Annotated in this window: 102 protein-coding genes, 3 tRNA genes and 2 pseudogenes (2 of these 107 cut by a window edge); 57 read left to right on the forward strand and 50 right to left on the reverse strand. The window is 63.7% G+C overall.

Annotation, left to right across the window (positions count from 1 at the left end; all coding sequences use genetic code 11):
• Together IWY39_RS24280 and IWY39_RS02005 are read right to left on the reverse strand one after the other, a co-directional pair.
• A protein-coding gene (locus IWY39_RS24280) for a PepSY-associated TM helix domain-containing protein (RefSeq protein ID WP_107124022.1) crosses the window boundary here: on the reverse strand, positions 1-591 show its 5' portion. 249 nt of this gene lie to the left of the window's left edge; the window shows 591 of its 840 coding nt (coding positions 1-591); the start codon lies at positions 589-591; its stop codon lies beyond the left edge, outside the window.
• A complete protein-coding gene (locus IWY39_RS02005; protein WP_196871326.1) occupies positions 561-2,618 on the reverse strand; it encodes a TonB-dependent siderophore receptor in 2,058 nt (685 codons plus the stop codon). The genes IWY39_RS24280 and IWY39_RS02005 overlap by 31 nt, the downstream gene beginning before the upstream one ends.
• Before the next feature lie 266 nt (positions 2,619-2,884).
• Between IWY39_RS02005 and IWY39_RS02010 the strand changes: the two genes are divergently transcribed.
• The 4 genes and pseudogenes from IWY39_RS02010 (at position 2,885) to IWY39_RS23965 (ending at position 7,469) form a co-directional block, all read left to right on the forward strand.
• Positions 2,885-4,963 (forward strand): TonB-dependent siderophore receptor, encoded by a 2,079-nt coding sequence (locus IWY39_RS02010; RefSeq protein ID WP_181316644.1) that lies wholly within the window; start codon positions 2,885-2,887, stop codon positions 4,961-4,963.
• A 166-nt stretch (positions 4,964-5,129) separates the two neighbouring features.
• Positions 5,130-5,876: an SIMPL domain-containing protein gene (locus IWY39_RS02015; protein ID WP_181316642.1), complete on the forward strand. Its 747-nt coding sequence runs from the start codon at positions 5,130-5,132 to the stop codon at positions 5,874-5,876.
• 190 nt (positions 5,877-6,066) lie between these two features.
• Positions 6,067-7,071 (forward strand): annotated as a pseudogene (locus tag IWY39_RS02020) (transposase); the annotation flags it as partial.
• 77 nt (positions 7,072-7,148) lie between these two features.
• Positions 7,149-7,469 carry a transposase gene (locus IWY39_RS23965; RefSeq protein ID WP_229380589.1) on the forward strand — a complete coding sequence of 107 codons (321 nt, stop codon included), beginning with the start codon at positions 7,149-7,151 and terminating at the stop codon, positions 7,467-7,469.
• Positions 7,470-7,900: 431 nt separating this feature from the next.
• Here IWY39_RS23965 and IWY39_RS02025 read toward each other — a convergent pair whose 3' ends face one another.
• Complete coding sequence (locus tag IWY39_RS02025; protein WP_196871327.1) at positions 7,901-8,764, reverse strand: helix-turn-helix transcriptional regulator; 864 nt, start codon at positions 8,762-8,764, stop codon at positions 7,901-7,903.
• 126 nt (positions 8,765-8,890) lie between these two features.
• Here IWY39_RS02025 and IWY39_RS02030 point away from each other — a divergent pair, with 126 nt between their 5' ends.
• The gene (locus IWY39_RS02030) at positions 8,891-10,960 is read left to right on the forward strand and encodes a TonB-dependent receptor (RefSeq protein WP_196871328.1); all 2,070 of its coding nucleotides are present in this window, start codon (positions 8,891-8,893) and stop codon (positions 10,958-10,960) included.
• Positions 10,960-11,394, forward strand: coding sequence for a hypothetical protein (locus tag IWY39_RS02035; protein ID WP_107124017.1), 435 nt, complete (start codon positions 10,960-10,962; stop codon positions 11,392-11,394). The genes IWY39_RS02030 and IWY39_RS02035 overlap by 1 nt, the downstream gene beginning before the upstream one ends.
• A 186-nt stretch (positions 11,395-11,580) precedes the next feature.
• Here the strand turns inward: IWY39_RS02035 and IWY39_RS02040 are convergent, their stop codons facing one another.
• Both IWY39_RS02040 and IWY39_RS02045 read right to left on the reverse strand, forming a co-directional pair.
• Positions 11,581-12,120 (reverse strand): GNAT family N-acetyltransferase, encoded by a 540-nt coding sequence (locus IWY39_RS02040; protein ID WP_107124016.1) that lies wholly within the window; start codon positions 12,118-12,120, stop codon positions 11,581-11,583.
• A complete protein-coding gene (locus IWY39_RS02045) occupies positions 12,117-13,067 on the reverse strand; it encodes a bifunctional helix-turn-helix transcriptional regulator/GNAT family N-acetyltransferase (protein WP_107124015.1) in 951 nt (316 codons plus the stop codon). Before IWY39_RS02045 ends, IWY39_RS02040 begins: the two co-directional genes overlap by 4 nt.
• Here IWY39_RS02045 and IWY39_RS02050 point away from each other — a divergent pair.
• The 16 genes and pseudogenes from IWY39_RS02050 (at position 13,066) to IWY39_RS24425 (ending at position 26,951) form a co-directional block, all read left to right on the forward strand.
• Positions 13,066-13,248 carry a hypothetical protein gene (locus IWY39_RS02050; protein WP_107124014.1) on the forward strand — a complete coding sequence of 61 codons (183 nt, stop codon included), beginning with the start codon at positions 13,066-13,068 and terminating at the stop codon, positions 13,246-13,248. The genes IWY39_RS02045 and IWY39_RS02050 overlap by 2 nt on opposite strands.
• Before the next feature lie 119 nt (positions 13,249-13,367).
• Positions 13,368-15,413 carry a conjugal transfer protein TraG gene (locus tag IWY39_RS02055; protein ID WP_107124013.1) on the forward strand — a complete coding sequence of 682 codons (2,046 nt, stop codon included), beginning with the start codon at positions 13,368-13,370 and terminating at the stop codon, positions 15,411-15,413.
• A gap of 14 nt (positions 15,414-15,427) precedes the next feature.
• On the forward strand, positions 15,428-15,829 hold the full coding sequence (locus tag IWY39_RS02060) for a CopG family transcriptional regulator (RefSeq protein WP_107124012.1): 402 nt from the start codon (positions 15,428-15,430) through the stop codon (positions 15,827-15,829).
• Positions 15,826-16,800, forward strand: a complete 975-nt coding sequence (gene trbB / locus IWY39_RS02065; RefSeq protein WP_181316640.1) for a P-type conjugative transfer ATPase TrbB — start codon at positions 15,826-15,828, stop codon at positions 16,798-16,800. The genes IWY39_RS02060 and trbB overlap by 4 nt, the downstream gene beginning before the upstream one ends.
• Before the next feature lie 4 nt (positions 16,801-16,804).
• Entirely contained in the window at positions 16,805-17,137 is a 333-nt protein-coding gene (locus IWY39_RS02070; RefSeq protein WP_107124011.1) for a TrbC/VirB2 family protein, read from the forward strand.
• A complete protein-coding gene (locus IWY39_RS02075) occupies positions 17,137-17,424 on the forward strand; it encodes a VirB3 family type IV secretion system protein (RefSeq protein ID WP_107124010.1) in 288 nt (95 codons plus the stop codon). Before IWY39_RS02070 ends, IWY39_RS02075 begins: the two co-directional genes overlap by 1 nt.
• Positions 17,418-19,886 (forward strand): conjugal transfer protein TrbE, encoded by a 2,469-nt coding sequence (gene trbE, locus IWY39_RS02080; RefSeq protein ID WP_107124009.1) that lies wholly within the window; start codon positions 17,418-17,420, stop codon positions 19,884-19,886. Before IWY39_RS02075 ends, trbE begins: the two co-directional genes overlap by 7 nt.
• Positions 19,883-20,614, forward strand: a complete 732-nt coding sequence (gene trbJ, locus IWY39_RS02085) for a P-type conjugative transfer protein TrbJ (protein WP_107124008.1) — start codon at positions 19,883-19,885, stop codon at positions 20,612-20,614. The genes trbE and trbJ overlap by 4 nt, the downstream gene beginning before the upstream one ends.
• Positions 20,615-20,639: 25 nt before the next feature.
• Entirely contained in the window at positions 20,640-21,974 is a 1,335-nt protein-coding gene (trbL, locus tag IWY39_RS02090) for a P-type conjugative transfer protein TrbL (RefSeq protein WP_107124007.1), read from the forward strand.
• A 5-nt stretch (positions 21,975-21,979) separates the two neighbouring features.
• Entirely contained in the window at positions 21,980-22,780 is an 801-nt protein-coding gene (gene trbF, locus IWY39_RS02095; protein ID WP_107124006.1) for a conjugal transfer protein TrbF, read from the forward strand.
• A complete protein-coding gene (trbG, locus tag IWY39_RS02100) occupies positions 22,777-23,757 on the forward strand; it encodes a P-type conjugative transfer protein TrbG (RefSeq protein WP_107124005.1) in 981 nt (326 codons plus the stop codon). Before trbF ends, trbG begins: the two co-directional genes overlap by 4 nt.
• Positions 23,754-25,055: a TrbI/VirB10 family protein gene (locus IWY39_RS02105; protein ID WP_107124004.1), complete on the forward strand. Its 1,302-nt coding sequence runs from the start codon at positions 23,754-23,756 to the stop codon at positions 25,053-25,055. The genes trbG and IWY39_RS02105 overlap by 4 nt, the downstream gene beginning before the upstream one ends.
• 15 nt (positions 25,056-25,070) lie before the next feature.
• Positions 25,071-25,292, forward strand: coding sequence for a DUF2274 domain-containing protein (locus IWY39_RS02110; RefSeq protein WP_107124003.1), 222 nt, complete (start codon positions 25,071-25,073; stop codon positions 25,290-25,292).
• Positions 25,289-25,600 (forward strand): DUF736 domain-containing protein, encoded by a 312-nt coding sequence (locus tag IWY39_RS02115; protein WP_107124002.1) that lies wholly within the window; start codon positions 25,289-25,291, stop codon positions 25,598-25,600. The genes IWY39_RS02110 and IWY39_RS02115 overlap by 4 nt, the downstream gene beginning before the upstream one ends.
• Positions 25,601-25,602: 2 nt before the next feature.
• Positions 25,603-25,710 (forward strand): annotated as a pseudogene (locus tag IWY39_RS24525) (helix-turn-helix domain-containing protein); the annotation flags it as partial.
• A 17-nt stretch (positions 25,711-25,727) separates the two neighbouring features.
• Positions 25,728-26,951, forward strand: a complete 1,224-nt coding sequence (locus IWY39_RS24425; RefSeq protein ID WP_229380588.1) for a tyrosine-type recombinase/integrase — start codon at positions 25,728-25,730, stop codon at positions 26,949-26,951.
• Between the two features lie 17 nt (positions 26,952-26,968).
• Here IWY39_RS24425 and IWY39_RS02130 read toward each other — a convergent pair.
• From IWY39_RS02130 to IWY39_RS02155, 6 genes are all read right to left on the reverse strand, one after another.
• A tRNA-Lys gene (locus tag IWY39_RS02130) sits at positions 26,969-27,044 on the reverse strand.
• Between the two features lie 124 nt (positions 27,045-27,168).
• Positions 27,169-28,281 carry a rod shape-determining protein RodA gene (rodA, locus tag IWY39_RS02135; protein ID WP_017183091.1) on the reverse strand — a complete coding sequence of 371 codons (1,113 nt, stop codon included), beginning with the start codon at positions 28,279-28,281 and terminating at the stop codon, positions 27,169-27,171.
• The gene (gene mrdA, locus IWY39_RS02140) at positions 28,278-30,356 is read right to left on the reverse strand and encodes a penicillin-binding protein 2 (RefSeq protein ID WP_107124065.1); all 2,079 of its coding nucleotides are present in this window, start codon (positions 30,354-30,356) and stop codon (positions 28,278-28,280) included. Before mrdA ends, rodA begins: the two co-directional genes overlap by 4 nt.
• Positions 30,353-30,880, reverse strand: coding sequence for a rod shape-determining protein MreD (gene mreD / locus IWY39_RS02145; protein WP_017183093.1), 528 nt, complete (start codon positions 30,878-30,880; stop codon positions 30,353-30,355). The genes mrdA and mreD overlap by 4 nt, the downstream gene beginning before the upstream one ends.
• Complete coding sequence (gene mreC, locus IWY39_RS02150; RefSeq protein ID WP_017183094.1) at positions 30,877-31,791, reverse strand: rod shape-determining protein MreC; 915 nt, start codon at positions 31,789-31,791, stop codon at positions 30,877-30,879. The genes mreD and mreC overlap by 4 nt, the downstream gene beginning before the upstream one ends.
• 30 nt (positions 31,792-31,821) lie before the next feature.
• Positions 31,822-32,868 carry a rod shape-determining protein gene (locus IWY39_RS02155; protein ID WP_017183095.1) on the reverse strand — a complete coding sequence of 349 codons (1,047 nt, stop codon included), beginning with the start codon at positions 32,866-32,868 and terminating at the stop codon, positions 31,822-31,824.
• A gap of 173 nt (positions 32,869-33,041) precedes the next feature.
• Here IWY39_RS02155 and mutL point away from each other — a divergent pair, with 173 nt between their 5' ends.
• Entirely contained in the window at positions 33,042-34,826 is a 1,785-nt protein-coding gene (gene mutL, locus IWY39_RS02160; RefSeq protein WP_107123999.1) for a DNA mismatch repair endonuclease MutL, read from the forward strand.
• Between the two features lie 4 nt (positions 34,827-34,830).
• Positions 34,831-35,328 carry a hypothetical protein gene (locus IWY39_RS02165; protein ID WP_107123998.1) on the forward strand — a complete coding sequence of 166 codons (498 nt, stop codon included), beginning with the start codon at positions 34,831-34,833 and terminating at the stop codon, positions 35,326-35,328.
• Positions 35,329-35,380: 52 nt separating this feature from the next.
• Here the strand turns inward: IWY39_RS02165 and IWY39_RS02170 are convergent, their stop codons facing one another.
• From IWY39_RS02170 to IWY39_RS02210, 9 genes are all read right to left on the reverse strand, one after another.
• On the reverse strand, positions 35,381-35,848 hold the full coding sequence (locus IWY39_RS02170; protein ID WP_026149494.1) for a MaoC family dehydratase: 468 nt from the start codon (positions 35,846-35,848) through the stop codon (positions 35,381-35,383).
• A 50-nt stretch (positions 35,849-35,898) separates the two neighbouring features.
• Positions 35,899-37,449, reverse strand: a complete 1,551-nt coding sequence (locus IWY39_RS02175; protein ID WP_107123997.1) for an alkaline phosphatase D family protein — start codon at positions 37,447-37,449, stop codon at positions 35,899-35,901.
• An 86-nt stretch (positions 37,450-37,535) separates the two neighbouring features.
• Positions 37,536-38,030, reverse strand: coding sequence for a DNA-deoxyinosine glycosylase (locus tag IWY39_RS02180; protein ID WP_107123996.1), 495 nt, complete (start codon positions 38,028-38,030; stop codon positions 37,536-37,538).
• Between the two features lie 88 nt (positions 38,031-38,118).
• A complete protein-coding gene (ychF, locus tag IWY39_RS02185) occupies positions 38,119-39,219 on the reverse strand; it encodes a redox-regulated ATPase YchF (RefSeq protein WP_017183661.1) in 1,101 nt (366 codons plus the stop codon).
• Between the two features lie 95 nt (positions 39,220-39,314).
• Complete coding sequence (locus tag IWY39_RS02190; protein ID WP_107123995.1) at positions 39,315-40,943, reverse strand: alpha-D-glucose phosphate-specific phosphoglucomutase; 1,629 nt, start codon at positions 40,941-40,943, stop codon at positions 39,315-39,317.
• Between the two features lie 89 nt (positions 40,944-41,032).
• Complete coding sequence (gene pth, locus IWY39_RS02195; RefSeq protein ID WP_019052049.1) at positions 41,033-41,602, reverse strand: aminoacyl-tRNA hydrolase; 570 nt, start codon at positions 41,600-41,602, stop codon at positions 41,033-41,035.
• 113 nt (positions 41,603-41,715) lie between these two features.
• The gene (locus tag IWY39_RS02200; RefSeq protein ID WP_017183664.1) at positions 41,716-42,330 is read right to left on the reverse strand and encodes a 50S ribosomal protein L25/general stress protein Ctc; all 615 of its coding nucleotides are present in this window, start codon (positions 42,328-42,330) and stop codon (positions 41,716-41,718) included.
• Positions 42,331-42,519: 189 nt separating this feature from the next.
• Positions 42,520-43,416: a TraB/GumN family protein gene (locus tag IWY39_RS02205; RefSeq protein ID WP_107123994.1), complete on the reverse strand. Its 897-nt coding sequence runs from the start codon at positions 43,414-43,416 to the stop codon at positions 42,520-42,522.
• A 6-nt stretch (positions 43,417-43,422) separates the two neighbouring features.
• Positions 43,423-44,316 (reverse strand): TraB/GumN family protein, encoded by an 894-nt coding sequence (locus IWY39_RS02210; RefSeq protein WP_107123993.1) that lies wholly within the window; start codon positions 44,314-44,316, stop codon positions 43,423-43,425.
• A gap of 403 nt (positions 44,317-44,719) precedes the next feature.
• On the opposite strand from IWY39_RS02210, the gene IWY39_RS02215 reads away from it, so the two are divergent.
• The 3 genes from IWY39_RS02215 to ppdK all read left to right on the forward strand — a co-directional run bounded on the left by IWY39_RS02215 (position 44,720) and on the right by ppdK (position 51,044).
• Positions 44,720-45,592 (forward strand): glycine--tRNA ligase subunit alpha, encoded by an 873-nt coding sequence (locus IWY39_RS02215; RefSeq protein ID WP_107123992.1) that lies wholly within the window; start codon positions 44,720-44,722, stop codon positions 45,590-45,592.
• A 154-nt stretch (positions 45,593-45,746) separates the two neighbouring features.
• Positions 45,747-48,203 (forward strand): glycine--tRNA ligase subunit beta, encoded by a 2,457-nt coding sequence (gene glyS, locus IWY39_RS02220; RefSeq protein ID WP_107123991.1) that lies wholly within the window; start codon positions 45,747-45,749, stop codon positions 48,201-48,203.
• Positions 48,204-48,341: 138 nt separating this feature from the next.
• Complete coding sequence (gene ppdK / locus IWY39_RS02225) at positions 48,342-51,044, forward strand: pyruvate, phosphate dikinase (protein WP_107123990.1); 2,703 nt, start codon at positions 48,342-48,344, stop codon at positions 51,042-51,044.
• A 57-nt stretch (positions 51,045-51,101) separates the two neighbouring features.
• Here ppdK and IWY39_RS02230 read toward each other — a convergent pair whose 3' ends face one another.
• Positions 51,102-51,587, reverse strand: coding sequence for a hypothetical protein (locus IWY39_RS02230; RefSeq protein ID WP_107123989.1), 486 nt, complete (start codon positions 51,585-51,587; stop codon positions 51,102-51,104).
• Positions 51,588-51,729: 142 nt separating this feature from the next.
• Between IWY39_RS02230 and IWY39_RS02235 the strand changes: the two genes are divergently transcribed.
• Together IWY39_RS02235 and IWY39_RS02240 are read left to right on the forward strand one after the other, a co-directional pair.
• Positions 51,730-51,806, forward strand: a tRNA-Arg gene (locus IWY39_RS02235).
• A 56-nt stretch (positions 51,807-51,862) separates the two neighbouring features.
• Positions 51,863-51,939 (forward strand) — tRNA-Arg (locus tag IWY39_RS02240).
• Between the two features lie 8 nt (positions 51,940-51,947).
• On the opposite strand, the gene IWY39_RS02245 is transcribed toward IWY39_RS02240, so the two are convergent.
• From IWY39_RS02245 to IWY39_RS02290, 10 genes are all read right to left on the reverse strand, one after another.
• The gene (locus IWY39_RS02245; protein WP_107123988.1) at positions 51,948-53,399 is read right to left on the reverse strand and encodes a cobyric acid synthase; all 1,452 of its coding nucleotides are present in this window, start codon (positions 53,397-53,399) and stop codon (positions 51,948-51,950) included.
• Positions 53,400-53,438: 39 nt separating this feature from the next.
• Complete coding sequence (locus IWY39_RS02250) at positions 53,439-55,055, reverse strand: pilus assembly protein TadG-related protein (RefSeq protein ID WP_107123987.1); 1,617 nt, start codon at positions 55,053-55,055, stop codon at positions 53,439-53,441.
• A complete protein-coding gene (locus IWY39_RS02255; RefSeq protein WP_107123986.1) occupies positions 55,052-55,489 on the reverse strand; it encodes a TadE/TadG family type IV pilus assembly protein in 438 nt (145 codons plus the stop codon). Before IWY39_RS02255 ends, IWY39_RS02250 begins: the two co-directional genes overlap by 4 nt.
• 167 nt (positions 55,490-55,656) lie before the next feature.
• On the reverse strand, positions 55,657-56,556 hold the full coding sequence (locus tag IWY39_RS02260; protein WP_017182913.1) for a PAS domain-containing protein: 900 nt from the start codon (positions 56,554-56,556) through the stop codon (positions 55,657-55,659).
• A 96-nt stretch (positions 56,557-56,652) separates the two neighbouring features.
• Positions 56,653-56,874 carry a hypothetical protein gene (locus IWY39_RS02265; RefSeq protein ID WP_017182912.1) on the reverse strand — a complete coding sequence of 74 codons (222 nt, stop codon included), beginning with the start codon at positions 56,872-56,874 and terminating at the stop codon, positions 56,653-56,655.
• 30 nt (positions 56,875-56,904) lie between these two features.
• Positions 56,905-58,164 carry an N-succinylarginine dihydrolase gene (locus IWY39_RS02270; protein ID WP_107123985.1) on the reverse strand — a complete coding sequence of 420 codons (1,260 nt, stop codon included), beginning with the start codon at positions 58,162-58,164 and terminating at the stop codon, positions 56,905-56,907.
• Positions 58,161-59,180 carry an arginine N-succinyltransferase gene (locus tag IWY39_RS02275; protein ID WP_181316638.1) on the reverse strand — a complete coding sequence of 340 codons (1,020 nt, stop codon included), beginning with the start codon at positions 59,178-59,180 and terminating at the stop codon, positions 58,161-58,163. Before IWY39_RS02275 ends, IWY39_RS02270 begins: the two co-directional genes overlap by 4 nt.
• Positions 59,177-60,403, reverse strand: coding sequence for a hydrolase (locus tag IWY39_RS02280; RefSeq protein WP_107123984.1), 1,227 nt, complete (start codon positions 60,401-60,403; stop codon positions 59,177-59,179). The genes IWY39_RS02275 and IWY39_RS02280 overlap by 4 nt, the downstream gene beginning before the upstream one ends.
• A gap of 97 nt (positions 60,404-60,500) precedes the next feature.
• Positions 60,501-61,400, reverse strand: a complete 900-nt coding sequence (locus IWY39_RS02285; protein WP_107123983.1) for a DUF481 domain-containing protein — start codon at positions 61,398-61,400, stop codon at positions 60,501-60,503.
• 54 nt (positions 61,401-61,454) lie between these two features.
• A complete protein-coding gene (locus IWY39_RS02290) occupies positions 61,455-61,940 on the reverse strand; it encodes an RNA pyrophosphohydrolase (protein WP_107123982.1) in 486 nt (161 codons plus the stop codon).
• Positions 61,941-62,156: 216 nt separating this feature from the next.
• Between IWY39_RS02290 and IWY39_RS02295 the strand changes: the two genes are divergently transcribed.
• Positions 62,157-63,533 (forward strand): cryptochrome/photolyase family protein, encoded by a 1,377-nt coding sequence (locus IWY39_RS02295; RefSeq protein WP_181316655.1) that lies wholly within the window; start codon positions 62,157-62,159, stop codon positions 63,531-63,533.
• Positions 63,534-63,569: 36 nt separating this feature from the next.
• Positions 63,570-64,835: an SAM-dependent methyltransferase gene (locus IWY39_RS02300; RefSeq protein WP_107123980.1), complete on the forward strand. Its 1,266-nt coding sequence runs from the start codon at positions 63,570-63,572 to the stop codon at positions 64,833-64,835.
• A gap of 4 nt (positions 64,836-64,839) precedes the next feature.
• Here IWY39_RS02300 and IWY39_RS02305 read toward each other — a convergent pair whose 3' ends face one another.
• A complete protein-coding gene (locus IWY39_RS02305) occupies positions 64,840-65,553 on the reverse strand; it encodes an SDR family NAD(P)-dependent oxidoreductase (RefSeq protein WP_107123979.1) in 714 nt (237 codons plus the stop codon).
• A 76-nt stretch (positions 65,554-65,629) separates the two neighbouring features.
• Positions 65,630-67,108 carry an amidophosphoribosyltransferase gene (gene purF, locus IWY39_RS02310; protein ID WP_019052066.1) on the reverse strand — a complete coding sequence of 493 codons (1,479 nt, stop codon included), beginning with the start codon at positions 67,106-67,108 and terminating at the stop codon, positions 65,630-65,632.
• Between the two features lie 184 nt (positions 67,109-67,292).
• Between purF and ccmC the strand changes: the two genes are divergently transcribed.
• From ccmC to IWY39_RS02345, 8 genes are all read left to right on the forward strand, one after another.
• Positions 67,293-68,021, forward strand: coding sequence for a heme ABC transporter permease CcmC (gene ccmC, locus IWY39_RS02315; protein WP_107123978.1), 729 nt, complete (start codon positions 67,293-67,295; stop codon positions 68,019-68,021).
• Between the two features lie 4 nt (positions 68,022-68,025).
• The gene (locus IWY39_RS24285) at positions 68,026-68,157 is read left to right on the forward strand and encodes a hypothetical protein (RefSeq protein WP_261375996.1); all 132 of its coding nucleotides are present in this window, start codon (positions 68,026-68,028) and stop codon (positions 68,155-68,157) included.
• On the forward strand, positions 68,154-68,600 hold the full coding sequence (gene ccmE / locus IWY39_RS02320) for a cytochrome c maturation protein CcmE (RefSeq protein WP_107123977.1): 447 nt from the start codon (positions 68,154-68,156) through the stop codon (positions 68,598-68,600). The genes IWY39_RS24285 and ccmE overlap by 4 nt, the downstream gene beginning before the upstream one ends.
• A gap of 55 nt (positions 68,601-68,655) precedes the next feature.
• Positions 68,656-70,581 carry a heme lyase CcmF/NrfE family subunit gene (locus tag IWY39_RS02325; RefSeq protein WP_107123976.1) on the forward strand — a complete coding sequence of 642 codons (1,926 nt, stop codon included), beginning with the start codon at positions 68,656-68,658 and terminating at the stop codon, positions 70,579-70,581.
• Positions 70,578-71,105 (forward strand): redoxin family protein, encoded by a 528-nt coding sequence (locus IWY39_RS02330; RefSeq protein ID WP_107124063.1) that lies wholly within the window; start codon positions 70,578-70,580, stop codon positions 71,103-71,105. Before IWY39_RS02325 ends, IWY39_RS02330 begins: the two co-directional genes overlap by 4 nt.
• Positions 71,102-71,509: a cytochrome c-type biogenesis protein gene (locus tag IWY39_RS02335; protein WP_107123975.1), complete on the forward strand. Its 408-nt coding sequence runs from the start codon at positions 71,102-71,104 to the stop codon at positions 71,507-71,509. Before IWY39_RS02330 ends, IWY39_RS02335 begins: the two co-directional genes overlap by 4 nt.
• A complete protein-coding gene (locus IWY39_RS02340; protein WP_107123974.1) occupies positions 71,506-72,147 on the forward strand; it encodes a tetratricopeptide repeat protein in 642 nt (213 codons plus the stop codon). Before IWY39_RS02335 ends, IWY39_RS02340 begins: the two co-directional genes overlap by 4 nt.
• Positions 72,148-72,276: 129 nt before the next feature.
• Positions 72,277-74,208 (forward strand): potassium transporter Kup, encoded by a 1,932-nt coding sequence (locus IWY39_RS02345; RefSeq protein WP_017184477.1) that lies wholly within the window; start codon positions 72,277-72,279, stop codon positions 74,206-74,208.
• Between the two features lie 41 nt (positions 74,209-74,249).
• Here IWY39_RS02345 and IWY39_RS02350 read toward each other — a convergent pair whose 3' ends face one another.
• Positions 74,250-74,723: an Hsp20 family protein gene (locus IWY39_RS02350; protein ID WP_019052074.1), complete on the reverse strand. Its 474-nt coding sequence runs from the start codon at positions 74,721-74,723 to the stop codon at positions 74,250-74,252.
• A 522-nt stretch (positions 74,724-75,245) separates the two neighbouring features.
• On the opposite strand from IWY39_RS02350, the gene IWY39_RS02355 reads away from it, so the two are divergent.
• From IWY39_RS02355 to dnaE, 3 genes are all read left to right on the forward strand, one after another.
• Positions 75,246-76,496 (forward strand): lipoprotein-releasing ABC transporter permease subunit, encoded by a 1,251-nt coding sequence (locus tag IWY39_RS02355; RefSeq protein WP_017184475.1) that lies wholly within the window; start codon positions 75,246-75,248, stop codon positions 76,494-76,496.
• A complete protein-coding gene (locus IWY39_RS02360) occupies positions 76,489-77,160 on the forward strand; it encodes an ABC transporter ATP-binding protein (RefSeq protein WP_017184474.1) in 672 nt (223 codons plus the stop codon). Before IWY39_RS02355 ends, IWY39_RS02360 begins: the two co-directional genes overlap by 8 nt.
• A gap of 75 nt (positions 77,161-77,235) precedes the next feature.
• Positions 77,236-80,769 (forward strand): DNA polymerase III subunit alpha, encoded by a 3,534-nt coding sequence (gene dnaE / locus IWY39_RS02365; protein ID WP_107123972.1) that lies wholly within the window; start codon positions 77,236-77,238, stop codon positions 80,767-80,769.
• Positions 80,770-80,772: 3 nt separating this feature from the next.
• On the opposite strand, the gene IWY39_RS02370 is transcribed toward dnaE, so the two are convergent.
• The 4 genes from IWY39_RS02370 to IWY39_RS02385 form a co-directional block, all read right to left on the reverse strand.
• Positions 80,773-81,834 carry a PA0069 family radical SAM protein gene (locus IWY39_RS02370; protein WP_107123971.1) on the reverse strand — a complete coding sequence of 354 codons (1,062 nt, stop codon included), beginning with the start codon at positions 81,832-81,834 and terminating at the stop codon, positions 80,773-80,775.
• A gap of 87 nt (positions 81,835-81,921) precedes the next feature.
• Positions 81,922-82,449 (reverse strand): molybdenum cofactor biosynthesis protein B, encoded by a 528-nt coding sequence (moaB, locus tag IWY39_RS02375; protein WP_107123970.1) that lies wholly within the window; start codon positions 82,447-82,449, stop codon positions 81,922-81,924.
• Positions 82,449-84,242 (reverse strand): lytic transglycosylase domain-containing protein, encoded by a 1,794-nt coding sequence (locus IWY39_RS02380; protein ID WP_107123969.1) that lies wholly within the window; start codon positions 84,240-84,242, stop codon positions 82,449-82,451. Before IWY39_RS02380 ends, moaB begins: the two co-directional genes overlap by 1 nt.
• Positions 84,239-84,964: a uracil-DNA glycosylase family protein gene (locus IWY39_RS02385; protein ID WP_409994367.1), complete on the reverse strand. Its 726-nt coding sequence runs from the start codon at positions 84,962-84,964 to the stop codon at positions 84,239-84,241. The genes IWY39_RS02380 and IWY39_RS02385 overlap by 4 nt, the downstream gene beginning before the upstream one ends.
• A gap of 129 nt (positions 84,965-85,093) precedes the next feature.
• Between IWY39_RS02385 and IWY39_RS02390 the strand changes: the two genes are divergently transcribed.
• From IWY39_RS02390 to IWY39_RS02420, 7 genes are read left to right on the forward strand one after another with little or no spacing between them, the layout of a single operon-like run.
• Positions 85,094-86,746 (forward strand): electron transfer flavoprotein-ubiquinone oxidoreductase, encoded by a 1,653-nt coding sequence (locus IWY39_RS02390; RefSeq protein ID WP_107123967.1) that lies wholly within the window; start codon positions 85,094-85,096, stop codon positions 86,744-86,746.
• Between the two features lie 19 nt (positions 86,747-86,765).
• A complete protein-coding gene (locus IWY39_RS02395) occupies positions 86,766-88,385 on the forward strand; it encodes a tetratricopeptide repeat protein (RefSeq protein WP_107123966.1) in 1,620 nt (539 codons plus the stop codon).
• Entirely contained in the window at positions 88,372-89,247 is an 876-nt protein-coding gene (locus IWY39_RS02400) for a 4-(cytidine 5'-diphospho)-2-C-methyl-D-erythritol kinase (RefSeq protein ID WP_107123965.1), read from the forward strand. Before IWY39_RS02395 ends, IWY39_RS02400 begins: the two co-directional genes overlap by 14 nt.
• Positions 89,244-89,960, forward strand: a complete 717-nt coding sequence (locus IWY39_RS02405) for an N-formylglutamate amidohydrolase (RefSeq protein ID WP_107123964.1) — start codon at positions 89,244-89,246, stop codon at positions 89,958-89,960. The genes IWY39_RS02400 and IWY39_RS02405 overlap by 4 nt, the downstream gene beginning before the upstream one ends.
• Entirely contained in the window at positions 89,957-90,328 is a 372-nt protein-coding gene (locus IWY39_RS02410; RefSeq protein WP_107123963.1) for a hypothetical protein, read from the forward strand. The genes IWY39_RS02405 and IWY39_RS02410 overlap by 4 nt, the downstream gene beginning before the upstream one ends.
• Entirely contained in the window at positions 90,325-91,710 is a 1,386-nt protein-coding gene (locus IWY39_RS02415; RefSeq protein WP_107123962.1) for an NAD(P)H-hydrate dehydratase, read from the forward strand. The genes IWY39_RS02410 and IWY39_RS02415 overlap by 4 nt, the downstream gene beginning before the upstream one ends.
• On the forward strand, positions 91,707-92,912 hold the full coding sequence (locus tag IWY39_RS02420) for a class I SAM-dependent RNA methyltransferase (RefSeq protein WP_107123961.1): 1,206 nt from the start codon (positions 91,707-91,709) through the stop codon (positions 92,910-92,912). Before IWY39_RS02415 ends, IWY39_RS02420 begins: the two co-directional genes overlap by 4 nt.
• Positions 92,913-92,980: 68 nt before the next feature.
• Here the strand turns inward: IWY39_RS02420 and IWY39_RS02425 are convergent, their stop codons facing one another.
• The 3 genes from IWY39_RS02425 to IWY39_RS02435 all read right to left on the reverse strand — a co-directional run bounded on the left by IWY39_RS02425 (position 92,981) and on the right by IWY39_RS02435 (position 96,798).
• Entirely contained in the window at positions 92,981-94,171 is a 1,191-nt protein-coding gene (locus IWY39_RS02425; RefSeq protein ID WP_107123960.1) for a type III PLP-dependent enzyme, read from the reverse strand.
• Between the two features lie 150 nt (positions 94,172-94,321).
• On the reverse strand, positions 94,322-95,494 hold the full coding sequence (locus IWY39_RS02430; RefSeq protein ID WP_107123959.1) for a carboxynorspermidine decarboxylase: 1,173 nt from the start codon (positions 95,492-95,494) through the stop codon (positions 94,322-94,324).
• Between the two features lie 98 nt (positions 95,495-95,592).
• A complete protein-coding gene (locus IWY39_RS02435) occupies positions 95,593-96,798 on the reverse strand; it encodes a saccharopine dehydrogenase family protein (RefSeq protein ID WP_019052087.1) in 1,206 nt (401 codons plus the stop codon).
• A gap of 202 nt (positions 96,799-97,000) precedes the next feature.
• Between IWY39_RS02435 and IWY39_RS02440 the strand changes: the two genes are divergently transcribed.
• Entirely contained in the window at positions 97,001-97,564 is a 564-nt protein-coding gene (locus IWY39_RS02440) for a fasciclin domain-containing protein (protein WP_026002637.1), read from the forward strand.
• Between the two features lie 74 nt (positions 97,565-97,638).
• Here the strand turns inward: IWY39_RS02440 and IWY39_RS02445 are convergent, their stop codons facing one another.
• Entirely contained in the window at positions 97,639-99,234 is a 1,596-nt protein-coding gene (locus IWY39_RS02445; RefSeq protein WP_107123958.1) for a cisplatin damage response ATP-dependent DNA ligase, read from the reverse strand.
• Positions 99,235-99,361: 127 nt separating this feature from the next.
• Positions 99,362-100,357, reverse strand: a complete 996-nt coding sequence (locus tag IWY39_RS02450) for a ligase-associated DNA damage response exonuclease (RefSeq protein WP_107123957.1) — start codon at positions 100,355-100,357, stop codon at positions 99,362-99,364.
• A 134-nt stretch (positions 100,358-100,491) separates the two neighbouring features.
• On the opposite strand from IWY39_RS02450, the gene IWY39_RS02455 reads away from it, so the two are divergent.
• Positions 100,492-101,721 (forward strand): DUF3419 family protein, encoded by a 1,230-nt coding sequence (locus IWY39_RS02455; protein ID WP_107124062.1) that lies wholly within the window; start codon positions 100,492-100,494, stop codon positions 101,719-101,721.
• The gene (locus IWY39_RS02460) at positions 101,721-102,365 is read left to right on the forward strand and encodes a class I SAM-dependent methyltransferase (RefSeq protein WP_107123956.1); all 645 of its coding nucleotides are present in this window, start codon (positions 101,721-101,723) and stop codon (positions 102,363-102,365) included. The genes IWY39_RS02455 and IWY39_RS02460 overlap by 1 nt, the downstream gene beginning before the upstream one ends.
• A 31-nt stretch (positions 102,366-102,396) precedes the next feature.
• Here the strand turns inward: IWY39_RS02460 and hemA are convergent, their stop codons facing one another.
• The 3 genes from hemA to IWY39_RS02475 all read right to left on the reverse strand — a co-directional run bounded on the left by hemA (position 102,397) and on the right by IWY39_RS02475 (position 105,071).
• A complete protein-coding gene (hemA, locus tag IWY39_RS02465; protein WP_107123955.1) occupies positions 102,397-103,623 on the reverse strand; it encodes a 5-aminolevulinate synthase in 1,227 nt (408 codons plus the stop codon).
• A 143-nt stretch (positions 103,624-103,766) separates the two neighbouring features.
• Positions 103,767-104,570, reverse strand: coding sequence for a glutamate racemase (gene murI / locus IWY39_RS02470; RefSeq protein ID WP_107123954.1), 804 nt, complete (start codon positions 104,568-104,570; stop codon positions 103,767-103,769).
• A 51-nt stretch (positions 104,571-104,621) separates the two neighbouring features.
• Positions 104,622-105,071 carry a hypothetical protein gene (locus IWY39_RS02475; RefSeq protein ID WP_107123953.1) on the reverse strand — a complete coding sequence of 150 codons (450 nt, stop codon included), beginning with the start codon at positions 105,069-105,071 and terminating at the stop codon, positions 104,622-104,624.
• Between the two features lie 154 nt (positions 105,072-105,225).
• Here IWY39_RS02475 and plsY point away from each other — a divergent pair, with 154 nt between their 5' ends.
• From plsY to topA, 3 genes are all read left to right on the forward strand, one after another.
• The gene (plsY, locus tag IWY39_RS02480; protein WP_107124061.1) at positions 105,226-105,825 is read left to right on the forward strand and encodes a glycerol-3-phosphate 1-O-acyltransferase PlsY; all 600 of its coding nucleotides are present in this window, start codon (positions 105,226-105,228) and stop codon (positions 105,823-105,825) included.
• Entirely contained in the window at positions 105,822-106,904 is a 1,083-nt protein-coding gene (gene dprA, locus IWY39_RS02485; protein WP_107123952.1) for a DNA-processing protein DprA, read from the forward strand. Before plsY ends, dprA begins: the two co-directional genes overlap by 4 nt.
• 275 nt (positions 106,905-107,179) lie before the next feature.
• Positions 107,180-109,753: a type I DNA topoisomerase gene (gene topA, locus IWY39_RS02490; protein ID WP_107123951.1), complete on the forward strand. Its 2,574-nt coding sequence runs from the start codon at positions 107,180-107,182 to the stop codon at positions 109,751-109,753.
• A 3-nt stretch (positions 109,754-109,756) separates the two neighbouring features.
• Here topA and IWY39_RS02495 read toward each other — a convergent pair whose 3' ends face one another.
• The 4 genes from IWY39_RS02495 to lepB all read right to left on the reverse strand — a co-directional run bounded on the left by IWY39_RS02495 (position 109,757) and on the right by lepB (position 113,100).
• Positions 109,757-110,488, reverse strand: coding sequence for a GGDEF domain-containing protein (locus tag IWY39_RS02495; RefSeq protein WP_229380587.1), 732 nt, complete (start codon positions 110,486-110,488; stop codon positions 109,757-109,759).
• A 52-nt stretch (positions 110,489-110,540) separates the two neighbouring features.
• Positions 110,541-111,455 carry a GTPase Era gene (era, locus tag IWY39_RS02500; RefSeq protein WP_181316636.1) on the reverse strand — a complete coding sequence of 305 codons (915 nt, stop codon included), beginning with the start codon at positions 111,453-111,455 and terminating at the stop codon, positions 110,541-110,543.
• Positions 111,456-111,580: 125 nt separating this feature from the next.
• Positions 111,581-112,264, reverse strand: a complete 684-nt coding sequence (rnc, locus tag IWY39_RS02505) for a ribonuclease III (protein ID WP_107123949.1) — start codon at positions 112,262-112,264, stop codon at positions 111,581-111,583.
• Positions 112,261-113,100, reverse strand: a complete 840-nt coding sequence (gene lepB, locus IWY39_RS02510) for a signal peptidase I (protein ID WP_107123948.1) — start codon at positions 113,098-113,100, stop codon at positions 112,261-112,263. The genes rnc and lepB overlap by 4 nt, the downstream gene beginning before the upstream one ends.
• A 178-nt stretch (positions 113,101-113,278) precedes the next feature.
• Here lepB and pgi point away from each other — a divergent pair, with 178 nt between their 5' ends.
• Together pgi and gor are read left to right on the forward strand one after the other, a co-directional pair.
• The gene (gene pgi / locus IWY39_RS02515) at positions 113,279-114,784 is read left to right on the forward strand and encodes a glucose-6-phosphate isomerase (RefSeq protein ID WP_107124059.1); all 1,506 of its coding nucleotides are present in this window, start codon (positions 113,279-113,281) and stop codon (positions 114,782-114,784) included.
• A gap of 170 nt (positions 114,785-114,954) precedes the next feature.
• Positions 114,955-115,343, forward strand: the start of a protein-coding gene (gene gor / locus IWY39_RS02520; RefSeq protein WP_107123947.1) for a glutathione-disulfide reductase. The gene runs 958 nt beyond the window's last position; only the first 389 of its 1,347 coding nucleotides appear in the window; it begins with the start codon at positions 114,955-114,957; its stop codon lies beyond the right edge, outside the window.

Raw genomic sequence — 115,343 nt, forward strand, 5'->3', positions numbered from 1 at the left:
CGGCAGCGTCAGATAAAAACCCACGAAACAATCAAGGGTCCAGATCATTGCGGCGATGCCGAGCGTCAGACGACCCCAGTCATCCATCGTCAAAGAATCATGCAGATGGTGAACGAAGGGCAGCAGATTGATCGCGCCCTGTCCGATATCACCCCAACGCCGCCGCCCAGTCACCGCACCATCATACGGATTGACGAAAATTTCGTCCCAGCTTTCGGCATAAGGGACGGTCATACCGGTTTGTGACTCCAGACGCTGTATGTTGAAGCGCAGGCTGCGATCAGGATCGGCCCGCAGCGGCATCTGGGTGATTAGCCCATCGGGATAGCGGGCCAGCACCCGGTCGCGCAAATCAAAGGGGTCTAGCGGAACCGCGCCCGGCACCGGCGGCGCGGCCCGAAAGACCTGCGGCAGAAGCAACGGCTCAAGCTCGTCTGTGAACGCGAGCATCGCGCCGGTCAGGCCTGAGATCGCCAGAAATACGGCAATCGTCAGCCCGGCCCAGCGATGTACCAAGACCCAGAGCTGACGCGACAGTCGCACGCTATCGTCCCCGAATCCTAGAAGCGTGACCGGACGAACATCCGCCATACCCTTGGTGCGCCGGGCCACACCTCGAACTCGCTATAGGCATAGTCATAGAAGCGTTCATTGGTCAGATTATCGATATTGCCGCCAATTTCGATATGCGGCGTTAGCGCATAGCTGATCGTTGCGTCGGCACGCCAATAGCTCGGCAACGTAAAGAGATTTTCCAGCGTGCCTGCGCGCTTGCCTGTGTACGTCGCCGATCCACTGAGCGAGAGACCGGCGAGCGGGCCGTCTTTCCAGGCATAGGCGCTGCGCAATACCAGCGAATGTTTGGGGACGTTGCGGATGCGCTTGCCCTCCAGTGTGTCATCAGTGTCACGTGTCGTCTTAGCGTCGGTATAGGCATAGCCCGCATAGAGTTGCAGTCCGTCGATCGGTCGCAACTCCGCCGTCAGTTCGACACCCTTTGCGACCTGCTCGCCGATCGAGAGTTCGAAACCAGGATTGTCGCGGTCGGCGACGATGACATTGCCGCGCTTGAGATGGAACACCGACGCGCCGATCGATGCACGGTCGCCCGCCAGTTGCGCCTTTACCCCCGCCTCATATTGCGTGCCTTCTTCCGGCGGCAATGCTGTCCCATCCGCCCGAATACCATAGGTGGGGAGGAAGGACGTCGTGCGGCTGACGAACAGCGAGACCTGATCGACGGGCGTATAGAGCAGCCCAAGCTGGCTCGTCCAGGCCGAGTCCTTCTGGCGACTTTCCACGAACGCACCACTGGCGCGCGTGGTGCGGGACGTCTGCTTGAAGTCGGACCAGCGCGCGCCGCCAATCGCCTTGATCTGATCCGTCAGCGTGATGCGGTCCTGGATGAACAGGCCAAGGGCGCTGCTGCGGTCGCGCACCGATTGCGCCAAGCTCGCCACTTCGCTCATCGGCGGCGGCGCGTCGGTTGAATAGACCGGATCAAACAGGTCCAGGCTGGGCAGAAAAAATACGCGCCGGGGTGTCGTGCGCCGCAGCGTTATGTAGTCGCCGCCTAAGACAAGAGCGTGCCCGATCGTACCAGTTGAAAAATCAGCGGCGATATCATGGTGGACGGTCCAGTTATTGCCTTTGCCCCCACCGTCGAGAAGGAGGCGGGAGAGCGACTGGTTCTCGACATCCCAGCCAAAGATGCCAAGCACATTGCTTTCGTCGCGACGCTCATGCGTCCAGTCAACAGCCGCACGCCAACGCAGGCTGTCCGAGAAGTTATGCTCCATGCGCAGTTGGACGTTGCCGTTTTCGCGGATGGACGGATCAAGGGTCGGGTCCGTCAGGCTAACGGATCGCCGCAACCGGCCATTGGGATTGGGCAGCACCGTTCCAGCCGCCGGCACGCCGTTGAAAAAGCCGTCAAGGCGGTTCCGCGTGTAAAACCCCTCAGCCGTGATGGTGGTCTTTTCGCCGATGTCGAAGGCCATCACTGGCGCGATATAGATATGCTTGCGGCGCCAATAATCGACAAAGGAGTCGGAATCGTCATAGGCTGCGGTCAGACGGAAGCGAACATCGCCGCCCTCCGTGATCGGGCCGGTCAGGTCCAGCGTGGCGCGCAGTTCGTCGAAGCGGCCATAGCTCAGGCCTGCCGATCCGGCGAAGTCGCGCTGCGGCTGCTTGGTCACGACATTCACGACCGCGCCTGGCTGTAACTGGCCGTACAACACGGACGCAGGCCCCTTCAGCACTTCGACCCGCTCTATGCCAATAGTGTCGCGCGGCTGCTGAATGCTGTTGGCGTATAGGCCGTTCAGCGTCTGGTTGGCTTGAAATCCACGGATCAGGAACGTGTCGCCGAACGCGTCGAGTGGCGAGCCGTCGCGCTGCGAACCGGGCACGAACCGCAGCGTGTCGCCGACGGTCTTGCTCGCCGTCTGTTCGATAAGGTCTTTGTCCAGAATGGACACGCTCTGTGGGATTGTTAGAGTCGTGTCAGTCCGCGACCGTCCATAAACCAGAATATCGGCATCCGCTTGTTCGGTCCCGGCATCCGGCGATGGCGCAACGCCTGTCTGCTGCGCCATCGAAGGGGTGATCGGCATGGCCCAAGAAGCCAGCATTGCGCTAAATAGATGGATTCGATAGCGCTTCATTTCGTTCCCCATTCTGACACGAAGTCTCGCGCCTTCTGCCGATATCAATCAACAGAACGAGCGGCCACTATCGATTTTGCGAACCACTTGCAATCGCGCCCTGGCCTTGAATCTGGATCATATTGATAATTATCCGCATTAGTCCTAGTGACGCATCTGCAGCAGCGGGGGTGAGCATGTCGATTGGGCGCACGTTTTCGATATCGATTGGTGGGATGATATCAGGCATCGCGACAGTAGCCTGCGCACAGGGCGTTCCGCCTTCGAATAAGACCGGCGATATCATCGTCACTGCCACCCGCGCGACGACCGCGACCAAGACAGACACGTCAATCATCGACACCCCGCAGTCCATCGGCGTCGTCACCGCCGCACAAATCGAAGCGCGGGGCGCGATCGGCCTTCAGGAGGCCCTGCGCTATTCGGCAGGCATCCGCACGGAGCCCAACGGGTCCGATTTTCGCTTCGATTATGTGACCGCCCGCGGCGGCTTCAACGCGGCGCGCTATGTCGACGGCATGCGCACGCCGGACTCCTCGTTCACGCCACGGACCGAAATTTATAATCTCGAGCGTATCGAGGTGCTGCGTGGCCCTTCCTCGGTGCTCTATGGCCAGGGCGCGGCGGGCGGGATCGTCAACAGCATTACCAAGCGCCCCGATTTCAATCGGCATGGTGAAATCAGCGTTGAATATGGCAGTTTCGACCGCAAGCATGTTCAAGGCGACATCACAGGCGCACTGAACGCGGAAGGCACGATCGCCGCGCGGCTGGTCGCTGTGTATCGCGACGCGAACAATCAGGTCGATTTCGGCAAGGATGACCGGATCATGGTTGCGCCTTCGCTACGCTTCCGACCGGACGATCGCACCGACATTGTGGTCGAAGGGCTTTATCAGCGTGATCGCGCCGCTTCCATCGCGTCGTTCCTGCCACTTGCCGCCACGTTGCAGGCAGAGCCTGGACGCGAACTGCGTTGGGGTGCGTATCTCGGCGAGCCGAGCCATGATTTTTACAATAGCGAGCAGGCAAGCGGCACGTTGCTCGTTACGCATCGCTTCTCGGACACGATCACCTATACAGGCGCGGTCCGCTATAGCCATTCGACCGCGCACAACGGCGACGTCGAGCCGTCTGTCTGGGATGGCTTTATCAATCCGTTTCTGGACGCGGACAATCGCCTGATTGGCCGTTATCGCTACGACTCCCGCGGTACGACGGATATGGTGACGACCGACAATAATCTGCGTTTCGACTTCGAGATCGGGCCGTTCCGTCACAAACTTCTGCTCGGTGTCGATTATCTGCGCTCCCGCATCGACAGTGCGACAATCTATACCGACGCCACTCCGATCGACATCTATGCGCCAGCCTATAGCCCGGCCGACGTCCCCGCGGCCAATTTCGAAGACGATCCCCGGGCCATCGATACCCAGTTGGGCTTCTACGTTCAGGACCAGATCGACTATCGCGATCTGGCGACGGTTGTGCTGGGGGTCCGTCGGGACCGCGCGGTCAATGATGTCGCCGGCAACGACCGGCAGGTCGACAAGGCGACAAGCTTTCGGGCGGGACTGGTGCTGCATCCCATTAAGGGGCTGTCCCCCTACTTCAGCTATTCGGAATCTTTCCTTCCAACCATAGGGCGCGATTTCTACGACAAGCCGTTCGTACCCCAGCGCGGGACGCAATATGAAATCGGTATCAAGTGGCAGCCAGACAGCGCCACGTTGCTGGCGGTGGCGGCTTATTCGATCAAAGGCACTAACCTGCTCCAGACCGACCCGCTGAATGGCAACAACCAGATCCAGCTCGGCACGGTCAAATCGCGCGGGATCGAGGTCGAGGCTTCGCGAACCATAGCGCGCAATTTCACTGTTAGCGCATCCTACACCTACACCCATGCGCGAACAGGGCGCAGCATTAATTCGCTTGATCAGGAATTACCGATCTCCGGCGTACCGGCCCACCAGGCCTCGATCTTCGGCGAAAAGAGCTTTGCTCTGCATGCGGAGACATGGCTGCGGGTCGGCGCAGGTGTCCGATATATCGGTCCGTCGACCGAAGCAGCGATATTCTATGACATCGTAGCGGATGGTGCGGTTGAACGCCTGACCACGCCGGGCTTCACGCTCGCTGATGCGCTGGTCTCGGTCGAACATGGCAGATGGGCGCTATCAGTCAACGCGACCAATCTGTTCGACAAGCATTATTATGCAACTTGTTCAGTACGTTCGGCTTGTGGCGTCGGCTTTGGCCGCAACGTGATCGGCACGTTGGGCTACCGCTTCTGATCAGATGGTGTCAGCAATATGTTTGCATATGATGACGGCGACAGGACAAACGCATTTTTGCAGACACACGACAATCAGGCCATTTCGACAGCTCGCAGCAGTCCTGCCATGGTGTGTTCCAGGGGTGCTGGCCGCTACACGTACTGCTTTGTTATCGGAGATATCCATGCGTCGCTTCACAGCCCTTCTTCCGATCCTCCTATCATCCGCCGCAATCGCGCAATCTGACGACGGGGCGCATCCCAGGATCGTTGTCACCAGTGCTGCAACGATCCCGAGTCCGCCTGACCGTGCTGTCGTTAACTTTTCCGTCCACGGCGAGGGTGCAACCAGCGACGAGGCCGTGCGCGCCATGGTTGCCAAACGCGAAGCGATCGAGAAGGGGCTGGCGGGCGTTGCCGCCCAGCCCGATCTACGCTCCGCGCAGGTCATTATCACCGAGGTGCGCGGGCCTGACTGCAATCGTAACAGCTATGGCAATCCGCGCCTGTCGACTGGCGAATGCGCGATCATTGGCTACACCGCCGATCTTCAGGTGGAAGTCCGCACCGCGGCGGTGAACGAGGCTGGTACAATGGTGTCGCTTGCCGGGCGGCTTGGCGCGACTAACCCCCGCATCGACCGCTTCTTCCTTGCCGAAGACAAGGAGATAAGGCGGCGTGGCATCGCTGAGGCGCTGGCGGAAGCCAAACTACAGGCGGAAGCCATTGCGCGCGCCTCCGGGGTGAAGCTAGGCAGCGTCCTCAGCATTTCAAATCTAAGCTTCAACGGCCCAGGGCCATATGACGACGTCGTGGTAACGGTGCAGAGGGTCAGCGCGCCACCCCCGACGCCGCCGGTGGCTATCGGACTGAAGCCCCGAGCGATCGAAACGCAGGTGCGCGTGCAGGTAGTCTACGCGATTCAACCTTGACCGTCGCGCGTCGCTGTCGCGATCAACAGTACCCATAAGCGACCTACCAGCTTGTCGAGGGATGACTGACCGCTTCATCGATCACGATAAACAGGTTAGACCGTCCGAAACCTCCGTAACGGATTCCCGTGTGGTAGCTGGTCCGATATGATGTGGGATGGGCTATATCGAAGGACATTCGCGCGATCAGATGCTGCTGCTTCCGGCGTCGGTCGATGACTATGTTGCGTCCGACAATCCGGTCAGGTTCATCGCGGCTTTCGTGGATGATTTGAACCTTGACGAGTTGGACTTCGGTCGTGCGCGACCAAAAGCGACAGGGCGGCCCGGCTACGATCCCGCCGATCTGCTGAAGCTGTATCTCTACGGTTATCTCAATCGGGTGCGATCGAGCCGTTGCCTGGCGGCAGAGACGGGGCGCAACCTTGAGGTGATCTGGCTGCTGGGCGGCCTGCGTCCTGATTTCCGCACGATCGCTGATTTTCGCCGGGCGAACCGCGAAGCATTCAAACCGCTGTTCCGATCCTTCGTGCTGTTATGCCGTCGCCTTGATCTGTTCGGGCGGGAACTGGTGGCGGTGGACGGCACGCGGCTCAAGGCAGTGAACAGCCGCAAGCGCAACTTCACGCGCCAGAAGCTGGCCGGGTGGATCAAACTCGCGGACGAACGGATCGATGAGTATCTGTCACGCCTCGACCGTGCCGATCGCGCCGAAGCCGAGGCCGATGGAGCGGCCCGTCGCGCGGCGGTGCTGATGGCGAAGGTCGCGCGGATGCGGGAGCGGCGCGAATTGCATAGCGCGATGCTGGCCGATCTGGTTGCGCGCGGCGAAAGCCAGTTGTCGCTCACCGATCCCGATGCGCGCGGGATGGCGACCCAGCCCAAGGTCGGCGTGGGCTACAATGCACAGGTCGCGGTCGATGCCCGGCACAAGCTGATCGTCGAGCAATATGTGACCAACTCGGGCAGCGACCTGGGCTTTCTGGCGCAAACGGCCAGCGCCGCACGAGAACTGCTGGGTATCGAGCAGATTGAAGCCGTGGCAGACAAGGGCTATTACAAGGGCGAGGACATTGCTGCCTGCGAGGCCGTTGGCGTCGTACCATATGTCGCTCGCCCGCAGCGCGGCCCTGCCATTACCGAGGGCTATTTCGCCCAGGACGAGTTCCGATATGATGCCCACCACGATTGCTACACATGCCCCGGCAGCCAGCGTCTCGAGCCTTATAGCCGCTCGCAGAAGAATGGGCATTCACCATCCGCTATGCCAATATGCGGGCCTGCCGGGCCTGTGCCCTCAAGCCCCAATGCGCGTCCGGCACAAAGCGGACTATCGATCGGTGGGAGGGCGAAGCCGTGCTCGAACGCATGGCCGAAAGGCTCGCCGCTCGACCCGACATACTCGACCAGCGGCGTGAAACGGTCGAGCATCCCTTCGGCACGATCAAGCAGTGGATGAACCAGGGCGCGTTTCTGATGCAGGGACTTGCCAACGTCAACGCCGAGTTCAGCCTTACCGCGCTCGCCTACAATCTGAGGCGGGCCATCAACATCCTGGGCATCCCGGCTCTGCTACGGGCCGTGCATGCCTGAAAAGGGTACGCTTTTACGTAGGACAATCCGATATTCCGCCCATCAGCGGCCCCTATGTCCATCTTGGGCCATCTCTCCACAACTTCCCATACAACCACCGAAAACCGGCCTTCCTCACCATCGGCCTCCCGACAAGCCTATCTGTCATTCCGTTTTCGGACGGACTGAGGTGTTTTTCAGAGGCCTCCGCTACCGGGATTTTGTCGACAGCGCGGCAGCCGCAATGATTATCACGGCGCCGCTGGCCATCCGGCTTGGCAACCGGCAGGTTTATCCGAAACCCGACACTCCCGTCGTGTGCAGGAACGGCGGTTTTGTCCCAAGGGCGGTCGATCACTATGCCGTGATAGCCAGATGAACAAAGGACAAGTTTTACGGAGCCCTTTCGAACGGTCGAGTATCGGCTTTGTTGGCGATCACGGCTTCAAATATTATGAGTTCCGTCTCTGAGATGGCAGGTGCCCGCGGACGCGCCGGAACGCATCGGCAAACTTACTGGGATTGGAATAGCCGACCGCCAATGCGGCGTGCGTGACCGAAGTTCCCTGAGACAGGAGCGCTGCTGCATGGTCCATACGCCGGGCTGTCAGGAACTGATAGGGTGCCAGGCCGCTGGCATCCCGGAATGCGCGGCTGAAACCAGCGACATCACGTCCCACCAGTGCGGCCATATCGGCGACCGTCAGATCATCGGCCAGCTTGAGCTGAATGAAGGCTTCTATGTCCCGCATCTGTCTGTCGGAAAGCGGTCTCTCACGGCGGCGAGGCGGGGCCTCGGCGCTCAGCTCGCCGAGCCGCGCGAACAGCAATTCGACGCTGTGATCGATAAAGGCATTGCTCATTCCGTGCGTTTCGCCTTCGTGCCAGATTGCCCGCATGACCGAAGTCAGCAGCGGATCGCGGTGCAATCTGCACGCCGCCCCGACCAGTCGCGCGGCGTCGAACTCCTTGCCCAGACGCGCCCCGAAAGCGTTGTGATCGATTCCCAGTGCCAGCATCCCGCAAGCGCCCCAGCGGACATCGGCGCCGTCGTCAGGCAGATTTAGGAGCACAGTCCCCGGTCTGACCACACCTTCAAGCGATCCGTGGCGGGATCGCCGCATCATCGGGGCCGTACGCGCGCTCACCATGTTGATGCTGATATAACCTGCCGCAGCCTGCTCACCGGCGAACGGCGCATATTCCATCGACGCCATGCGCAGCGCCGCGTCGTTCGACAGGCAGATATGGCGAGGCACTACGCCGAGCATGCCCGCACGCTCGCGTAAAGCCTCCAGTTCCAGATCTGCATCCAACTGCCGCTGCCCCCGATTCTGTCACGAATGGAGCATTCCACCCAAGAGCGGAGTAGCACCCCGCGCCGGTCAGACTATACGAACCTAATATTGCAAATCAATCGCAACAATAGGGCCGACAGGGGAATGATCGTGAACCGTCTCGTATTGCTGAGTGCTGGCGTTTCGGCGCTGGCGCTGTCCATCGCCGCGCCCGCATCGGCGCAAGACGTGGAGGAGCGGGGCGAGATCATCGTCACCGCAGAGCTGATCCAGCGCCCGCTTCGGCTCACCGGCAACAGCGTGGCCGTGCTGACGGGCGAGGACATCCAGCGCACGCCCGGGCTCGACACTGTCAGAGACATTCTGGAGATAGTGCCCAACGTCACGCTGGTGACAGGCACGGGCAAAGCGCCGACAGTGCGGGGCATCGATGGCACGGGACCGGCGGAAAACGCCAATGCCTTTTTCGCGGGTAGCCGCGCGCGGTTAAGCTGGCGGATCGACGGTCGTCCCGCCAGCTATAATGAAATCGTGTTTGGCGATATCGGCCTGTGGGACATCGATCGTGTCGAGGTTCTGCGTGGTCCACAAAGCACGCTGGTCGGCCGCAACTCCATTGCCGGAACGATCGCCATCGAGACACGCGATCCTGCGTTCAAATCAGAAGGCGCAGCGCAGATCGCCATGGGCAATTACGATCAGCGCCGCCTGTCTGGCATGATCAATGTGCCGATCACACAGGACAGCATCGCCCTGCGCCTGTCTGCCGACTGGTATGGCCGCGAGTCTGCCACGGATTATCAGTCGTATCCGGGGGTGGATGATCCTGGAACAGTTCGTGCGCTGTCATTGCGCGGCAAGTTACTTCTTGTTTCGCCATCCGATTCAGGCCTGCGATTGCTGCTCACCGCTGCCCATACGGATTATCGGGGGCCGAATGGCGAGATCATCGTGCGCCCCTTCGAGAATCGCGTTTCCAACTATCCCCAACAGCCGGTCCACGAGCCGCGCACGACGAGCATCAGCGCGCAGGCAAGCGTGCCTTTGGGAGAGCGCTTGTCGTTGGAAGGCTTCGCATCCTTCACGGATTTCCGCTTTCTGCGACACGTAGTGCCCAACAGCTCGAACGCGCGGATCGACACGAAGGAATACATTGTCGAGCCACGCCTTCGTTACAGGGGCGATAACGGACTCTCCGCGGTTGCGGAGCTCTACGTCTACCGGGCGCGGCAGGATGAGTTCATCGAATTCATCGTCGCCCAGAACTTCCGGGACGAGAGCGACACTTTCGCTGCCTATGCCGAGGGTGTGATTCCGCTGGGAGCGCAGCTCTCATTGTCGCTCGGAGCGCGTTATGAGCGTGAGAAGCGACGCCGGTCTGGCGGTGATGCGACCGGAGCGATTGCGGCCATTTCGGCTGACGCAATCTATGACGCCTTTCTGCCGAAGCTTGGTCTGACATGGTCGCCCGATGACAGCAGCAGCTGGGGCATCCAGATTTCCCGAGGCTACAACGCAGGCGGCGGCGGTATCGCCTCCAGCATCCCCATCGTGAACTATGAATATGGCGCGGAATATGTCTGGACCGGAGAGATCTTCGGCCGGCAGGAATGGGCGGGAGGACGCATTCGCACGACCCAGAACATCTTCTATTCGCGCTATCGCGACATGCAGTTGCCCTTCGACCTCACCCCCAATGACACACGCGATGAAGCCTTCGTCGTTCGCAATGCCGATAAGGTGGAAACCTGGGGCGCCGAACTGGGCATCGCCGCGGACCTTGCCGCAGGGCTGACGGCGCGGGCTGATCTCGGTTTGCTGGGAACCCGGATCGCGGACTATCCCGGATCCGGCGTTGAGGGCAATGATCTGCTGACGGCCCCCTCCTTCACCGCCAGCGGCGGGCTGAACTGGACATCCGGAGCCTTCTCGCTTGCCGGCGCGCTCAGCTATACTGGCGCCTACTTCACCGATGTGAACAATCGTCCGCTTGGGCGAACGGACCGGCGGCTGATCGCGGACATGCAGGCCGCTGTCGATTTGGGCGCCATTCGGTTCACGGGTTCGTTCAAGAATCTGTTCGATAGCCGCAAGGCCCTCGCCAGATATCCGGGCCACGCACCCGTGGGTGGAACGGGGCTGGACCGTGACTATGATAATGCCGTTCTGGTCCAGCCCCGGACATTCCTGATCGGCGCGCAGGTGCGCTTCTGATGGGCTTGATTGAAACGCGGCTGGATGCATGGCCGCTGGTGATCTCCGTCGCCAGCGGTCTGTCTTCCCTCGATCAGCACGTTGCCTATCTGGAGGAGTGGCGGAACTGGTTTTTGCGAGACGAGCGTTTCGCGGTTTTGCGCATTTTCGAGGATGAGGAAGCGCTCGTCCACCCTGATGGTTCCGCTCAGGCGACCAAAGCCTGGCTGCGAAGCGGCATTGCCGATGCCATCAGGCAGCGCGTCACAGCGATGGTCAATGTTGTGCCCCCGGTCGCTTATCCGCGGTTTGCGCCAATGAGCATCGAGCGGACCTTCGGTGTCCCTGGACTTATAACGGCAGACCGGAATGAAGCGTGCCAATGGTTGGCGCACAATGACACGCTTGGTGTTGAATGGTCGAAAGTCGAGAAAATCTGCGACGCGTGGCACTGAGCAGCCAAGGGCTCCGTGCCACCTTCCATAAGTCGGACTTGCTGGCCCCGGCAGATATTCGCCACGGCGCGATATGTGCGAGGTTCCCACGCAAACGCCGTGGATAGCTGTATGGGTGACATGCGTGGATAGGTGCTAAAGATTGGAGCAGGATGCAGACTGCCGGATAGCGCGCATCCTCGCGTGCTATTCGCTCAAATGTTTGCCCATGCGAATAAGCGGCACCGACACCCCGTCCACGTCCACTGCGGCGGGTTCGATCACGCGGTATCCGCATGCCACATAGAGCGGCTGTCCGCTCAGCGTCGCCATCAGTTCCACCCGGCCGAAGCGTTCGGCGGCGGCCGCCTTTTCGCACAGGTCAAGGATGCGCCTTCCTACGCCGCGCCGGACGAAATTCGGATGGGTGTACATCGCCCGGACTCGCGCTGCATCCCGAAGCGGATCAAGCAAAGCTGCATCACGCGACGCGCTGTGGTCACCGCCATAAAGCGTCGCACGTCGGCTCCACCCGCCGCAGCCGGCAAGTATGCCGTCCTCCTCCACCAGGAAATAGGTTTGGTCGTGAATAAGCTGGGTATCGAGCCCCATGATCGCTCGGCTCGCCAACACCTGTTCGTGCGAGAGGAAGGCGGTCTGAAGTCGATCAATCGCCAATGTCATGAGATCATTGAGCGCGACGAGGTCTGCCGGTGTGGCGAGCCTGTTGGTGACGTTGCCGATCATATTGTCAGGCCCTCTTGCGCAGTCTCGCGCTCCGACGGTGTCGCGAGGCGAAGCTGCCACCGTTCCCCGGTGACCGGTTCGCCGAAATCGTGATGGACCGTGCTTTCGATCCGCTCGAACCCGTGCCGAGTATAAAGTCGGCGCGCGGTCTCCAGCACAGCCTGCGTCCAGAGTGTCAGCGTGGCATAGCCCTTGTCCCGCGCGAAGCCGATGCAGGTCGTGACCAGCGCGTCGCCGATGCGTCGTCCGCGCGCGAACGGCTCGACATAGAGAAGGCGCAGCCGTGCGATACCGCCACCTTCGTCGGTCAGGAAGATTGATCCGGCCATTACGCCGTCAACTTCCGCCACCCAGCATTGCTCGCGCCCTGGCTTGAAATCACGCAGGAACGTGGTCGTGACCTCGCCTTCCACCACCTCCAGGCCGCGTCCCCAGGCATGGCTGTCGGCGTAGAGAATGGACTGCCGAGCGGCGATCCGGCCCATGTCGCCGGTCCGAAACGGGCGGATGGTGAAGCCCGATGTGGTCGTGGGGTCGAGCAGGAGGCGGGCTCTGGCCAGCGCCTCGACCAAGTCGGCCTGTGCGACGGGATCGAGCCGCGCGATCATGCCCGCCACGGCATCGCGCTGGCGTGCATCAAGCAGCGCGAATGCTTCTCGACCCGCCTCGGTCAGCCGGATCGGACGAGTCCGGGCGTCGGTGCCGCGATCCCGGATGATCCAGCCACGCTTCTCGAAACGCGTGAGGATGCGACTGACATAGCCTGCATCCATACCCAGGCTCGCCTGCAGCGCGTTGGCGGTTCCCGGTTCATTGACAGCAATCTCGAACAGCAGCCGCGCCTCGGGAAGTGTCGCCTCGCTGCCCAGGAAGCGCGCATCGAGCGCCCCGGCCAGTTGCGTGTAGAAGCGGTTGAAACTGCGAATGGGGGCAATGGCGTCGTTCATGGCCACCAATTTCGCCAGAATACTTGACGATGTCAACCATATGGATGAAGTGCTTGGCCAGAAGGTGAATTTGACGTTGCCCGGGCAGAACGCTGAAACGTCGGCTGGTGAGAATGAGCTTGATAGCTGCAGCGCTAACTCTGTCGGCAAAGTGACCTGTTGCGCGTACATCCCCCGATGATGCTGGGAAGGGGAGGGACCATCGAGGATGGTTGCGGGCATCACGCTGATCCCCTGACCTGATCCAGCTTCGGCTTCGTTCGCGCCGCCTGTTGCGGCCCGTGAGTCGGAGCCTCGATCATGACCCCCACCAAGCTGCTTGTCGGCCAGATTTTCGTCGTTTTTGCCATCGTCATTCTGGGCGTCTGGGCCGCGACCCAATGGGCCGCCGCCCTGCTCGGCTATCAGGCTCAGCTTGGCGAACCGTGGGCGATGGCGTTCGGGTATCCGGTCTATCGGCCGTGGCAGCTCTTTGCATGGTGGTATCACTACGAAGCCTATGCGCCGGAGGTCTTCGACAAAGCCGGCATGCTGGCCGGGGTCAGCGGCTTCCTCGGTTGCGCTTCGGCGATAGCCGGTTCGCTCTGGCGGGCGCGGCAGAACCGGCATGTCACCACCTATGGTTCTTCGCGCTGGGCATCGCGTGGTGAGATCGGCAAGGCTGGGTTGTTCCACGATGCAGGCGTGTTTCTTGGTCGCTACCGAGGCGATTATTTGCGCCATGATGGGCCCGAACATGTCATGGCCTTCGCACCGACCCGGTCAGGCAAGGGCGTTGGACTGGTGGTGCCATCGCTGCTGTCATGGACCGGCAGCACTGTAGTTCACGACATCAAGGGTGAGAACTGGCAGCTAACTGCCGGATGGCGCTCGCGCTTTTCGCATTGCCTGCTGTTCAATCCGACCGATCTGCGCTCGGCGCGCTACAATCCGCTGCTCGAGGTCCGTAAAGGCCCGGACGAAGTGCGCGATGTCCAGAACATCGCCGATATTCTCGTCGATCCCGAAGGCGCGCTCGAACGCCGCTCGCATTGGGAAAAGACCTCGCATTCACTGCTCGTCGGCGCGATCCTCCATGTGCTCTATGCCGAGGAAGAAAAGACCCTTGCCCGGGTAGCGACCTTCCTGTCCGATCCCCAGCGTTCGTTCGCGCATACGCTGCGGCGGATGATGGCAACAAACCATCTGGGGACGAAGGAGCAGCCGCAGGTTCACCCGGTGGTCGCCAGCGCAGCGCGCGAAGTGCTGAACAAGTCGGAAAACGAACGCAGCGGCGTCCTTTCCACCGCCATGTCGTTCCTTGGTCTGTACCGGGATCCGATCGTGGCGCGCAACACGGCGGCCTGCGACTGGCGTATCAGCGATCTTGTCGATGCGGCCCATCCGGTCTCGCTCTATCTGGTCATTCCGCCGTCCGATATTTCGCGGACCAAGCCGCTGGTCCGTCTCGTCCTCAACCAGATCGGGCGCCGTCTGACCGAGCGCCTGGAGGGCGATCAGCACAAGAGCCGCAAGCATCAGCTTCTGATGATGCTGGATGAATTTCCAGCGCTCGGCCGGCTCGATTTCTTCGAGACCGCGCTCGCCTTCATGGCAGGCTATGGCATCCGCGCTTACCTGATCGCCCAGAGCCTCAATCAGATTTCGAAGGCCTATGGCGAGAACAACGCCATTCTCGACAATTGCCATGTCCGCATCGCCTTTTCCTCGAACGACGAGAGAACCGCGAAGCGGATCAGCGATGCACTGGGCACAGCGACCGAACTGCGTGCGCAGCGCAATTATGCCGGGCACCGGCTGGCACCCTGGCTCAGCCATGTCATGGTGTCGCGGCAAGAAACCGCCCGTCCGCTGCTGACGCCGGGTGAGGTGATGCAACTGCCGCCGGCAGATGAACTGGTGCTCGTCTCTGGCCTCGCGCCGATCCGCGCGAAGAAGCTTCGTTATTTTGAAGACGCCAATTTCACTGCCCGGGTCCTCCCGCCACCCAGCCTCGGTCCTGATGATGGCGTCTACGCCGATCGCCCCAGCCCGCGGCCCGATGATTGGGGCAGCGAAGTGCGCGGTCTTCATGAAGGGCTGGTGGCGACCGCTGATCAGGAAGGGGCGTCCTTTGATGAGGAAGCCGAAGGCGGCCTGCAGCAGCAGCGCCATCCCGGCCTTGCCGAAGAACGGCCCGAGCCGATCGCCGAAGCTGGCGCGGAGATGATCCCCGGCATCGAGGATGACAGCGATACGGCTGCGGACCGGCGGGCCATGGACCGCCTGCGGGGTCTCGGCGCTGTCCAGCGAGCCCATGCGATGAATGAAGCCGATCGTGGCGACGATCTGCTGCCGAGCTTCTAAGGGGAGGGCCGCCTGTGAAACCCCGCCATCACCTTTATCTCGACGATGAACTGACTGCTCAGCTGGAACGATTGGGTTCGAAGCCGGGCACATCCAAGTCGGCTATCGTTGCCGATGCGCTGCGCGACTATCTCAACCGGCGCGCCACGCGTCAGGTCGACGATCTTCTGAAGGTCCGGCTCGACCGGATGAGCACACAAATCGGACGGATCGAACGCGACAGCCTTGTGCTGCTCGAAACACTCTCGCTGTTCGTGCGCTACCAGCTGACCGTCACCGCGCCGCTTCCCGAGGGAGACAAGGCCGCACAGGCGATAGGGCGGGAGCGCTTTCGCCGGTTCGTCGATCAGGTCGGGCGGCAGCTGGCGACAGGCCGTTCCATTGGTGCCGCGGCTTCCGACGAGGCCGGACAATGAGCGGCGTCAACAGCCAGGCGGAGGGTCGCCGTCGCGCCATGCTGCGCACTGCCATGGGCCCGGCGATCGCGGCTGCACTTGGCGATCCGCGCGTCATTGAGATCATGGTCAACCCCGATGGGTCGCTCCGGCTTGACCTCCTGGGAGAAGGCCGCGTCAATACGGAATTGCGGGTGAAGCCGGCAGAAGCCGAGCGCATCATCCGCTTGGTCGCCAGCCATGTTCGTACGGAAGTCCATGCCGGCGCGCCTATCGTGAGCGCGGAACTGCCTGAAGGTGGTGAACGCTTCGAAGGTCTGCTGCCACCGGTTGCGAGTGCGCCGTGCTTTTCAATCCGCAAGCCGGCGGCCCGGATCCACCGGCTGATCGACTATGTCGCGGATGGCATCATGCGCGCCGAAGTCGCGCTGGCGCTCTCCATGGCGGTGGTCGAGCGCAAGAACATCCTCGTTGCCGGCGGCACCTCGTCGGGCAAGACGACGCTCGCCAACGCGCTGCTGAACGAGATGGCAACGCTCGATGAGCGGGTCATTTTGATCGAGGATACGCGCGAGCTGCAATGCGCTGCGGCCGATACCGTAGCGCTGCGGACCAGGCCGGGCGTCGTCACCATGGCCGATCTGGTCCGTTCGACCCTGCGCCTGCGCCCCGATCGCATCATCGTCGGCGAAGTCCGGGGCGGTGAAGCGCTCGACATGCTCAAGGCGTGGAACACCGGGCATCCGGGCGGGATCGCCACGGTCCACGCCAATTCCGCGCGTTCCGCGCTCTATCGCATCGAGCAGCTCGTCGCCGAATGCGTGGTCACCGTTCCGCGCCGCCTGATCGCGGAAGCGATCGACATTGTCGTGTTCATTTCCGGCCGGGGCACCGGCCGCAGGATCGAGACCGTGGCCGAGGTCAGCGGGCTCGATGCCGACGGTGATTTCGCCGTCACCGACCTCGCCATTCCCCACAGCACAGGAGATTGAAATCATGCACGCCCACTATCGAACCGCCATACGCCAGTTGCCGAACCGGCTGCTCATCGCGGCGGCAGTTCTCGGCTTCCCCGCTGTCGCCATGGCCTCAGGTTCCGGCATGCCGTGGGAAGAACCGCTCCAGCAGATCCTTGAATCCGTTCAGGGTCCTGTCGCCAAAATCGTCGCTGTCATCATCATCATCACGACCGGGCTGGCGCTGGCTTTTGGCGAGACATCGGGCGGCTTTCGCAAGCTGATCCAGATCGTCTTCGGCCTCTCGATCGCCTTTGCCGCCAGTTCCTTTTTCCTGTCCTTCTTCAGCTTCGGCGGCGGAGCGCTGGTCTGATGGTCGGCGCCGGCTCCATCGCGGCGGGAGGGCATGTCGAGGGCTTCGAGGTCCCGCTGCACCGCGCGCTTACCGAACCGATCCTCTTGGGCGGAGCGCCGCGCGGCATCGCGATCCTCAACGGTACGCTCGCCGCCGCGATGGGGCTGGGACTTCAGCAGTGGATCGCGGGGCTTCTGCTCTGGCTCGCCGGGCACAGCCTCGCGGTGTTCGCGGCCAAACGCGATCCCGATTTCGCCACCGTCCTCGCTCGCCACCTCCGGCAGAAGGCCTATCTTACATGCTGAACCTGAAGGAATATCGCGGGACCGCCGACCGGCTTGCCGATCACCTGCCCTGGGCCACACTGGTCGCGCCGGGCGTGGTGCTCAACAAGGATGGCAGTTTTCAGCGGACCCTGCGCTTTCGCGGCCCCGATCTCGAAAGCGCGACCGAAGCCGAACTCGTTTCGGTCTGCGCGCGAGCCAATAACGCGCTGCGGCGTCTGGGTTCGGGCTGGGCGCTGTTCTTCGATGCCGAGCGCCTGCAAGCGCTGGGCTATCCAGTAAGCGACTTTCCCGATGCAGCATCATGGCTGGTCGATGAGGAACGAAGAGCTCATTTCGATGGACGGCGCGCCGAGCATTTCGAGAGCCGCTATCACTTGACCCTCTGTTATCTGCCGCCTGCCGATCAGGTGAGCCGGGCCGAACGTGCGCTCCTCGAGCACGATGTTCCGCAGCAAGGACGAGACTGGCGGCAGGAACTACGGGCATTCGTCGCCGAGACCGACCGTGTGCTCGATCTGCTGTCCGGCTTCATGGCGGAAGTCAGGGCACTCGACGATGCCGAGACGCTGACATTTCTCCACGGCAGCATCTCGACGAAGCGGCATGCCGTCGCGGTCCCGGAAACGCCGATCTATCTCGACGGGCTGCTGGTCGATACACCGCTTTCGGGCGGGATCGAGCCCATGCTGGGGGACCAGCATCTGCGGACCGTCACGGTCATGGGTTTCCCGAACGCCACGCGGCCAGGCATTCTCGATGCGCTCAACCATCAGGGCTTCGCCTATCGCTGGGTCACCCGCTTCATCGCACTGGACAAGACCGCCGCGAACAAGGCGCTGACCCGCATCCGTCGGCAATGGTTCAACAAGCGCAAGTCGATCGCGCAGCTCATGCGCGAGGTGATGATGAACGAGCCGGTGCCGCTCACGGACAGCGACGCCGACAACAAGGTCGCTGACGCCGATCTCGCGCTGCAGGCGCTGGGCGGCGATCATGTGGCGTTCGGATATTACACCGCGACCATCACCGTGTCCGATACGGATCGCGCGGTGGCGGACGAGAAAGTCCGCATTGTCGAGCGCATAGTCAATGGCCTCGGCTTCACCTGCATTCGCGAGAGCGTGAACGCGGTGGAAGCCTGGCTGGGGTCGCTGCCCGGCCATGTCTATGCCAATGTCCGGCAGCCGCTGGTCCATACGCTGAACCTCGCCCATCTGATGCCCTTGTCGAGCGTCTGGGCAGGGCCGGCACGCAACGATCATCTCGCAGGCCAGCCGCTGCTTTATGCAGAAACCAGCGGATCGACACCGTTTCGCCTTTCGCCCCATGTCGGCGACGTCGGGCATATGCTGATCGTCGGACCGACCGGTGCCGGCAAATCGGTACTGCTGGCGCTGCTAGCACTGCAGTTCCGCCGCTACCCCGGATCACAGGTCTATATATTCGACAAAGGACTGTCGGCCCGCGCCGCTGTGCTGGCCTGCGGCGGCGAGCATCATGCGCTGGGGGAGGGCGATGGTCTCGCCTTCCAGCCCCTGAAGGCTATCGACGATGAGAGCGAGCGGGCCTGGGCGGCCGAGTGGATTGCTTCGCTGCTGGTCCACGAGAAGGTCGAGGTAACAGCCGAGGTGAAGGAAGCGCTTTGGTCGGCGCTGACCAGCCTTGCGAGCGCGCCCGCCGAAGAGCGCACGCTCACCGGTCTTTCGGTCCTGCTCCAATCCAACGCGCTCAAGGCCGCGCTCATGCCCTATACGCTGGAAGGGCCGTTCGGGCGGCTCCTCGATGCCGCCGAAAACAGCCTTGCGCTCGGGGCCATGCAGTGCTTCGAAACCGAAACGCTCATGCACTCGGCAGGCGTGGTGCTGCCCGTTCTCACCTACCTGTTCCACCGGCTCGAAGAGCGGTTTGATGGCAGGCCGACGCTGCTGGTGCTCGATGAGGCCTGGGTCTTTCTCGACAATCCGGTCTTCGCCCAGCGCATCCGCGAATGGCTCAAGGTCCTGCGCAAGAAGAATGTCAGCGTGGTGTTCGCCACGCAGAGCCTTGCCGATATCGCGGACAGCAGCATTGCCCCGGCAATCATCGAGAGCTGTCCGCAGCGCATCTTCCTCGCCAACGACCGCGCGATCGAACCGCAAGGACGCGCCGCATATGAACGCTTCGGGCTCAATGACCGGCAGATCGAACTGATCGCCCGCGCGACACCCAAGCGGCATTATTATCTGCAATCCCGGCGGGGCAATCGCCTGTTCGAGCTCGCGCTCGGGCCTGTCGCGCTCAGCCTGTGCGGGGCTTCCGATCCGGAAACACAGCAGCTGATCGACCGGCTGCTTGCCGAACATGGGCAGGCCGCGTTCCCCGCCGCCTTTCTTGAAGCGCGCGGCCTCGTCTGGGCCGCAGAGCTTCTCCGAGACTTCCCCGGCGCGAACAGCGCCGGGGGAGACCCCGTCCATTCCCAGCAGAAGGAGCTCTTCTCATGAAATCGCCTATTCTCGCGTCCGTCCTTGCAGGCATCGCCTGCACTGGCGCAGTCATCATTCCGCTCGCGCCGGCACATGCCCAGTTCGGCGGCGTCGTGTTCGACCCCAGCAATTATGCGCAGAATGTGCTGACAGCTGCGCGCACGCTGCAGCAGATAAACAATCAGATCCAGGCGCTGCAAAATCAGGCGTCGATGCTGACCAATATGGCAAAGCATCTCCAGCGCCTCGATTTCTCGTCGCTGACGCAGATCACCCGGTCGATGCAGAAGATCGGTACGCTGATGGATCAGGCCGATGGTATCGCCTTCGACCTTGCCTCCACCGACGAGGCGCTGCGCCGGCAATTTCCCGCTGCCTTCGACACGGCGCTGTCGACCAGCGAGATCGTCGCGCAGGCCCGGACCCGCTTTGCGGCATCGATGCAGGGGTATCGCCAGACCATGCGGGTCCAGGCGCAGGTGGTCGAGAATATCGACGAGGACGCCGACCTCCTCGCGCAACTGGTATCCCAAAGCCAGTCCGCGACTGGCAGTTTGCAGGCGGCTCAGGCGACCAACCAGCTCATCGCGCTGTCGGCGAAGCAACAGCTTCAGATCCAGCAGATGATGGCGGCACAATATCGCGCCGATGCGCTTGAGCGTGCGCGCCAGCAGCAGGCCATGGAAGCCGCCCGCGAGCAGACGCGGCGCTTCATCGGTTCGGCCCACATCTACACGCGCGACTGACGGCATCAGGAAGGCGGCCTGGCCCATGGACCCTGACTTGAACATCATCGACGGCTTTCTTGAAGCCTTCATCAGCTACATCGACAGCGGCTTCGGGCTTCTCTCGGGCGATGTCGCGTTTCTCACCAGCGTGCTGATCGGCATCGACGTGACGCTGGCGGCGCTCTGGTGGGCGATGGACAATGACCAGGATGTGCTGGGCAAGCTCATCAAGAAGGTCCTCTACGTCGGGGCCTTCGCCTTCATCATCGGCCAGTTCAGCACGCTTGCCGAAATCATTTTCAGGAGCTTTTCCGGACTCGGGATCACCGCGGGCGGGGGAGGCCTCTCTGCCGACGATCTGATGCATCCCGGCGCGATTGCCGGGACTGGCTTCGAGGCGGCGCATCCGCTGCTCGATCAGGTCTCCGAGCTGTCGGGGTTCCCCGAATTCTTCGGCAATTTCCTGTCGATCGCGGTGCTGCTCATCTGCTGGCTCCTGGTGGTGCTGGCCTTCTTCATCCTCGCGATCCAGCTGTTCATCACCATCCTTGAGTTCAAGCTGACGGCATTGGCAGGCTTCGTCCTTGTGCCTTTCGCCTTGTGGAACAAGACCAGCTTCCTGGCTGAACGTGTGCTCGGCAATGTCGTTTCGGCGGGCATCAAGGTCATGGTGCTCGCAGTCATCGTCGGGATCGGCACCAACCTCTTCGACGAACTGACCGCCCTCGTCGGTAGCGAGCCGGACATTGCCGAGGCTTTGAGCCTGCTCATGGGCGCGCTGACCCTGTTCGGCCTTGGCATCTTCGGTCCCGGCATTGCAGCGGGCCTTGTTTCCGGTGCCCCGCAGCTTGGTGCGGGTGCCGCTGTCGGCACGGTGGCGGGCGCTGCGATCATGTCCGGCGGGGCTGCGATGCTCGGTGCGCGCGGCGCCATGATGGCGGGACATGGCGGCATGGGCGCGATCCGGGCAGGCACCGCGATGGGATCGGCTGCATCGAGCGCCTACCGGCTTGGTCAGGAAACCGCCGGAAGGACAAGCGTCGGTGCCGGCCTTGGCGGTTTGGCCACCGCTGCCGGAGGTGCTGCATCGCAAGGCGCGAGAGCGGCCGCTTCGCGCATCGCAACGCCGCTTCGGTCCAGTGTGGAGAAGGGCCGGCAGGCCGCCTGGAACGCCGGGCAAACCTCATCGACATCACCTGCGTCCGACACAGGGCCGGCGGCCGGGGCGGGTACATCGCCTGCCGGCATGCCTGCCTGGGCGCAGAGCCTGCGCTCCGAGCAAACCGCCCGTCATCGCCGACACATGGCGATGCAGGCGCTGCGCGACGGAGACCGGCCCGGCAGCGGCGCAAATCCCAACCTCAGCGAGAAGGAGTAAACCCCATGATCTTCAAGCGATCGATCCAGCGCTATGGGGTGACGCCCCAGCCCGAGACACCCTATCAGCGTGCTGGTCAGCTCTGGGATGAGCGTATCGGCTCGGCCCGTGTCCAGGCCCGGAACTGGCGGCTTGTCGCCTTTTCCTGCCTTGGCCTTACCGGCATCCTGATCGGTGCGAATGTCTGGCAGTCGATGCAGAGCCGCGTCGCGCCCTATGTGGTGGAAGTGGATCGTCTCGGCGAAGCGCGCAGCGTCGCCCCTGCAATCCAGAACTACCAGCCCACGGACGGGCAGGTCGCCTGGCATCTGGGGCGCTTCATATCGAATGTCCGCTCGGTCTCGACCGATCCGGTGCTGGTGAAGCGCAACTGGCTCGATGCCTATGACTTCGCCACCGACCGGGCGGCGATCTTCCTCAACGAATATGCAAGGGCCAACGATCCTTTCGCCGGGATCGGCCAGCGCAGCGTTTCGGTCCAGGTGACGAGCGTGGTGCGCGCTTCGGACAGCAGCTTTCAGGTCAAATGGACCGAGAGCATTTATGAGCGCGGCAGCCTCGCCAAGACCGAGCGCTGGACGGCCATGCTCACTGTGACGATGCAGCCGCCCAAAACGGCCGATGCCCTGCGCAAGAACCCGCTCGGCCTGTTCGTCAATGCGATCGACTGGGCCCGTGAACTCGATGGCCAGCCATCCCCGTCTCCACGGCGTCAGGGGCAAGCAGCTGACCTTGCTGCGCCCGCAGTCCCTGCCGCCGTGCCCCCGATGGCCGCCGACCCAGAACAGAAAGGAGTCCGTCCATGATTGCCCGTCTTTCCCTGTCTCTTCCCGTAGTGGCGCTGCTGTCTGCCTGTGCCGGGAAGACGCCGCCGCCTGCGATCGCGCTCGACAGCGCGCAGTTTCGGCCTGCCGTGCTTGAGGCTGAACCAGCCAAGCCTGTCGAGATCGTCGAAACACCCGTGCCGCTACCCTTGCCAGGCCAGCTTCTCCCGCCGCCGTCGGTCAGGGTTGATGCCGGATCTCCCACGGCGCGGGTCGAAGCGGCAAACCGTGCGGCGACGCGCGAACCGTCGAGTGCAGGCTATATCAATGCCGTGCAGGTCTACCCCTGGACCGACGGCGCGCTCTACCGCCTCTATGCGGCCCCGGAGCAGGTGAGCGACATCGCGCTCCAGCCCGGCGAGAAGCTCGTGGCGGTTTCGGCAGGAGATACCGTGCGCTGGGTCATCGGTGACACCTCAAGCGGGGCCGGCGAGACCGCGCGGGCGCATATATTGGTCAAGCCCTTTGCGCCGGGCCTCAAAACCAACATGGTCATCACCACCGACCGGCGCGCCTATCATCTCGCGCTGGAAAGCACCGACAAGACCGCCATGGCGGCGATCAGCTGGACTTACCCCCAGGATCGCCTGCTGGCCTTGCAGAGGCAGAACGAACGTGCCGAGGAAGCACGGCCGGTAGCGGACAATATCGCGCTCACCAATTTGCGCTTCCGCTATGCCATTACCGGCGACAATCCGCCCTGGCGCCCCGTTCGGGCATGGGATGATGGCAACAAGGTCTATATCGAGTTTCCGGCCCGGCTTGACCAAGGGGAGGCACCGCCCCTGTTCGTGGTCGGGCCGCTCGGGCAGAGCCAGCTGGTCAATTATCGTGTCAGCGGCAATCACTATATCGTCGATCGCCTCTTCGGCGCGGCCGAACTGCGGCTTGGCGAGAACCCGCAGGCCGTCGTGCGCATTTCCCGCACCGATGCTGCGCAGGGGAGGGCACGCCCATGAGCGGTCCCGCCAAGGATGACGCTGGCCCGGAACCGCGTGCTCCCGGTGAATCCATAGCACCCCCGCCTGAGCCGGCCAAACTGAGTGCGGAAAAGCTTGTCCTGCGCGCCGCACCACGGCGTGTTGTCCGGTTCCGGCGCGGTGTGATCATCGGCGGAGCCGCTTGTGCCTCGTTCGCCATCGCCGGTGTCGCCTGGATGGCGCTGGGGCCGAAGACGTTGCAGGTGGTCGCCACCGGTGATGAGAAGGCTGTCGCGGATCGGCGCACGCCCGCCGATGCCGTCGCCAATCTGCCCGGAACCTATGGTGAGCTGCCATCGGGTGTTCCGGTGCTGGGCTACCCGCTGCCCGGCGATCTCGGGCGGCCGATCCTCGAGCACCAGCGCGGTCTCGGCATCGATCCGGCAACCGATCCGGGTGCCATACCGCCGTCCATGACCATGGAGGAGCAGGCCGCCGAGGCCGAGCGTCAACGGATCATTGCTCAGGCAGCGCAGGCCCGCGAGGCCGGCGTGATGGTCCAGTCGTCCAGGCGGGGTGCTGCGGCGCCGACTGCAGGCGCGGATAGCACGCCCACAGGCAGTGCCGCGCCAGGCCAGAGCGAGCAGACAGCGCGTCTCGCACTGGATCCAGAGCGGGATCAGAACAACCAGCAGCGCAAGCTCGACTTTGTCGGGAGCCAAGCGTCGGCCGGCATCACCAATGCCCACGCGCTCCAGACACCGGCATCGCCCTATCAGCTGATGGCAGGCAGTGTCATCGCCGCCAGCCTGATGACGGGGCTCAATTCCGATCTTCCGGGCATGGTGGTGGCGCAAGTGACCGAACCGGTCTTCGATACCGTCACGGGGCGTATCCTGCTCATCCCGCAAGGCTCGCGGCTGATCGGCAGCTATGACAGCGTCGTGGCTTTCGGCCAGCGGCGTGCCTTGCTGGTGTGGCAGCGGATCATCCTGCCCAATGGCAGTTCGGTTCAGATCGACAATCTGCCGGCCACCGACAGCGCCGGTTATGCGGGGCTGGCCGACAAGGTCGACTTCCATAGCTGGCAATTGCTCAAGGGCGTCGCGCTCTCGACGCTGCTCGGCGTCGGCACCGAACTCACGCTGGGCAGTGACGAGAGCGATCTTGTCCGCGCGATACGCCAATCGACCCAGCAATCCGCCAATCAGGCGGGTCAGCAGATCGTCTCGAAGAACCTCAATATCCAGCCCACCATCACCGTCCGTCCCGGATGGCCGCTGCGCGTGATCGTCCACAAGGACATCGTGCTGCGGCCCTGGGCGGGCGCTCGCTAGACAAGGAGAGCCGCGATGCTCAAGCTTGCAAAATTGCCGGACCGGACACCGGTCAAACTGGCCATCACCATCACGCCCGATCTCGCCCATGCGCTCGGCGACTATGCGACGATCTACAACCGGACCTATGGCGACAAGGCCGAAGTGGCGGAGCTTGTGCCCGCCATGCTCGACAGCTTCCTGGCCAGCGATCGCGTCTTTGCCAAGGCGCGCAAGGACATGGAGGCCGGGACATGACGCGCAAGCGGACGATCGGCCGCTTCCGGCGCTCGAAGCAGGGCGGATGGGAAGGGGAGATCAACACGCTCTCAATCCAGCGCGCGATCCGGCTTGTGCCCAATGACAACAGGGTCAGCGACAACGCCCCGGCATTCCGGGTCATGCTGGGCTGGCAGCATATCGGTGACGCCTGGGAGCGTCTGTCGCGCAGCGAGCCTGCCCGTGAATATTGGCGTGTACGGATCGACGATCCCTTCTGTCCGCTCAGCGCCATGCTGTTCCCCGACGCGGAAGGCATGACCGCGCAGCTGGTGCTGCAGGTCTGACCATGGGCGGGGGAGCCGAGCGCGTTCTGACCATCCGGGAAGCAGCGGCGCTGCTCAAGGTGCACCCCAATACCATCCGCAATCTGCTGGCCGAGGGGCGCATTCCGGCGGCCCGGGTCGGGCGTCAGTGGCGCTTTCTGGAAGGCGAACTTGTCGCCTGGATTCGCTCGGGCTATTCTGCGTCCGCACGAATGCAGTCGAGTGCCCCAACAAAGGAGGCATTATGGCACTCTGGAAACGTGCAGGAAAATATTACGTCAAGCTCACAGCACCTGACGGAACGCTCATTAGACGCTCTACTGGAACGACCGACAGGCTGAAGGCGCTCGAATTCCACGACAAGTTGAAGGCCGAGCTGTGGGACCTTGCCAGGCTGAAGCAGAAGCCGAAGCGGACCTGGGACGAGGCGGCTTTGCGGTGGCTGAAGGAGAAGGCACACAAGAAGTCCTACCGGGACGATGTGAGCCGGATCCGGTGGTTCACCAATCATCTGCGTGGCAAGACATTGGATCAGGTGAGCAGGGACATGATCGACCGGCTCATATCGCGCCATTTCGCCCGCAAGAGCGATCGCACCAAGGATCTCTATGTCGCGCTCATCCGCGCGATCTTCCGGAAGGCGATGCGGGAATGGGAATGGATCGCGCATGTGCCGGCGTTCAAGACCTATGCGCGCAGTGGCCGGGTCAGGGTGCGGTTTCTCACCCATGATCAGGCCGCCGAGCTCATGGGTCGGCTTCCTGAACACCAGCGCGAGGTGGTGCTGTTCGCTTTGTCGACCGGCCTGCGTCAGGGCAACATACTCCATCTGCGATGGGATCAGGTCGATATGACCCGGCGCATCGTCACGATCGGATATGGCGAGACCAAGAACGGGGAAGCGCTCGGCGTTCCCCTGAACGAGGCGGCCCTTGGCGTGTTACGGCGGCAGAAGGGCAAGCATCCGGTTCATGTGTTCACATTTCGGGGCAAGCGCCTTGCCAATGCGAATACGCGGACCTGGCGTGCGGCATTGAAGGCCTGCGGGATCGAGGATTTTCGCTGGCACGATCTGCGGCACACCTGGGCCACCTGGCTCCGGCAGAATGACGTGCCCACCTGGGTGCTTCAGGAGCTGGGGGGATGGAAATCGGAGTCGATGGTGCGGCGTTATGCACACATGTCGGTGAAGCATCTCCAGCCCTATGCCGACCAGCTGATTTTACCGGGCACAGACCCGCTGATTAGTCCGGTCACAGACACGAAAAAGTCTAACTGCCCGGAAAAGCTGGAAAGCCCAGGTCACAAAAATGGTCACAGCGAGAGCCGCCCGCGGCTTAAGCTTGTCGCTGGCCTCGACGTAAACTCTTGATTATAAAGGAAGGAAAATGGTGGACGCACTTGGGCTCGAACCAAGGACCCGCTGATTAAGAGTCAGCTGCTCTACCAACTGAGCTATGCGTCCACACCGGCAACCGGGCGGTCTGGATGACCAGTGCCCGTTGGCGTGGGCGGGCAATTAGCAGCGTCATCGGGATTCGCAAACCCTAAATTGCGTTGGGTTGCAGAAATATTGCGCGGGGGCGGCTTCAGCCCCAGTTTCGGGGGTTGTTCGCGCGGCTGTTGGAGCGGTCGATCGCCATGATGATGCCCACGCACAGCATGACGGTCAGCATCGACGATCCGCCATAGGACATGAAGGGCAGGGGGATGCCCACCACCGGGGCCAGGCCCATCACCATCATCAGGTTGATGGCGACATAGAAGAAGATCGTCGTGGTCAGCCCCGCCGCGACCAGCCGGGCGAAGCGGTCGTTCGTACGCATCGCCACGCGCAGGCCCCAGCGGAACAGCAGCATGAACGCGCCGATCAGCAACAGGCCACCGGCCATGCCCCATTCCTCCGCCATGGTGGCGAAGACGAAATCGGTATGGCCTTCGGGCAGATAGTCGAGATGGCTTTGTGATCCCTGCAGGAACCCCTTGCCCCAGATACCGCCCGAACCAATCGCGATCTTGGACTGGCTGATATGATAGCCCGCGCCCAGCGGATCGCTTTCCGGGTCCAGGAAGATGAGGACGCGCTTCTTCTGATAGTCGTGCAGGAAGCTGAAGGCGATCGGCACGATGGCAGCCACGGTCAGCCCCGATCCGATGAACAGCCGCAGCGGCAAGCCGGCCAGGAACATGACGGTCACGCCGCCAGCCAGGATCATCGTGGCGGTCCCCAGGTCCGGCTGGATCAACACCAGCGACCATGGCATGCCGATCAGCAGGAGAGCGGGCCAGATCGCGTTCCAGCTGCGGATTTCGCCCACCGGCAGGCGCGCATAGAATTGCGCGACGGCCAGCACGATGACCGGCTTCATGAATTCGGACGGCTGAAGCTGCATGAAGCCCAGATTGATCCAGCGCTGGCTTCCCCCCGCGACCCCGCCGATCAACTCGACCAGAAACAGCGCCACCAGAATGGCGCCATAGGCGGGAAAGGCGAAACGCGCGAAGATTTCCAGCGGGATGCGGCTAAGGACCAGCGCCATCGCGGAAAATATGCAGAAGCGCACCGCCTGGTTGGTCGCCCAGGGGAAGATGCTGCCCCCCGCTGCGCTGTACAGGACCAGCGTACCGAAAACCGCGATGGCCAGCAACAGCGCCATGACACGCCAGGGGAATTGGGTGATGGGCTGGGGAATGATGCTCATGGCGCATCCGCCGCATTGCTGCCGGGGGGAGGAGGGGCGTCGTCCGATTCGTCGGCTGGTGGCGCCGCTGGTGCCTGCGTGGCGCTGTTGCCCGCCGCTGCTGCGTTGCTGCCATTGTCGGCGGCAGGTGGCGGGACTTCACCCTTCTCGATCGCTCGTGCCAGGCGGAACGCGCCCATTTGCCGCGCCTGCCTTTCCGATGGGGTGCCGCCCCAGCCCTTTTCCAGCGTCTCCAGCTTCTCCATCGCCTTCTTGGGATCGAACAGATAGGACAGCGTATCGCTGGCGATCATCGGCGCGTCCTCGTTACGGATCAAATGCCCGCCATGTTCGATGATGCAGGCGACCGCATAGCGCGGATTGTCGAACGGCGCGAACCCCTGGAACAGGGCATGGTCGCGCAGCTTGAACGCCAGTGAGCTGTTGCCGCGTACCCCGCCCGCGCGCTCGGCCATGGTGATGCGCCGGACCTGCGCGGTGCCGGTCTTGCCCGCGATCAGCACGCCGGGGATCGACATGCGCGCGGCCCCGCCCGTGCCGCCGCCATTGACGACTGCGCTCATCGCATCGCGGATGACGACCAGATGCTCTTCGGATGCGCCGACCAACGCAGGCTCGGGACGCTTCGCGCCGTGCAGGAAATTGGGCATGAGTTGCTTGCCGGTCGCCAGCCGCGCGGCCATCACCGCCATTTGCAACGGGTTGATCAGCATATAGCCCTGACCGATGGTGGCGTTCACCGTGTCATACACCTGCCATTTCTGGTCATATTTCTTCAGCTTCCAGGCCGGGTCGGGCACCGTGCCGTAACTTTGGCTGGGGAAGGGCAGGTCGAAACGCTGGCCCATGCCGCACCGACGCGCCATCGCCGCGATCCGGTCCATGCCGATGCGCTGGGCCATCTGGTAGAAATATATGTCGCAGCTCTGGGCGATGGCGGTCCGCATGTTGACCGCGCCATGGCCGCGCCGCTTGTGGCAGTGGAACAGCGTATTGCCGACGCGCAGCGCCCCGGAGCAGCCGACCGTTTCCTGCGGCCCGACGCCCGCTTCCAGCAGCGCGAGCGCCACCATCGGCTTGACGGTCGATCCGGGGGGATAAAGCCCCTGCAACGTCTTGTTGCGCAACGGGACATGGTCATCCTGCGACAACATGGCCCATTCCATATGGCTGATGCCATCCGAAAAACTGTTCGGATCGAAACTGGGCATCGACGCCATCGCCAGCACATCGCCATTGGCGCAATCGATGACGACGACGGAACCGCTCTGCGTCGCCAGCCGTCGTCCGGCATATTCCTGCAATCCCGCGTCGATGGTCAGCTTGATCGAATGGCCGGGCGTATCGGGCCGGGTGGTCAGTTCCCGCACGATCTTGCCGCGCGCCGTCACCTCGACCCGCTTGGCCCCTGGCTTGCCGGTCAGATGTTCGTCAAAGGCGCGTTCCAGCCCGTCCTTGCCGACCTTGAAACCCGGCGTGATCAGCAGCGGATTCTTGCGTTCCTTATATTCCTCCGCCGTCGCCGCGCCGACATAGCCCAGCAAATGACCGACTGTGGACCCGCCAGGATAATGGCGCGAAAAGCCCTGACTGGGCGCGACGCCCGGCAGGTCGGGCAGGCGTACGCTGACGGCGGCATATTGGTCATAGGTCAGCTTGTCGGCGACCTGCACAGGCCGGAACCCGGCCGACTTGTCCAGTTCCTCGCGAATGCGATCGACCTCGTCCGGCTCCAGGCTCAGCAATTGCGCCAGATGCTTCACCGTCGCATCGGCGTCCACCACCCGCTGCGGGATCAGGTCGACGCGAAAATCGGTGCGGTTGTTGGCCAGCGGCCGACCATGGCGGTCGATGATCCAGCCCCGGCGGGGCGGAATGAGCGTCAGGTTGACGCGGTTGCTCTCCGACAGGAGCGAATATTTCTCATTCTCCGCCACGCTGATCCACGCCATTCGCGCGGCCAGCACGGCGCCGACCGTCCCCTGGAGCGCCCCCAGCACCATGGTGCGGCGGGTGAAGGTGAAGGACTGGGCGGCTTCGGTGATGATCTGGCGTTTGGAACCGGGAAATTTCATGCCATCACGCGCCAGCGGTCGATCCGCGCGCATTGCCGGACGACGAAGGGAAACAACAATATCGTCCAGAACATCTGTGGCGCGACCAACAGCAACCTCACATCGCCTCCGCCGGTGATGCGGGCAAAGAACAGCCCGCCGGCCATGCAGACTATAATGGCGAAACCGGCGATCAGCCAGTCCTGCCGGTAACTACGCCATATCATGCGATGCTCGACCGCGTCGACGCCTATCAGCATGATGGTCCACAGGAACATGGCGGAACCGATCGGCTGCCCGCTCATCATGTCGTCGAACAGGCCGAGCGGCAGGCCGATCCACGCCCGCCACAATTCGGGGCGCAACAATCGCCAGGATAGCAAAAACAGCAGGCCAAAGGGCGGCATGACCGGCGATTGCGCGATCACCGGCAGCGCCGTGACGGACGATCCCAGCATGACGGTGATGACCGGGATGCCCGCCAGCCGAAAGCGGGACGGGTTCCGCCCCAGGCGCGGCACATAGTGAAGGTGCCGGTCGATCATGGCGTCGCTACATTGCCCGGCTCTGCGCCCTCCGCCGCGGCGGGGGCGCCTGGGTCGGGGCGCGTCACGACCTGCTCGAACGCGCGCTCGACCACGACCGCATCAACGCGCGATGGATTGGCCAGCGGGAAGCCCCAGGCGATTTCGCCCTGCACCCGCACGACGACCGCGACGGGAATGTTGGGCTGATATATGCCGCCAATGCCCGATGTGACCAGCAGGTCGCCCGGCTTGAACGGATTGCGCCCGGCCGACAGCGACCGGATTTCCAGCGATCCGTCGCCGGCTCCGGTCGCGATGGCGGGCACATTGTCATTCGCCCGCCGCACCGGCACGATGCTGCCGCTATCGGTCAGTAACAGGACGTCGGACGTGTTGGGCGTGGTGCTATGCACCCGTCCGATCAGCCCTTCCGTCGCGCGCACCGGCATGCCCGGCTGCACGCCCTGCCACCGCCCCGCGTTAAGGCGAGCAAAGCGCCGCGCGCTGCTGGAGGAGGAACTGATCAGCCGCGCCGTCAGCAACTGGCTGGCATCCTCATCGACCAGTTTGAGCAGTTTTTTCAGCCGCGCATTTTCCTGCGCCACGGCCTTGGCTTCGATGATGCGATTGCGATCCGCCTCCACCTGGCGGCGCAGCGCGACATTCTGCGACCCCGCACGCCAATAGGCGGCCAGAACTTCATCGATGGAACTGACCCCGCTCACCATGTTTTTCAGGCCCACGGACACAGGGCGGGTCAATTCGGCGGTGACTGCGCGAATACCTGCAAAACCGGTGGGATCGAAGATCGCGACGACGATCAGCAACAGCCCGATCGCTGCGCCGGTGACCGCCACCACATAGCTGGCGAACAGGCTATATTGCGCCTTCCGGTTGTGTCCGGGGCGTCGGCTGGGTGGCCGCGCCATCTACGCGTCCCTTTCGCTCTGGCCTAACGATCAGGCGGTTTGCAATACACCCCGGAAGATCGGATCTTCCATCGCACGGCCGGTGCCGATCGCCACGCAGGTCAGCGGGTCTTCGGCGATGGTGACGGGCAGGCCGGTTTCGTCGCGCAATTCGTCGTCCAGACCATGCAGCAACGCACCGCCACCAGTCAGGACGATGCCCTGATCGACAATGTCGGCGGCCAGTTCGGGCGCGGTATTTTCCAGCGCGATCCGCACGCCTTCCACGATCGTGCTGATCGGTTCGGCCAGGGCATCGGCAATCTGGCCCTGATTGATGCTGATTTCCTTGGGCACGCCGTTCACCAGATCGCGGCCCTTGATATGGATCGTCTCACCCACGCCATCGGCGGGCGACTGGGCGATGCCATATTGCTTCTTGATCCGTTCCGCCGTGGCTTCGCCGATCAGCAGATTGTGATGACGACGCACGAAGGACACGATCGCTTCGTCCATCTTGTCGCCGCCCACGCGGACGCTGGTGGTATAGGCCAGGCCACGCAGCGACAGCACGGCGACTTCGGTGGTGCCGCCGCCAATGTCGACGACCATCGAACCGATCGGCTCGGTCACGGGCATGTCCGCGCCGATCGCGGCGGCCATCGGTTCCTCGATCAGGAACACCTGCCGCGCACCGGCATTGCTGGCGGCATCGCGAATGGCGCGACGCTCGACGCTGGTGGAGCCGGACGGCACGCAGATCACGATTTCAGGCGCGCGCCAGGGGCTGTGCTTGCCGCCATGCACCTTGGTGATGAAATGCTTGATCATCTGTTCGGCGACATCGATGTCGGCGATCACGCCGTCACGCAGCGGCCGGATGGCCTCGATCGAATCCGGGGTCTTGCCCATCATCAGCTTGGCGTCGACGCCGACCGCCTTCACCCGCTTCACGCCGTTCAGCGTTTCGACCGCCACCACCGACGGCTCGTTCAATACAATGCCGCGACCGCGCACATAGACCACCGTATTGGCGGTGCCCAGGTCGATGGCCATATCCTGCGAAGTGAATTTGAAGAGACGCGAGAAGATCGACATGCCTTATCCTGTATCGCCCGCCGTCCCCGCGACGCGACTGGGGGACCGGTCGGAAAGCTGTTCCGCTCATCACTGCGCTAAATGGCTTCTGCCCTGTTCAGTTGTCCTGTGCAGTGCAAAATATTTGGCGTCGCGGGTCGCGGAAAGCGACCGATTGGGCTAGTCCCTAATCAATGTCAATACGCCGCCTGCCCGAACATCTGGTCAATCGTATCGCTGCCGGTGAAGTGGTTGAAAGACCCGCCAGCGCGCTCAAGGAAATTGTTGAAAATGCGTTGGACGCTGGCGCGACTCGCATCGCCATCCGCCTGTCGAACGGCGGACTCGACCGGATCGAGGTGAGCGACGACGGTGTCGGCATGGATTCGGCCGACATGGCCCTGGCACTGGAACGGCACGCGACATCCAAGATGCCCGATGACGATGCCATTGAAAATGTGGCCACTCTGGGTTTCCGTGGCGAAGCGCTGCCGTCCATCGCCAGTGTCGCGCGCCTGTCGATCGACAGCCGTCGGCAGGGCGGGGAGGGCTGGAACCGCACGGTCGACAATGGGCAGTTGGTGGCGGAGGGGCCAGCTGCCTTGCCCCCCGGCACCCGCGTCACCATCGAGCAGCTTTTCGCCAAGGTTCCCGCCCGCCGCAAATTCCTGCGATCGGCCAAGGCGGAATATGCCGCCTGTCTCGACATCGTCCGCCGTCTCGCAATGGCACATCCCGCCGTTGCTTTTGCGCTGGAACATGACGGTCGCCGGACGCTGGGGGTGCAGGCGGGCGACGCGCGGGAGGAAAGGGTGGCCGCGCTGACGGACCGGGCGCTGGCGGACAATCATGTCATCATCAGCCTGGCGCGCGAAGGCGTGCGCCTGTCGGGCGTGGCCTCCATTCCTACCTACAACCGCGGCGTGGGCGATCATCAATATCTGTTCGTCAATGGCCGCCCCGTGCGCGACCGGCTGCTCATCGGCGCATTGCGCGGCGCCTATGCCGACATGCTGGCGCGCGATCGGCATCCGGTGGTGGCCCTGTTCCTCGACGTCCCGCCGCTCGACGTGGACGTCAATGTCCATCCCGCCAAGACGGAGGTGCGCTTCCGCGATCCCGCGATGATCCGGGGCATGATCATTTCGGGCCTGCGCCGCGCGCTCGACGAACAGGGCTTTCGCGCGGTCCAGAATGCTGATCCCGCCGCGCTGTCCGCCTGGCGCGCCGAACCCGTCTCGCCCACGCCGATCGGCGCGATGCCGATCTTTGACGCCGCGCCGGTCAGCTATAACCCGCTCGCCGCATCTTCCTTCGGCGATCGCCGTTCCAGCTTCATGACCCCGCCACCGCAGGCGCGCGCCGAACCTGCTATGGCCCCCGCCCCGGAAGGGCAGAGCTTCCCGCTGGGCGTCGCGCGCGGCCAGGTCGCGCGCACTTACATCGTCGCGGAAGCGGAGGACGGCCTCGTCATCGTCGATCAGCACGCAGCCCATGAGCGGCTGACGCTGGAACGGATGCGCCGGGCGATGGAAGGGCAGGGCGTCCAGTCGCAGGCGCTGCTGCTGCCCGAGGTCGTCGAACTGGAAGAACCGGCCTGTGACCGGCTGGAATCGCGCGCACCGGAATTGCACGACTTCGGCCTAGACCTCGAACGCTTCGGCCCGTCCGCCATGCTGGTCCGCGCCGTACCGGCCATGCTCGGCCAGTCGGATGTCCAGGGCCTTGTCAAGGATCTGGCCGACGATCTCGCCGCCTATGACAGCGCCCTGTCGCTGAAGGAACGGCTCGACCTCGTCGCCGCGACCATGGCCTGTCACGGATCGGTTCGCGCGGGCCGGGTGCTGAGCGTCGCGGAAATGAACGCCCTGCTTCGCGAAATGGAAGTCACGCCACGCTCTGGCCAGTGCAACCATGGCCGCCCGACCTGGGTGAAGCTGGGCCATGGCGACATAGAAAAATTGTTCGGAAGGAAGTGATCTGATGACGATCCTCGCTGCCTTATTGCTTGCCGCTGCCCCGGTTGCCGCCACGCAATGCACCGCACCCGCACCATTGGCCGAACCCTGGACCAGTTGGACCCAGAGCGGACGCGCAAAGGCGGGCGTTCAGGCGCATGGCGCACCCGCGATGATCCTGGGAAAGCCGGTCACCGCCACGCTGACGCCCGCCGCCCATGTCCAGTTCGCCGTGCCGCCGGGCAAAGGGGCGAACGATGGGCATGGCGGTCTCTTCACCCTGTCGCTCAAGCAGGCGGCACGGGTCGGGATCGCGCTTGATGGCCCGGCCTGGGTTGACGTCATCACCGGCACGCAAACGACCGCCTCGGTCGAACATGGTCATGGCCCGGACTGTTCGGGCATCCGCAAGATCGTCTGGTTCGACCTGCCCGCCGGTCGGCATCTGGTGCAGATTGCAGGGTCGAAAGCCGCCGATGTACGGGTGATGGCGGCCGACGCGCTGGCCAACCAGCGACAGTAACACGGACAGCGTGTTCCCGCGCAGGCGGGAACACGCCGCTACCGCATCAGACTCAAACCGGCCGCGTCCGCCACAATGCAATCGGGATCATGGTCAGCACCGCGTCGTCATCCTGATTGAGGATCGTCACCTTGCTGTGAACGATGCCCATTTCCGGGCGGCTTTGCGACGCCTTCTTGGCAATGACCTCGCTGGTGCCGCGCAGCGTGTCGCCGGGCCGCACCGGGCGCAGCCAGCGAAGCTCGTCGACGCCCATCGCGCCCAGACTCGCCGCCTGCCGCCCCGGATCGCGCTGCATCTCGGTCACAAACATCTTCATGAACAGGGCGGTGGTGTGCCATCCGCTGGCCGACAGCGTGCCGAAATGGGTGGCAGCGGCTGCCTCGTCGGACAGATGAAAGGGCTGGGCGTCAAACTCGGCGGCGAAGGCGATCGTCTCCTCCCGGCTCACCGTCAGAGGACCAAAGGCGATGCTATCGCCCACCGCAATATCCTCGAAATAGACTGTCGCGTCCGCCATGATATTTCCTTTCATGACGGACCTAATGCGAACTTACGTTTACGTCAATGTCAACTAATTTGGAGGGAAGGCTGGCCGCGCGGCACTGTCATGGTCGCGCGCGTGCTGATCGCGCCGCCCGGCGTGGATACCTGATCCACCACCCGCGCCTTCGTCGTCCAGGCATCGGGCGTCACTTCGCACACCAGATAGCCACGCTGGTCGTTGATGAATTTCAGCTCCGGATTGTTCTTCAGCATCATGTCGCTGCCGATCCTCAGATCGGACCCGTTGCCGCCCGACGAGATGGAGGTCGACACAAATTCCACCGCCACGGTCTTGTCGCCATTGTCGAGCAGCCCGGCGAAATTCTGGTGCTCGTCCCCGGTCAGCACGATCACATTGTCCAGCCCGCGCATCTTGGCCAGCAAGCGGTTGCGCGGCACGCTATAGCCGGCCCAACTGTCGATATTATAGATTTTCGCCTTCTCGTCGGCATAGCGGCGCCGGTCGAGCGACATCATCATCACCTGCTGCGCCAGGCAATTCCATTTGGTCCGCCCACGCTTCAGATTATCGACTAGCCAGCTTTCCTCCTGCGCCGAAATGACGGTCGCCTTGCTGTCGTCAATGCCGGGACAATAGGGTTTGAACCCGTCATTGCACGGCTGGTCGCTGCGGAAGGATCGGGTGTCCAGAAAGTCGATCGACAGCAGGTCGCCAAAGCGCGCCTCGCGATACATGTTGGTGATGATGCCGTCGCGGGGCAGCATCGCGGCGCGCACCGGCATATATTCATACCACACTTGCAACCCGGCCTGACGGCGCAGGCGGAAAATCTCCGGCGGCACATCCTTCCAGTCATGGTCGCCGACCCAGTTATTTTCGACCTCATGATCGTCGAAGGTCGAAAACCATGTGTGGTTCGCGCGCGCGGCCTGCAGGTCATAGTCGCTCAGATATTGCGCATAGCGCAGCCGGTAATCGGCCACGTCGAAACAATCCTGGCCGATATGATGGCGGACCTGATCCTCCGGCAACCCGTCCTTGTCATAATCGGGTCCGCGCTGCTTATATTCATAGATGAAATCGCCATAGTGAAAGACGAAATTCAGGTCATCCTCGCGCGCCAGATGGCGGAACGCAGTGAACAGCCCATCCTCATAATTCTGGCAGCCCGCGACCCCGAATTTCAGGCTCGCAGGGCTGGCCGACGCCAGCGGCAAAGTGCGCGCCCGCCCGCGCGACGACTGGTCGCTGCCCAGGGCAAAGCGATACCAATAGGGCCGGTCGGGTTGCAAACCCGTCACCTCGACATGGACGCTATGGCCCAGTTCCGGCCGCGCCGTCGCCTCGCCCGAAGCCACGATGGTCTTGAACCTGTCGTCGCTCGCCACTTCCCATTTCACCGGCAGCGGCACCATCGGCATGCCGCCATGCGGCTCGAACGGTTTGGGGGCCAGCTTGGTCCAGATGACGAAGCCGTCCGCCGCCGGATCGCCCGACGTGACGCCCAGGGCAAATGGGTAGCCCGCAAACCAGCTTTGCGCCTTCAACAATGCGGGCGCGCCGATCAGCGGCGCCGTAGTTGCAACGGTCAGTATCTGGCGACGGGAAAACATGGCGGCGACTTTCTGTATGGCTGTTTTACGACTGTGTCTTAGCCTGCTGCCCTAGCTTCGCAATATGACAGATCGACGCAAGCACGTCAGACGATCCAATCGCGCAAGACCCGCCACCGCTCCGCCTTCTGCGCGCGCGACAATGTGGCATGCGCGCCGCTGGAGGAGGGGAGGTCGATCAGCGTCAGGTCGTCCCGCCCCGCCAATTGCCGTCGTCCATGCACGGCTGCCGTCCTGCCGTTGAACGCGACCGCCTGCAACGCGGGCAGGGCCGCAACGAATTGGCCCAGATCGCGAAGCTGCGCATCGCTGATCGCGCTGTCCAGACTGCCTGGCCGGGTCGCGCTGGCGATCACGTCCCACAGCCCCACGCCCCGCGCCCGCAAACGCTCCAGCCGCAGCGCATAGGGCTGCCCGACCAATGCCTCGCCCAGCACATCGCCGATCAGCGCCCAGAAAGCATTGCCCCGATGCGCATAATATTCCTGCCGCGCGATCGACACATCGCCGGGCAGGCTGCCCAGGATCAGCAGCCGGGTGTCGGCATCAACGCTGGGCAGGAAGGCGAATTTGAGAGCCATAAAGCCAGCCTAAGAACGTGCTCCCGCGAAGGCGGGAGCCCAGTCCCACGCCTGAATCAGGCTCCCGCCTTCGCGGGAGCACGTTGCGTCAAACGTTAAACCGGAACAGCATGATGTCGCCGTCCTGCGTTACATAATCCTTGCCTTCGGACCGCCACTTGCCTGCTTCCTTGGCACCCGCCTCGCCATTGAACTGGACATAGTCGGCATAGGCCATGGTTTCCGCGCGGATGAAGCCCTTTTCGAAATCGGTATGGATCGCGCCAGCCGCCTGCGGGGCTTTCGACCCCTTGTGTACGGTCCAGGCGCGCGCTTCCTTCGGCCCAACGGTGAAGAAGGTGATGAGGCCCAGCAACTCATAGCCAGCCCGGATGATCCGCGCGAGGCCCGCTTCGGTCAGCCCCAGGGCTTCCAGATATTCGCCGCGCTCCTCGACTGGCATGGTGACCAGTTCGGCCTCGATCGCTGCCGATACGATGACCGCGCTGGCATTTTCCGCCGCCGCCTTTTCGAACACCCGTGCGGAATGGGCATTGCCCTGCGCCGCCGCGCCTTCCTCGACATTGCAGACATAGAGGACGGGCTTGGCCGTCAGCAGTTGCGCCTGCGCGAAGAGGCGTGCTTCCTCGTCATCGCGTGGCTGGGTCAGGCGCGCAGGCTTGCCATCGCGCAGCAATTCCAGCGTCTGCCCCAGCACGGAAGCGGCGGCCTTGGCCTCCTTGTCGCCCTGCGCGCCCTTCTTCAGCAGATTGGGCACGCGCTTTTCCAGGCTTTCCAGATCGGCCAGCATCAATTCGGTCTCGACCGTCTCGGCGTCGGCGATCGGGTCGACCTTGCCCTCGACATGGGTGATGTCATCATCCTCGAAACAGCGCAGCACATGGACGATGGCGTCGGTTTCGCGGATATTGGCCAGGAACTGGTTGCCCAGCCCTTCGCCCTTGGACGCGCCGCGGACCAGGCCGGCAATGTCGACAAACGCCAGCTGCGTCTCGATGATCTTCTGCGACCCGCCAATCTTCGCGATCGTCTCCAGCCGGGGGTCCGGCACAGCCACGCGCCCCTCGTTTGGCTCGATCGTGCAGAAGGGATAATTCGCCGCCTGCGCCGCCTGCGTTTCGGTCAGCGCATTGAACAGGGTGGACTTGCCCACATTGGGAAGCCCGACGATACCGCAACGAAAACCCATTTGACTGCCTTCACTTCAAATCCGATGGCGCGCCCGATAGCGGTTTCGCCGTGCATTGGCCAGCCTTTGCCCCATCGGCGACAATATCCGACCGATCAGGTGATGACGCTCGGCGCGTCCATGCCGGTATAGCCGCGAATGTCGGCCAGTTCCTGCGCGGCGGCGACGAGCGGAGCCAGCGCGTCCCCCGTCGCCAGATTGAGGTCGCCATCGGGCGCCATGTACCGCTCGATATAGACGCGCAGCGTCGCCCCTTGTGTGCCGGTGCCCGACAGGCGGAACACGACCCGCGATCCATCCTCGAACAATATACGCACGCCCTGATTGCGGCTGACCGATCCGTCGGTCGGGTCGGTATAGGCAAAATCATCCGCCGCGCTGATCGTCCCGCCGCTGTTGCCGGTTCCCGCCAGACTGTCGATCTTGCCGCGCAGCGCCGCCATCAGCGCATCGGCCCGGTCGGTGGCGATGGCCTCATAATCATGCCGGGCGTAATAGTTGCGGCCATAGGTCGCCCAATGATCGGCCATGATCGCCGCCACGCTCTGCCGGCGCGCCGCCACGATGTTCAGCCATAGCAGCACCGCCCAGATGCCGTCCTTTTCGCGCACATGGTCGGACCCGGTGCCCGCGCTTTCCTCGCCGCAGATGGTCGCCATGCCTGCGTCGAGCAGATTGCCGAAGAATTTCCAGCCGGTCGGCGTTTCGTAGAGCGGAACGCCCAGTTTCTCCGCCACCCGATCTGCCGCGCCGCTGGTCGGCATCGACCGCGCAATGCCCTTCAGCCCCGCCTTGTAACCGGGCGCGAGATGCGCGTTCGCGGCCAGCACCGCCAGCGAATCCGACGGCGTCACATAGCAATGCCGTCCGATGATCAGGTTGCGGTCACCATCGCCGTCCGACGCTGCGCCGAAATCGGGCGCGTCGACGGCCATCATCTTGTCGTAAAGCTCTTTGGCGTGGACCAGATTGGGGTCGGGATGGTGATGGCCGAAATCGGGCAGGGGGGTGCCGTTCATCACCGTGCCCGCCGGCGCGCCCAGCCGCCGCTCGAATATCTCGACCGCATAGGGGCCGGTTACCGCGCTCATGGAATCGAAGGCGAGGGTAAAGCCGCCCGCGATCATCGCCCGGATCGCGCCGAAATCGAACAATTGCTCCATCAGGTCGGCATAGCCCGTGACCGGATCGACCACCTCGACCAGCATGTCGCCCATCCGGCTCGTGCCGATATGGTCCAGATCGACGTCGTCGGCGTCCAATATGCGATACTGGTCGATCGTCAGCGTGCGCGCATGGATCGCATCGGTCACCTTCTCCGGCGCCGGGCCACCATTGCCGACATTATATTTGATCCCGAAATCCTCGTCCGGACCGCCCGGATTGTGGCTGGCCGACAGCACCAGCCCGCCAAAAGCGCCCGACGCGCGGATCAGGTGCGACGCGGCTGGCGTCGACAAAATGCCGCCCTGACCCACCAGCACTCGGCCAAATCCGTTGGCCGCCGCCATTTTCAGGACGATCTGGATGACCTCGCGATTGAGATAGCGCCCGTCGCCACCCACCACCAGCGTCTGCCCGGCAAAGCCTTCCAGACTGTCGAACACGGACTGGACGAAATTTTCGGCATAATGGGGCTGGGCAAAGACCTTCACCTTCTTGCGCAGGCCCGACGTTCCCGGCTTCTGATCGTTGAACGGCGTGGTCGAAACTGTCTGAATCACCCGGTAACCCCCTGCAAGACGCAATGTCCCTCGCCCTTATGGCCCGGCGTTGTGACAATTCGCAATGCAGTTATTGCCTGCCCGTCCGCTCAATCCGCCAGCCGCAGCGCGACTTCGTTCATGAACCGCGCATCGTCATTCTTCGCCAGCCATTCCGCTTCCGCGCCGATCGCGCCCAGCATGTCGGCCAGCGCGTCGCTCTCGCTCTTGTGATAATTGCCCAGCACATAGTCATGCACCCGGTCCTTGTGCCCCGGATGACCGATGCCGATCCGCACCCGGCGGAAATCCGCGCCGATATGCGCGTCGGTCGATCGCAGGCCGTTGTGCCCGGCATTGCCGCCGCCACGCTTCACCTTCACCTTCATCGGCGCCAGGTCCAGTTCGTCGTGAAAGACGGTCACGTCCTGCGGCGTCAGCTTGTAGAAGCGCATGGCCTCGCCAACGGCTCGCCCGCTTTCGTTCATGAATGTCGCGGGTTTCAGCAGCAGGATCTTCTCCGGCCCGATCCGCCCTTCCTGGGTCCAGCCCTGGAACTGCTTGCGGGGCGGGGAGAAGCGATACAGGTCCGCGATCAGGTCTGCGACCATGAAGCCGACATTATGCCGGTGCATCGCATATTGCGCGCCCGGATTGCCCAGGCCCACCCAGATTTGCATCGTCGCTTGCTCCTTCACGACAAAACCCCGTTCGCCCTGAGCCTGTCGAACCGCTAGGTCCGACAAGCCCAGCCCGAACGGGGTTGAGCTGAACCGTTATACGGTCGAAAGGCTTATTCGGCTTCCGCCTCGGCCTCGCCTTCACCTTCGGCGCTCTTGAGAGCCGACGGGGCGACGATGGTCGCGATCGTGAAGTCGCGATCCTCGATCGCGGGCTTCGCGCCCTTGGGCAGCGTCACCGCGCTGATGTGGATCGAATCGCCGACTTCGAAGCCGGTCAGGTCGACCACGACATCGTCGGGGATTTCGGAAGCATCGACGACCAGTTCGACATCATGACGAACGACGTTCAGCACGCCGCCCTTCTTGAGGCCGGGCGAGGCGGCTTCATTTTCGAAACGCACAGGGACCGCGACGGTCACGCTGGCATGTTCGGCAACGCGCAGGAAGTCGGCGTGCAGTGGACGGTCCGAAACTGGGTGGAAGGCCACATCCTTGGGCAGGGTGCGGACGGTCTTGCCGTTCACTTCGACCATGATGACCGAATTGAAGAAGTGGCCGGTGCCGAGCAGCTTGTTGAGGAGCTTTTCCTCGACATGGATCGACAGGGGTTCTTCGTTCATTCCATAGATGACGGCGGGTACGCGGCCCTCACGGCGGAGGGCGCGGGAGGCTCCCTTGCCTGCCCGATCGCGTGCCTCGGCCGACAGCGTAAGCTGCTCGCTCATTGCGTGTCTCCAAAAGCTGGTTTGAGTTACTTTTCCCGCCACGCCTCCAGGGATGACCATAGCGGGAGCGCGCCCTTTAGCAGAAAAGTCCCAGAAAGCAAGCGGGCCAACACGCGGTGCTCCCGCGAAGGCGGGAGCCCAGTTCATACGTCTCGACTGGACTCCCGCCTTCGCGGGAGCACAAAGCGCCTACTGCACCCGCGTCACTGCAAACCCGCGCGCCTTCAGCAGGTCGATCAGATTCTCCCGTCCCGTCAGATGCCCGGCGCCCACCGCGATGAACGGCGCGCCCTTCATCGGTTCGATGGCCTTCACCCAGTCGCGGTTGCGCGCCACCAGCACCGCTTCCTCGACCACCGGGTCGGGCTGCTCGCCAATCTGGTCCTCCCTGGCGATCGCTTCCATGTCGCCCGTGCTCCAGGCTTTGAGGATGCGGTCATACAGCCCCTTCATATCCTTGGCCTCATGCACGGTCTGCACCAGCAGGCGCGATTGCGCCGCTTGCGGCAGCGTGTCGAACGCGCTGAACTGCCGTTCGATCGTCTCCAGCCCGTCAATCGGCTTGCCTGCCTTCGTGAAGGCCGCGATCAGCACCGGCTCGACCCCGTCATCCTGACTGACGCCCAGCCCCTGCTGCGTCGCCGCCGACAACAGCATCGCCGCTGCCCAGCTTTCATAGCCGGACAATATTTGCGTGCTGGTCCCGCCATCGCTGATCGCCTTGTCGAGCGCAGCTTTCTCCTTGTCCGGCACGCGCGCTTCGAGCGGCGGCAGGCCCGGACTGCGCCCCATGGATTCGAACAGGGCGAGCGTTTTCTCCTCGTCCTGCAAATCCGCCGCCTCCAGCACCAGCCGGTCGGCCTTGGCCATCGCTGCGCGGATCGTCGGCGTCTCCCACGCTACCCCCTTGGGCAGCACATGGATGGTGCCGAACAGCCATCCCTTCATGTCGCCGCGCTGCACCTGCCACAGCGCCGGGCCTTCCTTTGCCGCGGGCGATGGGGCAGGGTCACCGCCACAGGCGGCAACCAGCGTCAGCGCACACAATGCCAGAAAATGCGCCAGAAATCGGGTGAACAGCCGCATCCCCGCTTACTCCTTCACGCGCCGGGTCTTGATGCCCAGCGCCTTCAACTGATCCTGCACGCTGCCCTTGCCCGCCAGATGCCCAGCGCCCACGGCCACGAACACGGTGCCGGGCCGGTCCATCCGCCCCTTTATCCACTGCGCCCAGTTCGCATTGCGTCCGATCAGCAATGTCTGCGCCAGCTGCGGCGTCGCTTCGAGCGATTCGTTCATCGACCTGGCCAGCCGATTGGGGTCGCCCGCCTGCCAATAGCGCAGTAGCTTGGCGAACTCGCCCTCCATCTCCGGCAATCCATCGACCGTCGCGTTCAGAAACTCGATCTGTTGCGCCATCGGCAGCGTGGCGAAGAAATCGATCTGCTGCTCGACCGTCTCCAGCGCCTCGACCTGCTTGCCCGCCTTCACCGCCGCCGCGCGCAAGACCTTCTCCGCGCCCAGATCGGCCCGGTAGCCCAGCTTCTGGAGCGGCGCGACCGACAGCGCCATGCCCGCCATCCACGGGGCAAAGCGTTCGAACGCCTGCCACGGCATCGCATTGGCCTCCATCGCCGCGCGATATTTCGCCCGCGCCGCGTCGTCCAGCCGGTCCGACAGCGCCACCCCGTCGCCCGCGACCGCCTTGCTCATCATGACAGCGCCCATGGCATTGGGATCGTCCGGCTCGATAATCTCCAGCACCAGCTCGTCCGCCCCGTCGAACGCAGCCTTCACATCGCCGCGAAACCAGTCGATCCCCGGCTTCATCACATGGACGGTGCCGAACAGGTAGATGGTGGTGTCCGCATCCTGCACCCGCCACAGGGCGGGGGTGGCAACGATATTGGCGGGCGTGGCTGGGCGCGCCTGCGCCACGCCACTCATCATCAACAGCGCAGCGGCGCATAAACGAAGCATCTTCATGCCGCACACATGCGGGCAGGGCGGCCCAAGGGCAAGCCGCTTAGGGTGCAGACCCATAAATTACGAGGTCGAGATGGAGACAAAAATGGCTGGTGGGAGGGAGAGCGCGCGGCGAGATAGCGGGACTATCTTGCAAGCGTTCGACCGCTCCACCGGCCATTTTCGTCCCACCCCTTCGGGGCAGGATTGTCCGGGCCCTGTGGTACGTCGAAGCCCTCGACCGGGCAATTTTGCCCGCTCTTCGCGCCTCTCCTCCCACAGAATCCCGGACAATCCTGTCTCGATCGTCGTAATTTATGGGTCTGCACCCTCACCCTGTTTTGCGCGCGTTTCCCTTGACCGTATCGGCCCCATACGCCAATGCGCGACGCCAAGATAAACCGTCATATCGCAAGGATCACCCGTGGCCGAAGGCAAAGCGCTTTCCTTCCAGGACCTCATCCTGACCCTCCATGCCTATTGGGGGAAACAGGGCTGCGTCATCCTCCAGCCCTATGACATGGAAGTGGGCGCAGGCACCTTTCACCCCGCGACCACCTTGCGCGCGCTGGGGCCAAAGCCGTGGAACGCCGCCTATGTCCAGCCCAGCCGCCGCCCGACCGACGGCCGCTATGGCGAAAATCCCAACCGGCTCCAGCATTATTACCAATATCAGGTGATCATGAAGCCGTCGCCCGCCAACCTTCAGGATCTCTATCTTGGGTCGCTGATGGAAATCGGCATCGACCCGCTGGTCCATGACATCCGCTTTGTCGAGGATGATTGGGAAAGCCCGACGCTGGGCGCCTGGGGGCTGGGCTGGGAAGTCTGGTGCGACGGTATGGAAGTCAGCCAGTTCACCTATTTTCAGCAGATGGGCGGCTATGACTGCAAGCCGGTCGCGGGTGAACTGACCTACGGGCTTGAACGGCTGGCCATGTATATTCAGGGCGTCGACAGCGTCTATGACCTGAAATTCAACGACGCGGGCGTCACCTATGGCGACGTGTTTCATGAAAATGAAAAACAGATGTCGAAATGGAATTTCGAGGTCGCCGACACCGAAAAACTGTTCCGCTGGTTCAAGGATTGCCAGGCCGAATGGCGCCAGTGCATCGACAATGGCGTCCCGCTCGCCGCGTTCGAGCAGGCGATCAAGGCATCGCACACCTTCAACCTGCTACAGGCCCGCGGCGTCATCTCCGTACAGGAACGCGCCAGCTACATGGGCCAGGTCCGCGACATGGCCAAGGGCAGCTGCGAAGCATGGATGGAATCCAACGGATGGACGGCGTGAATCCAGCACTTAACATCCTCCCCTTGCAGGGGAGGTGGCGCGCCGGAGGCGAGACGGAGGGGTGTTGCCCTGTCGATAAGGCGACACCCCTCCGTCTGGCTGCGCCAGACACCTCCCCTGCAAGGGGAGGATTTTCTACATGTGGGTATGACCAATGACTGACTTCCTCCTCGAACTGCGCTGCGAGGAAATTCCTGCGCGCATGCAATTGAAGGCCAGCGACGATCTCGCCCGCCTGTTTACCGAGGAACTGGCCAAGTCCGGCCTCACCCCCGGCGCGATCGACAGTTTCGTGACGCCGCGCCGCCTGGCGCTCATCGCCCGCGACCTGCCGCTGGAAACCGCCGCCGTCAGCGAAGAACATAAAGGCCCGCGCACCAGCGCGCCGCCCCAGGCGCTCGAAGGCTTCCTGCGCAAGACCGGACTGACCCAGGACCAGCTGGAGGATCGCGACGGCGTCTGGTTCGCCGTCGTCAACAAGCCGGGCCGCGCCACTGCCGACGTGCTGGCGCAGGCCATCCCCACCATCATCCGCGCCTTCCCCTGGCCCAAATCGATGCGCTGGGGCATCGCGTCCCAGACCACCGAAAGCCTGCGCTGGGTCCGCCCGTTGCAGGGCAGCGTCGCGATTTTGGGCGAGGACCTTATCCCCTGCGAAGTCGACGGCATCCAGTCGGGCTACGCGACGCTCGGCCACCGCTTCCACCACAGCGGCGAGATCACCATCGGCGGCGCGAGCGATTACGCCGAAAAGCTGCGCGCCTGCCATGTCATCGTCAGCCATCAGGAACGCCAGTCGATCATCGCGGAAAAATCGGCGCAGGCCGCCGCCGCCCACGGCTACACGGTGGTAGAGGATAAGGGGCTGATCGCGGAAAATGCGGGCCTGACCGAATGGCCGGTCCCGCTGCTCGGCGATTTCGACCCAGCCTTCCTGGAGGTGCCGCCCGAAGTCATCCAGTTGACCCTGCGCATCAACCAGAAATATTTTGTCCTGCGCGATGGCGACGGCAAACTCGCCCCCGCCTTCATCTGCACCGCCAATATCGAGGCGAAGGATGGCGGCGCAGCGATTATCGCGGGTAACCGCAAGGTGTTGGCCGCACGTCTCTCCGACGCGCGCTTCTTCTGGGAACAGGACCGCAAGACCCGGCTGGAGGATCACGCAAAGAAGCTGGAACGCATCACCTTCCACGAGAAACTCGGCACCGTCGCCGACAAGGTCGAGCGCGTGGCGAAACTCGCTCGCTGGCTGGTGGAAGAGGGCATCGTCACCCCAACCACCACCGTCACCCCAGCCACTACCGTCACCCCAGCGAAGGCTGGGGTCTCAGGCGGCAGCACACCAACGCCTGAGATGCCAGCTTCCGCTGGCATGACGAAGGATCAGTTGGCAGACCTCGCCGAACAGGCCGCCCGCCTGTGCAAGGCCGACCTCGTCACCGAAATGGTCGGCGAATTCCCCGAACTGCAAGGCGTCATGGGCGGCTACTACGCCCGCGCCGAAGGCCTGCCCGACGCGGTAGCCGACGCCATCCGCGACCATTACAAGCCGGTCGGCCAGGGCGACGATGTGCCCACCGCGCCGGTCACGGTAGCGGTGAGTTTGGCGGATAAGCTGGATACCATTGGAACGTTCTTTTCTATTGACGAAAAACCAACAGGTTCACGAGATCCCTTTGCGCTTCGGCGGGCCGCGTTAGGTATAATTTCGCTGCTGCAAAATAACGAGCTAAGATTGCCACTACTGAGGCCATTCGCTGCAACATATATACCAGCACGAATTCATCAGAACTTAGATAATTTTGAAATCTCTCATGCAGAGATGGCACTTAGTGACGACTATTTTGGAGCACCATTCGAATTCGCTCGCAATCTTCGGCGTGCAAATTTGCGGATCGCTTCTCGATTGATTGCTGACAAGGGCGATGATCATCGAGAAGTTATAGCTCTGACGGAAGCCGCCGAGATGCAGTATCGAGATCGGATTGATGAATATCTCCGATACGAGATTGAATTTATCGACTTCTTCGCCGACCGCCTCAAGGTCCAGCAGAAGGAAGCCGGTGTCCGCCACGACCTGATCGACGCGGTGTTTGCCTTGGGTGGCGAGGATGATCTCGTCCGCCTGCTCGCCCGCGTCCACGCGCTCCAGTCCTTCGTCGCGACCGACGATGGCGCAAACCTGCTGGCGGGCTACAAGCGCGCCGCGAACATCCTCAAGAAGGAAGCGCCTGCCCAACCCACCACCGTCATCCCCGCGAAGGCGGGGACCCATCTCCCAACCGAGCAACCAGACACAGCGGCGGCGATGGATTCCCGCCTTCGCGGGAATGACGGGCCTCTTTCCTACACCCCCGAAATAGCCGAAGCTGCGCTCATCGCCGCGCTCGACGTGGCGGAACCGCGCACGGCTCAGGCGGTGGCGGCGGAGGATTTCGAGGGCGCGATGGCGGCCCTTGCAACGCTCCGCGCACCCATCGACGCCTTCTTTGAAAGCGTGACGGTCAATGATCCCGATGCGGACAAGCGCGCCGCCCGCCTCGCCATTCTGGGTCGGGTCCGCGACGCCGTTCACAGTGTGGCAGACTTTTCGAAAATTACCGGGTGACGTAATGAAATGTCATGTTTGCCGGGAAAAGTACGAAGTTAAGGCGTAATAATCCTATTCGAACGCGCATGATCTGGCTATGCATGTCAGATTGTTGCGATGCAATATAATCGGCAATCAGTGCAGGGAGTGCCGGGAATGAAGAATACAGAAGAGGGCATGATGACGACGACCGCAACTCGCTATGTTTATCGTTTTGGCGGCGGCGTCGATGATGGCGGTCAGGGGGACCGCAATCTTCTGGGCGGCAAGGGCGCCAATCTCGACGGCATGGCCGCGATCGGCCTGCCGGTGCCTCCGGGTTTCACCATCACGACGGCCATGTGCACCCGCTATTATGAAGATGGCGGCGTCTATCCCGACAGCGTGAAGGCGGAAGTCGCCACTGGCCTGGCCCATATCGAAGGCATCACCGGCAAGACGTTCGGCAATGCTGCCGATCCGTTGCTCGTCTCGGTCCGCTCCGGCGCGCGCGCTTCCATGCCCGGCATGATGGACACGGTCCTCAACCTTGGCCTTAACGACGAAACCGTTGTCGGCCTCGCCAACACGTCGGGCGACGAGCGTTTCGCCTGGGACAGCTATCGTCGCTTCATCCAGATGTATTCGGATGTCGTGCTGGAACTGGACCATGGCGCGTTCGAAGAAGCGCTGGAAATCGCCAAGGAAGATCAGGGCTACACCCTCGACACCGAAATGACGGCGGACGACTGGAAGGCGCTGGTTGCCGAATATAAGGGGCTGGTGGAAAAGCTTTGGAACAAGCCATTCCCGCAGGACGTCCATGACCAGCTCTGGGGCGCGATCAGCGCCGTGTTCGGATCGTGGCAGTCGGAACGCGCGAAAGTCTATCGCCGCCTCAACAACATCCCCGGCGAATGGGGCACTGCCGTCAATGTGCAGGCGATGGTGTTCGGCAATATGGGCGAAACCTCGGCCACCGGCGTCGCCTTCACCCGCGACCCGTCGACCGGCGAAAATGTCTATTATGGCGAATTCCTGATCAACGCCCAGGGTGAAGACGTCGTCGCAGGCATCCGCACCCCGCAATATCTGACCAAAGCCGCGCGCGAACGGGCAGGGGCCAAGCCGCTGTCGATGGAAGAGGCGATGCCGGAAACCTATGCCGAACTGGCCAAGGTGTTCCAGATCCTCGAAACCCATTATCGCGACATGCAGGACATCGAATTCACGGTGCAGCAGGGCAAGCTGTGGATGCTCCAGACCCGGTCGGGCAAGCGCACCGCCAAGGCCGCGCTCAAAATGGCCGTGGACATGGCGCATGAAGGGCTGATCACCGAAGAAGAAGCCGTCGCCCGCGTCGATCCCGCCGCGCTCGACCAGCTGCTTCACCCCACGCTCGATCCAAAGGCGCCGCGCGACGTGCTGACCAAGGGGCTGCCCGCCAGCCCCGGCGCCGCGTCGGGTCTGATCGTGTTCGACGCTGATACGGCCGAGCGCCGCAACGAAATGGGCGACGCCGTCATCCTGGTGCGCGTGGAAACCTCGCCGGAGGATATTCATGGCATGCACGCGGCCAAGGGCATCCTGACCGCCCGCGGCGGCATGACCAGCCACGCTGCCGTCGTCGCCCGCGGTATGGGCCGCCCCTGCGTGTCTGGCGCTGGCGGCATCTCGATCGACAATAGCGCCAAGATCCTGCGCGTCGGTGGCCGTGAGCTCAAGGAAGGCGACATCCTCACGCTCGACGGTTCGACCGGCGAAGTGATGGCGGGCGAAGTCCCGACCGTTCAGCCCGAACTGGCCGGCGACTTCGGCACCCTGATGGTCTGGGCCGACAAGGTGCGTCGTCTCAAGGTCCGTGCCAACGCCGAAACGCCGCAGGACTGCAAGGTCGCGCGTGAATTCGGCGCGGAAGGCGTTGGCCTGTGCCGCACCGAACATATGTTCTTCGACGCCGCCCGCATCACCGCCGTGCGCGAAATGATCCTGGCAGACAGCGAAAAGGGCCGCCGCGTCGCGCTCGACCGGCTGCTGCCCGAACAGCGTGACGATTTCGCGCAGATTTTCATGGTGATGGCGGGCCTGCCCGTCACCATCCGCCTGCTCGATCCGCCGCTGCACGAATTCCTCCCCCATGCCGAGGCGGAATTTGAGGAAGTGGCCAAGGCGGCTGGCGTCGGCGTCGAACTGTTGAAGCGTCGCGCCAACGAACTGCATGAATTCAACCCGATGCTGGGCCATCGCGGTTGCCGCCTGGGCGTCACCTATCCCGAAATCTACGAGATGCAGGCCCGCGCGATCTTCGAGGCGGCGCTGATCGTCAAGCAGCGCGGTGGCGAAGCGCCGATCCCCGAAGTCATGATCCCGCTCGTTGCTACCCGCAAGGAACTGGAACTGATGAAGGCGATCGTCGATCGGGTCGCGACCGAAGTATTTGCGGAGCAGGGCGACAGCGTCGAATATCTGGTCGGCACGATGATCGAACTGCCCCGCGCCGCGCTCAAGGCAGGCGAGATCGCGGAAGTCGGCGAATTCTTCTCCTTCGGCACCAACGACCTTACCCAGACGACGATCGGCATCAGCCGTGACGATGCTGGCCGGTTCCTGACCCAATATGTGGACAAGGGCATCTTCGCCCGCGATCCCTTCGTCAGCATCGATGTGGAGGGTGTAGGCGAACTGATCCAGCTCGCCGCCGAACGCGGCCGAAAGACCCGCCCCGGCATCAAGCTTGGCATTTGCGGCGAACATGGCGGCGACCCCGCCTCGATCGCCTTCTGCGAAGCCACCGGCCTCGACTATGTGTCGGCCTCGCCCTATCGCGTGCCGATCGCCCGCCTGGCCGCGGCGCAGGCCGCTCTGGCGAACAAGAATTAAGGTAAAGGGCGGGGCGCAAACCCCGCCTTTTTCTTGCCAGCTCAGACCCGGCCCGGTTCAGACCGGCGTAGTGATCCGACCGAACAGGCCCTTGCGCTGCCCGCCGCCTTCCAGCGCACGCGCCTGCTCCCGCCAATCCTCGCGCGCGATCGTGCCGGGCGTAAGCCCCAGCCGCGCCTCCAGCGCCGCCTCCTGCTCGTTGCTCAGCGTGGCGATCTGGCCATAGCGATGATAGCCTGCCTCATGGAGCAACGCTGCCTGCGACTGGCTCAAGCCCTTGATCCGGCTCAGATCGTCGCGTTCCGCGGCAACGCCAGCGCCCGGCACGGCATCAACCGCAGGCGTCCGCTTCTCCAGCGCGACGATCCGCGCATTGGCCGCCTCCAGCTGTGCGTCGCGATCCTTGAGCATCGCGCGATGGGCGGCCTGCTCGTCCCGCCAGGCCCGGCGATATTTCCCGCGCCCGCTCATCATCAGGCCCAGGATCAGGCCGATCACCAGTGCGATCAGCAGCAGGGCGATGTCATTAAGGGTGAAGCTCATGATGGCATCCTTTCAATACCGTCTCGAACGGCGGATGACGCCAAAAGTTGCCCCGTGGCCCCATAAAGGCGGGAAGGGCGGGTAAAAGTGAAAAAAGGGGCTTGCCCAATCCGGCGCGCCCTACTATCCGCGCCACTCCAGTGCACCCGTAGCTCAGCTGGATAGAGCATCAGACTACGAATCTGAGGGTCGGGCGTTCGAATCGCTCCGGGTGCACCATTTATTCGAAGGGCTTTTGGTCCTGGCTTCCAGCCGCGATCAGTCTCCCTTCCAGCGCACCCGTAGCTCAGCTGGATAGAGCATCAGACTACGAATCTGAGGGTCGGGCGTTCGAATCGCTCCGGGTGCACCATTTCCCGTTCACGCCATCGCCAGCGCGATCATCGCGTCGATGTCGGCATGCTGCTCCAGCAGCGCCGCGACATCGTTCAAGGCGTCCTCGACGGTCTGTGTATAGTCGGCCATCGCCGACTGCCCGCCCAAGCGCCGCAGCAGTGCGTCCCGCAGCGGCGCGCTGGCCAGCAGGCCATGGACATAGCTGCCCAGCACCCGCCCATCGCGGCTGATCGCGCCATCGGTCCTCCCGCCGTCCAGAATGGCAAAGGGCCGCGCACAATCCGGCCCGCTGGTCGCGCCCATATGCATCTCATACCCGGTAAAATCGGCCTTAAGCCCATGGCCCTGTACCTGATGCAGCGCCTTGCCGGACGACATCAGCGTATCCACCTCCAGCAGCCCAAGTCCGGCAATGGTCTCCGGCGGTCCCTCGATCCCTTCGGGGTCGCCGATCGTCCGTCCCAGCATCTGGTAGCCGCCGCAAATCCCCAGCACCGCGCCACCCCGCCGGTGATGCGCGCGAATGTCGATGTCCCAACCCTGCGCCACCATCGCGCGCATATCGGCGATCGTCGCCTTGGACCCCGGCAGGATCACCAGCGCGGCATCGGCAGGGATCACCTGCCCCGGCCCGATCATCCGCAATTCGACCGACGGCTCCAGCTTCAGCGGATCAAGATCGTCGAAATTGGATATGCGCGGCAGTACGGGGCAAGCGATGACCAGCGGCGCATCGACAGACGGCGCGCGCCGTTCCAGCACCACCGCATCCTCGCTCGGCAGCCGCGCCACGGCGTCCAGCCAAGGCACCACCCCCATGCCGCGCAAGCCCGACAATGCCGCAATCTGGGCATAGCCATCCTCGAACAGGGCAGGATCGCCACGGAATTTGTTGATCAGGAAACCCCGGATCATTGCAGCGTCCGCCGGGTCTATCACCTTGCGCGTGCCAACCACCGCCGCGATCACGCCGCCCCGGTCGATGTCACCGACCAGTATGACCGGCACATTGGCCGCCCGCGCAAAACCCATATTGGCAATGTCGCCCGCACGCAGATTGATCTCGGCTGGCGATCCCGCCCCTTCGACCACCACAATGTCGCATTGCGCCTTCAGTCGCTCGTAACTTTCCAGCACAGCACCCAGCAGCTCGCCGCGCGCGCTACGGAAATTGCCCGATCCCAACGTGCCGCGCACCTGGCCATGGACGATCAGCTGGGATGTCCGGTCCGCCTGCGGCTTCAACAGCACCGGGTTCATGTCGCTATGCAACGGCACGCCGCACGCAACCGCCTGCAATGCCTGCGCCCGGCCAATCTCGCCGCCATCGCTGGTGACGGCCGCATTGTTGGACATGTTCTGCGGCTTGAACGGCCGCACATTGTAGCCCCGTCGGACCAGCGCCCGGCACAATCCGGCGACCAGCACCGATTTGCCCACGTCCGATCCGGTTCCCTGTAGCATGATCGCGCCCATCGGACGCTCCTGACGGCAGCGGGCCGCCAGCGCAAGCCGTCAGGCGACGATGGCCGCCATCCCGCACCGCATCTCATGTACGCGCACGTCGGCATAGCCCAGCTGCACGCCAAGCGTCGCCGTCACGCTCGCCAATATGCCGTCCAGCAAGGGGGCGGTCGTGGCCAAAAGCGTGCCGATGGCCGGGGCGAGCGGGCTGAGGTTTACATTGATGCCCAGCACCGACACCTGCACCTGCGTCCGGCTGACCAGACTGGCGGCCAATCCTTGCGTCAGGTCGTTGGTGCTGACACGCTTGGCTGTCTGCGCGCTGATCTCGGCGGGGGAAAAATGCACATTCTGCGGCTGCACCCCGCCCAGCGCGACATTCGCATAGCCCGTCACTTTCGTGCCAAGCAACTGCGCCAATAGGGCGGGACGCGGATTGGCGGGCAGGTTGAAATTGGTCAGGGCTTGCGTGTCGACATCCGCCAGTGCCGCCGTACCGATCGACGGTTTCACCGCCAGGGTCACGCCCTGGGTCATCGATCCGGACGTGCAATCGATCGCCGACAGCCGGGCTTCCGCCGCCGCCAGTTCCACATAGAGCGGGATACGCACCGACGCGATGCCGGACAGCGCCGTGGCCACGCTGCTTTCCAGATAGAGCCTGGTCTGGGCGGTGCGCAGCACGACGGACTTGTCCGCCGTCACACTCAGCAGGGGGGATCGCACTTGCCCTTCGCCAATCACCAGCATCAGCCGCGTCGATGTCAGCCCCGGCGCCGTCACACGCAGGTCCATCGGCACGGATGCTCCCGATGGCGGGCTCAGGATCATGCGCAGCATGGAAAAGGCGTCGAGCAGCAGATGGGGTTGCCCGGTTGCGCTCGCTGCGCCCCGCATCGGGCCAAGATCGATGACATCGCTCAGCCGGATCGATCGTCCCGCAATCTTGCCCGCCATGCCCAGCAGCACCGCAGCGCTTTGATTGCCGCCCGCACTGTCCGCCATAGCCCCGATCACGTCGGACAGCGGGATTTCGCGATCGAACAATTCGCCATAGGCTTCATCATCGCGCCCCGTCCTGACCCGCAGCGCATCGGCAACGCCCAGCAGGTCCAGATTCAGGCTGGCGAGACCCTGGCAGTCCATCACCGACAGGTTCAACTCGGTCCCCGCCAGGCTGGACAACAGCATGTTGGGCAACCCGCCACTGACCGCCGCCAGCCCTGTCCCGATTGAAAAGGCCGCCGCATCCTGTCGCGTGGCGATCGCCCGCGCCCGCAGGTCGATGCCATCGCGACCGACCAGCAGCCGGGCGAAAAACAGGGGCGTGCGCCGTTGCAATTCGACCCGCATCGCCCCGCCTTCGCCAGCCACGAACCGATCCGCCACTGGCACGGCGCGGTCGGCCCGATAATTGCCACCATCAACGCCGACCAGCGCAACGCCGCTGACCCCGCTTTGCCCTATCAACTCTTCTGCCGCACTCCGCCCGCCGCCGACAGCCGCCAGCGCCGCTGCATCGGCAATGCCCTGCAACTGCCGCTTGGCCAGATATACCGACCCCAGATCCACCGCGACCGTCGCCGCGCCCGCCAGCATGAACAGCGATCCCGCCATGATCAGGCTGATGCCGCCACGTGCCTCTTGGATCAGGCCGCGTCGGGTCATGGCATGGCGATCCGTATGACTGCACTGCGCTGAAGCGTCGTGTTGGACAGGGGAATGGGTGTGGCCGCGAAGATCGGCGCGTTGTTGAGATCATAGCTCAGCGTCACCCGATAATAGCCGCCACTCTCCTGCGTGCCGATGCTGATGGTCTGCGCGGCGGGCGCGGGGAAGGCGGCGCGGCTGGCGGCGATGCTCTGGTCCACCAGGGCGCGTCGTTCGGCAGCGTCCAGACCGGCGACCGCCGCGCGCGCCGCATCATTGGCGGCCTGTTGCAAGCTGTGGGCCGTCATGAACCAGCTGCCATAGACCAATATGCCAAACAGCAGGCTGATGAGCAGCGGCAGGGCAAAGGCCGCCTCGACCAGCGCGCTGCCCGCTTGATTGCAGGACAGGGCGGCGATCGGACGAATGTGAAGGGTTGGGCCTTTACGCATAAGGACAGCCTAGCCGGGCGCACTCAACAGCCGGTTTGGTCGGCTGTCGGTGGATAGTGCGCAATTCGCGCACTTCTCCGTCCCGCCGATCCGGGCCTTCAATCAATCCTGATCCACTCCCTCCGAAACGGACCATGAATTTGCGCAAAAGCTGCACCCGTCGCCGCTTACCCGGCCTTATCCGTCGCCATCCGCTGCCCTGTCATCACGATCACGGCGCCCTCGATCCCGTAAGTGCCATGCAGCTGCGCGATCGCCGCCTCTACGGGCATGATTTCCCCGCCATTGGTCAGCAGCCGTGTCGTCACCCGCCTGTCACCCTCGCCGCGCAGCACCCGCTCCAACTGCTCGCGAAACTGGGGGCGGGCGGACACTTCGATTATGTCGGGCAGGCACACGCTCGACAGCCTTTCTTCAGGCAGGCCCATCATCGCGCAGAATGTGTCGTCGGCAATCTCTATGAAAGCGCGCGTCGACACCCGGACATAGCCGACCCCGCCATGCACGCTCATCGCCTTGAGGATCGCGGATTTGACGTCGGCCAGACGGTGACGGCGCATGTCCGCGGTAATGTCGCGCAGCAGCAGGGCGATGCCGTCGCCAAAGGAGAATGTCTCGAAATGCAACCATGCATCGCTGCGAAAGGGGGAGGGGATGTCCGCCGCGCTGGCCTCCCCGGACGCCAGGCTATGGCGTATATGGGCCTCCGTCAGCGCACCGGCAAATTCGGGCAGCGCTTCCCATAGCGATCGTCCTTCCAGGTGCCGGTCCCACCGCTTGGTCATCGCCAGCGCCACGCTGTTCACATAGTCGATCGTCAGGTCGCTGCGGCACAGGATCAACCCCTGATGGATGTGGTTCGCCAGTTCGCGCATCCGGTCGGGGGCAGGGGCGGGACCATCGCCGACGCCCAGATTGCGGAAACTTTCCACCCCCATGAAGATATGGGTCTCGCGGCCATGATGGGTGATCATCACGGGTTCGCGTGCGCCGACCTCCCGCCAATGGGCAAAATTGCGCACCAGTTCGGCGGCGGCGACGCTCCGCCCGCGACGATCATCCAGCATGGCTTCTTGGCTCCCGGTTCCTGTCAGGAAGCCAGGATACAGCGCCGGATCAAAAGGTGAATCGACAGACCACTCCGTTTCGGAGGGGAGGGTGGCTCAGCTGCCGTAAGCGCGCTGATAGTCCAGCGCGTCGATCATCTTGCCGCCCGCCATGAACACAGCGCCAGTGCAGGCCAGCGCCAGCAACTGGCCGCCCAGGCCGGGATATTGCTGCATATAGACCAAACCGCGTTCAGACGCGCCCAGAGCCAGCGCATAGATGATCAGGAACGCCTCGAACTTGGTCTTTATCGTGAAAAGGCGTTTGATGCGTCCCATTATGATCCCACCTGGCGTTGCGGCCCGCCGCTAGGGGATTAGATCGCCTGAAAGCTGCAAATGGTCAACAAGGGTTAACCATGATTGTTCGATCCGGGCGATCAGCCGTGTGTCCGCCAGGTCGTCCGGCGCAATCTGTTCGGGCCAATAGTCACTGACGATCCGCGCAATCGCGTCCAGCTTGCCCTCGTCCATCATGAAGCGCGGGTCGATCGTCGCCGGGTCCGCCACCACGCGCAACCGCAGGCAGGCCGGGCCGCCGCCATTGGCCATGGACTGGCGCACATCCACCGGCACCAGTCGACGGATCGGCCCGTTGCCCGCCACCATCTGCTCCAGCCATTGCCACACGGCAGGGGTTTCCTGCGCCTCGGTCGGCAATATCAGCGCCATCCCGCCATCGGGCAGCGTTACCAGTTGCGCGTTGAACAGATAGGATTTGATCGCATCGGCCAGGCTGACCGCACTCGCCGGGACTTCAACAATCTCGACACCGGGCATGACAGCGCGCAAGTCGGCGTAGAAACCCGCCTTGTCGGCAAAGGCGAGTTCATGCGCGAACAGCACCCGTTCATTGGCGACGGCGACGACATCATTGTGGAACGCCCCCGCCGCGATCGCTTCCTCGGACTGCTCGACAAACAGGGTCCGGGCCGGGTCCAGCCCATGTAGCCGCGCCACGGCCTTGCTCGCTTCGATATGCTGGCGCGCAGGGAAAGGACCGCCCGACCGGCCATAGACGAATATCTCCACGCCTGCCGCGCCATGATGGTCACACAGCCGCATATGATTGGCCGCTCCCTCATCACCGAAAGGCGCAGGTACCGGGGCATGAACCGCAAAGGCGCGGGGATCGGAGAAGGCGACCCGCAACTGCGCCAGCGTCTGCGGCCATTCATGGCTGCGATGTGGCATGGTGACGAGGTTCGCGACGGTCAGATGCGTTCGCCCATCGGCGGTGTCGCTGGCGGGGGAAACCGTTGCTGCGTTCGCCGCCCACATGGATGATGCCGACATCGCCGCCGCGCGGATATGCGGCTCGGCTGCGCCAATATCGGTTCCCAACTGCGCCAGCCATGTCCCGTCGGGCCGCCATTGCGGCAGGAACATGCCCTGCGCCAGCCCCAGCCGGATATTGCCGCGCATCTTCTCGATACCCTGCAATGCGGCCGCGCGCGGATAGGCGATCGCGCCGGCATTGCGGGACGAAGCCAGATTGCCCAGGCTCAGCCCGGCATAATTATGGCTCGGCCCGATCAGCCCGTCGAAGTTGATCTCGGTAACGCTCATGCCCGTCCCGCCATGGTGAAGCTCTGCCCCGGTTCCAGATGCAGTCGCGCCGCACTTGCCGCGTCCAGCGACACCGCGCCATCCTCATCCTCGATCACTAAGCCATAGGTGCAGCGATAGTCGGCCAGCGCCCCAGTCGACACCAGCATCTTGACGCCGCCCTTGTCGTGGCAGGATGACAATATGACGTCACGCGCCGCCGCGATCGTCTTGAGCTGGTCGATCTGGCCCACCATCGTCGGCCCGCCGTCGAAAATATCGACATAGCCCGCATTGATGAACCCTTCCGTCTCCAGCATCCGCATCGCCGCCCGGCCATTGGGGTGGGGCAGGCCGATGACGGCGCGCGCGCTGTCGGTCAGCATCGCGGTATAGATGGGCGTCTTGGGCATCAGGTCGGCGATGAACTGGTTGCCATTGACCGCGTTGAACTCGTCCGCCTCCTGAAAACTCATGCCGAAAAAGCGCCCGGCCAACCCATCCCAGAAAGGCGATCCGCCCGCCTCGTCAATTACCCCGCGCAATTCCGCGATGATCCGGTCGCCAAAGCGTGGCCGATGCCCACGAATGTAAAGATAGCGGCTGCGCGCCAGCAGCAGACCCAGCCCCTCCGCCCGTTCGCGCGGATGCAGGAACAGCCCGCCCACTTCGGTCGATCCTTCCAGATCGGTCGTCAGCGACAGCATCTGCGCCCGGAACGTCCGCGCCAGTTCCCGGCTATGCTGGGTCAACATGCCCAGTCGATAGGAGTAGAAGGGCCAGCTTTGCCCGACGGTCGAAAATATCTGGCATGTGCCGCGCACCTGCCCCGTCTCCGTATTCTCCAGCACCAGTACGATCAACTCGTCCTTGATGCCTTCCCCCGTGCGGGCCAGCGCAGTCGCGGTCCGCTCCAGCTTTGCCGACAGCGCCTTGCGATCGGGCGGCAGGTTGGTGAAGCCGCCACCTGTCAGCTTGGCCATCTCGTACAGGGTCTGCAAATCGTCCGCGCGCGCGGTGCGCATGATGAAGCTCAAGCGATCATTCCCTCTCTTTTATATTGTCCTTGCGCGATCCGCAGCAGCGCCAGCGCAGACAGTTGCGCCCGTTCGGCCAGACTGTCGGTCAGCAGAAATTCCGCGTCGCTATGGATGCTGCCGCCGCGCGCGCCCATTGTGTCGACAACCGGCACGCCGCACGCCGCGATATTATTGCCGTCGCATACCCCGCCCGTGTCGCGCCAGCCGATCGGCAGGCCCAGTTCCGCGCCGCACCGCTGTACCAGTTCGAACAGCGCCAGCGCCTTGGCGTCCATGGGCTTGGGCGGTCGGCCAAAGCCGCCATGGCAATGCAGGCTGACGTCATGCTCGCGCGCGACATCGGCGATCGCCCGGTCCAGCAACGCCTGCGCCGCACTCTCGTCTGCGGGCGTCATCGGCCGGAAATTCACGCGCAACACCGCATGATCAGGAACGACATTGTTCGGCCCGCCGCCGTCGATCCTGGCCGGATTGCAGGAAAAGCCCTTGCCGCTCGCCGCCTTCAGCCTCAGCGCCAGATCCGCCGCCGCCAGCAGCGCGTTACGCCCATCATCGGGATTGCGCCCGGCATGGGCGCTACGCCCGGTGACGATGATCGAGAAATTACCGCTCCCGGCCCGCGCGCCCGCCAGCGTGCCATCGGGCAACGCAGGCTCATAGGTGAAGGCGGCCAGCTTTCCCGCCGCCACCTTCTTCAGCAGTGCGGCAGAGGAGGGGCTTCCCACTTCCTCGTCGCTGTTGATGACGACATCATAGCCCAGCCTTGCGGCCTCTTCGGTTCTCTCGAACGCGTGCAGCGCCGCCAGCATCACCGCCAGCCCGCCTTTCATGTCCGCCACCCCCGGTCCGTTCAGCACGCCCGGCTCCAGCCAGCGCAGCGTCTGGAAAGGATGATCGATCCCGAACACCGTATCCATATGCCCCGTCAGCAGCAGCCGCACCGGCGCATCCGGGCGGACCGACAGATGAAGGTGGCGACCCGATGCGATGCTGTCGATCCGCCCGTCGGCGGCGACCGTCTCGACGGGCGTGGCTTCCACCAGTCTTATGTCACCGGGCAGCACGGCAAAGGCGTCGGCCAGCAATCCGGCCATCACCCCCAGTCCGTCCAGATTGCGCGACCCGCTGTTGACAGCGGCCCAGGCCTGCACCTGCGCCAGCATCGGCGCATCTGCCACACGGTCCAGCAATGTTCGATCATGCGATGATAAAAGCGTCATCCCGCCGGGTCTATCAGACGCCGCGCTGTGTCTCCACCCCTCTGACAGCGTAGTCATGCGTCAGCCGGGAATGTGACAATCCGGCCTGGCCGATGGCCTAAAAATCGTAACTCAACGTCACCCGGCTCAGTGTGTTGAAATTGCGCGACGACAATAATGTCTCGGACTCATACTGCACGTTGTAGGACAGCGCCGCCGACCAGCGCGTCGTCACCTTCGTCTCCATCGACGTCAGTGCGTTGAGCGAATAGACGTCGCTCTCTGCATAACCGGCGGCGGTCTGCTTGAATGTCAGGGTGGGACTGGCCCGCCAGGCCAGCGCCATCGATCCACGGGCGCCCAGCTTGGTTTCCCGCACCCCGATCAGATATTTGGCGTGTCGCACCGAAGGGCCGATATCGACCAGCAGGTCGACAGGCTTGCTCACGATCAATTTATAACCCACGCCCGCTGAAGCGGTGTAACGCTCGTCATAGCCGATGGACGTGTCCCGCTCGAACTGGGCCAGCCCATAGGCAAAGCCGCGCGGATCGAACTGATATTTGGGTTCATAGCTGGCAAAATAGCGTTCGCGCGACGTGACGCCATTGGCGCGGCGATAATCGGCGGACGCGCTCAGCTTGTGCGACCATTGAAGGCCATTGCGGGTTGCCGTGGCTGATGCGCTGATGCCGATTTCGCTGGTGGAGCCGGTCGATCGGAACCCGCCCGCTTCGACCCGTCCGGTCCACAATTCGGCGAAGCTCGCTTCGCGAATCACCGTGTCATGGGTGGCTTTGGTTCGCTCTTTCCAGCTGTTGACGAGCTGCTGGATCTCATCCGCTGAACCTGGGTTGGTCTGACGGGCGATCTTCGCGACGGTCGCGATGTCCGTTTCATTCCCATTGGCAATCGCCGCCTCCAGCATTTCGCGCACTGTTGGCGGCAGCAGGGTCGTATCGGCGGCATGGGCCGGAACGGCGAAGAGCAAGGCGACGGGGATCAAACAGCAGCGCATGTGCGTGTCATAGCTGCATGACCGCAAAGGTTAACCCCCTAAGCGACAGGTCGCTCAGATAAGCGCCCTGAACTCCGCCAGAATGTCGCGGTACAGCTTGCGCTTGAACGGCACGATCAGCTCCGGCAGCGTCTCCGGATCGGTCCAGCGCCATTCGCGAAATTCGGGATGTTTGGTCTGGATATCGATATGCTCGTCCTGCCCCAGGAAGCGGGCCAGGAACCAGATCTGTCGCTGGCCGCGATATTTGCCGCCCCACAGCTTGCCGACCAGTTCCGGCGGCAGATCGTAGAAATGCTCGTCCTTGGTCGTCGCGATGATCTTGACATGATCGGCGATGATGCCGGTTTCCTCATGCAATTCGCGAAGCGCGGCTTCCCGCGCCTCTTCGCCTTGGTCGATGCCGCCCTGCGGCATCTGCCAGGCTTCGACCATATTATCGAGCCGTTGGCCGACGAAAACCTTGCCATGCATGTTGACGAGCATGATGCCGACGCAAGGTCGGTATCCGCGTTCCTGTTCTTCGGGCGTCGAAGCCATTTTGTCCCCTGATTACGCTATTTCGACCGCGACATACCCCCCGGAGCCGCCGACTTTTTCCTGTTTCTCGTGCCAAGGATAGGCGGCACGGCTGCATCCGTCCATTGATCGAATCGCAACGCGATGGATTTGGTCGCCACAAATTTGGCGGCCTGCCTTGGCAAGATGCTTTATAGGTCGCTTGGAACCGGCATGATCCGGCTGCATTGCAGGATGATGACCAAACCCGTCCTGCTCTGGCTCCGCCAGGATCTTCGCCTGTCGGATCAGGCTGCGCTGGTCGCCGCTGTCCAGGCTGGGCCGGTGATCCCTCTCTATATCCTCGACGATGACACGCCGCGCCATTGGGCAATGGGCGGAGCGGCGCGCTGGTGGCTGCACCACAGCCTGTCGCGGCTGGACGAAAGCCTCCGCGCGAAAGGATCACGCCTCATCCTGCGGCAGGGCAAATCGGCGGACATCATCCCGCAGGTCGCAAAGCAGGCGGGCGCCGACAGCGTATATGCGCTCCATCACTATGAACCCTGGTGGCGCAACGCGGAAAAGGCGGTCGGCAGGCAAGTGGACCTGCACCTCCATGATGGCGGCCTGCTCCTGCCGCCCGGTGCGGTGCGGACAGGGGGAGGGGGCATCTATCGCATCTATACGCCTTTCGCCCGCGCGGTGATGACCCACATGCCCCCGCCTGCGCCTTGCCCCGCCCCCGACGATATACCCGCGCCATCATCCTGGCCGACGAGCGATTCGCTGGACGACTGGGCGCTGCTGCCGACCAGCCCTGACTGGGCGAACGGCTTTTCAAAGGACTGGACGCCGGGAGAGGCCGGCGCGCAGGCCAATCTTGAAAGCTTCGCCGATGAAGCGCCTGACTATGCCACAGGGCGGAACCTTCCTTCCATCGAGGGGACGTCCCGCCTTTCGCCCCACCTTCATTTCGGGGAAATCTCCCCGGCCACGGTCTGGCATCGCCTGACAGGCTCGGATGAAGGAACAACAACCTTCCTCAAGGAACTGATCTGGCGCGATTATGCGCATAACCAGATCGTCGAGCGGCCCGACTATGGCTCCGCCAACGCCCGCGCGGATTTCGACGCGCTGCCGTGGCGCGACCTGAGACAGGCGAAACGTGATTTCATTGCCTGGCAGCGCGGTTGTACCGGCTATCCGATTGTCGACGCCGGGATGCGCCAGCTTTGGGCGACGGGCTGGATGCATAACCGCGTCCGCATGATTGCGGCGAGCTTCCTGATCAAGCATCTGCTAATCGACTGGCGTCACGGTGCGCGCTGGTTCTGGGATACGCTGGTCGATGCCAGCTACGCCAATAACAGCGTCAACTGGCAATGGGTGGCGGGCAGCGGGGTGGATGCCAATATGTTCGTCCGCATCATGGCCCCGCTGGTCCAGTCGGAAAAGTTCGACGCGGCTGCCTATATTCGCCAATGGGTGCCGGAACTTGCCGACCTGTCAGACGCCCATATTCACGACCCCGACGCCCATGGCGTCCGCCCCCCGGCCTATCCGGCAAAGATTGTCGGCCATCGCGAAGGCCGCGAACGCGCGCTGGCCGCCTATCGCGACGTTAAGGGATGATTGCAGCCCGGCCCGGCTTGATGCAAGATTGACGTCATGAATGCGATCGATCCCCGCCGCGGCAAGCGCCCCCTGTCCGTACGGCGTCCGCCGCGATCGGGGGCCGTCAGTGCGTTCGCTCGCATGATCGGCCCGCAATTTCACCGCCTGCTCGATCGTATCGACCAGGGGCTGGAGCAGGGGGCGATCGACGCCACCCTGCCGGATGGCACGCGCAGGCTTTTGGGCGGACGCGCGCCGGGGCCGGAATGCACGGTGCACCTGTTGCACTGGCGCGCGCTGCTGCGACTGGCGACGGGTGGTTCGTCCGGTTGGTATCGCGCCTGGGCGGCAGGCGAATGGACCAGTCCCGACCCGGTGCCGCTCTTTGCGCTGTTCATGGCGAATGCGGTGGCGCTGGGCAAGGCCGCCCGGCCACGCGGCCCCGCCCGCTGGGCCGGGCGCTTGGCGCATTGGGCACGTCGCAACAGTCGTCGCGGATCGCGCCACAATATCGCCTTCCACTACGACCTGGGCAATGATTTCTACCGCCTCTGGCTCGACCAGAATATGCATTATTCCAGTGCCTTGTTCGCTGGTCCTGACAGCCGGATCGAAAGCCTGGAACAGGCGCAGCGTCGCAAGGTCGACGCGATCCTCGATCGGCTGGACCTCGCCGATGGCGCGTCGCTGCTGGAAATTGGCTGCGGCTGGGGCGGGTTGGCGGAGCAGGCGATGGAACGCCATGCGGTCCGCTACACCGGCCTAACCTTGTCGACGGAACAGGCCGATTATGCCCGCGATCGCCTGGGGTCGGGTGCGGAGATTTGCCTGACCGACTATCGCGACGCGCAGGGGCAATATGACGCCATCGCCAGCGTCGAAATGGTGGAGGCGGTCGGCCAGCGCTATTGGCCCGACTATCTCGCCGCCATCCATCGCCTTCTCAAACCGGGCGGTCGCGCGGCAATCCAGTATATCCTGATCGATGACGCGATCTTCGACGGCTATGCGCGAAGCGCGGACTTCATCCAGACCTATATTTTCCCCGGCGGCATGCTGCTCTCCGAAAGCCGCTTCCGCGCCCTGGCGGAGCAACAGGGCTTTGTCTGGCAGGATGTGGAGCGCTTCGGCCTCGACTATGCCGAAACGCTGCGCCGCTGGCGCGAACGGTTCGACCGCGTCATTGACGAAGGCCGGCTGCCCGCCAGTTTCGACCAGCATTTCGTGGCCTTGTGGCGCTATTATCTTATGTATTGTGAAGGCGGTTTTCGTGGCCGGGGCATAGACGTGGCCCAGGTCACACTGGTCAAGCCTGCCTGACGCCTCAGCGCTCGATCCGCACCCGATGCCCGGTCGGCGTGTCCGCCACCACCAGATCGACGATAGCGTCAGCCGCCACTTCCGGTTCCTTGACCGTCGCAGGATCTTCACCGGGAAAGGCCCGCGCGCGCATCGCCGTGCGGGTCGCGGCCGGATCGACGATATGCGTGCGGATGGCGGAGATATTCTTCATCTCCTCGCCATAGGCTCCTACCAGCGTCTCCAGCGCAGCCTTGGACGCGCCATAGGCGCCCCAATAGGCACGGGGCTTTGCAACCGATGATGTCAGCGCCACCACCCGCGCATCCTTGCTCGCCCGCAACATCCGGTCGAACGCCGCGATCAATGCTTGCGGCGCGGCAATATTGAGCGTCAGCAGTCGCGCAAATTCCTTGGCGTCGATCGCAGGCACTGCGGCCAGCGATCCCAGCGTCGCTGCGTTCAGTACCAATATGTCCAGCGCGTCCCAACGCCCGGCAATCGCCTGCGCCAACCGCCCGATGCTTTCCCCGTCGATCAGGTCCAACGGCGCGATCGTCGCGTGGCCGCCTACCTTGTGGATCGCATCCTCCACCTCTTCCAGCCCCCCGGTGGTCCGCGCGGTCAGCACGACATGCGCGCCCGCCGCCGCCAGCGCCTTGGCCGTCGCTGCGCCGATGCCACGACTGGCCCCGGTCACAAGCGCCAGCTTGCCAGAAAGAGGAAGCGTATCAGTCATATGTCCCCATATTCCAGCGAACGCCGGAATTCCTTTTACATGCGGCAATAGATTACAGGTTCGCCCGACCGAGCGTTCAGGCGACCCGTTCGGCCAGCAATTCCAGCTGGTTGGTGACCACCACATCATCCTGATCGGTCAGGGTCGTGGGATAGTCGCCAGTGAAGCAGGCATCGCAATATTGCGGCCGCCCGTCCGCGCGTTTGGCTTCGCCCAGCGCCTTGTACAGGCCATCGATCGAGATGAAGGACAGGCTGTCGGCATGGATGAAATCCTGCATCCCGCCCACGTCGAGCTTGTGCGCCAGCAACTTGGTGCGTTCGGGCGTGTCCACGCCGTAGAAGCAGCTATGCTTGGTCGGCGGAGAGGCAATCCGCATATGCACCTCGGCCGCGCCTGCCTCGCGCATCATCTGCACGATCTTGAGCGATGTCGTCCCGCGCACGATCGAATCGTCGATCAGGACGATCTTCTTGCCCTCGATCAGCGCCCGGTTGGCGTTGTGCTTCAGCTTCACGCCCAGATGGCGGACCTTGTCGCCCGGCTGGATGAAGGTGCGGCCGATATAGTGGGACCGGATGATGCCCAGTTCGAACGGTATGCCCGATTCCTGCGCATAGCCGATGGCGGCGGGAACGCCGCTGTCGGGCACGGGGATGACATAATCCGCCTCGACCGGGTTTTCGATCGCCAGCTGCGCGCCGATCGCCTTGCGGACCGAATAGACGCTGGAGCCATCGACGATCGAATCGGGTCGGCTGAAATAGACATGCTCGAAAATGCAGGGACGTGGATGCACTTCGCCAAAGGGGCGGTGCGATCGTATCTCGCCCGAATTGGTGACGATCACCAGTTCGCCCGGATCGATCGAGCGGATATATTCAGCGCCCACCACATCGAACGCCACGGTTTCGGACGCGAACATGATGGTGTCGCCCAGCTTCCCCATGACCAGCGGCCGGATGCCCAGCGGATCGCGGCAGGCGATCATGCCTTCAGGCGTCATGACGATCAGCGAATAGGCGCCCTCGACCTGCTTCAGCGCATCGATGAACTTGTCGAGCAGGGTGCGATAGCTGGACGTCGCGACCAGATGGATGATGACTTCGGTGTCGGACGTCGACTGAAAGATCGAACCGCGCCGAATCAGCTCGCGCCGCACCTTCATGGCGTTCGAGATATTGCCATTATGGGCAACCGCGAATCCGCCGGAGTTCAGTTCCGCATAGAGCGGCTGGACGTTGCGCAGCGATGTTTCGCCAGTGGTCGAATAGCGCACATGGCCGCACGCCGAACCGCCCGGCAGGCCGCGAATCACCTCGTCCCGGTCGAAATTGCCCGCGACATGGCCCATGGCCCTGTGGGTATGGAAATCATGCCCGTCCCAGCTGGTGATGCCGGCGGCTTCCTGCCCCCGATGCTGAAGCGCATGGAGGCCGAGCGCGACGATAGCAGAGGCCGTGTCAGCGCCAGAAACGCCGAAAATGCCGCATTCTTCGCGCAACTTGTCGTCGTCGAAAGGGTTGGTCGTGATCATGGGTGTGAGCGGGTCCATAGCCGTTCCTGCCCGACCGCGGGGGCCGGGCTTTGGCGCGCATATAGTCACTCTCGTCCGCTTTGTCGCCCTCCTGTAACAAAAAAGCGTGCCGGGCCGTTCCTTTACGGGGATTTTCCGTCCCGCTATCGGCAAAATGCCCTACTGGCCATGCCGTCCCCGCACGGCTAAAGACGCAGCCCTGATGCATCGTTTCGCCAATCCTGCCCGCTTCCTAAAGATCGCCCGTCCGCTCACCGGCTGGCTGTTCTGGACCGGCCTTGCCCTGCTGCTGGCGGGCTGCGCCTGCGGCCTGTTCGTGACGCCTGCCGACTATCTTCAGGGGCAAACGGTGCGAATCCTCTACATCCATGTGCCCGCCGCCTGGCTGGGCATGGCCGGCTGGACCGGCATCGCCGTGGCGGCGCTGATGCAGTTGGTCTGGCGGCATCCGTTGGCCGCCGTGGCAGGGCGTGCCATCGCCGCGCCGGGTGCTCTGTTCACTGCCATCTGCCTTGCCACCGGATCGATATGGGGCCGTCCGACCTGGGGAACATGGTGGGAATGGGATGGGCGCATGACATCGATGCTGGTCCTGCTTTTCCTATACCTCGGCTATATTGCGCTGGCCAACGCCAGCGCGCGCCAGGGGGCGGGGCAAGGCGGTGTCAGCAACGTGACCGCCATCTTCGGGCTGGTCGGCGCGATCAACATCCCGATCATCAACCGCTCCGTCGTCTGGTGGAACAGCCTGCACCAGGGACCGTCCATCACCCTGCGCGGCTCCAGCATCGACATGGCCTTGCTGTGGCCGCTGGGCCTGACGGTGCTGGGCTTTTCCCTGTGGTTCGGCGCAATCGTGCTGATGCGGATGCGCGCGATACTGGCACAAAATAAGGTCGAGGCGCGCATGCAGCGCCTTGCGAGAGGATAGCCCCATGCACCAATGGACCTTCGTCGCCGCTGCCTATGCGGTGACCCTGCTGGGAACGGCAGCGGTCAGCCTGATGAGCTGGCGCGCGATGCACCGCGCAGAGGCGCAGGCCGAAACGCTGGCGGGCCGGTCATGAAGGCAAAGCATCAACGCCTCATCCTCGCCCTCGTTGCGCTGGTCGCGCTGGTCGGCGCGGGCCTGCTGGCGGCATCCGCGCTTAAGGATGAAGCCGCCTATTTCTATGCACCGGGCGATGTGAAGGCCAAGGGTGTCGAACCGGGCAAGGCGATTCGCCTGGGCGGTATGGTCGTGAAAGGCAGCCTGAAACGCGCGCCCGATGGCGTCACCATGTCCTTCGACGTCACGGACGGCAAAGCCACCGTCCCCGCGACGTTCAGCGGCATCGCGCCAGACCTGTTCAAGGAAGGCAGCGGCGTCGTCGCCGAAGGGTCGTTCGACGACAAGGGCACTTTCATCGCCACCAACCTGCTCGCCAAGCATGACGAACGCTATATGCCCCGCGAACTGGAAGGCATGAGCTACAACGAAACCACCCATGAATTGCAGGTGGAAAAGTGAGAATGCGTCACACCGCGGATCATGACGGAACGCCCATGATCAAGGGGCAGGCCGCATGATCGCCGAAACCGGTCTCGCCGCGCTCTGGCTAGCCGCGTCGCTTGCCCTGCTCCAGCTTGTCCTGGCCCTCGTTGGCCTCAAGGGGGACAAGCCTGACCTGCTCGCAGCCGTCCGTCCTGCCGCCGTGGCGCAGGGTGTCCTGACCGCGATCGCCTTTGCCCTGCTGATCACCCTGTTCATGCGCTCGGATATGTCGGTGCTGCTTGTCGCCACCAACAGCCATTCGGCCAAGCCCTGGCTCTACAAATTTGCCGGGACATGGGGTAATCATGAAGGCTCGATGCTGCTCTGGGTCACGGTCATGGGCGTGGCGGGGGCGGCGGTTGCCCTGTTCGAACGCGCGTTGCGGCGCGACACCCATATGGCGACGCTGGGCGGCCAGGCGGCGATCAGCCTTGGCTTTTACGCCTTCCTGCTTTTCTCATCCAATCCCTTTGCCCGGATTTCGCCAGCGCCAGCGGACGGGCAGGGGCTTAATCCCCTGCTGCAAGACCCCGGCCTCGCCTTCCATCCCCCGACGCTCTATCTGGGCTATGTCGGCCTCTCCGTCGCCTTTTCCTTCGCCATCGGCGCGCTGCTGACGCGGCAGGTCGACGCCGCCTTTGCCCGCGCCATGCGGCCATGGGTACTGGGCGCGTGGATATTGCTGACACTGGGCATCACAGCGGGCAGCTATTGGGCCTATTATGAACTGGGCTGGGGCGGGTGGTGGTTCTGGGATCCGGTCGAAAACGCCTCGCTCATGCCCTGGCTGGCCGCGACGGCCTTGCTGCACAGCGTGACCGTGCTGGCCACACGCGACGCACTGCGCGCCTGGACAGTGATGCTGGCTGTCGTCGCATTCTCCATGTCGATGGTCGGCACCTTCCTCGTACGATCGGGCATCCTTACCAGTGTCCATGCCTTCGCCGTGGACCCGGAACGCGGCAGCTTCATCCTCGGCCTGCTTGCCCTTTATATCGGTGGCGCGCTGGCCCTGTTCGGCTGGCGCATCGGCGCTGTCCGCGAAGGCGCGCCCTTTGAACTGGTCAGCCGCGAAACCCTGCTGGTCGTCAACAATCTGCTGCTGACCGTCATATTGGGGCTGGTCCTGATCGGCACCCTCTATCCGCTGATGACAGAAGCGTTTGGCCACAAAGTCTCAGTCGGCGCGCCTTATTTCGACCGGATCGCCGGCCCCATCGCACTGGCGCTGATGATCGCGATGGCTGTCGGCCCGTTGGTCCGCTGGCGGCGCGACCAGGCAAAGGCTGTTAGCAAACGTTTGCTGGCGCCGTTTTGCATTGCACTGCTATTGTTCAGCTTGGTGTCGGTTTTGGCCTGGGGCCGCATCGGTATCCTGCCTTTCCTTGGCCTCGTCGTCGCCGGATCGGTCGGCGTCGCCAGCCTCGCGCCCTTGTGGAAACGCAATCTGCGCCGTACGCCGCTCTTCACCTATGGCATGGTCATTGCCCATCTGGGCTGTGCCGTCAGCCTGGGCGGCATGGCCAGCGATTCCGCGTTCACCGTTGAAAAGCTGGTCGCAGCCCGTCCCGGTGACACGATCGAAACGGCTGGCTGGCAAATTCGCCTGCTTCAGATCCAGCCCCTTGCCGGCGACAACTGGACCGCGCTGCAAGCCGATATGGACGTGAGCCGGAACGGTGCGCCGGTCACCATTCATCCCCAGTCCCGTTTCTTCGCCTCTCCGCCTACCACCACCAGCGAAGCCGCGCTGCTCACCCGTTGGGACGGCCAGCTTTACGTCGTGCTGGGCGAAGAGGTGGAAGGCGGCCGGTGGCAGCTTCGCATCTGGTGGAAGCCCTTTGTCACGCTGATCTGGCTTGGCGGCATCATGATAGCGCTGGGCGGCGCGCTGGCGCTGCTCGGTCGGGAACGTCGCGGCTGGCTGATGAAATGGCGGGCGAGGGCGGCGGCATGAGGAAATGGCTCATCTGGCTCCCGCTCGTCCTGTTCCTGGGCTTCATCGCCCTGTTCGCCAGCGGCCTGTTCCAGCCTGACGATCGCATCATCCACTCCCGCCTCGTGGGTCAGCCGCTTCCGGCCTTCAACCTGCCTGCCGCGGCCAGCGATCGCCCGCCGCTCGCGAGCAGCCAGCTTGCCGCCGGACAGCCGCGCCTGCTCAACATTTTCGCCAGCTGGTGTGTCCCCTGCGCCGCCGAAGCGCCCCAACTCGAAGCGTTGCGGGCAGCAGGCGTGCCGATCGACGCCATCGCCATCCGCGACGCCCGCGCCGATGTCGACGCTTTCCTCCAGCGCAACGGCAACCCCTATGCCCGCATCGGCCTGGACGCGCGCAGCGAAGTCCAGATCGCGCTGGGTTCGTCGGGTGTTCCCGAAACCTTCGTCATCGATGGCAAAGGCCGCATCGCCTATCAGCATATCGGCGAGATTCGCGCCGACGATGTGCCGATGATCCTCGACCGGCTGAGGAGCGCGCAATGAAGTATCTGATTTTGCTCTTCGCGTTAATCGCCGCGCCGCTGGCCGCGCAGACCGCGCTCCCGCCCGCGCCCTACGCCAATCAGCAGATCGCCGACCCGGCGCTGGAGCGCAAGGCCAAGGCGCTGATGGAGACCATCCGTTGCCTGACCTGCCAGAGCCAGTCGATCGCCGACAGCAATGCCAGTATGGCGGGCGACATGCGGTCCCAGATCCGCGAACGCATCATGGCGGGCGAACAGCCCGAAGCGATCCGCGCCTGGCTGATCACCCGCTATGGCGATTGGGTGAGCTATGAACCCACAGCCGCGCCGATCCTCTGGCCGCTCTGGGCCGCGCCGCTGGTCTTGCTGGGACTGGGCCTCCTCCTTCTGCGTGGCCGAATCAAGCGAAAGGGACGGGCATGACCGGATGGTTCCTGGCCTTCGGGCTGGCCGCCCTGGCCTTCATCGCCATGCTGCTGGTAGGGCGCATCCCACGATCAGCGCGCGAAATCACGGCCGCCGCGCTGTTGCTTGGTCTGGCGGGCTATGCCTGGCAGGGCAATCCCGGCCTTGCCGGAGCGCCGCGAACGGTCAAACAGATTGACGCGCCCTTTGACGAGAAGCTGGCTGAGCAAAGGCGCGGCCTGGCGGAACGTTATGGCCCCGCCGGGCAATGGCTGGTCATGTCCGATGGCCTGGGGCGTCAGGGCAAGACGAAGGAATCGGCCAATATCCTGCTTGCAGGGCTGCGCCAGACGCCCAATGATCCCAACCTATGGCTTGGCCTTGGCAACGCACTGGTCGCCCACGCCGATGGCGTCGTGTCACCGAGCGCGGACTTTGCGTATCGGCGCGCCCTTGCGCTCGACCCGGACGGGCTGGCGCCCCGCTATTTCTACGGCCTCGCGCTTGCCCGCAATGGCCAGTTGCAGGCCGCGCGCGACCTTTGGGCGCCACTCGCCGCAGCAACGCCGCCGGGCAGTGCGATCAGGACGGAACTGGACGCCAATATCGCGCGTATCGACTCGCTGCTGTCCGGTAATGGGCCGGTCAGCCCATGATCACCCCTCGGGCCGCATTGCGCGGCCTTGGGAGCCGTGATAGGGCGCGGCGGTTTGTGGGGTGGCGGCATTTCCCTGATTGCCCTTGGACAGGTGTCGAACAGAGCATGACAATTCGGCTTTTCCTTCGTGGCTGATCTTCTTCCCAATACCGCGCCATCGTCCCCTGCGGACGATCATGACGGCGGCCATGGCCATTCCCGGCAAAAGGCGACGGTCAAACTCGTCGTCGGCGCGATCGGCATCGTGTTCGGTGACATCGGCACCAGCCCGCTCTACGCTTTCCGCGAAACCTTTGCCGGGCATCACCATCTCGATCTCGACCCCGACCATATATTGGGCGTCATCAGCCTGATGTTCTGGTCGATGATGCTGGTGGTGACGCTGAAATATGTCAGCATCATCATGCGCGCGGATAATAAGGGCGAAGGCGGCAGCCTGGCCCTGCTGGCGCTGATCAACGGCCAGACCAAGACGCAGCGCTGGTCGCGCGGCATTGTGCTGCTGGGCGTATTTGCGACAGCTCTCTTCTATGGCGACTCGATGATCACCCCGGCCGTGTCGGTGCTTTCGGCGGTGGAAGGGCTTGCGGTTTACAACCCTGCGCTGGCGCCCGCCGTCCTGCCGGTCGTCATCCTGATTCTGCTTGGCCTGTTCTGGATACAGGGGCTTGGCACCAACAAGGTCGCCGCGCTGTTCGGCCCGATCATGCTGCTCTACTTCGTGTCGATCGGAAGCCTTGGCATCCTCTCCATCATCAAGACGCCCGGCATCCTGTTCGCCTTCAATCCCTATTGGGCGGTGATGTTTTTCGTTACCGATCCTTTGCCCGCCTTCCTCGCACTGGGATCGGTCGTTCTCGCGGTGACCGGGGCCGAAGCGCTCTATGCCGATATGGGGCATTTCGGTCGCAACCCGATCCGCGTGTCCTGGCTCGCTTTCGTCCTGCCCGCCCTGATGCTCAACTATATGGGGCAGGGCGCGCTGCTGTTCCGCGAAGGCGCCGCCGCACTGCACAGCCCCTTCTACAATCTCGCACCGCAATGGGGACAGTTGCCGCTGATCGTGCTGGCAACCATGGCCGCGATCATCGCGTCGCAGGCTGTGATTTCGGGCGCGTTCTCCGTCACGCAGCAGGCGATCCAGCTGGGCTTCATGCCCCGCCTGCGCATCGCCCACACCAGCGCCGCAACCGCGGGCCAGATCTACATCCCGCTCGTCAATTGGGGCTTGATGGTCATGGTCATCCTGCTGGTCCTGACCTTCAAGACATCGTCCAACCTGACTGCGGCCTATGGCATCGCGGTCACAGGCGCGATGTTCATCGACAATGTGCTGCTGACAGTGGTGCTCTATCGCCTGTGGCAATGGAAATGGTATTATGCCGCGCCGGTGCTGGCGGTGTTCTACATCGTCGATGGCGCCTATCTTGCCGCCAACCTGACCAAGGTGCCGGACGGCGGCTGGTTCCCGCTACTGATCGGCTTCATTATCTTCACGTTGCTGACCACCTGGTCGCGCGGTCGGCGTCTGGTGCAGGATCGCTTGCGCGAAGCGGCCATGCCGATCCCCGTATTCGTCGCCTCTGCCGCCAACAGCGCGGTCCGCGTTCCCGGCACGGCGGTATTCATGACGTCGACACCCGACGGCGTGCCCCATGCGCTGCTGCATAATCTAAAGCATAACAAGGTGCTGCACGAACGCGTGATCCTGTTGACCGTCAAGATTCGCGACGTGCCGGTCGTGGAGGATGACGGCCGCTGCAAGCTTGAGGATCTGGGCCGGGGCTTCTTCCGCATGGTGCTGCAATATGGCTTCATGCAGGAACCCGATGTCCCCGCCGCGCTTAAAAATGTCGCGGGCTGCGGTCAGGCGTTCAAGATGATGGACACCAGCTTCTTCCTGGCACGACAGACGCTGCTGCCGTCATCCAAGCCCGGCATGCCGTTGTGGCGGGAAAAAATCTTCGCCTGGATGCTGCGCAACGCGGAAAGTGCGATGGAATTTTTCCGTCTTCCGACCAATCGGGTGGTCGAACTGGGCAGCCAGGTCGAGATATAAAAAGGGCGCAGCCTCAATCAGGCTGCGCCCCGACGTGCCTATCAGGCCGCGTCGCGATCCTTGGCGGTGATTTCCACAAGCTGACCGCCATTGATGGCAATCTTCTTGGGCTTCATCGCTTCGGGTACTTCGCGCAACAGGTCGATCACCAGCAGGCCATCGGCCAGGTCCGCCTTTTCCACGCGCACGAAATCGGCCAGTTCGAACCGCCGCTCGAAGCTTCGATTGGCGATGCCGACATGCAGGAATTTGGACCGGTCGGCCGGTGAGCCTTCATCCTTGCGACCGACCACCTGAAGCAGATTCTGCTGCGCGGTGATGTCGATCTCTTCAGGACGGAAGCCTGCAACGGCCAGCGTCACGCGATAGCGATCTTCCGACAGCCGTTCGATATTGAAGGGCGGATAATTGTCGCCCTGGCTCAAACGCGCATTATTTTCGATCAGGTCGAACAGGCGGTCGAACCCAACGGTCGAGCGGCGATAGGGGGTCAGGTCAAAGTTACGCATCGTCATAATCTCCCAAAGAGCAAAATGAACCTGCCGAACCCGAAACCGGCGTTCGGCAATACTATGCCTAGCCCCATGCGGCGGCCAGACGCGCTTGATATGGTTCGGGCTTTTCGGCTTTCAAGGGGATGTTGCAGCCAGCATTTCGAGCGCCAGCGCGTGCCGGGTTGGACAGTTTGTCCTATCGTCAGGGAACAACAATTGGCGCAGACAAAAAAGCGCCCGGATCGCGGTTTCACGATCCGGGCGCTTAATGGACGATTGCTCGTCTCCCCCTTGGTCTGCCTCGACCGCTTCTCAGCCCCCTAAGCTCGAAGCGGGATGCAGTATCCCTGAACCACGGCCTTTTACCTGTGCTTCGGCTATCTTGCTATGACTGCTGAGGGGCGGAGTCACGGGCAAAATCGGCTGCGTGTGATTTTGCGCCTATGCCTGTGGCTGTGATGCAACAATCTGGCAATGCTTGCCGTTGTGCCATGCTATGCCTAGACGATCAGCCTGTTCCTTCGCAAAGGCCGACCGCGCCACATGATTCTATCCCGTTACGAACGCATGATCGCCAAACGCTACCTGTTGCCGGGGAAGGGGGAGGGCTTCATCTTCCTCGTCGCCGGGATCAGCCTGGTCGCCGTCATGCTTGGTGTCGCTGCGCTCATCATCGTCATGAGCGTCATGAACGGCTTTCGCGCCGAACTGTTCGACAAGATTGTCGGCCTCAACGGCCATGCCGTGGTGCAAGGCTATGGCGGCCGTCTGCCTGACTGGCGAGCCGTTCTGGCAGAAGCCAAGGCGACACCGGGCGTCACCAGCGCGACACCGATGATCGAACAGCCCTTGCTGGCTACCTTCAACGGACGGGCGGAAGCTGTCTTGGTGCGGGGCATGACCGTGGCCGACATCCGCGCCAACAAGACGCTGAAGGGCAAGGTGATCGCTGGCAGCCTGGACAGTCTGACGCCCAATAGCGGCAAGATCGGCATCGGATCGCGCCTGGCCGAAAATATGGGTATTCAGCTGGGCGACAGTCTGACCGTGATCAACCCGGCGGGCCGCTCCACCCCGTTCGGCACGGTGCCGCGGCAGGTCGCCTATCAGGTCGCCGCCATTTTCGAGGTCGGCATCTATGATTATGACAAGGCCTTCATCGTCATGCCGATGGAGGATGCGCAGACCTTGCTCCTGCTGGGCGATGTCGTTGGCATGATCGAGGTTGAAACGGTCAATCCCGACAAGGTCGGCCAGATATTGGAACCGCTGGCAGGTAAGGTTGCAGGCCGCGCCGTCATCACCGACTGGCGGCAGATGAACGCATCGCTGTTCGAGGCGCTGGCCGTCGAGCGGGTGGCGATGTTCGTCGTGCTATCGATCATCGTGCTGGTCGCGGTGTTCAATATCTTGTCCTCGCTGATCATGCTGGTGCGCGCCAAGACGCGCGACATCGCGATTTTGCGCACGATGGGCGCGAGCCGGGCTGGGTTGGTGCGAATATTCATGACGGTGGGCGTCACCATCGGCACGCTGGGCATGGTGGCGGGGCTGATCCTTGGCTTTACCTTCCTTTTCTTCCGCCAGAATGTCGTCAACGCGATTCAGTTCGTGACAGGGCAAAATCTATGGGATCCCTCGATCCGCTTCCTGACCGAATTGCCCTCGCAAGCCGATCCGGTGGAGATCGCCACGATCTGTATCATGGCCTTGCTGTTCAGCTTCCTCGCGACGCTCTATCCGGCCTTTAAGGCCGCCAATACCGATCCTGTGCAGGTTCTCCGCTATGAATGACATTTTGAAAGTCGTAGGGCTAACCCGCAGCTTTACCCAGGGTGGCGAGACGATCCATGTCCTGCGCGGTGTCGACCTGACCGTGGGGCCGGGCGAGATTGTCGCGCTGTTGGGGCCATCGGGCTCTGGCAAATCCACCTTGCTCCAGGCGGTTGGCCTGCTGGAGGGCGGCTTTGACGGGTCGATCCGCATTGATGGCGAAGAAGCAGCAAAGCTCGATAATGACGGCCGCACCCGGTTGCGCCGCGACGCGTTGGGCTTTGTCTATCAGTTCCACCATCTGTTGCCCGATTTCAACGCGACCGAAAATGTCATCTTGCCCCAGGTCATCCGCGATACCGAGATGGAGGCCGCACGCACCCGTGCGGAATCCTTGCTGACGTCGCTGGGCCTTGGCCATCGGCTGGACCACCGACCCAGCCAATTGTCAGGCGGCGAGCAACAGCGCGTCGCCGTCGCCCGAGCGCTCGCCAACCGGCCTGCGCTGGTGCTGGCGGACGAACCGACCGGCAATCTGGATGAGCGGACCGCCGACATCGTTCTGGCTGAATTTCTGCGGCTGGTGCGTGAGGAGGGATCGGCAGCTTTGGTCGCGACCCATAATGAACGGCTTGCCGCCCGGATGGATCGCGTTGTCCGGCTGCACGAAGGGGTCTTGCAGTAAGGCAGCCCAATCTTACCCACAGACTTTTCTTCCGCAGGGCTGGTCACCAAGCTGGCCTTCTGGATAGAGTGCCCTATGCCCCACGCCGCTTTCGTTCCGCTTCGCATATTCTCTTCCTACACCATGCTGGAAGGGGCGATCGATCCCAAGAAGATCGCCAAGCAGGCGCGGGCGCTCGGCTTCCCCGCCGCCGCCATCACGGATCGCAACGGCCTTTATGGCTCGATGGCCTTTTCCGACGCATGCAAGAGTGAGGGCGTCCAGCCGCTGATCGGCGCGATGCTGGGCGTCTTGCGACCGGGGCGCCCCGCCAATGCGTCGCCGGTCCATGACTGGCTGGCGCTCTATGCGCAGGATGAGACGGGCTATGACAATCTGTGCGCGCTGGTCTCCATGGCACATCTCGACCGGCCGCTGGAGGAAGTGCCGCATGTCGACATGGACGTGCTGGAGGGGCGGACAGACGGCCTGATCGCGCTGACCGCGGGCGGCGAAGGCGCGCTGGCCCGCCTGTTCGCAGAGGATCAGCCCGAAGCCGCACTTGCCTATGCGGAGCGGCTGGGAACACTCTTTCCCGACCGTCTCTATATCGAAATCTGTCGTCGGCTCGATCCCATAGAGGGAAAGGCGGAGCCTGACCTGCTGGATCTGGCTTATGACCGCAACCTGCCGCTGGTAGCAACCAACCCGACCTGCTTTACCGAACCGCATTTCCATGCCGCGCACGACGTCATGCTCTGCATCGCCGACAGCGCCTATGTCGACATGCCCGACCGGCGGACCAGTTCGCCCGACGCATGGATGAAACCGGCCGCCGAAATGCGCCGCTTGTTCGACGATCTGCCTGAGGCGCTGGCCAACACGCTGGTCATCGCCCAGCGCTGCGCTGTCGCCGCGCCCAAGCGCAAGCCGATCCTGCCCAGCCTGGCCGGTGATATCGAGGGCGAAGCGCGGATGCTGCGCGATCTGGCCAGTGCTGGCCTTGACGCCCGGCTTGCGAAGCTCGGCATCATCGATGATGCCGCACGTCAGCCCTATCTCGACCGGCTGAAGTTCGAAACCGACATCATCATCCAGATGGGCTTTCCCGGCTACTTCCTGATCGTTGCCGACTTCATCAAATGGGCCAAGGATCATGACATTCCGGTGGGGCCGGGACGTGGTTCGGGCGCAGGGTCGGTCGTTGCCTGGGCGCTGCTGATCACCGATCTCGATCCGCTGCAACTTGGCCTGCTGTTCGAACGCTTCCTGAACCCAGAACGTGTGTCGATGCCCGACTTCGACATCGATTTCTGCGAAACGCGGCGCGGTGAAGTCATCCGCTACGTCCAGCAGAAATATGGCGTCGATCATGTCGCGCAGATCATCACCTTCGGAAAGCTCAAGGCCCGCGCTGTCCTCAAGGATACCGGGCGCGTGCTTCAGATGAGCTATGGTCAGGTCGACCGGCTTGCCAAGCTGGTGCCCAATCATCCGACAGACCCCTGGACGCTGGAACGTTCGCTCAACGGCGTGGCGGAGTTTCGCGCGGAATATGACAATGATGGCCAGGTCAAACGGCTGATCGACTATGCGATGAAGCTGGAGGGCTTTCCGCGCCATAGCTCCACCCATGCCGCAGGCGTGGTGATCGGCGACCGGCCGTTGCAGCAGTTGGTGCCGCTCTACCGTGATCCCCGATCCGACATGCCTGTCACCCAGTTCGACATGAAATATGTCGAAGGGGCCGGCCTTGTGAAGTTCGACTTTCTGGGCCTCAAGACCCTGTCGGTGCTGCAAAAGGCGGTGCAATTGCTGGCGGCGCGCGGCGTTACGGTGGAGCTTGATACGCTCAGCTGGGATGACAGCGCCGTTTATGATCTGCTCCAGCGCGGCGACACTGTGGGCGTGTTCCAGCTGGAATCGGAAGGGATGCGCAAGACGCTGGCCGCAGTGCGTCCGACCAATTTCGGCGACATCATCGCGCTCGTGTCGCTCTATCGGCCCGGTCCGATGGACAATATCCCCATGTTCGGGCGCCGCAAGAATGGGCAGGAGGAGATTGAATATCCCCATATCCTGCTGAAACCGATCCTCGAAGAGACCTATGGCATCTTCGTCTATCAGGAACAGGTGATGCAGGCCGCGCAGATATTGGCCGGTTACAGTCTGGGCGACGCAGACTTGCTGCGTCGCGCGATGGGCAAGAAGGTGAAGGCGGAGATGGACGCGCAGCGTTCGCGCTTCGTCGAGGGCTGCGCCGCCAGCGACATCAAGCCGGCCAAGGCGAATGAACTGTTCGACTTGATCGACAAATTCGCGGGCTATGGCTTCAACAAGTCGCATGCTGCTGCCTATGCCTTGCTCGCCTATCAGACGGCGTGGCTGAAGGCCCATTATCCGGCGGAATTTTATGCCGGGTCGATGGCGTTCGATATTCATCTGACCGACAAGCTGACCATATTCGTGGACGATATGCGGCGCATGGGGCTGACCTGTCTGCCGCCTGACATCAACCGCAGTCAGGCGGACTTTTCGGTCGAGCCGATTGCGTATGAGGGCGATGACTCGCGGCTGGGCTATGCCGTGCGCTATGCTCTGGGTGGCCTGAAGGGTGTGGGTGAAAAGGCGATGGACCAGCTGGTTGCGGAACGCGACGCTGGCGGTCCGTTCAAGAGCCTGGATGATATTGCCGATCGGATCGAACCGCGATTGCTCAACCGGCGACAGTTGGAAAGCCTGGCGGCGGCGGGGGCATTTGACGCGATTCATGCCGACCGGGCCGGGGTCCATGCGGCGGCGGAAACGATATTGAGCGTCGCGTCGAGCGCGGCGCAGGCGCGCGAAAGCGGACAGGGCGGGCTGTTCGGCGATGTCGAAACGCCCCATGCCGATGTCCGCATACCGCCGCATCAGGCCTGGTCGGTGGCTGATCGGATGGCGCAGGAGAAGGAGGCGTTCGGCTTTTATTTTTCCGCCCACCCTGTCGATCGTTTCCGCCATCTGGCCGATGCCCGCGGGGCCAAAAGCTATGGCGCTATCTGCGCCGAGCCATTGGCGGGGGAAGCGCGCGCCACAGGCGTCATGGCGGCAATGGTCGAGGATGTGCGCTGGCGCGAGACCAAGCGTGGGGCGCGTTATGCCAATGCGACCTTCTCCGACAGTAGTGGGCAGTTTCAGGCCAGCTGTTTCGAGGAGGATGCCTGCAAGGCGATCGAGGAACTGGCGCGCGATGGCGATTGCGCGCTGTTGTATGTCGAACTGGATCGTTTGCCCGGAGAGGAAACGCCGCGTGTAACGGTGCGCAAGATCGAGCCATTCAAGCTGATCGCTAGCGCGTCGCGCATGGAACTGGTGGTGGATACGACCGATCCGGTAGCGGTCGAGGCTTTGGCGGCGCTAATGGCGCAGAGCCGGGGTGGGCGGAGCGAATTGTTCCTGCGAACATCGGCTGGAAACGGGCAGGCGGTGCGCCTGTTTCTGGGCGATGATTTTCTGCTGGGTGCAGATCAGGTCGACGCCATGTCGGTGATCCCCAATCTGACGATCCACCGCTTCGAGCGGATGGAGCCGACCCAGGACGGCTACCGGACCCGCAACCGGCGGGCGGGAATGCGGCTGGTCGGCTGAGCATCACAGCAGCCGCATCTGCGCGCCTTCGGGCGGGCGGAACAGGTCGGTGCGCAGGGTCAGACGTTCCGTCCCCAGCCCGGCGCGCTTGCGGGCCTTGACGAAGCGGGTGCGGATGAGGTCGGCCCAGACCCCTTGGCCCCGCATCCGGCTGCCGAAATTGGGGTCATTGTCCCGCCCGCCCCGTAATTCGCGAATGATCGTCATGACCCGCGCCGCGCGATCGGGATAATGGGCGTCGAGCCAGGCGCGGAACAAAGGCGCGACTTCATGGGGCAGGCGAACGGGAATATAGGTGACTTCGCGCGCGCCCGCTGCGGCGACGCGGGCGACGATCGTCTCGATCTCATGATCGGTGATAGCCGGGATGATCGGCGATAGGCTGGCGTACACCGGCACGCCAGCGTACGCCAGTTGCCGGATTGCCTCCACCCGGCGCAGGGGATGGGGCGCGCGCGGTTCGAGCGTGCGGGCGACCGCCGGGTCGAGCGTCGTCACCGATATGGCGACCGACACGAGCCTGTCGCGCGCCATGGCGACGAGCAGATCGATATCGCGCAGGATGCGGTCGGACTTGGTCGTGATGAATATGGGGTGGCGGCATTCCGCCAGCAATTCCAGGATCGATCGGGTTATTCGCCAATCCTTTTCGATCGGCTGATAGGGATCGGTATTGGTGCCCAAAGCGATGGGCATGACGGTGTAATTTTTCTTCGACAGTTCGGCGCGGAGCAAGTCTGCTGCGTCCGGCTTGGCGAATAGCCGGGTTTCAAAATCCAGTCCCGGCGACAGGTCATGATAGGCGTGGGTCGGGCGGGCGAAACAATAGATGCAGCCATGCTCACAGCCGCGATAGGCGTTTATCGACTGGTCGAAGCCAATATCGGGCGAATTGTTGCGGGTGATGATCGTGCGGGGATGTTCGACCGTGACCTGCGTTCGGGTCCGGGTGACGGGCCCGTCTATATCCTCCACCGCATCGAGCCAGTCGCCATCGGCTTCGCGCTGGGGCAGGGAAAAACGTACACTTTCCGTGTTGAATGTTGCGCCTCTTCCTTTCTCCATTCCCATGACCGAACGAGAACATAAAAGGAACAAAATGTCAATCGGAAGTTCGTAAAGCCAGCCCATATACCATATGGCAAGTCCGGGTCAGCGCTCTGTCAGGCGGGGCATCAGTTCGACAAAGTTGCAGGGGCGAAAGCGGCTGTCCAGTTGGGTTACCAATATGCCGTCCCATGCATCGCGCACCGCGCCGGTCGAACCGGGGAGCGCGAAAATATAGGTGCCGCGCGCGACGCAGGCGGTGGCGCGGGACTGGATCGTGGAGGTGCCGATCGTCTGGTAACTGAGCCAGCGGAACAGTTCGCCAAAGCCCGGAATTTCCTTGTCCTGCACCTGGGCCAGTGCTTCGGGCGTGACATCGCGCCCGGTGACACCGGTGCCGCCGGTGGTCAGGATGACGTCTATGTCGGGATCATCGATCCAGGCGTGAAGTCTGGCAACAATGGCGGACTTTTCGTCCCGCTCGATATAGCGGGCGGCCAAGACATGCCCCGCGCCTTCCAGCCGTTCGACCAGCGTGTCGCCGGAGCGATCGTCCGCCGCGCTGCGGGTGTCGGATATGGTCAACACGGCAATGCGGACGGGGATGAAGTCCCGGCTTTCGTCAATCGGCATCAGTCGGACCCGCCCCCCATCGACGCGGCCGGACGGGTGCGGGCATCGGCATGGCTCAGGCGAACAAGTTTCACGCCCTTGGCATTGGGGAAGGTCGGCCACATGCCCTGCGCCATCCCGGTCAGGCAATCGGCGGTACCCTTGGCCTGGATCTGGTACATCCAATAGTTGCGCATGACGATGTTCACATAGGCGCGGGTTTCATAATAGGGCAGCGATTCCATGAACAGCAGTGGATCGCCCTTGTCATTGACCTGCGAGTTCCAGCGCTCCACCGGCAGCGGCCCGGCATTATAGGCGGCCATGACCTTGGGCAGCAGCCCGCCCGTCGCGCTCATGTCGCGCAATGCTTCCAGATAGCGCTGGCCAAATTCCATGTTGGTCGAAGGGACGAACAGTTGCGCGGCGGAAGAAAGGCCCATGTCGCTGCCCGTACCGGGGCGCACCTGCATGAGGCCGCGCGCGCCAGCGCTGCTGACGACGTCGGACCGGAAGCCCGATTCCTGCAATGTGTGCGCGTAAATCAGCGAGGGATCGACGCGCCAGCCGCCATCGGGGCGCCAGTCGGGCGCGGGGAAACGGGCAAAGCTCGCCGGTTGCTTGCCCGCCGGGCCATTATGGGCGAGCCACAATTGGGTCGCGGGCAGATTGAGCGCGTTGGCGAGGCGGAGCAGCGCATCATATTGGCCAGTGCCGCCAATCTTTGCCTGAAAGCGCAGCAATTCATCAGCGCGGGCGGTGTCGCCGATCGCGGCGAGCGCAATGGCCGCGCGGGCGTTGGGGCTGTCCTTCAGCGCCAGCCATTCGGCCTGACCGAAGCGGGTTGCGACTGGTGGGGCACCCAGCGGCATCCCCAATGATTCGCGCGCCAGCAGGCCGTAGAAGGTTTCATCCGACCGGGCGGCGAGCTTCAGATAGTTCGCGACCTTTTCCGCTTCGCCGCAGACCATATAGGCGCGCGACGCCCAATAGGCACCGGCCGCGCGCATATCGTCATTGGTTGCGAAGGCCGCGACATTGGCAAAGGCCGGGGCAGCGGCGCGGCAATCATTCTGACGCCATGCGGCAAGGCCGGCGGTCCAGTGCGCCTGCACCGTCCAGTCGCCCCCAGTGCGGGTTTCGAGCGCGCGGGCGGCCATGCGGCGGGCATTGGCATCGTCATTTTCGATATAATAGGCCCAGGCGACGCGCTGGCGCACTTCCGTCAGCCCTTCCGGCGTCAGACCCGCTTCGCCGGTGGTCAGCAGCGCTTCGGCCCCGGCCGGATCGTCGACCTTGACGAAGGACTGTATCTGGCCGGAAAGCGCGACCGCCAGTGCATCCGTCTTGGTCGACACCACATATTCGCGGCGGGGCGCGGAACCCAGCCACACCATTTTCTGCACCTGTGGCAGGGCGGGCAGGATGGTTGCACCGCGCTTTTCGGCGAGGCGGGAAAGCTGTTCGGCCTTGGGCAGCCAGGCCGCCTTGTTGATGAGGTCCAGCAGGTCGAACAGTTCGACCCGTGGCGATCCCTTCGCCAGATAGAGTTCGGACAGGGCGAGCGGACGGACGGCGTCCTGCGCATCGAGCGCGTTGATCAGCGTCCGGGCTTCGTTCCACTGCTGCGCCTGCAACGCTGTAAAGATGGCGCGGTAGCTGGCTTTGGCACCATCGCCAATCTGGAGCGGGGAGGCGGGCGTGACGGCGATCGCGGGCGAGATCGGGGCAGTTTCGGCGCGGGCGGGCAGCGTTGCAGCCAGGCCCAGCGCGATCAGGGCAAGGCTGGATATTTGGGTCGCGGCACGAATCACGGGTGAACTTCCTCGATCAGGCTTTGCAGGGCGCGCCAACATTGCGCTTTCGCCGCAGGCTGGGTCAGCAGCAGGCGGGGATGAAATGTGGCGATGGCAGGCACAATGCCGCCTTCATGGTTAAAGTCGCGTAAACCATCCGGGGCCACGGCGGCATCCGTCGGAAGCAGCGCACGGATCGTCCGATCGCCCAGCAGCAGCAGGCGGCGGGGCCGGGCGAGGGCGACATGGGCGCGCATCCTGTCGGCCACGGCGGCAAGATCGGTCGCCTCCACCATGCCGCCGGGCGGGCGGGCGGTGAAGAGCGAGGCGAGATGGATGGCGGAGCGGTCCAGCCCGATCGCGCGCAGCATCGCGTCGAACAACATGCCCGCGCGATCGGCCAGCAACTGCCCAGCCGCCATGTCCGCCGGATCGGGCAAGTCGGTGACGACCATCAGCGGGGCGGCTTCGTCCCCCGTCGGCAAAATGGGCGCGCCGGGCCAGCGTCGTTCGGGCTGGGCCGGATCATTTGCCAGCCAATCACGGAACGAATCGAGGCTTTGGGGTTTCTGTTCAAGAGGCGCAGGAACCGCGCGAATCGCGCCCTTCGCATCGGGCGCGGTGACGGGACGCAGCCAGTTAACCGGCGATTCGCCGACTGCGCCATCCACGCCCGCGAGCGTCCACCACGCCATATAGGCGTTAGCTGCCGCCGCTTCATCCTGCAATAAACCCCGCATCAAGAACATCTTGGGCCAGAGGTTGACGAGGGGGTCAAGATTCTTCATCGCCTTGAATGGTAAAGTGTTGGAGTAATAAGGCGACCGGATGGACGGGGTGCAGCCCGCCGGTGGCTCAATGGAGGGTTTATGAGCGAACGGGAATCGATGCCCTATGATGTGGTCATCGTCGGTGGGGGACCGGCGGGGCTTTCAGCCGCGATCCGGCTGAAGCAACTGGCCAATGACGCGGGGCAGGAACTGGGCGTGTGCGTGCTGGAAAAGGGGTCGGAAATCGGCGCCCATATCCTGTCGGGCGCGGTGATCGACCCCAGGGCGCTGGACGAATTGCTGCCGCAATGGCGCGAGATGGGCTGTTCGCTTGCTGAAACGCCGGTCACCGACAATCAGCACTGGTTCCTGACCAAGACCGGCAAGATGGCGATGCCGCACATCATGACGCCAGGGTGGATGCACAACAAGGGCACCTATACCGGGTCGTTGGGCAATCTGTGCCGCTGGCTGGCGGAGCAGGCCGAGGGTCTGGGCGTCGAAATTTTCCCCGGCTTTGCCGCGGCCGAGATCCTCTACAATGAGGATGGCAGCGTAAAGGGCGTGGCCACAGGCGACATGGGTGTTGACCGGGAAGGCAATCATAAGGGCGACTATCAGCCCGGCCTGGAGCTGCACGCGAAATATACCTTCTTTGCCGAAGGCGCGCGCGGGCACCTGACCAAGATATTGAAGCGGCAATTCGCGCTGGACGCGGAATGCGAGCCGCAGGTCTATGGCATCGGCATGAAGGAATTGTGGGATATTGATCCCGCCATGCATCAGCCGGGCCTGGTGATCCATTCGCAAGGCTGGCCCCTGACCGACGCCTATGGTGGTGGCTTCCTCTATCATCAGGCCAATGGCCAGGTGGCGTTGGGCTTCGTGGTCGGGCTGGGCTACCGCAACCCGCACCTCTACCCGTTCGAGGAGTTCCAGCGCTGGAAGCAGCACCCGGAAATCCGCAAATATCTGGAAGGCGGACGGCGCGTTTCCTATGGCGCGCGGGCGATCAACGAAGGCGGCTGGCAGTCGGTCCCCAAGCTGGTATTCCCCGGCGGCGCGCTGATCGGCTGTTCGGCGGGCTTTGTGAACGTGCCGCGCATCAAGGGCACGCATACCGCGATGAAATCGGGCATGTTGGCGGCCGAGGCGGCCTTTGCCGCCGTGCAGAGCCAGCGCGGCAGCGACGTTCTGACCGATTATGAGGATGTGCTGCGGTCCAGCTGGATCGCGGACGAGCTGAAGCTGGTCAAGAATGCCGAGCCGCTGCTGAGCAAATTCGGCGGCACGATCGGCACGATGCTGGCGGGCATCGACATGTGGATGCGTACGCTCAAGATCGGCCTGCCCTTCACGATGAAGCATAAGCCGGACAATGAGAAAATCTGGCCCAAGGACGCCTGCGCCAAGATCGATTATCCCAAGCCCGATGGCGTGATCAGCTTCGATCGCCTGTCTTCGGTGTTCCTGAGCAACACCAATCATGAAGAGGACCAGCCGGTTCATTTGCAGCTGAAGGATCCAGCGATCCCCATCAGCTACAATCTGCCCCTTTATGACGAGCCGGCGCAGCGTTATTGTCCCGCAGGCGTATATGAAGTGGTTGGTGAGGAAGAGGGCAATCCCCGGTTCCAGATCAACGCGCAGAATTGCGTGCATTGCAAGACGTGCGACATCAAGGACCCGACCCAGAATATCAACTGGGTCGTCCCCGAAGGTGGTGGAGGACCAAACTATCCCAACATGTAAGCGCCTGATCCCGTTCCTGATGCTGACGATTCCGGTGGCTGCACCCGCCGGAGCCTCGGTTGATCCGCAAGCTGCGCTGCACGCCTATGCGCGCGCGCGGCTGGCGGACGGGGATGGGGCGATGGCGCTGGCGGTGGACAATTACCGCACGGCCCTGACGCTCGACCCGGACAGCGTGGATGTGGCGCGGCGGTCCTATGTCCAGGCGCTGGAGAGCGGCGACCGGGCGCTGGCGCTGCGGTCCGCCGCGTTGCTGGAGGAGCAGGGCGCGCTGCCGCGTGACGGCACGCTGCTGCTGATCGGCGAAGCGCTGGGGCGCAAGGATTGGGCAGGCGCGCGTTCGCTGACGGCGCGGATGGTGGAGGAAGGCAATTTCTCCTTCCTTGCCCCCATCATCACCAGCTGGATCACGCTGGGCGAGGGCCGTTATGTCGCGCCGGTCGTTGCGGGTCAGGACCGTTTTGCGGCGCTGGCGCAGCGTTATGTCGATGAACATCTGGCCTTGCAGGCGCTGGATCGCGGCGATGTAGCGGCGGCGGTGCCCGCGATCCGGCGCGCGATCGCGCTGCGCGGCGGCGAAAGCGCGGCGTTGCGCCTGACGCTGGCGGCGCAACTGGCGGCGCGCGGGACGAAGGCGGAGGCGCTGATGCTGGTCCCGGCGGGCGAGGCGACGTTCGCGCGCGCGCGGGCGGATATGACACGCGGCAAGGTGAAGGCGGCGGCGGTCACGCCGGTCCAGGGCTATGCGCGCCTGCTGTCGCGGCTGGCTTCCGACATCGCGTCGGACAATAGCGGCATGGCGCTGAGCGTCCGGCTGGCGCGGATCGCGACCTTTGCCGATCCGGGCGGGACGGAGGCGCAACTGGTCGCCGCGCGCCTGCTGAGTGCGGGCGGGCTGGCGCAGGGCGGCGTGGCGGAGGCGCGCAAGATCCCGGTCGATGGCTGGTATGGCGCGCTGGGTCAGGCAGAACTGGTCGATGCGCTGGCGGCGGCGGGCGACAGGCAGGCGGCGCTGGCACTGGCGCGATCGCTGGCCGCGGAACCGGGCGCGGGCAGCGAACGGCAGGTGCGGTTGGGCCGGTTGCTGGCCGACATGAATGATTTTGACGGTGCGGCAGCGGCGTTCCGGGCAGCGCAGGCAGACTATGGTGACGGGCAAGTGCCTTGGGCGCTGTTGCTGTTCGAAGGGAGCGCGCTGGAACAGGGCGAACGCTGGGATGAAGCGCGGGTGGTGCTGGAGCGGGCCATGGCGCTGGCCCCCAACGAACCAGTGGTGCTCAATTATCTGGGCTATGCGCAGATCGAGCGGCGGCAGAATGTCGCGGAGGCACTGGACCTCATCAAGAAGGCGAGCGCGCTGAAGCCGCAGGATGCCTCTATTGCCGATTCGCTGGGCTGGGCGCGTTATGTGACGGGCGATGTTGCTGGCGCGGTCCCGGTGCTGGAGCGCGCGGCGGCGGGTGCGCCGGCGGATGCGACGATCAACGAGCATCTGGGCGATGCGCTGTGGAGTGCGGGACGGCGGTATGAGGCGCGCTATGCGTGGTCGGCGGCCTCGCTCTTTGCGCAAGGGGACGGCGCGGAGCGGATCGCGGCCAAGGTGGAGCAGGGATTGAAGCCAGAATATGCCGCACCCTGATCTGGACGCGGGCCTGATGATCGAGACCGCCTATGCCAAGGTGAATGTCGCGCTGCATGTGCGGGCGCGGCGGGACGATGGCTATCATTCGCTGGAAAGCCTGTTCGTCTTTGCCGAACATGGCGACCGGCTGAGCGCGGTGGCGACCGATGACGGGGCGATCGACCTGATCATCGACGGACCATTTGGCGGCGCGCTGGAGGCGGGGCCGGACAATCTGGTCATGAAGGCGGCGCGCGCGTTGCAGGCCTATCTGGGGGATCAGCGCGGCGCCGCGATCCGCCTGACCAAGATTTTGCCGGTGGCGTCGGGCATTGGCGGTGGATCGGCGGATGCGGCGGCGACGCTGCGTCTGCTGGCGCGATTGTGGGACGTGCGTATTGAGGCTGAGGAACTGGCGGGGCTGGCGCTCGATCTGGGATCGGACGTCCCCGCCTGCGTCGCCAGCGTGACGCAGATGGTGACAGGACGCGGCGAAAGGCTGCGGCCGCACCCTGTCGAGGGGCTGGACGGCATGGCGATGCTGCTGGTCAATCCGGGGGTCGGCGTATCGACGGCGCAGGTTTTCAACGGTTGGGACCGGGTGGATCGCGGGCCGCTGGACGCCACGAGCCTGGAAACATTGGTGGCGCAGGGGCGCAATGACCTGGAAGCGCCGGCGATCGCCGCTGCGCCTGTGATTGCGCAATTGCTCGGCGCGCTGGAGGGGCATGACGGGCTGGTGCTCGCACGCATGTCCGGGTCTGGCGCGACCTGCTTTGCGCTGTTCGACAGCGATGCGGCGATGGCCGACGCGGCCATGGCGGTGCAGGCGGCGCACCGCGACTGGTGGATCATGGAAACGCGGATCAGAACGGCATGAGCGAGGCATTCACGCAGATCGATGGCGGCGGGCTGGACGTTCTGATCGTTGCCGATCATGCGTCGGCGCGGGTGCCCGATGACATCGACCTGGGCATCGATCCGGCGTTGCTGGACAATCATATCGCGATCGACATCGGCGTGGCGGAGGTCAGCGCGCTGCTGGTGTCGCAACTGGGCTGTACCGCGATATTGGGCGGAGCGTCGCGGCTGGTGATCGACCTTAATCGCGAACCGGACGCGCCGGGCCTGTTGCCGGTGATGAGCGACGGCCATGCCATCCCCGGCAATCGCGACGCAGACCTGACCCAGCGGATGATGCGGTTCCACTATCCCTATCATCATCAGGTCGAACGGCTGCTGGAGGGGATGACCGCGCCGTTCATCCTGTCGCTGCACAGCTTCACGCCTCATCTGGCCAGCGATCCAGGGCAGAAGCGCCCGTGGGAGATTGGCATATTATATAATGCGGACGATCGCGCAGCGCGGATCGCAATCCCCATGCTGGAGGCGGCGGGGCTGATCGTCGGCGACCAGTTGCCCTATTCTGGCCAGCAGTTGAATGCGACGATGAACCGCCATGCAGAGGCCAATGGCATTCCCTATCTGGGGATCGAGATGCGGCAGGATATGGTGCGTGACGCGGCGGGGCAGCGGCGTTTTGCCGATTTGATCGGCCCGGTCGTGCTGGCGTGCAGGAGCGCACTGACATGAGGATTTTGATCGCCGGATGCCTGTTGCTGGCGGCCTGTGGCGGCGAGCCAGGCCAGCCGGGCAATGAGGCGGGGCCACAGCAGGCGACGGCTACGCCGGTCGATGACGGCAAGGCCGATTGTGCGATCGGCGTGGACGCTGGCTGGGCGCGCGATTGCCAGATCGAGCGGACAGGCGAGATATTGACGATCCGTCATCCCGATGGTGGTTTCCGCCGCTTCCGCGTGTTGGCGGACGGGCGTGGGCTGGAAGCGGCGGACGGCGCGGAGATGGCGCGGTTGCAGATCGTCGATACCGGACTGGTCGAAATCCGTATCGGCGGCGACCGCTATCGCCTGCCGGTGAAGGTCGCCGGATCGGCGCCGTGAACGCCGGAACGCCGATCCTGACCGCAGCGCAGATGCGCAGCGCGGAACAGGCTTTGTTCGATGCTGGCGTCGATGATTATGGCCTGATGGAAGAGGCTGGCGCGGCGGCGGCGGCGATTATCTGGCGCGCGGGCGGACTGCGTGACACGCTGGTCCTGTGCGGGCCGGGCAATAATGGTGGGGACGGCTTCGTCATCGCCCGGCTGCTGCGCGCGCGGGGCGTTGCGGTACGGGTCGCCGTGCTGGGGGAAAGTGGTACGCCATCGAGCCGCCGGGCGCAGGCGGGATGGGATGGGCCGGTCGAGCAACTCGCGACTGCTGCCCCCGCCACGCAACTGGTCGACGCGCTGTTCGGCACCGGGCTGTCGCGCGGGCTTGATCCGGCCGTGGCGGCGCGACTGTGCGACCTGAGCGCGTCGGCCAGCCACAGCTATGCCATCGACCTGCCCAGCGGCGTGGATAGCGACAGCGGGGCGCTGCTTTCCGCCGTGCCGCATTTCAGCATCTGTATCGCGCTGGGGGCATTGAAGCCCGCGCATCTGCTCTATCCGGCGGCGGGGCATGTCCGACGGCTGATCTGCGCCGACATCGGGATTCCCGCGTCGGACTTGGCGCATCAACTGATGCCGCCACGCCTGGCAGCGCCGGGCCCGGACGATCATAAATATCGGCGCGGTCTGGTGGCCGTCGTCGGCGGGACGATGGCCGGCGCTAGCATTCTGGCGGCGCAGGCAGCCGCGCGATCCGGCGCGGGCATGGTGCGGCGGCTGGCAGCCGATGGTCTGCGCCACGGAGCCGACGCCATCGTCACGCAGGACGCGCAGACTGTCGATGCGCTCCATGATTCGCTGGATGATGCGCGGCTGGCGGCCGTGCTGGTCGGGCCGGGCCTGGGGCGCGACGCCACGGCGCGGGCGCGGCTGGAGGCAGTGTTGACCCATGGCCATCCGCTGGTGCTGGACGCCGACGCGCTGACGCTGATCGACGTCGACCAGATACCCGACGGCGCGATCCTGACCCCGCATGAGGGCGAATTCGCGCAGCTGTTCGGCGATCTGCCGGGCAGCAAGATCGACCGGGCGCGATCGGCGGCGGAACGGAGCGACGCGATCGTGATATATAAGGGCGCGGACAGCGTGATCGCGGCCCCGGACGGGCGCGTTGCAGTGGCGTCGGGTTCGTCGCACTGGCTGTCCACCGCCGGGACGGGCGACGTTCTCGCGGGGCTGGTCGCCGGGCGGTGGGCGGTGACGCACGATGCTTTTCGTGCGGCGGGCGAGGCGGTGTGGCTGCATGGCGACGCTGCGCGGCGGGCGGGCGCGGCTTTTATCGCCGATGATTTGCTTGCAGCGCTGCCAGCGGCTATCGCCGCGCGATTGTGACCGACACTGATCCAGACATCATCATCCGCATCGCTGCCAAGGGCGATGGCCTCACCACCGATGGACGCCACGCCGCGCTGACGGCACCGGGCGACCGGCTGCTGACCGATGGCACGATCATCGCCGGGCCACATCGTGTGGAACCGCCCTGCGTCCATTTCCCGACCTGTGGCGGCTGCGAATTGCAGCATGTCGATGAGGCGAGCCTGGCGGACTTCGTGACCGGGCGTGTGGTCGGCGCGCTCGCGGGGCAGGGCATTGTCGCGCAAACGGTAGTGTCGCCGCATCTTTCGCCACCCATGACGCGGCGACGCGCCTCGCTGCGCGCGGTGCGGGCGGGCAAGACGGTTACGATCGGATTTGCCGAATCCGGCAGCCATAAGCTCATCGACCTGAGCATGTGCGCCGTGCTGGACCCGCGCCTGTTTGCGCTGCTGGCGCCGCTGCACGAACTGTTGCGGCTGATCCTGCCCGACAAGCGGGCGGCGCATGTCCGCATGTCGCTGATCGATCAGGGCGTCGACCTGCTGCTGGAAGGGGTGAAGGTCGAAGGGCTGGCGGCGGACGAGGGGCTGGGCGATTTTGCGCGGACGCAGGGCCTCGCGCGCCTGACGATCGATGAAGGCGATGGCCCGCAGACCCGCTGGGAACCCGAAGCGGCCACGGTGACATTCGGTGGCGTGCCGGTGGCGTTTCCGCCCTTTTCCTTCCTGCAAGCGACGCCCGATGGCGAAGCGGCGCTGGTGGGCGCGGTGCGTGAGGCCATGCCGGATACAGGCGCGGTGGCGGACCTGTTTTGCGGCCTTGGCACTTTCGCGCTGGCGCTGGGGGCTGATCGCCCGGTCTATGCGGCGGAGGGCGCACGCGATGTCGTGCTGGCGCTGAAACTGGCGGGGCAAAGGGCGCAGCGGCGGATGGTGGCGGACCATCGCGACCTGTTCCGCCGGCCATTGATGCCAGAAGAACTGAACCGCTTTGCCGCCGTGGTCATCGACCCGCCACGCGCGGGGGCGCGGGAGCAGGTCATGCAACTGGCCGCGTCCAGCGTGCCGGTAATCGCCTATGTGTCCTGCAATCCGGCAAGCTTTGCCCGCGATGCCGTGCATCTGGTGGGGGGCGGATACCGGCTGGATCAGGTCCGCCCGGTCGGCCAGTTCCGCTGGTCCACCCATGTCGAGATGGTGGGGATATTCCGCCGATAAAAACTGTCCCTCGCTGCGGGGGAAGCAGCGAGGGACAGGCACCCTCTCCAAAGGGGAGCTTGAGCCTTTTAGCCCAGCTTGATGACAGTCGCGCGACGGCGGGCAGGCACAGGTTCGGCATAGAGGCTGGCCATCGGCTCGTCCGCCACTTCGACCACGGTTTCCGCCGTGAAGCCGTTGAAACCTGTACGCATGGCGCAGCCATAGGCGCCCAGCATGCCGATTTCGATATAATCGCCAGCAGCGACATCGTCAGGCAGCATGAACGGGCCGACCATATGGTCCATATCGTCGCAGGTCGGACCATAGAAGGAGAAGCCGGTCATCGCCGCGTCGCTTTCCTCGTCACGCAGCAGCGCAACCGGGAAACGCCAGCCAATATGTGCGGCATCGAACAAGGCGCCATAGGCACCGTCGTTGATGTAGAGCTCCGTACCGCGACGGCGCTCCACCCGCACGATGATCGAGCTATATTCCGCCGACAGCGCGCGGCCAGGCTCGCACCACAGTTCCGACGAATAGCTGACCGGCAGGCTTTCGAAGCCATGGTGGATCGCGTCGAAATAATTTTCGAGCGCAACCGGCTCCATGCCCGGATAGACCGACGGGAAGCCGCCGCCGACATCGATGATGTCGACCGTGACCGCCGCATCGACAATCGCCGCGCGGACGCGCTCGATCGCGTCGCTATAGGCCTGCGGGCTCATCGCCTGGCTACCGACATGGAAGCAGATGCCAAGCGCGTCGGCGGCCTGACGGGTGGCCATCAGCAATTCGCGGGTTTCGCCGAGTTCCGCGCCGAATTTCGACGCCAGCGACAATTCGCTATGTTCCGACGACACGCGCAGGCGGACGCACAATTCCAGATCCGTCGCGCCATTGGTCGCGCGCATGATCTTTTCCAGCTCGTCGATCGTGTCGAGCGAGAAGGTGCGTACGCCATGGACGGCATAGGCTTCGGCGATGGCTTCTTCAGCCTTGACCGGATGCATGAAGCACAGCTTCGCGTCCGGCAGCGTTTCCGCGACAAGGCGCACTTCCGCGATAGAAGCTACGTCAAAGTGCGAAATACCATTGTCCCACAACGTCCGAAGCAAATCGGGCGAGGGATTGGCCTTTACGGCATAGAGCGAGCGCCCCGGAAACTTCTCGACGAAGAATCGGGCGGCGCGGGCCGCAGCCTGCGGGCGAATCAGCGTTACCGGTGCTGCCGGTGTGAGGGTGGTCGCTACCCCCAGCGCGCTAGGATGCTTGTGCAATTCAAGGGACCTCCAGTGTCGTTCGTGGGCATAAAAAGCTGCCTTGCGGTGGAAGTCCCATGGGGCAGCGGACGGTCGCTATATGCGTAGGGGGTCCCCCTGTAAAGCGTATGTGCAAATTTTGTTGCACGCGGCTCCACGAAGCGTGCCTCAGGAGAGGCGAGCCTTGAAATCCGAATAGGAAAAAGCGCGAATTTCCGTGAGTTTGTCGGTGGTTGAATCCCAGAGCCAGATGGCAGGCAGGGGAACGCCATTGAACGTATTGGTCTTGACCATGGAATAATGGGCCTGATCGAGGAAGGCGATCCGCGCGCCCGGCTCCGCGCCGCCGGGGACTCGATAGTCGCCGATAATGTCGCCCGCCAGGCAGGATGGCCCGCCAAGGCGCGTGACGGGACCATCCGATGGCTCGTGCAGCATGGCGGGGCGATAGGGCGCCTCGATCACGTCGGGCATGTGGCAGGTGGCGCTAATGTCGGTGATGCCGACGGCCATGCCATTGTCGATGACGTCGAGGATTTCGCCCACCAGTATGCCCGCGTCGAGCGCCATCGCTTCGCCCGGTTCCAGATAGAGGGTCAGGCCGGTCTGCGCCTTGATCCGTTGCAGGAAGGCGACCAGATCGTCGCGCTGATAATCGGCGCGCGTGATATGATGGCCTCCGCCGAAATTGAGCCATTTGAGGCTGGCGATGTGCGGCAGGATATGCTGTTCTACCGCCGCCCAGGTGCGCTCCAGCGGCGCCAGATCCTGTTCGCACAGATTATGGAAATGGATGCCGTCCACCCCGGCCAGATGATCGGGCGTCAACTGGCTGACGGGGAAGCCCAGACGGCTGTGCGGCTGCGAAGGGTCGTATTTTGCGACTTCGCCTTCCGGGTTTTGCGGATTGATGCGCAGCCCGATGTCGAAACTGTGTCCGGCCGCGCGGGCCGCGTCGATCTGCGGCTTGAAGCGCGCAATCTGACCGGGGCTGTTGAAGATCACATGGTCGGAAATCTTGAGGATTTCGGCCAGATCGGCAGGCTTGTAGGCGGCGCAATAGGTCGCGACCTCGCCCTTATATTCCTCGCGGCCGAGGCGCGCTTCATAGAGGCCGGACGCGCAGACGCCGTCGAGATATTCGCCCATGACGCTGCCTAGCGACCACATCGAAAACGCCTTGAGCGCGCCCAATATCTTGATGCCTGCGCGGTCGCGAACGTCGGCCAGAATGGCAAGGTTGCGCCGGATCGCGGCCTCATCCACCACAAAGGCGGGGGAGGGGACGCGATACAGGTCGAAATGGGCGAAGGCGGCGGGATCGCCGGCTTTGGTTTCCATGATTTCTATCCCAATGTGCTCCTGCGCAGGCAGGAGCCCAGGGCCGCAAGCACTGCGCCCCGGACTCTGGGCTCCTGCCTTCGCAGGAGCACGGCGGCTTAAAACGCCAGCGGCGCGTCCAGTTCCTTCACCTGCCAAGGCAGGCCATGCTTGTTGAGCATGTCCATGAACGGGTCGGGATCGAACTGTTCGATGTTGAACACGCCTTCGCCGCGCCATGCGCCGGTCAGCATCATCGCCGCGCCGATCATCGCGGGGACGCCGGTGGTGTAGCTGACCGCCTGATTGCCGGTTTCGGCATAGGCATCCTCATGATCGCAGACGTTGAGGACATAGACGGTTTTCTGCACGCCATCCTTGGTGCCGGTCGCAATGTCGCCGATATTGGTCTTGCCCTTGGTCGTGGAACCCAGGCTGGACGGTTCGGGCAGCACGGCCTTGAGGAACTGGAGCGGGATGATCTCCTTGCCCTCGTAGATGACCGGATCGATCCGGGTCATGCCGACATTCTGGAGCACTTCCAGATGCTTCAAATAGGCGTCGCCAAAGGTCATCCAGAAACGGATGCGTTTGATTTCGGGATAGAATTTGGCCAGGCTTTCCAGTTCCTCATGATACATGAGGTACATATTCTTGGGGCCAACCTGGTCGAAATCGAATGTCTGCTTGTGGCTGAGCGCCGGACCTTCGACCCACTGCCCATTTTCCCAGTGACGCGACGGGGCGGTCACTTCGCGGATGTTGATTTCCGGGTTGAAATTGGTCGCGAAATGCTGGCCATGGTCGCCGCCATTGCAATCGAGAATGTCGAGCGTGTCGATCGTGTCGAGCAGATGCTTCTTGATGTAGGAGGCAAATACGCTGGTGACGCCGGGGTCGAAACCAGACCCCAGCAGTGCCATGATGCCCGCTTCCTTGAAGCGTTCCTGATAGGCCCATTGCCAGCCATATTCGAATTTTGGCGTGTCGCGCGGTTCGTAATTGGCGGTGTCGAGATAATCCACCTTGGTCGCGAGGCACGCGTCCATGATGTTGAGATCCTGATAGGGCAGGGCCAGATTGACGACCAGCCTGGGCTGCACCTTTTCGATCAGCGCGATGGTGGCGGCGACATCATCGGCATCCACCTGCGCCACGTCGATGGTGACGCCGGTGCGGGCCAGCACCGATTCGGCGACCTTCTCACAGCTGACGATGCGGCGGCTGGCGAGCGTGATGTGCGAGAATATATCGCTGTTCATCGCCATCTTGTGCACCGCGACCGACCCGACGCCGCCCGCGCCGATGACCAGAACCTTGCTCAATCTCGTCTCCATATGCTGTGCGCGGTCACCCCGCGAAAGCGCCCATATAGGGGCTTGGGATGACAGCGCAAAGACGCAGTGCAATTGCGCTGCCTGCCCTGATGTCCTTTAGGTCATGCCTTGCACCCATTCGCTTCTCTCAAACGTATCAACCGCGCATCCCGACACCTTTGGGATGCCAAGATAGCGGAAGGATGCCCCCATGAAATTTTCACCCATGACGATCGCGCTTGCCAGCGTGATATTGACCGCCAGCGGCGGCGGGATCGCGCAGGCGCAAATGGCCAAGAACCCGATGGTCGGTGGCGCGGCGATGTATCCGACCAAGGATATTGTCGACAATGCGGTCAATTCAAAGGATCACACGACGCTGGTAGCCGCAGTGAAGGCCGCCGGTCTGGTCGACACGCTCAAGAGCGCCGGGCCGTTTACCGTGTTCGCGCCGACCAATGCCGCTTTCGCCAAATTGCCCGCAGGCACGGTCGATACCCTGCTGAAGCCGGAGAATAAGGCGACGCTGACCGGCATACTGACCTATCATGTCGTGCCAGGCAAAATGAACGCGAAGGACATTGCGGCCAAGGCTGCGGCCAATGGCGGCAAGGCTGTGCTGACGACCGCGCAGGGCGAACCGCTGACCGTCTGGCAGAAGGGCAAGGACTGGTATGTCACCGACGCCAAGGGCGGATCGGCCAAGATCACCATCGCCGACGTCAATCAGTCGAACGGTGTCATCCACGTCATCGACACGGTTTTGATGCCTTGATCGCTGTCGAAATGATGTGATGGCCGACGGGCCGATGGCTCTACCCCCTTGCCATCGGCCCGTTTGTTTGTGGGTCAGCGCACCAGCTTCTTCAGCCCCTCCACCGTATCCGCCTCCGCCGCTGGCTTGTCCCGCCTGATGCGGGCGATGCGGGGGAAGCGCATGGCGAGGCCGGATTTGTGGCGCTTGCTGTCATGGATGCTGTCGAAAGCGACTTCCAGCACCAGCGTCTTTTCCACTTCGCGCACCGGGCCGAAGCGGGCGACCGTGTTCTGGCGGACGAAGCGGTCCAGCCATTTCAATTCCTCGTCGGTGAAGCCGCTATAGGCCTTGCCCACCGGGTGCAGTTCTCCGTCCGGCGTCCAGCAACCGAAGGTGTAATCCGAATAGAAAGAGGAGCGTTTGCCGTGGCCGCGCTGGGCGTACATCATGACGCAATCGGCAGTCAGCGGATCGCGTTTCCATTTATACCATAAAGCGGCCTTGCGCCCGGCGACATAAGGGCTGTCGCGGCGTTTGAGCATCACGCCTTCGATCGCGGCGTCGCGTGCGCCTGCCCGGATGTCGGCGAGCGCTTCGAAATCGGCGGCGTCGATCGTGGCGGACAGGTCGAACCGCGTGGCATCGAGATGGGGCATATAGGCTTCGAGCCGGGCACGGCGCTGTTCCCAGGGCAGGGCGCGCAAATCCTCGTCGCCCTCCAGCAGCAGATCGTACAGGCGCACGAAAGCGGGATAGTCCGCCTGCATTTTGGCGCTGACGAGCTTGCGGCCAAGGCGCTGTTGCAGGGCGTTGAAGCTGGCCGCCTCGCCGCCCTGAAATTCACCACGCACCAGCAATTCGCCATCCAGCACGGCATGGCCGGTGAAGGCGGCGGCTATTTCGGGGAAGCTCGCTGAAATGTCGTCGCCCGCGCGGCTGTAGAGGCGCGTTTGCCTGCCATGTTCCGGGCCCGTGCCGACGATCTGGATGCGGATGCCGTCCCATTTCCATTCGGCGGCATAGTCATTGAGGTCCACGCTGTCCGCTTCGAGCGGGTGGGCGAGCATGAAGGGGCGGAAGAAGGGCGTGCCCGCGGGGTCGGGGCGGGCGGCGCGGCCTTCGGCCCAGTCGAACAGGGCGGTATAGGGGGGCGACAAGGCGTGCCAGACCTGCTCGACATCATCGACGTCGAGCCCGAATGCCTGCGCGAAGCCCGTTTTGGCGAGGCGGGCAGAAATGCCGACGCGCAGGCCGCCGGTGGCGAGTTTGAGCAGGGCGAAGCGGCCTGATGCGTCGAGGTGGTCCATCATCTGCGCCAGGGCGTCGGGCGCTGCGGCGCGGCTGGTGGCGTGGAGGCGGTCGACCACGGCAGCAAGTGTCAGCGTGCCGTCGTCCAGGTCCGGCGGTTCGCCCGGCGGCGTCGGCCAGAGCAGGGCGACGGTTTCGGCCAGGTCGCCCACATAGTCGCGGCTCATTTCATACAGGACGGGATCGACACGGGCGCGGATCATTTCGCCAATGGCCGAGGATTTGACCGCCTTGAGATCGAGATTGCCGGTGAGGGCAGCCAGCGCCCAGCCACGATCCGGGTCCGGCGCGGACCGCAGATAGGCAGCGATCAGCGCCAGCTTGCCATTGCGCGATCGGGTATAGACGAGGGCGTCGAGCAGTTGGGAGAAGGGTCTCACCGAGAGACACCCCGATCCGTTCGGGATGAGCGAAGTCGAAGCCTTCTACTGAGCGGAGCGAAGTGGCTTCGACTTCGCTCAGCCATACCCTTCGACAGGCTCAGGGCGAACGGATCATGGAACATGATCACCCTTCCTCCTCCTCATCGTCCCGCCCGACCAGCGCTAGCGCCCGCGCCCTGATCTGATGGGTCATGCACCAGTGGAGCAAAGCTTCCTCTCGCCCATGGGTGATCCAGGTTTCGGTCGGGGCAACCTTGCGGATCGTGTTGGTCAGTTCGTCCCAGTCGGCATGGTCGGACAGGATCAGCGGCAGTTCGACATTCTTCTGCCGGGCGCGCTGGCGCACGCGCATCCAGCCGGATGCCATGGCGGTGATCGGGTCGGGCAGACGGCGGCTCCAGCGGTCGTTGAGCGCAGATGGCGGCGCGACGATGATCGCGCCGCGCATCTCCTTTGCCGCGACGCCGGTTGCCGGGCGCAGGTCGCCCATCTCGACACCGAGTTCGACATAGAGATTGCACATGCGTTCCATTGCCCCGTGGAGGTAGATCGGGTCGTGATGGCCGCGCGCGCGCAATTCGCAGATGACCCGTTGCGCCTTGCCCAGTGCATAGGCACCGACCAGCACGGAGCGATCGGGGTTGGCGTGAAGCGCGGCGAGCAGCCGGTCGATTTCGCTGCCGGTATCAGGATGGCGGAACACGGGCAGGCCAAAGGTCGCTTCGGTCACGAAAATGTCGCACGGCACAGGCTCGAACGAGGGGCATGTGGGGTCGGGCCGGCGCTTGTAATCGCCAGTGACGACGACCCGCTCGCCCGCATGGGTCAGGACGATCTGCGCCGATCCCAGGACATGGCCTGCGGGCACATAGCGGATGGTGACGCCGCCCAGCCGGATTTCCTCGCCATAGCCGACCGGCGTGCCCGATGCCGTGCCGTAGCGCAGGCCCATGATCGCCAGCGTTTCGCGCGTGGCCCAGACATGGCCATGGCCGCCGCGCGCATGATCGGCATGGCCGTGCGTCACCAATGCGCGCTCGCGCGGGACGGACGGGTCGATCCACGCATCGGCAGGGCGGACATAGATGCCGGTGGGGTGGGGTTCGATCCAATGGGCCATAGATGACCAGAAGATGTGAGCGCGCCGCCGGTTCCGCAAGCTGGTAACAGGGACGTAACGCTATCGTCACGGTGCCGACGCGCAGTTGCCCTATGGGCCACGCCACGACCCGATAGCGAGGAGGCTTGAACAGCATGGCGGCACCGGCCCATAACAAGATCACGCGCGCGGTGCATCGCCACCGGCATCTGTCCAAGCAGGGGTTGCTGGAGCGCGCCTTCACCTTCGCGTTCCGGGGTCTGGTCTATGCCCAGATCTGGGAAGATCCGGCGGTGGACATGGAGGCGCTGGCGATCACGCCCGATTGCCATGTGGTGACGATCGCGTCGGGGGGCTGCAACGTCCTGTCCTACCTGACTGCCGATCCCGCGAAGATCACGGCCGTGGACCTGAACACCGCCCATATCGCGCTCAACCGGCTGAAGCTGATGGCGGCACGGACCTTGCCGGATCATGCCGCCTTTCACCGGTTTTTCGCGCAGGCGGACAGCCGCGAGAATATCGCGGCCTATCGGGAGATGGTCGCGCCGCATCTGGATGAAGCGACGCGGCGCTACTGGGAAGGGCGCGACCTGATCGGGCGGCGGCGGATCGGCGGCTTTGCGCGGGGTATCTACAAGCATGGCCTGCTGGGGCGCTTCATCGGCGCGGCGCATCTGCTGGCGCGGTTGCATGGCGTCAATCCGCGGCGGATGCTGGACGCCACGACACTGGCGGAGCAGCGGGCGATTTTCGACGCGGAACTGGCCCCGATTTTCGACAAGGCATTTGTGCGCTGGCTGACCAGCCAGCCCGCCTCGCTATTCGGGCTGGGCATTCCGCCCGCGCAGTTCGAGGCGCTGGCCGGGGACGACCGGATGGACGCGGTGCTCAAAGCCCGGCTGAAGAAACTGGCCTGCGACTTTGACCTGAAGGATAATTATTTCGCGGTGCAGGCATTCGGGCGCGGCTATGCCGCCAATGACCCGGCGGGCGCGGGGCCATTGCCGCCCTATTTGCAGGCGGCCAATCATGACGCGGTGCGGACGCGGGCGGACCGTGTCGATGTGCGCCATGTCAATTTCACCGATTTCCTGCGCGATCAGCCTGCCGCTTCGGCGGATCGCTACATTTTGCTCGATGCGCAGGACTGGATGGATGACGATCAGTTGAACGCGCTGTGGGCGCAGATCACGCGGACGGCGAAGCCGGGGGCGCGGGTGCTGTTCCGCACGGCGGGCGAACCGAGCATCCTGCCCGGACGGGTTGTCGACGCGGTGATGGACCAGTGGGCGTATCAGGCGCAGGCGTCGCTTGATTACACGGCGCGCGACCGATCGGCCATTTATGGCGGGGTGCATCTCTATGTGCTGAAGGAGGCATGATGAGCGACCATGGACGGTTGATGGACGGCACCTATCGCTGGCAACGGCATATCTATGACATAACGCGCAAATATTATCTGCTGGGGCGCGATGGGCTGATCGCCGACCTTGCTCCGCCTTCGGGCGGCAGCGTGCTGGAAATCGGCTGCGGCACCGGACGCAATCTGATCGCGGTTGGCAAGGCTTGGCCCCATGCGCGGCTGTATGGCGTCGATATTTCGCAAGCGATGCTGGACACGGCGCAGATTTCGGTTGAGCGGGTGGGCATGGCCTGCCGCGTCAGGCTGGCACGGGGAGATGCCGTGGATTTCGATCCCAAGGCGTTGTTCGGGCGGGCGACCTTCGATCGCGTGTTCATCAGCTATGCGCTGTCGATGATCCCCGACTGGGAAGCGGCGCTGCAACAGGCCGCGCTATGCGTCGCGCCGGGGGGCAGGCTGGAGGTTGTGGATTTCGGCCAGCAGGAAGGCCTGCCCGGAGCGTGGCGCGCGGTCCTGTTTGGATGGCTGGCGCGGTTCCACGTAACGCCGCGCCCGGTGCTGGGCGACGCGATCGAAGCCGTCGCCCGCAATGTCGGTGGCGAACCGAGCCTGAGGACGCTGTATCGCGGCTATGCCGTTCGCGGTGGCGTGGCGAAAGCCTGACCGCCCATTTCCAGCGAGACGGCGCTGGGGTTCAAGCTGCCTTGCGTTCCAGCAACTCAAGATCCAGCCGGTCCCAGATTTCCACCAGCGCCGCGACCAGATCGCGCATCATCGCTTCGGTGTGGGCCGGGCCGGGCGTGAAGCGCAGGCGCTCTGTCCCGCGCGGGACGGTGGGATAGTTGATCGGCTGCACATAGGCGCCATATTCGGCGAGCAGAATGTCGCTGATCCGCTTGGCCTTGACCGGATCGCCCACCATCAGCGGTACGATATGGGTAACCGTGTCCATGACGGGGAGGCCCGCATCAGCCATGAACTGCTTGAGCAGGGCGGCGGACGCCTGTTGCCCGTCCCGTTCTTCGCTGGAGCCTTTCAGATGGCGCACGCTGGCCAGCACGCCCGCGACCAGCACGGGGGAGAGCGAAGTGGTGAAGATGAAGCCGGGCGCATAGCTGCGGATCACATCGACGATCATCTGGTCAGCTGCGATATAGCCGCCCATCACGCCGAACGCCTTGCCCAGTGTGCCTTCGATGATGGTCAGCCGGTCCGCGACGGCATCACGTTCCGAAATGCCGCCGCCACGCGCGCCATACATGCCCACGGCATGAACTTCGTCCAGATAGGTCAGCGCGTTGAACTCGTCGGCCAGGTCGCAGATCGCGGCGATCGGCGCGACGTCGCCGTCCATCGAATAGACGCTTTCGAACGCGATCAGCTTGGGCGCTTCGGGATCTTCGGCCGCCAGCAATTCGCGCAGATGCTCGACGTCATTGTGGCGGAATACCCGCTTTTCGCAGCCCGAATTGCGGATGCCCGCGATCATGCTGGCATGGTTGAGTTCATCGGAAAAAACGATGCAGCCCGGCAGCAGCTTGGCCAGCGTGGAAAGCGTCGCTTCGTTCGAGACATAGCCCGACGTGAACAGCAGGGCCGCTTCCTTGCCATGCAGATCGGCCAGTTCGCCTTCCAGATCGACATGATAATGGGTGTTGCCGCCGATGTTGCGGGTGCCGCCGGACCCGGCGCCAACATCGTGCAGCGCCTCTTCCATCGCGGCCACGACCTTGGGATGCTGGCCCATGGCCAGATAGTCGTTGGAACACCAGACGGTGATGGGCTTGGGACCATTATGGCCGTGAAAGCAGCGCGCATTGGGGTAGGCGCCCCGGTTGCGCAGGATATCGATGAACACCCGATACCGGCCTTCTTCATGGAGACGATCGATCGCCTGCGCAAAGATATGCTTGTAGTTCACGCTCGCCCTAACCCTAGACTGCCCACATTCTACTTATAGCGGGCGTTTACCGATTGATGCTGCGCTTTACCAGCGCTAACCGTTCGCAGACATAAGGGGAAATACCGATCAATCATATCGGACCTTTTGTCCAAGAGACAGAATCAGAGCTGTTCGATCCGGTCGAGGCCATAGTGGGCAAGCGCCGGGGCGAGCGCGCGGACATGGTCATCCACCCGCGTGAATACGGCGATGCCGTTGGCCGGAGCGTCCGGCCAGGGCTGGCCCTGCGTCAGATACGCAATGCGCCGGGCGATCCCCTCGCCGCCATGAACGAAGGTCAGCGGACGCGATGCAGCGGCGGCCAGTTCGTCCTCGACCAGTGGAAAATGGGTGCAGGCCAGCGCGACTATGTCCATGCGGTCCCCGCCCGGCTGGTCGGTCAGGCCCGCCAGCGCGGCGCGGGCGATCGCCGGGTCGAGCGGTTCGCCGCGTAGCTTCGCTTCGGCCAGTTGCACCAATGCCGCGCAGCCATGGCGCAGCATGATGCAGTCCGCGCCATGTTCGGCGGCCAGCCGGTCGACATAGGGCTGGCGCACGGTGGCGTCGGTGCCCAGCACGCCGAACACGCGGGTTTTGGAGGCAAGCGCGGCGGGTTTGATCGCGGGAACGGTGCCGACGACGGGAATGTCGAGCGCCGCGCGCACATGGCTCAATGCGATGGTCGATGCCGTGTTGCAGGCGATGACGGCCAGGCGTGGGCGGTACCGCTCCACCAGCCGCCCCAGCAGCGCCGGAACGCGCGCGGCGATCTCCGTCTCGCTCTTGGTGCCATAGGGGAATCCGGCGCTGTCAGCGGCATAGACGACCGGCGCGGTCGGTATCAATGCGCGGGCGGGGGCGAGGATGGACAGCCCGCCCACGCCGGAATCGAAAAAGAGGATGGGAGCTTCTGGCGCGACCGTCATTATGGAGGGACATGTCGCGGGAACAGGCGGGGGTGTCAACGCCCGTTCGGTTCAATCCCCTGTTTCGGGCAGTTCCGCCAGCAGCTTGCGCAGGGCCGCGACGCTGGCATCATATTGGTCGGCCGGGCCGGCGGCGCGCAGCAGTTCCAGATCGCCGCGCAACTGGTCGATCCGCCGCTGCGCCATGGCCAGCTTCACGCCGTCGACCCTGATCTTCAGGTCGGTGGCGGCCTTGAGCGGCTCGGTGTCCGACCAGTCCGGCTGCCGCCTGGCAAGCGTATCGACCGCGTCGAGCAACTTGCCGATCTGCCGCCCATAGCTTTCCTGCGCGACGATCGCCTGTTCGGTCTGCGGCGCGCTCGAATTATTTTCGTTGACGATGATGTTGCCGAAGGACCAGCCGCTGTTGATCGACTGCCACAATTTCTGCGGCGCCAGCGCCATCGTCGTCCAGTTGTGGACAAGGCTGCTCAGGGGATCGAACGAGGCATTGTCGGTCATGGCAAGTCCGTCGCTGGGAGGTCGCCAGAATGACGGGCGCGCAGGCATAAATCAAGCGAAGGCGGTGAGCGGTTGCGGTTGACCATTGCCCGCGCCGCCCGTCACGCTATGGTCGCCTGATCATCCTGTCTGCCCCATCATCATCGGCGAGAATATGAACTTTCCCTGGCTGCTTCCCCTGTGCGTTCTGCTGCTTGGCTATGGGCTGGGTTCCATCCCCTTTGGCCTGTTGCTGACCCGTTTTACCGGGGCGGGCGACCTGCGGCAGATCGGTTCCGGCAATATCGGCGCGACCAATGTGCTACGCACCGGGCGCAAGGGGCTGGCGGCGGCGACGCTGCTGCTGGACCTGCTCAAGGGCGCGGCGGCGGTGCTGATCGGCGCGGCGCTGATCGACGGGGGAGGGCCGATGGCGGGGGCCGCGGCCTTTATCGGCCATTGCTATCCGGTCTGGCTGCGCTTTGCCGGGGGCAAGGGCGTGGCGACGATGATGGGCGTGGTGACGGCGCTGCACTGGCCCGCTGGCTGCATCTTCGCGGCGGTGTGGCTGGGCGCGCTGTTCGGGACCAAATGGTCGTCGGTCGGCGGCATGGCGGCGGCGGTTAGCGCGCCGATCGCGCTATGGTTCATGGGGCGGATCGAACTGGTGCCCGTGGCGCTGGCGATGGCGCTGATCCTGTTGTGGCGGCATCGCGCCAATATCGCGCGGCTGATGCAGGGGACGGAACCCAAGATCGGGTCCGGCAAAGGGTGAGCGAGCAGGAACGGTTCGACCGGCTGCGGCTCATCCGCTCACCCCGGATCGGCCCGGTCAGCTATCGGCAATTGCTGGCGCGCTTTGGCACGGCGGGGGTTGCATTGCGCGCCATTCCCGATCTGGCGGCGCGTGGCGGCGGCAAGGCAAGCGTTGCCGATGCGGGCGCGGTCGAGCGGGAGATTGCCGCATCACGGGCCTTGGGCGCGCGGTACCTGTTGATGGGGGACGCGGAGTATCCCGCCCTGCTCGACCAGTTTGAGGGCGCGCCGCCTGCGCTGATCGTGCGCGGGGATGCGGCGCTGGCAGCGGGCCAGTGCATCGCCATGGTCGGCGCGCGCAATGCGTCGGCTGCGGCAATACGCTTCGCGCGGACGCTGGCGCAGGATCTGGGGCAGCGCGGCGCGGTGGTCGTATCGGGGCTGGCACGAGGGATCGACACGGCGGCGCATCAGGGATCGGTGGGCAGCGGGACGATCGGCGTCATCGCCTGTGGGCTGGACGTGGTGTTTCCGCCGGAAAATCGCGATTTGCAGGCGCAGATCGCCGATGTCGGCCTGTTGGTGACCGAACATCCGCCGGGCGTGCAGCCGCTGGCGCGCCATTTTCCCGCGCGCAACCGGATCATCGCTGGACTGGCGGTAGGCACGGTCGTGGTGGAGGCTGCCCCCAAGTCGGGTTCGCTCATCACCGCGCGGCTGGCGGGCGAAGCGGGGCGGGAGGTGATGGCGGTGCCCGGATCGCCGCTCGACCCGCGCGCGCAAGGCTGCAATCAGCTGATCCGCGAAGGCGCGACCCTGATCCAGAATGCCGACGATGTGCTGGAGGCGGTGGGCAGCATCGACATTCGCATGGTGCGGCAGGGCAGCTTCGATTTCGCCGGTGAGCCGGTATCGAGCGATGTCGCGGCGGGCGAACGCAGCGCCGTCATCGCGCTGCTGGGCCATGCGCCGGTGCCGGTCGACGAACTGATCCGCCTGAGCGGGCTTAGCCCGGCGGTGGTGCAGACGGTGCTGCTGGAACTGGAACTGGCCGAGCGGCTGGACCGGCTGGCGGGGGGACGGGTGCGTTTGCGGTGACGGTTGGCACCAATTTGAAACTCACCGTCCGTTCGTTTCGAGCGAAGTCGAGAAACTGCGCGCGACGTTTCTCGACTTCGCTCGAAACGAACGGAGCCAATAGTTCCGCCAACTCTTTTATCGCATTAGATGTCAGCCTTCGCTGGCATGACGGGAGCGCGATGGGGCTGGCCATCCCTCCACATCTCCCCTAATCACACGCACCGCTTGACGCCCGCCGTCATCGCCTTCCAGACTCGCGCGTACGTGTGAGGCATCAAATTCCGGGGCCGTAAATGCAGCTTGTCATCGTCGAATCGCCTGCCAAGGCCAAGACTATCGAGAAATATCTGGGCGGGGATTTTCATGTTCTGGCCAGTTACGGTCACATCCGCGATCTGCCCGCCAAGGACGGATCGGTGGACCCGGATGACGGCTTTGCGATGCAGTGGGAAAATTATGGCGACAAGGGCAAGCAGCTCAAGGCCATAAGCGACGCAGCCAAGGGCGCGTCACGATTGATCCTGGCGACTGACCCTGATCGTGAAGGGGAAGCGATCAGCTGGCATGTGCAGGAGGTGCTGCGCGCCAAGAAGGCGCTGCCGGCGCAAGTGGACCGCGTGACCTTCAACGCGATCACGAAGGCCGCCGTGCTGGACGCGATGGCCAAGCCACGCGCGCTGGACGAGGATCTGATCGACGCCTATCGCGCGCGCCGGGCGCTCGATTATCTGGTCGGCTTCACCCTCTCGCCCGTGCTGTGGCGCAAGCTGCCCGGCGCCAAGTCGGCGGGCCGGGTGCAATCGGTCGCGCTGCGGCTGGTGGTCGAGCGGGAGCGGGAGATCGAGTCCTTCACCCCGCAGGAATATTGGTCGGTCGCGGCGGAGATGGAGCAGGACGGCACCGCCTTTACCGCGCGCCTCGTCCGCTGGAAGGGCGAGAAGATCGAGCGGCTGACCATCGGTCGCGAGGGCGACGCGATGGCGGCCAAGGCCGATGTCGAGGCCGGGCGCTTCACGGTGGAGAAGGTCGAGACCAAGCCGCTCACCCGCAATCCCCCGCCGCCCTTCACGACGTCGACGCTGCAACAGGAAGCCGCCCGCAAGCTGGGCTTTTCCGCCAGCCACACGATGCGGATCGCGCAGCAACTCTATGAGGATGGCGCGATCACCTATATGCGGACCGACGGCGTGCAGATGGACGGCAGCGCCATTTCCGCCGCGCGCGCCGCGATCGCGCAGCGCTATGATGGCGGCTATGTGCCGGACAAGCCCCGCATCTACCAGACCAAGGCGAAAAATGCGCAGGAAGCGCATGAAGCCATCCGGCCGACCGATTTTTCGCGCGACAAGGTGGGCAGCGGCGATCATGCGCGCCTCTATGACCTGGTGTTCAAGCGGGCGCTGGCCAGCCAGATGGCGTCGGCGCGGCTGGAGCGCACCACGATCGACATGAGCGACGCCACCGGATCGCATACGTTGCGCGCGACGGGACAGGTCGTAATCTTTCCCGGCTTTCTGGCGTTGTATGAGGAAGGCCGCGACGATAGCGACGATGAAGATGGCAAGCTGCTGCCGCGCATGAGCGAGGGCGATGCGCCCGCCAAGAAGAAGGTGAGCGCCGAGCAGCATTTCACGCAGCCGCCGCCGCGTTATTCCGAAGCCAGCCTGGTCAAGCGGCTGGAGGAATTGGGGATCGGGCGGCCGTCCACCTATGCATCGACATTGCAGGTGCTGAAAGACCGCGACTATGTTCGGGTCGAAAAGAACCGCTTTTTTGCCGAGGAGAGCGGGCGGCTGGTGACGGCCTTTCTGGAACGCTTCTTCGAGCGTTATGTCTCCTATGATTTCACTGCAGGCCTTGAGGACGAGCTGGACGACATTTCCGGCGGCCGGGCGCAGTGGCAGGCGGTGCTGGAAGCCTTCTGGAAGGATTTCAAGCCCAAGACCGCCGAGGTGATGGAGCAGAAGCCGAGCGACATCACCGCCGCGCTCGACAAGTTTCTGGAGCCGATGCTGTTCCCGCCCAGGGCGGACGGCAGCAATCCGCGCGCCTGCCCGTTATGCGCGGACGGGCAGTTGTCTCTCCGCGGCGGCCGCTTTGGCGCATTCATTGCCTGCTCCAACTATCCCGAATGCAAATATACCCGCAAATTCGGCCAGCCCGGCGGCAAGGATGGCGAGGATACTGGCCCCGAAATATTGGGCAAACACCCGGAGACCGGGCAGGACATCGTCAAGAAATCCGGCCGCTTTGGCCCCTATATCGAAATGGGGGAAGGCAAGGAGGCCAAGCGCGGGTCGATCCCAAGAGACTTGCCCGACGGCGAGTTGACGCTCGACTGGGCGGTCAGGCTGCTGAGCCTGCCGCGTGAGATTGGCCTGCATCCCGAAACGGGCAAGCCGATCGTGGCGAATATCGGGCGTTTTGGTCCCTATCTGCTGCATGACGGCAAATATGGGCGGCTGGCATCGACGTCGGAGATTTTCGAGGTCGGGATGAACAGCGCGGTGGTCAAGCTCGCCGAAGCCGCCAATCGCGGCCCGCGCAGCGCCGGGCGGGAGCCTTTGAAGATATTGGGCGCGCATCCGCGCACGGAAGCCGAAATCAAGCTGATGGAAGGACGCTATGGCGTCTATGTCACTGACGGCACGACCAATGCGACCCTGCCCAAGACAGTGGACAAGGACCAGTTGACGCTGGAGGAAGCGGCCCAGTTGATCGACGCGCGGGCTGCTGCCGCTCCGGCCAAGAAGGGCGGGAAAAAGAAAGCCGCGCCCAAGAAGGCGGCGGCCAAGAAGGAGGGCGCGGCGAAGAAACCCGCTGCAAAGAAAGCCCCAGCCAAGAAGAAGGCGGCGGCGGCGGAATGATGGTCAGGCCGCGAGCCTGACCTGATTGCGGCCATTCGCCTTTGCGGCGTACATGGCCATGTCCGCGCGCTGGAGCAGTTGATCGGCACTCGCACTGGCGCCGGGACCGGCACTGGCGCTGCCATCCGCATGTGCAGCGCCGACGCTGATCGTCGGGCGAATATGGGTGCCGTCCGCCGCTGCAATGTCCAGCATTTCGATCGCCTGGCGGACGCGCTCCGCCATCGCGGTCGCCTGGGTCGATGGCATGTTGCGCAGATAGATGGCGAATTCCTCGCCACCCAACCGCCCGCACAGATCATCGCTGCGAATGGTGGCGCGCAGGCTGTCCGCGATCGCCTTGAGCACGCGATCGCCCATGGCATGGCCATAGCCGTCATTGATCGCCTTGAAGTGATCGACATCGATCAGCAGGCAGGTGCCGGGCTGGCGGTCCTGCTCTTCCTGCAGCCGACGCAGAAAGGTCGCCCGGTTGAGCAGGCCGGTCATCTGGTCCACTTCCGCCAGTTGCTGCAATTCCACCAGCGCGGCGCGCAGCTTGTCATTGAGACGGCGCTTCTGCTCCGCCTGCCTGTTCATGATGATACAGACGGGCGTGGAAATGCATAGCGGCGTGCAGAAGCCGAAAATCCAGTAGGGGAAGGGGATTTCCATGCCCGGAAAGCGCGAGGCGACGAACATCGCGGCCATGGTCGTGCTGACCGAAAAGCTTATACCCGCCAGGATCCTGTGCATGCCCCGCATCGCCTTTGGGTAGCACAGGATAGTAAATAATGAATTTTAGCGGCTACTCGACCCAGTCCAGCCCGATGTCGCGATATATGCCCCGGTCATTTTCCCAGTCTTCCTTGACCTTGACGTGCAGATAGAGGTGCACCTTCACCCCCAGCAGCCTGGCCAGTTCCTCGCGAGCCTTTGACCCGATTTCCTTCAACCGCTGCCCGCCCTTGCCCAGCACGATAGCGCGCTGCGTCGGGCGTGCGACCAGGATTTGCTGGTGGATTTCGACCGATCCGTCCTGCCGTTCCTTATATTGTTCGGTATCGACAGCGGCGGCATAGGGCAGTTCGGCGTGAAGCTGGTGATAGAGCTGCTCGCGGGTGATTTCCGCCGCCAGCATCCGGTCGGTGGCGTCCGACACCTGATCTTCGGGGAAATGCCATGGCCCTTGCGGCATGGCGGCGGCAAAGGCGGCCTTGAGTTCGGGCAGGCCATCGCCGGTCGCGGCGGATACGAAGAAGATTTCGTCAAAACCCAGCGTGTCGTTCAGCACCTGCGTATGTGTCAGCAGCTTTTCCTTGATGGCGATGTCCACCTTGTTGAGGATCAGCCATTTGCGTTCGGTGCGATGCTTGAGCGCTTCGATTATGGGTTCAAGCTTCGGGCCACGCCCCGCCTTGCCGTCCACAACCATCGCGATCAGATCCGCGCCCTGCGCGCCGCCCCAGGCCGCCTGCACCATGGCGCGGTCCAGCCGCCGCCTGGGCGCGAAAATGCCCGGCGTATCGACCAGCACCAGCTGCGCGTCGCCCTCGATCGCGACGCCCATGACACGGGTGCGCGTCGTCTGCGCCTTGGCGCTGGTGATCGCCACCTTCTGCCCCACCAGCGCGTTGACCAGCGTGGACTTGCCCGCATTGGGCGCGCCGACAATGGCAATGACGCCGCAGCGCTGCGTTGACTGAATTTCTGGACTTTCCAAACTAAACTCCGTTCGCCCTAAACAAGCCGTGCTCCTGCGAAGGCAGGAGCCCAGGGCGTTAGCACGCGCCAGTGCGCCCTGGGCTCCTGCCTTCGCAGGAGCACATCATAACATATAAATTCGGTTTAGCCCGTCAGCTTCTCCAGCAACGCTGCCGCCGCCGCTGTCTCCGCTTCCTGCTTCGATCCGCCGGTCGCGCTTGCCTCGCCCGCGCCCTTGATCGTCACGGAGACGACGAAGCGCAGGGCATGTTGCGGGCCGGATCGGTCCTTGATCTCATATTCGGGCGGCTTGCGCTTGTTGGCGGCGGCCCATTCCTGAAGCGCGGATTTGGGGTGGCGCGGCGCGGCGGTCTGGGTATCGACGCGGTCGGCCCACAGGCGGCGCACCAGAGTGCGGGCTTCGTCCAGCCCCGCCTCCAGATAGAGCGCACCGATCAGCGCCTCCATCACGTCGCCCAGCACATTGTCGCTATTGGCCGCGCCATCGTCGCGCGCCTGCTTGCCCAGTATCAGATGGGCCGGCACGCCCGCGTCGCGCGCCACCTCGGCGCAGGTTTCGCCCGACACCAGCGCGTTGAAGCGGCGCGACAATTTGCCTTCCGGTTCGCCGGCAAAGCGATCAAACACCCATTCGGATACCAGCAGGCCCAAAACCCGGTCGCCCAGAAATTCCAGCCGCTCATAATTGACCGGGTTGGCGCTGCCATGGGTGAGCGCCTGGCTGAACCGCGCAGCGTCGCGCGGGGGGCGCCCGATCAGCGCCGCCAGCCAGCCCGCCGTGTCAGGTTGGGGCGCCTTATGGTTCAAAAACCTTCCCCGATGCGGTTCCACCGCGCAGCCGTGAACCAGGTCCAGGGCAGCAGCCAGTTGGCGCTGCCATCGGTCGAAAATACCGAAATCATGGCCTTTCCGACCAGATTTTCCTCAGGGACCAGCCCGATGCCGCCGCCTTCCACCGCCGGGAAGCGGCTGTCGGCGCTGCGGTCGCGATTGTCGCCCATCATGAACAAATGACCCTGCGGCACCAGCACCGTGTCGCGATCATCCGCCGCGCCGTCCGGCACCAGGTCCAGCACATTATAGCTTTTCGCGGGCGTGTCCTTGGTCGCTGGCAGCGTCTCGCGATATTGCGGATAGCGGCACTGTTTGCCGCCGCCGGGGGCGGCTTCCTCGAAATCGGGGCGATAGCAGGGGGACTCCGCGCCCTCTTTGGCTGCGGCCTGCGTCATGTTGGGGGTGACGGGAATGACGAGGTCGGCGACCTTCTGCTTGGGGATGGCAGCGCCGTTGAGGTAAACGGTGCCACCGCGCACGGCGATCATGTCACCGGGCAGGCCAATCACCCGCTTGATATAGTCATTCTTCTGGTTTGGCGGCGCCTTGAACACCACCACGTCGCCGCGATGCGGGGTGGACGGGAAGATGCGGCCGGGGATCAGGGGGATGCTGAAGGGCAGCGAATAGCGCGAATAGCCATAGGGCCATTTGGCGACCAGCAGATAATCTCCGATCAGCAGGCGCGGCTGCATGGATTCCGACGGGATATTGAACGGCGAGATAATGAAACTGCGCAGGACAAAGACGAACAGGCCCAGCTTGGCGAGGAACCAGAGAAAGTCCCGCGTTTCCGATTTTGCAGTCATGGGTGGTCGTTCAATCCCTGTGAAACAGCCGATAAAGCGGCCGTTGGGGCTTTTGAGGCTTGCGGCCTGACACGTCAAGCGCGTCCTGACCTATGCAATTGGTCGAAACATTGGCTAAAGAAGGCCGGGAATCGGCATGTGCAGCGCCGGTTTCGGTTTCATCGAAGAGGATATTTTCATGCCGACTCCTGCACTGGCGGCCATCGCCGCCCTGCCGCAAGCCGACCTCAAGTCGATTTTCACGACCGATCCCGATCGCTTGTCCAAACTGGTGCATCAACTGGGGCCGATCCGCTTCGACTGGTCCAAGACCCATCTGACCGATGATCTTGTCGCCGGATTTCTGGCGCTGGCGGATGAGCAGGGCTTTGCCCGGCGGCGCGACGCGCTGTTTGCCGGAGAGGCGGTGAACAATACCGAAGGCCGGGCGGCCGAGCATCCCGCCGAACGGGGCGAAGGACATCCCGACAGCGTCGCCAGCGCAAAGGCGCTGCATAACCGCATGCGCGCGCTGGTCGATGCGATAGAGGCGGGCGCGCTGGGCGACATCCGCCACATCCTGCATATCGGCATTGGCGGGTCCGCGCTTGGCCCCGACCTGATCGTCGATGCGCTGGACGGCGACGGCGTGCGGTATGACGTGGCGATCGTGTCCAATGTCGACGGCACCGCGCTGGAGCGCGCGATCGAGGGGTTCGATCCGCATGCGACGCTGATCGCGATCGCCTCCAAGACCTTCACCACCAGCGAAACCATGCTGAACGCTGCCAGCGCGATCAACTGGATGATCGAAGGCGGCGTGGAAGACCCCTATGGCCGCGTCGTCGCGCTGACCGCCGCGCCCGAACGGGCGATGGACTGGGGCGTCGATGAAACCCGCATCCTGCCTTTCGCCGAATCCGTGGGCGGGCGCTATTCGCTCTGGTCCTCGATCGGCTTTCCCGCCGCGCTGGCGCTTGGCTGGGATGCGTTTGAAAGCCTGCTGGAGGGGGCGGCCGAAATGGACCGCCATTTCCGCCTGTCCGACCCGGCGCAGAATATCCCGCTGATCGCGGCCTTTGCAGACCAATATTATACGCGGGTGCTGGGGTGCCAGACCCGCGCCGTGTTCGCCTATGACGAGCGGCTGGCGCTGCTGCCATCCTATCTCCAGCAGCTGGAGATGGAGAGCAATGGCAAGGCGGTAAAGCTGGACGGATCGCCAGTAGACGGCCCGACCGCGCCGATCACCTGGGGCGGGGTAGGGACGGACGCGCAACATGCCGTGTTCCAGCTGTTGCATCAGGGCACGATCATCACGCCCGTCGAATTCATCGCCGCGATCGAGCCGGGCCATGCGCTCGACCCGGCGCATCACCGCGCATTGCTGGTCAACTGCTTCGCGCAGGGGGCGGCGCTGATGCGCGGCAAGGATAATGCCGCCGACCCGGCGCGCGCCTATCCCGGCAACCGCCCGTCCACCACCATCCTGATGGACGATGTGACGCCGCATGCGCTGGGCGCGCTGATCGCCTTTTACGAGCATCGCACCTTTGCCAATGCGGTGCTGATGGGCATCAACCCGTTCGACCAGTTCGGCGTCGAACTGGGCAAGGAAATCGCCAAATCGATCGAAACCGATGGGCCGACGGGGTTTGATCCTTCGACCATGGCGCTGATCGAGATTGCGCTGGGGGCGGAGTAAACCACAACAGCCGTTCGTTTCGAGCGAAGTCGAGAAACGCGGAAGCGGCGCTGCACGCTTCTCGACACGCTCGAAGCGAACGGAGGTGGTTTGGCTACCAGCAACAAGATTCCCGTTTGTAACTCCCGCCCTCAACCGCCATATCCCCCGCACCCAATCGGAGGCCAGGCATGAGCGAGTTTGATTTCGACCTTTTCGTCATCGGTGCAGGATCGGGCGGCGTGCGCGCGTCGCGTGTCGCCGCAGCGCATGGGGCGAAGGTCGCGGTTGCCGAGGAGTTTCGCGTCGGCGGCACCTGCGTCATTCGCGGCTGCGTGCCCAAGAAGCTGCTGATCTATGGCGCGCATTTCGCCGAGGATCTGAAGGATGCGCGCCGCTTTGGCTGGAACGTCCCCGACTGCGGCTTTGAATGGACGACGCTGCGCGACAATGTGCTGGGCGAAGTCGACCGGCTGGAGGGGCTCTACCGGAACACGCTCAACAGCCATAAGGTGGAGATGATCCCCGAACGTGCGGTCGTGACCGGCCCGCACAGCGTGAAGCTGGCCAGCGGGCGCGA

This window comes from Sphingobium sp. JAI105 (genome assembly GCF_015752145.1).
Classification (GTDB): domain Bacteria; phylum Pseudomonadota; class Alphaproteobacteria; order Sphingomonadales; family Sphingomonadaceae; genus Sphingobium; species Sphingobium xenophagum.

Coding starts and splice junctions, on each gene's coding strand:
- IWY39_RS02475 (WP_107123953.1), bottom strand. CDS start 105,071: ATGACCGACAATGCCTCGTTCGATCCCCTGAGCAGCCTTGTCCACAAC.
- IWY39_RS02050 (WP_107124014.1), top strand. CDS start 13,066: ATGGCCACCAATTTCGCCAGAATACTTGACGATGTCAACCATATGGAT.
- mutL (WP_107123999.1), top strand. CDS start 33,042: ATGTCAATACGCCGCCTGCCCGAACATCTGGTCAATCGTATCGCTGCC.
- IWY39_RS02245 (WP_107123988.1), bottom strand. CDS start 53,399: ATGGGCGCGATCATGCTACAGGGAACCGGATCGGACGTGGGCAAATCG.
- trbG (WP_107124005.1), top strand. CDS start 22,777: ATGATTGCCCGTCTTTCCCTGTCTCTTCCCGTAGTGGCGCTGCTGTCT.
- trbF (WP_107124006.1), top strand. CDS start 21,980: ATGATCTTCAAGCGATCGATCCAGCGCTATGGGGTGACGCCCCAGCCC.
- ccmE (WP_107123977.1), top strand. CDS start 68,154: ATGAAGGCAAAGCATCAACGCCTCATCCTCGCCCTCGTTGCGCTGGTC.
- IWY39_RS02110 (WP_107124003.1), top strand. CDS start 25,071: ATGCTCAAGCTTGCAAAATTGCCGGACCGGACACCGGTCAAACTGGCC.
- IWY39_RS02230 (WP_107123989.1), bottom strand. CDS start 51,587: ATGAGCTTCACCCTTAATGACATCGCCCTGCTGCTGATCGCACTGGTG.
- IWY39_RS02495 (WP_229380587.1), bottom strand. CDS start 110,488: ATGCACAGGATCCTGGCGGGTATAAGCTTTTCGGTCAGCACGACCATG.
- IWY39_RS02105 (WP_107124004.1), top strand. CDS start 23,754: ATGAGCGGTCCCGCCAAGGATGACGCTGGCCCGGAACCGCGTGCTCCC.
- plsY (WP_107124061.1), top strand. CDS start 105,226: ATGAACTTTCCCTGGCTGCTTCCCCTGTGCGTTCTGCTGCTTGGCTAT.
- IWY39_RS02255 (WP_107123986.1), bottom strand. CDS start 55,489: ATGCGTAAAGGCCCAACCCTTCACATTCGTCCGATCGCCGCCCTGTCC.
- IWY39_RS02115 (WP_107124002.1), top strand. CDS start 25,289: ATGACGCGCAAGCGGACGATCGGCCGCTTCCGGCGCTCGAAGCAGGGC.
- IWY39_RS02265 (WP_017182912.1), bottom strand. CDS start 56,874: ATGGGACGCATCAAACGCCTTTTCACGATAAAGACCAAGTTCGAGGCG.
- topA (WP_107123951.1), top strand. CDS start 107,180: ATGCAGCTTGTCATCGTCGAATCGCCTGCCAAGGCCAAGACTATCGAG.
- IWY39_RS02400 (WP_107123965.1), top strand. CDS start 88,372: ATGCCGCACCCTGATCTGGACGCGGGCCTGATGATCGAGACCGCCTAT.
- trbL (WP_107124007.1), top strand. CDS start 20,640: ATGGACCCTGACTTGAACATCATCGACGGCTTTCTTGAAGCCTTCATC.
- IWY39_RS02270 (WP_107123985.1), bottom strand. CDS start 58,164: ATGAGCGTTACCGAGATCAACTTCGACGGGCTGATCGGGCCGAGCCAT.
- glyS (WP_107123991.1), top strand. CDS start 45,747: ATGACTGACTTCCTCCTCGAACTGCGCTGCGAGGAAATTCCTGCGCGC.
- ychF (WP_017183661.1), bottom strand. CDS start 39,219: ATGGGTTTTCGTTGCGGTATCGTCGGGCTTCCCAATGTGGGCAAGTCC.
- IWY39_RS02440 (WP_026002637.1), top strand. CDS start 97,001: ATGAAATTTTCACCCATGACGATCGCGCTTGCCAGCGTGATATTGACC.
- trbB (WP_181316640.1), top strand. CDS start 15,826: ATGAGCGGCGTCAACAGCCAGGCGGAGGGTCGCCGTCGCGCCATGCTG.
- IWY39_RS02405 (WP_107123964.1), top strand. CDS start 89,244: ATGAGCGAGGCATTCACGCAGATCGATGGCGGCGGGCTGGACGTTCTG.
- IWY39_RS02170 (WP_026149494.1), bottom strand. CDS start 35,848: ATGGCGGACGCGACAGTCTATTTCGAGGATATTGCGGTGGGCGATAGC.
- IWY39_RS02290 (WP_107123982.1), bottom strand. CDS start 61,940: ATGGCTTCGACGCCCGAAGAACAGGAACGCGGATACCGACCTTGCGTC.
- IWY39_RS02390 (WP_107123967.1), top strand. CDS start 85,094: ATGAGCGAACGGGAATCGATGCCCTATGATGTGGTCATCGTCGGTGGG.
- IWY39_RS24285 (WP_261375996.1), top strand. CDS start 68,026: ATGCACCAATGGACCTTCGTCGCCGCTGCCTATGCGGTGACCCTGCTG.
- ppdK (WP_107123990.1), top strand. CDS start 48,342: ATGAAGAATACAGAAGAGGGCATGATGACGACGACCGCAACTCGCTAT.
- trbJ (WP_107124008.1), top strand. CDS start 19,883: ATGAAATCGCCTATTCTCGCGTCCGTCCTTGCAGGCATCGCCTGCACT.
- IWY39_RS02175 (WP_107123997.1), bottom strand. CDS start 37,449: ATGTTTTCCCGTCGCCAGATACTGACCGTTGCAACTACGGCGCCGCTG.
- IWY39_RS02370 (WP_107123971.1), bottom strand. CDS start 81,834: ATGGAGAAAGGAAGAGGCGCAACATTCAACACGGAAAGTGTACGTTTT.
- IWY39_RS02330 (WP_107124063.1), top strand. CDS start 70,578: ATGAGGAAATGGCTCATCTGGCTCCCGCTCGTCCTGTTCCTGGGCTTC.
- IWY39_RS02460 (WP_107123956.1), top strand. CDS start 101,721: ATGAGCGACCATGGACGGTTGATGGACGGCACCTATCGCTGGCAACGG.
- IWY39_RS02325 (WP_107123976.1), top strand. CDS start 68,656: ATGATCGCCGAAACCGGTCTCGCCGCGCTCTGGCTAGCCGCGTCGCTT.
- lepB (WP_107123948.1), bottom strand. CDS start 113,100: ATGACTGCAAAATCGGAAACGCGGGACTTTCTCTGGTTCCTCGCCAAG.
- IWY39_RS02455 (WP_107124062.1), top strand. CDS start 100,492: ATGGCGGCACCGGCCCATAACAAGATCACGCGCGCGGTGCATCGCCAC.
- IWY39_RS02205 (WP_107123994.1), bottom strand. CDS start 43,416: ATGCGGCTGTTCACCCGATTTCTGGCGCATTTTCTGGCATTGTGTGCG.
- IWY39_RS02335 (WP_107123975.1), top strand. CDS start 71,102: ATGAAGTATCTGATTTTGCTCTTCGCGTTAATCGCCGCGCCGCTGGCC.
- purF (WP_019052066.1), bottom strand. CDS start 67,108: ATGGACCCGCTCACACCCATGATCACGACCAACCCTTTCGACGACGAC.
- IWY39_RS02155 (WP_017183095.1), bottom strand. CDS start 32,868: ATGTCGATCTTCTCGCGTCTCTTCAAATTCACTTCGCAGGATATGGCC.
- IWY39_RS02300 (WP_107123980.1), top strand. CDS start 63,570: ATGAATGCGATCGATCCCCGCCGCGGCAAGCGCCCCCTGTCCGTACGG.
- IWY39_RS02015 (WP_181316642.1), top strand. CDS start 5,130: ATGCGTCGCTTCACAGCCCTTCTTCCGATCCTCCTATCATCCGCCGCA.
- IWY39_RS02200 (WP_017183664.1), bottom strand. CDS start 42,330: ATGAGCGAGCAGCTTACGCTGTCGGCCGAGGCACGCGATCGGGCAGGC.
- IWY39_RS02040 (WP_107124016.1), bottom strand. CDS start 12,120: ATGATCGGCAACGTCACCAACAGGCTCGCCACACCGGCAGACCTCGTC.
- IWY39_RS02165 (WP_107123998.1), top strand. CDS start 34,831: ATGACGATCCTCGCTGCCTTATTGCTTGCCGCTGCCCCGGTTGCCGCC.
- IWY39_RS02250 (WP_107123987.1), bottom strand. CDS start 55,055: ATGACCCGACGCGGCCTGATCCAAGAGGCACGTGGCGGCATCAGCCTG.
- pth (WP_019052049.1), bottom strand. CDS start 41,602: ATGCAAATCTGGGTGGGCCTGGGCAATCCGGGCGCGCAATATGCGATG.
- IWY39_RS02305 (WP_107123979.1), bottom strand. CDS start 65,553: ATGACTGATACGCTTCCTCTTTCTGGCAAGCTGGCGCTTGTGACCGGG.
- IWY39_RS02030 (WP_196871328.1), top strand. CDS start 8,891: ATGATCGTGAACCGTCTCGTATTGCTGAGTGCTGGCGTTTCGGCGCTG.
- IWY39_RS02035 (WP_107124017.1), top strand. CDS start 10,960: ATGGGCTTGATTGAAACGCGGCTGGATGCATGGCCGCTGGTGATCTCC.
- IWY39_RS02260 (WP_017182913.1), bottom strand. CDS start 56,556: ATGCTGGATGATCGTCGCGGGCGGAGCGTCGCCGCCGCCGAACTGGTG.
- IWY39_RS02410 (WP_107123963.1), top strand. CDS start 89,957: ATGAGGATTTTGATCGCCGGATGCCTGTTGCTGGCGGCCTGTGGCGGC.
- IWY39_RS02295 (WP_181316655.1), top strand. CDS start 62,157: ATGACCAAACCCGTCCTGCTCTGGCTCCGCCAGGATCTTCGCCTGTCG.
- IWY39_RS23965 (WP_229380589.1), top strand. CDS start 7,149: ATGCGGGCCTGCCGGGCCTGTGCCCTCAAGCCCCAATGCGCGTCCGGC.
- IWY39_RS02210 (WP_107123993.1), bottom strand. CDS start 44,316: ATGAAGATGCTTCGTTTATGCGCCGCTGCGCTGTTGATGATGAGTGGC.
- IWY39_RS02350 (WP_019052074.1), bottom strand. CDS start 74,723: ATGACGATGCGTAACTTTGACCTGACCCCCTATCGCCGCTCGACCGTT.
- IWY39_RS02055 (WP_107124013.1), top strand. CDS start 13,368: ATGACCCCCACCAAGCTGCTTGTCGGCCAGATTTTCGTCGTTTTTGCC.
- IWY39_RS02360 (WP_017184474.1), top strand. CDS start 76,489: ATGAATGACATTTTGAAAGTCGTAGGGCTAACCCGCAGCTTTACCCAG.
- moaB (WP_107123970.1), bottom strand. CDS start 82,449: ATGCCGATTGACGAAAGCCGGGACTTCATCCCCGTCCGCATTGCCGTG.
- IWY39_RS02395 (WP_107123966.1), top strand. CDS start 86,766: ATGCTGACGATTCCGGTGGCTGCACCCGCCGGAGCCTCGGTTGATCCG.
- IWY39_RS02285 (WP_107123983.1), bottom strand. CDS start 61,400: ATGCGCTGCTGTTTGATCCCCGTCGCCTTGCTCTTCGCCGTTCCGGCC.
- IWY39_RS02430 (WP_107123959.1), bottom strand. CDS start 95,494: ATGGAAACCAAAGCCGGCGATCCCGCCGCCTTCGCCCATTTCGACCTG.
- ccmC (WP_107123978.1), top strand. CDS start 67,293: ATGCATCGTTTCGCCAATCCTGCCCGCTTCCTAAAGATCGCCCGTCCG.
- IWY39_RS02340 (WP_107123974.1), top strand. CDS start 71,506: ATGACCGGATGGTTCCTGGCCTTCGGGCTGGCCGCCCTGGCCTTCATC.
- mreC (WP_017183094.1), bottom strand. CDS start 31,791: ATGGCGCGGCCACCCAGCCGACGCCCCGGACACAACCGGAAGGCGCAA.
- rodA (WP_017183091.1), bottom strand. CDS start 28,281: ATGAGCATCATTCCCCAGCCCATCACCCAATTCCCCTGGCGTGTCATG.
- IWY39_RS02450 (WP_107123957.1), bottom strand. CDS start 100,357: ATGGCCCATTGGATCGAACCCCACCCCACCGGCATCTATGTCCGCCCT.
- dnaE (WP_107123972.1), top strand. CDS start 77,236: ATGCCCCACGCCGCTTTCGTTCCGCTTCGCATATTCTCTTCCTACACC.
- murI (WP_107123954.1), bottom strand. CDS start 104,570: ATGACGGTCGCGCCAGAAGCTCCCATCCTCTTTTTCGATTCCGGCGTG.
- IWY39_RS02010 (WP_181316644.1), top strand. CDS start 2,885: ATGATATCAGGCATCGCGACAGTAGCCTGCGCACAGGGCGTTCCGCCT.
- trbE (WP_107124009.1), top strand. CDS start 17,418: ATGCTGAACCTGAAGGAATATCGCGGGACCGCCGACCGGCTTGCCGAT.
- IWY39_RS02075 (WP_107124010.1), top strand. CDS start 17,137: ATGGTCGGCGCCGGCTCCATCGCGGCGGGAGGGCATGTCGAGGGCTTC.
- pgi (WP_107124059.1), top strand. CDS start 113,279: ATGCCGACTCCTGCACTGGCGGCCATCGCCGCCCTGCCGCAAGCCGAC.
- IWY39_RS02005 (WP_196871326.1), bottom strand. CDS start 2,618: ATGCCGATCACCCCTTCGATGGCGCAGCAGACAGGCGTTGCGCCATCG.
- IWY39_RS02385 (WP_409994367.1), bottom strand. CDS start 84,964: ATGCGGGGTTTATTGCAGGATGAAGCGGCGGCAGCTAACGCCTATATG.
- IWY39_RS02355 (WP_017184475.1), top strand. CDS start 75,246: ATGATTCTATCCCGTTACGAACGCATGATCGCCAAACGCTACCTGTTG.
- IWY39_RS02180 (WP_107123996.1), bottom strand. CDS start 38,030: ATGGCTCTCAAATTCGCCTTCCTGCCCAGCGTTGATGCCGACACCCGG.
- mrdA (WP_107124065.1), bottom strand. CDS start 30,356: ATGAAATTTCCCGGTTCCAAACGCCAGATCATCACCGAAGCCGCCCAG.
- IWY39_RS02280 (WP_107123984.1), bottom strand. CDS start 60,403: ATGACGCTTTTATCATCGCATGATCGAACATTGCTGGACCGTGTGGCA.
- IWY39_RS02070 (WP_107124011.1), top strand. CDS start 16,805: ATGCACGCCCACTATCGAACCGCCATACGCCAGTTGCCGAACCGGCTG.
- IWY39_RS02045 (WP_107124015.1), bottom strand. CDS start 13,067: ATGAACGACGCCATTGCCCCCATTCGCAGTTTCAACCGCTTCTACACG.
- mreD (WP_017183093.1), bottom strand. CDS start 30,880: ATGATCGACCGGCACCTTCACTATGTGCCGCGCCTGGGGCGGAACCCG.